Origin of the sequence: Magnetospirillum molischianum DSM 120, from assembly GCF_000294655.1 — a bacterium.
Taxonomy (GTDB): Bacteria; Pseudomonadota; Alphaproteobacteria; order Rhodospirillales; family Magnetospirillaceae; genus Phaeospirillum; species Phaeospirillum molischianum.
The window spans coordinates 1-87800 of record NZ_CAHP01000026.1 but is presented as its reverse complement, the minus strand read 5'-3'; the positions used below and the strand labels follow the sequence as shown (position 1 = coordinate 87800).

80 protein-coding genes and 2 tRNA genes are annotated in these 87800 nt (G+C 63.0%); 34 read left to right on the top strand and 48 right to left on the bottom strand.

What is annotated here, in order from left to right; all coding sequences use genetic code 11:
* Together PHAMO_RS12085 and PHAMO_RS12080 are read right to left on the bottom strand one after the other, a co-directional pair.
* Positions 1-738, bottom strand: a 738-nt coding sequence (locus PHAMO_RS12085) for an IS5 family transposase (protein ID WP_040567021.1), incomplete at its 3' end; no start/stop codon positions are given.
* Between the two features lie 263 nt (positions 739-1001).
* On the bottom strand, positions 1002-1238 hold the full coding sequence (locus tag PHAMO_RS12080; RefSeq protein WP_002729710.1) for a helix-turn-helix domain-containing protein: 237 nt from the start codon (positions 1236-1238) through the stop codon (positions 1002-1004).
* A gap of 159 nt (positions 1239-1397) precedes the next feature.
* Here PHAMO_RS12080 and PHAMO_RS12075 point away from each other — a divergent pair, with 159 nt between their 5' ends.
* The 3 genes from PHAMO_RS12075 (at position 1398) to PHAMO_RS12065 (ending at position 2186) form a co-directional block, all read left to right on the top strand.
* Positions 1398-1649: a hypothetical protein gene (locus PHAMO_RS12075; protein WP_002729709.1), complete on the top strand. Its 252-nt coding sequence runs from the start codon at positions 1398-1400 to the stop codon at positions 1647-1649.
* Positions 1650-1749: 100 nt separating this feature from the next.
* Positions 1750-1980: a hypothetical protein gene (locus PHAMO_RS12070; protein ID WP_002729708.1), complete on the top strand. Its 231-nt coding sequence runs from the start codon at positions 1750-1752 to the stop codon at positions 1978-1980.
* 2 nt (positions 1981-1982) lie between these two features.
* Positions 1983-2186, top strand: a complete 204-nt coding sequence (locus PHAMO_RS12065; protein ID WP_040567019.1) for a hypothetical protein — start codon at positions 1983-1985, stop codon at positions 2184-2186.
* A 197-nt stretch (positions 2187-2383) separates the two neighbouring features.
* Here the strand turns inward: PHAMO_RS12065 and PHAMO_RS12060 are convergent.
* Positions 2384-2460 (bottom strand) — tRNA-Arg (locus PHAMO_RS12060).
* A 137-nt stretch (positions 2461-2597) separates the two neighbouring features.
* Here PHAMO_RS12060 and PHAMO_RS12055 point away from each other — a divergent pair.
* Complete coding sequence (locus tag PHAMO_RS12055) at positions 2598-3614, top strand: NAD(P)/FAD-dependent oxidoreductase (protein ID WP_002729705.1); 1017 nt, start codon at positions 2598-2600, stop codon at positions 3612-3614.
* 11 nt (positions 3615-3625) lie between these two features.
* On the opposite strand, the gene PHAMO_RS12050 is transcribed toward PHAMO_RS12055, so the two are convergent.
* The 3 genes from PHAMO_RS12050 to dnaK all read right to left on the bottom strand — a co-directional run bounded on the left by PHAMO_RS12050 (position 3626) and on the right by dnaK (position 7461).
* Positions 3626-4270, bottom strand: a complete 645-nt coding sequence (locus PHAMO_RS12050; RefSeq protein ID WP_002729704.1) for a response regulator transcription factor — start codon at positions 4268-4270, stop codon at positions 3626-3628.
* Between the two features lie 11 nt (positions 4271-4281).
* Complete coding sequence (gene dnaJ / locus PHAMO_RS12045) at positions 4282-5421, bottom strand: molecular chaperone DnaJ (protein ID WP_002729702.1); 1140 nt, start codon at positions 5419-5421, stop codon at positions 4282-4284.
* 129 nt (positions 5422-5550) lie between these two features.
* On the bottom strand, positions 5551-7461 hold the full coding sequence (gene dnaK / locus PHAMO_RS12040; protein ID WP_002729700.1) for a molecular chaperone DnaK: 1911 nt from the start codon (positions 7459-7461) through the stop codon (positions 5551-5553).
* Positions 7462-7761: 300 nt separating this feature from the next.
* On the opposite strand from dnaK, the gene PHAMO_RS12035 reads away from it, so the two are divergent.
* From PHAMO_RS12035 to PHAMO_RS12025, 3 genes are all read left to right on the top strand, one after another.
* Positions 7762-9099, top strand: coding sequence for an AmpG family muropeptide MFS transporter (locus tag PHAMO_RS12035; RefSeq protein WP_002729698.1), 1338 nt, complete (start codon positions 7762-7764; stop codon positions 9097-9099).
* Between the two features lie 179 nt (positions 9100-9278).
* On the top strand, positions 9279-9824 hold the full coding sequence (gene ppa, locus PHAMO_RS12030; protein ID WP_002729697.1) for an inorganic diphosphatase: 546 nt from the start codon (positions 9279-9281) through the stop codon (positions 9822-9824).
* A 141-nt stretch (positions 9825-9965) separates the two neighbouring features.
* Positions 9966-11051: a hypothetical protein gene (locus PHAMO_RS12025; RefSeq protein WP_002729696.1), complete on the top strand. Its 1086-nt coding sequence runs from the start codon at positions 9966-9968 to the stop codon at positions 11049-11051.
* 5 nt (positions 11052-11056) lie between these two features.
* Here the strand turns inward: PHAMO_RS12025 and PHAMO_RS12020 are convergent, their stop codons facing one another.
* Entirely contained in the window at positions 11057-12103 is a 1047-nt protein-coding gene (locus tag PHAMO_RS12020; protein WP_002729695.1) for a glycosyltransferase family 4 protein, read from the bottom strand.
* A gap of 29 nt (positions 12104-12132) precedes the next feature.
* Positions 12133-12966 (bottom strand): UDP-2,3-diacylglucosamine diphosphatase, encoded by an 834-nt coding sequence (locus tag PHAMO_RS12015; protein WP_002729693.1) that lies wholly within the window; start codon positions 12964-12966, stop codon positions 12133-12135.
* A 175-nt stretch (positions 12967-13141) separates the two neighbouring features.
* On the opposite strand from PHAMO_RS12015, the gene PHAMO_RS12010 reads away from it, so the two are divergent.
* Entirely contained in the window at positions 13142-14089 is a 948-nt protein-coding gene (locus PHAMO_RS12010; RefSeq protein WP_235720837.1) for a diacylglycerol/lipid kinase family protein, read from the top strand.
* A 41-nt stretch (positions 14090-14130) separates the two neighbouring features.
* Here PHAMO_RS12010 and PHAMO_RS12005 read toward each other — a convergent pair whose 3' ends face one another.
* Positions 14131-14643 (bottom strand): SH3 domain-containing protein, encoded by a 513-nt coding sequence (locus tag PHAMO_RS12005; protein WP_002729689.1) that lies wholly within the window; start codon positions 14641-14643, stop codon positions 14131-14133.
* Between the two features lie 152 nt (positions 14644-14795).
* Between PHAMO_RS12005 and PHAMO_RS12000 the strand changes: the two genes are divergently transcribed.
* The 5 genes from PHAMO_RS12000 to PHAMO_RS11985 all read left to right on the top strand — a co-directional run bounded on the left by PHAMO_RS12000 (position 14796) and on the right by PHAMO_RS11985 (position 17096).
* On the top strand, positions 14796-15119 hold the full coding sequence (locus tag PHAMO_RS12000) for a hypothetical protein (protein WP_002729688.1): 324 nt from the start codon (positions 14796-14798) through the stop codon (positions 15117-15119).
* Between the two features lie 17 nt (positions 15120-15136).
* Positions 15137-15544 carry a hypothetical protein gene (locus PHAMO_RS11995; RefSeq protein ID WP_155801764.1) on the top strand — a complete coding sequence of 136 codons (408 nt, stop codon included), beginning with the start codon at positions 15137-15139 and terminating at the stop codon, positions 15542-15544.
* Positions 15545-15624: 80 nt separating this feature from the next.
* Positions 15625-15780: a hypothetical protein gene (locus tag PHAMO_RS19475; protein ID WP_155801762.1), complete on the top strand. Its 156-nt coding sequence runs from the start codon at positions 15625-15627 to the stop codon at positions 15778-15780.
* A gap of 93 nt (positions 15781-15873) precedes the next feature.
* Positions 15874-16458: a sigma-70 family RNA polymerase sigma factor gene (locus PHAMO_RS11990; protein ID WP_002729684.1), complete on the top strand. Its 585-nt coding sequence runs from the start codon at positions 15874-15876 to the stop codon at positions 16456-16458.
* Positions 16455-17096, top strand: a complete 642-nt coding sequence (locus PHAMO_RS11985) for a ChrR family anti-sigma-E factor (RefSeq protein ID WP_002729682.1) — start codon at positions 16455-16457, stop codon at positions 17094-17096. Before PHAMO_RS11990 ends, PHAMO_RS11985 begins: the two co-directional genes overlap by 4 nt.
* A gap of 17 nt (positions 17097-17113) precedes the next feature.
* On the opposite strand, the gene PHAMO_RS19720 is transcribed toward PHAMO_RS11985, so the two are convergent.
* From PHAMO_RS19720 to PHAMO_RS11925, 12 genes are all read right to left on the bottom strand, one after another.
* On the bottom strand, positions 17114-17866 hold the full coding sequence (locus PHAMO_RS19720) for a hypothetical protein (protein WP_002729681.1): 753 nt from the start codon (positions 17864-17866) through the stop codon (positions 17114-17116).
* A complete protein-coding gene (locus tag PHAMO_RS11975; protein WP_002729680.1) occupies positions 17863-18813 on the bottom strand; it encodes a glycosyltransferase family 9 protein in 951 nt (316 codons plus the stop codon). Before PHAMO_RS11975 ends, PHAMO_RS19720 begins: the two co-directional genes overlap by 4 nt.
* Positions 18813-20426 (bottom strand): hypothetical protein, encoded by a 1614-nt coding sequence (locus tag PHAMO_RS11970; protein WP_002729679.1) that lies wholly within the window; start codon positions 20424-20426, stop codon positions 18813-18815. Before PHAMO_RS11970 ends, PHAMO_RS11975 begins: the two co-directional genes overlap by 1 nt.
* A gap of 1 nt (position 20427) precedes the next feature.
* Positions 20428-20901: a CreA family protein gene (locus PHAMO_RS11965; protein WP_002729677.1), complete on the bottom strand. Its 474-nt coding sequence runs from the start codon at positions 20899-20901 to the stop codon at positions 20428-20430.
* Between the two features lie 127 nt (positions 20902-21028).
* Entirely contained in the window at positions 21029-21565 is a 537-nt protein-coding gene (locus tag PHAMO_RS11960) for an NADH-quinone oxidoreductase subunit B family protein (RefSeq protein ID WP_002729675.1), read from the bottom strand.
* Positions 21562-23082, bottom strand: coding sequence for a hydrogenase large subunit (locus PHAMO_RS11955; protein ID WP_002729674.1), 1521 nt, complete (start codon positions 23080-23082; stop codon positions 21562-21564). The genes PHAMO_RS11960 and PHAMO_RS11955 overlap by 4 nt, the downstream gene beginning before the upstream one ends.
* On the bottom strand, positions 23079-24569 hold the full coding sequence (locus tag PHAMO_RS11950; RefSeq protein ID WP_002729672.1) for a hydrogenase 4 subunit F: 1491 nt from the start codon (positions 24567-24569) through the stop codon (positions 23079-23081). Before PHAMO_RS11950 ends, PHAMO_RS11955 begins: the two co-directional genes overlap by 4 nt.
* Positions 24566-25234, bottom strand: coding sequence for a hypothetical protein (locus tag PHAMO_RS11945; protein ID WP_002729671.1), 669 nt, complete (start codon positions 25232-25234; stop codon positions 24566-24568). The genes PHAMO_RS11950 and PHAMO_RS11945 overlap by 4 nt, the downstream gene beginning before the upstream one ends.
* Complete coding sequence (locus PHAMO_RS11940) at positions 25234-26181, bottom strand: respiratory chain complex I subunit 1 family protein (protein WP_002729670.1); 948 nt, start codon at positions 26179-26181, stop codon at positions 25234-25236. The genes PHAMO_RS11945 and PHAMO_RS11940 overlap by 1 nt, the downstream gene beginning before the upstream one ends.
* A complete protein-coding gene (gene hyfB, locus PHAMO_RS11935) occupies positions 26178-28193 on the bottom strand; it encodes a hydrogenase 4 subunit B (protein WP_002729669.1) in 2016 nt (671 codons plus the stop codon). Before hyfB ends, PHAMO_RS11940 begins: the two co-directional genes overlap by 4 nt.
* Positions 28194-28377: 184 nt before the next feature.
* Entirely contained in the window at positions 28378-28782 is a 405-nt protein-coding gene (locus PHAMO_RS11930) for a DUF6481 family protein (RefSeq protein WP_002729667.1), read from the bottom strand.
* Between the two features lie 102 nt (positions 28783-28884).
* Positions 28885-29685, bottom strand: coding sequence for a division plane positioning ATPase MipZ (locus PHAMO_RS11925; RefSeq protein ID WP_002729666.1), 801 nt, complete (start codon positions 29683-29685; stop codon positions 28885-28887).
* Between the two features lie 183 nt (positions 29686-29868).
* Here PHAMO_RS11925 and PHAMO_RS11920 point away from each other — a divergent pair, with 183 nt between their 5' ends.
* The 3 genes from PHAMO_RS11920 to PHAMO_RS11910 all read left to right on the top strand — a co-directional run bounded on the left by PHAMO_RS11920 (position 29869) and on the right by PHAMO_RS11910 (position 33954).
* Positions 29869-30978 carry an NAD(P)/FAD-dependent oxidoreductase gene (locus PHAMO_RS11920; protein ID WP_002729665.1) on the top strand — a complete coding sequence of 370 codons (1110 nt, stop codon included), beginning with the start codon at positions 29869-29871 and terminating at the stop codon, positions 30976-30978.
* On the top strand, positions 30975-32198 hold the full coding sequence (locus PHAMO_RS11915) for a hypothetical protein (RefSeq protein ID WP_002729664.1): 1224 nt from the start codon (positions 30975-30977) through the stop codon (positions 32196-32198). Before PHAMO_RS11920 ends, PHAMO_RS11915 begins: the two co-directional genes overlap by 4 nt.
* Before the next feature lie 112 nt (positions 32199-32310).
* Entirely contained in the window at positions 32311-33954 is a 1644-nt protein-coding gene (locus tag PHAMO_RS11910) for an AMP-binding protein (RefSeq protein WP_002729663.1), read from the top strand.
* A gap of 14 nt (positions 33955-33968) precedes the next feature.
* On the opposite strand, the gene aroC is transcribed toward PHAMO_RS11910, so the two are convergent.
* Both aroC and fabI read right to left on the bottom strand, forming a co-directional pair.
* A complete protein-coding gene (gene aroC, locus PHAMO_RS11905) occupies positions 33969-35054 on the bottom strand; it encodes a chorismate synthase (protein WP_002729661.1) in 1086 nt (361 codons plus the stop codon).
* 5 nt (positions 35055-35059) lie between these two features.
* Positions 35060-35878 carry an enoyl-ACP reductase FabI gene (gene fabI / locus PHAMO_RS11900; protein WP_002729660.1) on the bottom strand — a complete coding sequence of 273 codons (819 nt, stop codon included), beginning with the start codon at positions 35876-35878 and terminating at the stop codon, positions 35060-35062.
* A gap of 268 nt (positions 35879-36146) precedes the next feature.
* Between fabI and PHAMO_RS11895 the strand changes: the two genes are divergently transcribed.
* Complete coding sequence (locus PHAMO_RS11895) at positions 36147-37277, top strand: patatin-like phospholipase family protein (protein ID WP_002729659.1); 1131 nt, start codon at positions 36147-36149, stop codon at positions 37275-37277.
* Between the two features lie 122 nt (positions 37278-37399).
* On the opposite strand, the gene clpA is transcribed toward PHAMO_RS11895, so the two are convergent.
* The 4 genes from clpA to PHAMO_RS11875 all read right to left on the bottom strand — a co-directional run bounded on the left by clpA (position 37400) and on the right by PHAMO_RS11875 (position 41686).
* Complete coding sequence (gene clpA / locus PHAMO_RS11890; protein ID WP_002729658.1) at positions 37400-39700, bottom strand: ATP-dependent Clp protease ATP-binding subunit ClpA; 2301 nt, start codon at positions 39698-39700, stop codon at positions 37400-37402.
* A 40-nt stretch (positions 39701-39740) separates the two neighbouring features.
* The gene (gene clpS, locus PHAMO_RS11885) at positions 39741-40073 is read right to left on the bottom strand and encodes an ATP-dependent Clp protease adapter ClpS (RefSeq protein WP_002729656.1); all 333 of its coding nucleotides are present in this window, start codon (positions 40071-40073) and stop codon (positions 39741-39743) included.
* Positions 40074-40231: 158 nt separating this feature from the next.
* A complete protein-coding gene (locus PHAMO_RS11880) occupies positions 40232-40891 on the bottom strand; it encodes a phasin family protein (RefSeq protein WP_002729654.1) in 660 nt (219 codons plus the stop codon).
* 129 nt (positions 40892-41020) lie between these two features.
* Positions 41021-41686: a hypothetical protein gene (locus tag PHAMO_RS11875; protein WP_002729653.1), complete on the bottom strand. Its 666-nt coding sequence runs from the start codon at positions 41684-41686 to the stop codon at positions 41021-41023.
* Between the two features lie 229 nt (positions 41687-41915).
* Between PHAMO_RS11875 and PHAMO_RS11870 the strand changes: the two genes are divergently transcribed.
* The 5 genes from PHAMO_RS11870 to PHAMO_RS11850 all read left to right on the top strand — a co-directional run bounded on the left by PHAMO_RS11870 (position 41916) and on the right by PHAMO_RS11850 (position 47423).
* Positions 41916-43172 (top strand): D-alanyl-D-alanine carboxypeptidase, encoded by a 1257-nt coding sequence (locus tag PHAMO_RS11870; RefSeq protein WP_235720836.1) that lies wholly within the window; start codon positions 41916-41918, stop codon positions 43170-43172.
* A 73-nt stretch (positions 43173-43245) separates the two neighbouring features.
* On the top strand, positions 43246-44052 hold the full coding sequence (locus tag PHAMO_RS11865; protein WP_002729650.1) for a methyltransferase domain-containing protein: 807 nt from the start codon (positions 43246-43248) through the stop codon (positions 44050-44052).
* A 130-nt stretch (positions 44053-44182) separates the two neighbouring features.
* Positions 44183-44986, top strand: a complete 804-nt coding sequence (gene map / locus PHAMO_RS11860) for a type I methionyl aminopeptidase (protein WP_002729649.1) — start codon at positions 44183-44185, stop codon at positions 44984-44986.
* A 139-nt stretch (positions 44987-45125) separates the two neighbouring features.
* On the top strand, positions 45126-46184 hold the full coding sequence (locus tag PHAMO_RS11855; RefSeq protein ID WP_002729648.1) for a hypothetical protein: 1059 nt from the start codon (positions 45126-45128) through the stop codon (positions 46182-46184).
* Between the two features lie 69 nt (positions 46185-46253).
* The gene (locus PHAMO_RS11850; RefSeq protein ID WP_002729647.1) at positions 46254-47423 is read left to right on the top strand and encodes a hypothetical protein; all 1170 of its coding nucleotides are present in this window, start codon (positions 46254-46256) and stop codon (positions 47421-47423) included.
* Between the two features lie 64 nt (positions 47424-47487).
* On the opposite strand, the gene PHAMO_RS11845 is transcribed toward PHAMO_RS11850, so the two are convergent.
* A complete protein-coding gene (locus PHAMO_RS11845; RefSeq protein WP_002729646.1) occupies positions 47488-48711 on the bottom strand; it encodes a 6-phosphofructokinase in 1224 nt (407 codons plus the stop codon).
* Between the two features lie 146 nt (positions 48712-48857).
* On the opposite strand from PHAMO_RS11845, the gene PHAMO_RS19020 reads away from it, so the two are divergent.
* The 11 genes from PHAMO_RS19020 to mutL all read left to right on the top strand — a co-directional run bounded on the left by PHAMO_RS19020 (position 48858) and on the right by mutL (position 59106).
* Entirely contained in the window at positions 48858-49046 is a 189-nt protein-coding gene (locus PHAMO_RS19020) for a DUF1289 domain-containing protein (RefSeq protein WP_081504511.1), read from the top strand.
* A gap of 93 nt (positions 49047-49139) precedes the next feature.
* A complete protein-coding gene (gene rplU / locus PHAMO_RS11840) occupies positions 49140-49442 on the top strand; it encodes a 50S ribosomal protein L21 (protein ID WP_002729645.1) in 303 nt (100 codons plus the stop codon).
* Positions 49443-49472: 30 nt separating this feature from the next.
* On the top strand, positions 49473-49742 hold the full coding sequence (gene rpmA / locus PHAMO_RS11835) for a 50S ribosomal protein L27 (protein ID WP_002729644.1): 270 nt from the start codon (positions 49473-49475) through the stop codon (positions 49740-49742).
* A 124-nt stretch (positions 49743-49866) separates the two neighbouring features.
* Positions 49867-51069 (top strand): GTPase ObgE, encoded by a 1203-nt coding sequence (gene obgE / locus PHAMO_RS11830; RefSeq protein WP_002729643.1) that lies wholly within the window; start codon positions 49867-49869, stop codon positions 51067-51069.
* Positions 51008-52165, top strand: coding sequence for a glutamate 5-kinase (gene proB, locus PHAMO_RS11825; RefSeq protein ID WP_235720835.1), 1158 nt, complete (start codon positions 51008-51010; stop codon positions 52163-52165). Before obgE ends, proB begins: the two co-directional genes overlap by 62 nt.
* Positions 52166-52167: 2 nt before the next feature.
* Complete coding sequence (locus tag PHAMO_RS11820) at positions 52168-53433, top strand: glutamate-5-semialdehyde dehydrogenase (protein WP_002729641.1); 1266 nt, start codon at positions 52168-52170, stop codon at positions 53431-53433.
* Between the two features lie 71 nt (positions 53434-53504).
* Positions 53505-54257, top strand: coding sequence for a polysaccharide deacetylase family protein (locus tag PHAMO_RS11815; RefSeq protein WP_235720834.1), 753 nt, complete (start codon positions 53505-53507; stop codon positions 54255-54257).
* A 15-nt stretch (positions 54258-54272) separates the two neighbouring features.
* A complete protein-coding gene (locus tag PHAMO_RS11810) occupies positions 54273-55415 on the top strand; it encodes a glycosyltransferase family 4 protein (RefSeq protein WP_002729639.1) in 1143 nt (380 codons plus the stop codon).
* The gene (locus PHAMO_RS11805; RefSeq protein WP_002729638.1) at positions 55412-56176 is read left to right on the top strand and encodes a glycosyltransferase family 2 protein; all 765 of its coding nucleotides are present in this window, start codon (positions 55412-55414) and stop codon (positions 56174-56176) included. Before PHAMO_RS11810 ends, PHAMO_RS11805 begins: the two co-directional genes overlap by 4 nt.
* A gap of 3 nt (positions 56177-56179) precedes the next feature.
* Positions 56180-57220 carry a glycosyltransferase gene (locus PHAMO_RS11800; RefSeq protein WP_002729637.1) on the top strand — a complete coding sequence of 347 codons (1041 nt, stop codon included), beginning with the start codon at positions 56180-56182 and terminating at the stop codon, positions 57218-57220.
* 44 nt (positions 57221-57264) lie between these two features.
* Entirely contained in the window at positions 57265-59106 is a 1842-nt protein-coding gene (gene mutL / locus PHAMO_RS11795; RefSeq protein WP_002729636.1) for a DNA mismatch repair endonuclease MutL, read from the top strand.
* A gap of 65 nt (positions 59107-59171) precedes the next feature.
* Here mutL and PHAMO_RS11790 read toward each other — a convergent pair whose 3' ends face one another.
* From PHAMO_RS11790 to PHAMO_RS11745, 10 genes are all read right to left on the bottom strand, one after another.
* Entirely contained in the window at positions 59172-60485 is a 1314-nt protein-coding gene (locus PHAMO_RS11790; RefSeq protein WP_002729635.1) for a M16 family metallopeptidase, read from the bottom strand.
* Positions 60485-61876, bottom strand: coding sequence for a M16 family metallopeptidase (locus PHAMO_RS11785; RefSeq protein WP_002729634.1), 1392 nt, complete (start codon positions 61874-61876; stop codon positions 60485-60487). Before PHAMO_RS11785 ends, PHAMO_RS11790 begins: the two co-directional genes overlap by 1 nt.
* 127 nt (positions 61877-62003) lie before the next feature.
* Positions 62004-62585 carry a DUF3035 domain-containing protein gene (locus PHAMO_RS11780; RefSeq protein WP_002729633.1) on the bottom strand — a complete coding sequence of 194 codons (582 nt, stop codon included), beginning with the start codon at positions 62583-62585 and terminating at the stop codon, positions 62004-62006.
* Positions 62586-62589: 4 nt separating this feature from the next.
* Entirely contained in the window at positions 62590-63102 is a 513-nt protein-coding gene (gene lspA, locus PHAMO_RS11775; protein ID WP_002729632.1) for a signal peptidase II, read from the bottom strand.
* Entirely contained in the window at positions 63102-65969 is a 2868-nt protein-coding gene (gene ileS / locus PHAMO_RS11770; RefSeq protein ID WP_002729631.1) for an isoleucine--tRNA ligase, read from the bottom strand. The genes lspA and ileS overlap by 1 nt, the downstream gene beginning before the upstream one ends.
* A gap of 18 nt (positions 65970-65987) precedes the next feature.
* Positions 65988-66968: a bifunctional riboflavin kinase/FAD synthetase gene (locus PHAMO_RS11765; RefSeq protein WP_002729630.1), complete on the bottom strand. Its 981-nt coding sequence runs from the start codon at positions 66966-66968 to the stop codon at positions 65988-65990.
* A 125-nt stretch (positions 66969-67093) separates the two neighbouring features.
* Positions 67094-68455: an ABC transporter ATP-binding protein gene (locus PHAMO_RS11760; RefSeq protein ID WP_002729629.1), complete on the bottom strand. Its 1362-nt coding sequence runs from the start codon at positions 68453-68455 to the stop codon at positions 67094-67096.
* 36 nt (positions 68456-68491) lie between these two features.
* Positions 68492-70231, bottom strand: coding sequence for an ABC transporter permease (locus tag PHAMO_RS11755; protein ID WP_040567005.1), 1740 nt, complete (start codon positions 70229-70231; stop codon positions 68492-68494).
* Between the two features lie 205 nt (positions 70232-70436).
* The gene (locus PHAMO_RS11750; protein WP_002729627.1) at positions 70437-70955 is read right to left on the bottom strand and encodes a dihydrofolate reductase family protein; all 519 of its coding nucleotides are present in this window, start codon (positions 70953-70955) and stop codon (positions 70437-70439) included.
* A 12-nt stretch (positions 70956-70967) separates the two neighbouring features.
* Complete coding sequence (locus PHAMO_RS11745) at positions 70968-72728, bottom strand: HD family phosphohydrolase (RefSeq protein ID WP_002729626.1); 1761 nt, start codon at positions 72726-72728, stop codon at positions 70968-70970.
* Positions 72729-72888: 160 nt separating this feature from the next.
* Between PHAMO_RS11745 and PHAMO_RS11740 the strand changes: the two genes are divergently transcribed.
* Complete coding sequence (locus PHAMO_RS11740; RefSeq protein ID WP_002729624.1) at positions 72889-74412, top strand: UbiD family decarboxylase; 1524 nt, start codon at positions 72889-72891, stop codon at positions 74410-74412.
* A 177-nt stretch (positions 74413-74589) separates the two neighbouring features.
* Here the strand turns inward: PHAMO_RS11740 and PHAMO_RS11735 are convergent, their stop codons facing one another.
* The 10 genes from PHAMO_RS11735 to PHAMO_RS11690 form a co-directional block, all read right to left on the bottom strand.
* Positions 74590-79086 (bottom strand): DNA-directed RNA polymerase subunit beta', encoded by a 4497-nt coding sequence (locus PHAMO_RS11735; protein WP_002729623.1) that lies wholly within the window; start codon positions 79084-79086, stop codon positions 74590-74592.
* A gap of 71 nt (positions 79087-79157) precedes the next feature.
* Positions 79158-83333 (bottom strand): DNA-directed RNA polymerase subunit beta, encoded by a 4176-nt coding sequence (gene rpoB / locus PHAMO_RS11730; RefSeq protein WP_002729621.1) that lies wholly within the window; start codon positions 83331-83333, stop codon positions 79158-79160.
* Between the two features lie 234 nt (positions 83334-83567).
* On the bottom strand, positions 83568-83939 hold the full coding sequence (gene rplL, locus PHAMO_RS11725) for a 50S ribosomal protein L7/L12 (RefSeq protein WP_002729619.1): 372 nt from the start codon (positions 83937-83939) through the stop codon (positions 83568-83570).
* 47 nt (positions 83940-83986) lie between these two features.
* The gene (rplJ, locus tag PHAMO_RS11720) at positions 83987-84502 is read right to left on the bottom strand and encodes a 50S ribosomal protein L10 (RefSeq protein ID WP_002729617.1); all 516 of its coding nucleotides are present in this window, start codon (positions 84500-84502) and stop codon (positions 83987-83989) included.
* 355 nt (positions 84503-84857) lie between these two features.
* A complete protein-coding gene (gene rplA / locus PHAMO_RS11715; RefSeq protein WP_002729614.1) occupies positions 84858-85553 on the bottom strand; it encodes a 50S ribosomal protein L1 in 696 nt (231 codons plus the stop codon).
* Between the two features lie 4 nt (positions 85554-85557).
* Positions 85558-85986: a 50S ribosomal protein L11 gene (gene rplK, locus PHAMO_RS11710; RefSeq protein WP_002729612.1), complete on the bottom strand. Its 429-nt coding sequence runs from the start codon at positions 85984-85986 to the stop codon at positions 85558-85560.
* A gap of 158 nt (positions 85987-86144) precedes the next feature.
* Complete coding sequence (gene nusG / locus PHAMO_RS11705) at positions 86145-86678, bottom strand: transcription termination/antitermination protein NusG (RefSeq protein ID WP_002729610.1); 534 nt, start codon at positions 86676-86678, stop codon at positions 86145-86147.
* A 6-nt stretch (positions 86679-86684) separates the two neighbouring features.
* Positions 86685-86882 (bottom strand): preprotein translocase subunit SecE, encoded by a 198-nt coding sequence (gene secE, locus PHAMO_RS11700; protein ID WP_040567000.1) that lies wholly within the window; start codon positions 86880-86882, stop codon positions 86685-86687.
* Positions 86883-86931: 49 nt separating this feature from the next.
* Positions 86932-87007: transfer RNA gene (locus tag PHAMO_RS11695), tRNA-Trp, on the bottom strand.
* Between the two features lie 75 nt (positions 87008-87082).
* Positions 87083-87800: EF-Tu C-terminal domain-related protein (locus tag PHAMO_RS11690; RefSeq protein WP_040566998.1), on the bottom strand; the 718-nt coding region annotated here is incomplete at its 5' end.

Sequence of the window (87800 nt, the reverse complement as noted above, 5' to 3'; positions counted from 1 at the left end):
GGGGCGCTTGAAGGCGTCGGTCAGGGCCTCGTTGCCGGCGATCTTGCGGCGGATGTCGCGGATCACCCGCCCCAGATAGGTCTTCAGCCGCCGCAATTCGCGGCGCGCCCGGTTGAACTGCTTGGCGTGGGCGTAGCGGCCCTGCTTCATCGCCGCCCGCTTGCCGACGCGGGCGTAGCTCTGGCGAAGGCCGATGCCCCACTCTTGGGCCAGCGCCACCAACTTTTCCCGGGCCCGCTGCATCAGCTTGGCGTCGGTCGGGAAGGTCACCGCCTTGGGCTGAACGGTGGTATCGACCGTCACCCGCTCCATGTCTTCGGCCTGAAGAGCGCCGGCCCGGTGGGCGGCGGCCAGGCTCTCCTGCACCAGGGCCGACAGGTCATCGGCACCGATGCGCTGACGCCAGCGGGTCATCGAAGAGCGGTCCACCGGCAGGGCGTGCTGGAAGAAGGTTTCGCCGCAGAAATACTGGAAATACGGATCGCAGACCCAGCGATCGCACACCGCCTCGTCAGAGAGGCCGTACATGTGCTTGAGCAGGTGCAATCCCACCATCAGTCGGGTCGGAACACCCGGGCGCCCCGTTTCCGCGTAAAGCGGCGCGAACCGCTCGTCGAAAAAGCCCCAGGCGACCAAACCCGCCAGCCGGACCAAGTCGTGGCGCAGGTTGATGATCTGGTCGAGCCGCGACCGGAACAGGTCGCCCTCGGTCTGCGGCGGTCTCTTGTGCGGCGTCATCTCTCCTCCCCGAGCGGCTCTGAGAGAATGGAATCACAACCGATGGGCACCGTAAAGGGGCAAGGTTGGGATACGAAATTTGCCGGGAATCGGGGGGACACGACGCCGAATCTGGCAAATTCGATTACTTCGCCACAGCCCCAAACCCAGGTGACAGGACGGGCTTCGGGTTATTCACGGACGACTCATTATTGTCTGACATATTGATCTGAGTACGCAACCTTGTGGTCATTCGTGAGAAATAAGGGGTGCCCTGCTGCAATTCATGCCGCCTGCTGCCGCAGCCGCACCCCCGGTCCCTCGCCATTTTGATCGATGAAGATCACCCCGGCCGCTTCGAGCGCGGCGCGGATCGCGGCAAGGGTTGATGCCTTCGGGTCGGAGGCACCGCGTTCAATGTTGTTGATGCCGGTGGTGGAGAGCCCGCACAGCGCGGCAAGTTCCGACTGCTTCAGGCCGAGCATGGCGCGCGCGCCACGTATTTGCTGGGGCGTAATCATGTCACCATCCTACATCGTGATTGATATTATATCAACCGCGCTTGACATAGCGTAACGATGCGTGTGAGTGTGTGGCGACTTGATACGATATCAAGCGGCCGAACAGGGTGCGCCAACACCCCGCCCGGCCTGACCAAACCCGAAGCATGAGGTTCGAGAATGGCTACTTCCGAAGATACTCCAATTGCGCCCGGCGCCAAGACGCGACAGGTTCCCCTGCGTGATTTGCCGCGCTCGCGCTTCCCTCTGACCTTTGAGCGCTATTCCCGGCTCTACGACCAGATAGACGCCGCCGCTGATCGTTTCGCCGACCTGGGATATTCCGATCTGGCGGTCGAAATGTCGGGCGTCCGCGCCAGCCTGTCGCGGGCTTGGAACGCCATCGCGACCGCTGAAAGGGAGGGCCGGTGATGACGATCCGCGCCGCGATCGCCGCTGGCCTGCTGTGGCTGGCCCGCGCTATCAACCCGCCCCGCGTCGTCCGCGTCACCACCAGTCGGAGGGTTTCGGCATGAGCGCGACCAACCGGACACATTCGATTCCGCCGTCATTGTTGGATATGGAACAGCACGTCGATGAAATCCCCTGCATCGGTCGTGTCTTGCTGCACATGGCCGATACCGGCCACGAGATTGAGGGCCGTGAACTGGCCTGGATTGGCAGCCAGCTTATTGGCCTCGGCGAGGAACTGTGCAGCCTGTGGGCGAAAGCGTACCGGGAATCCGGCGGGGGGAGGTCCTGACCATGGCCGACACCTTTTTTGACATGGAACCGTTGGTCTGCGACCTGCCCAGGATCGGCCGGATTCTGAGCCACATGGCGAGCAGCGATTGGGAGGTGGAAAAGGAAGATATCGAGTATCTCGCGTCCAAGCTCGAAAACATCGGGGAGAAGTTCTCGACCCTCTGGTACGCCGAATATGAGCGGCGCCGCGCCGCCGGAAGCTGAACGCCTGAACTGCCGCCTTCTAAGCGGCTGCTGTTGTATATCGTGAATCGGACACCACAGGGGCGGCTCGACCGGGGCCGCCCCTGACGGGCTTCTGTCTGCAAGCGTCTACCCGTATCTAGGCCAATCCACTGATGAAGACTGGACACTGACGGGACACTGGATACCGACGATGGAAGCTAAGTCATTGGAAAGCTTGGCGCACCCGACAGGATTCGAACCTGTGACCCCCGCCTTCGGAGGGCGGTACTCTATCCAGCTGAGCTACGGGTGCTACGCAGAAGCAAGGGGCGACAATGTATGTCAGGGCTGGACAGGATGCAACGGTCAAAATGACACGATGCCCTTTGCTCTTGTTTCTTTGTCGTCGCGAGGCCATTTGAAACGAACGGAAACGACGAAGGAATCGAAATGATGCGCGTTCATGAAACCGATGCGGTCGTGGTGGGAGCCGGACCGGTCGGTCTGTTCGCAGTGTTTCAGTGCGGGATGGTCAAGGTCCGCTGTCATGTCGTAGACGCCCTGGGGCACACTGGAGGACAGCTTTCCGCTCTGTATCCAGAAAAGCCGATTTACGACATTCCGGGTCATCCACGCATCCTGGCATCGCATTTGATTGAGCAATTGGCCGCCCAAGCCGCGCCGTTCGAGCCGGTGTACCATCTGGGCGTCACCGCCACCACCTTGACCCCCGAGCCGGATGGACGCTGGCGGATGGGGCTGGGCAATGACGAGGAGATCGTTGCTCGGGCGGTGATCCTGGCCTCGGGCGGCGGCGCGTTCGCTCCCAAGCGGCCCCCGCTTGAGGGGCTGGAGCAATACGAAGGCAGCAGCGTGTTCTATAGCGTGCCCAGGCGCGAGGCGTTCCGCGACAAGCGAATCGTGATTGCGGGCGGCGGAGATTCGGCCGTGGACTGGGCCATCTCACTGTCCGAGATCGCGGCAAAGGTCAGTGTGGTCCACCGCCGCGCCCGCTTCCGCGCCGCTCCTGGTGCCGAAGCGGAATTGCTCCGTCTGGTTGAGCAAGGGCGCATCGAGTTGGTGATCCCGACCCAGCTTCAGTCCTTGGAAGGCGAAAACGGCCACCTGGAAGCCGTGATCGTCGCGACGTTGGAGGGCGAGACGAGACGACTCCCCGCCGACGCTCTGTTGGCCTTCTTCGGCTTGTCTGGCGATGTTGGCCCGGTCACCGGATGGAACCTCGCGATGGACGGCCACGCCGTCACCATCGATCCCGCCAGCGGTGCCACCAACCGCGCCGGCATCTTCGCCTGCGGCGACATTTGCACCTATCCGGGCAAGCTGCGCCTGATCCTTACCGGCTTTGCCGAAGCGGCCCGTGCCGCTCATTCCGTCTATGACGTCGTTCACCCCGGCACGGCGCTGCATTTCGTCCATTCCACCACGGCCGGTGTACCAGGCGAATAAAGAATCGCGCCCTACCCCAGGATAAGCCGATAGCCACCGGATTCGGTGCGGAGTGGGCCAGGAGAATCCTCGTCTCCCCCCTCCCCCATCTTGCGGCGCAGACGATAGATGTGGGTTTCCAAGGTGTGGGTGTCGATGTCGGCGGAATAACCCCACACGTCGGCAAGCAAATCCTCGCGCATCACCACGCTACCCGCCGCATCGGCAAGACGGCACAGAATCGCGGCCTCCTTGTCGGTCAACCGCACCACCCGATCGTCAGCAGCGGCCAGCAGCCGCCGACCAGGATCGAACCGCCACGGCCCGATACAAATCGCGGTTACGGTCGAACGGCGGGCCAACAGGTCGATCAGACGGGCCGACAAGGTAGACAGGCGGAGCGGCTTGGCGATCACCAGATCGGCGTCGGGATTGGCCGCTCCACCGGCCGCAAGCAAGACCAGCGGCAAGGTAACTCCGGCCGCGCGAAGAGTCCGGCACGGCTCGTTCTCGTCGCCCCAGGCAGCTTCGTCCAATAAAACGAGATCCTGCTCCCCGACCGCCGCCAACGCGGAGACAAAATCGTCGGCGCGGGTCACCGCCATGGAAGCGCCGAGATGCCCCGCGACCGTTTCGGCCAACAGAGGATCGGCGATGACCAGCAGCAGACGGGGCACCAGGGTCAGAATCAGCCCTCCTTAAGATCTTCCCAGAATTCCTTCACCCGAGCGAAGAAGCCGTGGCTTTCCGGCGAGTTGCCGCCTTTTTTCTCTTCTCCAGCGGTTTCGAACTCACGCAGCAGTTCGATCTGGCGAGGAGTCAGATTAACCGGCGTCTCGACCGTCGCCTGGATGAACATGTCGCCGCGCGACGGGCTACGCAGCACGCTCATGCCCTTGCCACGCAGACGGAACTGGTGCCCGGTCTGGGTACCCTCGGGGATCACCACCTTGGCCTTGCCGCCGTCGATGGTCGGCACTTCGATGGTACCGCCCAGCGTCGCCGTCACCATCGGGATCGGCACCCGGCAGAAGATGTTGGCACCGTCGCGCTGGAACAGCCGGTGCGCCTTCAGCGACAGAAAGATATACAAATCGCCCGCCGGAGCCCCGCGCATCCCGGCCTCGCCTTCTCCCGCCAAGCGGATACGAGTGCCATCTTCGACACCGGCGGGGATCGTCACCGACAGTTGCTTTTCCTTGCGGACCCGGCCGGTACCGCTACACGCGCGGCAGGGATCCTTGATAATCCGGCCCATCCCCTGACAGGTCGGGCAAGTGCGCTCGATGGTGAAGAACCCCTGCTGGCTGCGAACCTTGCCATGACCGTGGCAGGTGGAGCAGGTCACCGGCTGGGCACCGTCGCGACCGCCAGTTCCCTTGCATTCCTCGCAGACCGCCGAAGTCGGAACCCGGATCGTCGCCGATTTGCCCGCAAAGGCGTCTTCCAGCGAGATTTCCATGTCGTAACGCAGGTCGGCACCCCGGCCCGAGGCCTGGCCACGCCGTCCGCCGCCCATCATCTCGCCGAACATTTCGTCGAAGATATCGGCAAAACCGCCGCCGAAGCCGAAATCGCCGGACCCGCCGCGTCCGCCACCCTGTTCAAAGGCGGCATGGCCGAAACGGTCATAGGCCGAACGCTTCTGATCGTCCTTCAGGACGTCATAGGCCTCGTTGATTTCCTTGAATTTCTGCTCGGCCGCAGCATCGCCTGGATTTCGGTCGGGATGAAATTGCATGGCCATCTTGCGATAGGCCTTTTTGATCTCGTCGGCCGAGGCACCACGCCCGACACCAAGAAGGTCGTAGTAATCCTGCTTGCTCATGCGCTTCGCTTGCTATCCGGTACAGGCCCAGACGGCCGCGCTCCCTGTTTAATCGACAGGAAGCGACGGCGCCGGGGCGAACGAACGGCCGACGGGATCGCCCGTCGGCCGTGAGACGATAGAGCCGAATTAGCGGCCCTTTTTGTCGCCGTCGACTTCCTCGAAATCGGCATCGACGACTTTTTCATCGTGACCGGCTCCACCCTGGGCACCGCCCTGGGCCGCTTCCGCGTCGCCAGCCTGCTTGTACATCGCCTCGCCCAGCTTCATCGAGCTTTGCATCAGAGTCTCGGTGCGAGCCTTCAGAGCGGCGGCGTCCTCGCTTTCCAGCTCGGCACGCACCGCAGCGATGTCGCGCTCGACCTCAGCCTTCAGATCGGCGGGAGCCTTATCGCCGAATTCCTTCAGGCTCTTCTCGGTGGAGTGAACCAGCGAGTCGGCCTGATTGCGGGCCTCGATCAGTTCCTTGCGCTTCTTGTCCTCGGCGGCATGAGCCTCGGCATCCTTGACCATCTTTTCGATGTCGGAATCGGACAGACCGCCCGAAGCCTGGATACGGATCTGCTGTTCCTTGCCGGTGGCCTTGTCCTTGGCCTGGACATTGACGATACCGTTGGCGTCGATGTCGAACGTGACCTCGACCTGGGGCACGCCGCGCGGCGCGGCCGGAATGCCAACCAGATCGAACTGACCCAGCATCTTGTTGTCGGCAGCCATCTCGCGCTCGCCCTGGAAGACGCGGATGGTGACGGCGGTCTGGTTGTCCTCGGCGGTCGAGAACACCTGGCTCTTGCGGGTCGGGATGGTGGTGTTGCGGTCGATCAGGCGGGTGAACACGCCACCCAGGGTCTCGATACCGAGCGACAGCGGGGTAACGTCGAGCAGAAGAACGTCCTTGACCTCGCCCTTCAGCACGCCGCCCTGGATCGCGGCGCCGATGGCGACGACTTCATCCGGGTTGACGCCCTTGTGCGGCTCGCGGCCAAAGAATTCCTTCACCACTTCCTGAATCTTGGGCATGCGGGTCATGCCGCCGACCAGGATCACTTCGTCGATCTCGCTGGCCTTAACACCGGCGTCCTTCAGAGCGGCCTTGCACGGCTCGATGGTGCGGGCGACCAGATCCTCGACCAGGGCTTCGAGCTTGGCACGGGTCAACTTGATGTTGAGGTGCTTCGGGCCCGAGGCATCGGCGGTGATGAAGGGGAGGTTGACCTCGGTCTGCATCGAGGACGACAGCTCGATCTTGGCCTTTTCCGCCGCTTCCTTCAGACGCTGAAGCGCCAGCCGATCCTTGCGCAGGTCGATGCCCTGCTCTTTCTTGAACTCGTCGGCGAGGTAATCGATGATCCGGGCGTCGAAATCTTCACCGCCCAGGAAGGTGTCGCCGTTGGTCGATTTGACTTCGAACACGCCGTCGCCGATTTCCAGCACCGACACGTCGAAGGTGCCGCCGCCCAGGTCATAGACCGCGACGATACCGGCACCCTTCTTCTCCAGACCATAGGCGAGAGCGGCGGCCGTCGGCTCGTTGATGATGCGCAGCACCTCAAGACCGGCGATGCGGCCAGCATCCTTGGTCGCCTGACGCTGAGCGTCGTTGAAATACGCGGGAACGGTGATGACCGCCTGAGTGACCTTCTCGCCCAGATAGCCTTCGGCGGTTTCCTTCATCTTCTGAAGGATAAAGGCCGACACTTGGCTGGGGCTGTACTTGGCGTCACGAGCTTCGACCCATGCGTCGCCGTTATCGCCCGCCACGATGTTATAGGGGACGAGGTTGGCGTCTTTCTTGGTGATCGGATCTTCGTAACGACGACCGATCAGGCGCTTAATCGCGAACAGGGTGTTGGCGGGATTCGTAACCGCCTGGCGCTTGGCCGGCTGGCCGACCAGTCGTTCACCAGATTCGGTAAAAGCCACCATCGACGGGGTCGTGCGCATGCCCTCGGCGTTTTCAATGACCTTGGCTGTCTTGCCTTCCATCACGGCGACGCACGAATTCGTGGTGCCCAGGTCGATGCCGATAACTTTGCTCATGTCATCCTCATTCCTGCTCGGCAGATCCCCGGGGCTCTGCTGTCTGCGCAGCCGCCCCGCGACCCCCTTCCGGGTTGAATCGCTGAAATTGTCCGGGGATCGACCCAATCGGCCATCCCCCGCGCCTTATATAGGTCGGGGGGCGGAGCGTGCAACCATGGCAAAAAGATGGCGAAGCGTATCCGGGCTAAAGAGAGCGGTATAAAGACCCTCTGGCGAATTATCTTGCCAGCCGCCCGACCGCTTTGGCATGACAGAGAGCTTGTTCTTTCCCCCACTGTTCCCGGTCCCCTCCCCCCAATGAAACGAAGCTGGTCCGCCGCCTTCACCGCCTATCTCGACAGGCGGGTGATGCTGGTGCTGCTGCTGGGCTTTTCCAGCGGCCTGCCTTTGCTGCTGACTTTTTCCACCTTGTCGGCTTGGCTGAAAAGCGAAGGAATCAGCCGCAGCGCAATCGGTGCCTTCGCCCTGGTCGGGACTCCGTATGCCCTCAAGTTCCTCTGGTCGCCCCTGATCGACCGCTTGAACCTGCCGGTGCTGACCCGGCGGATGGGACGACGGCGCAGTTGGGGCGTGTCGATTCAACTTCTTCTGATCGTCGCGATCCTGGCGCTGGGAGCCATGGACCCAGCCCGCGACCTGTGGGCCACGGCGCTGCTGGCATTGGGGGTTGCCTTCCTGTCGGCCAGCCAGGACATCGTGATCGATGCGTATCGCGTCGAGATCCTTGACCCCCAATCCCAAGGCCCCGGAGCCGGCGCGGTCCAGACCGGCTATCGCCTCGCGATGCTGGCCTCGGGCGCGGGGGCGCTGTTCGTCGCCTCGGCCTGGGGCTGGTTTGCCGCCTATGCCACGATGGCGGCCCTGGTGGCGGTGGGCATGGCCGTGTTTCTGTTCGGCCCCGAACCCGCCGTCGCGGTATCGGACTCCACCCGTGAGCGCGAGGCCCGCGCCGCCGACTTCCTGGCCAGCCGCCCCAACCTGCAAGGCCGCTTAGGAAACGTCGCGGCCTGGCTATACGGCGCGGTGGTGTGCCCGTTCGCCGATTTCATGGCGCGGCCTGCTTGGTGGGCGGTGCTGCTCTTTGTCGTCGGCTACAAGACCGGCGAGGCCATGGCCGGAGCCATGGCCAACACCCTCTATATCGAAAGCGGTTTCGCGCTGGAAGAAATCGCCTGGGTCAGCAAGATCTTCGGCTTTGGCGCGACTATCCTCGGAACCCTGATCGGCGGCGCCCTGGTGGCGCGGCTGGGAGTGATGCGGGCGCTGTTGCTCTTTGGCGTCCTGCAATCGCTTGGCAATCTGTTCTATGTCGTCCAGGCGATGGCCGGGCACAATGTCGCCGCCCTGGCCGTCTGCGTCTTCGCCGAAAACCTGACCGCCGGAATGGCTGGGTCGGCACTGGTCGCCTATCTGTCAGGATTGTGCAATGTGGCTTATACTGCCACCCAATACGCCCTGCTTTCGTCCCTGACGGCGGTAGGGCGGACCCTGTTCGCCTCGACCAGCGGCTGGCTGGCCGATCGGTTTGGCTGGGTCGATTTCTTTTTGATAACCACGGTGGTGACTCTGCCTGCTTTGATGCTTTTGCCCTGGCTGGCCCGCCACTACCGGACCGAGCCGCCCCAGCATGGTTGAATCACGCCGTCGGCAGGCTCATTCTCGGAGGATGCCCCATTGGGAGGGGTAAAATGATGCCCTCCGGTTTTTTCCTTTCGCGCAGACCAAGGCCATCACGGGCCGGGTCGGCGCGCTGTCCGAGGCTCCGCTTTGATGCGGCAGCCTCACCGTTTCTCTGATCAGGACTAACCAATCCCATGGACCTCAAGAAGATTCCGATCGGTAAAAACCCGCCTCGCGACGTCAACGTGATCGTTGAGATCCCGTTGAACGGCGATCCGGTCAAATACGAGATCGACAAGGAATCCGGCGCGATGTACGTCGACCGCTTCCTCAATACCGCGATGTACTATCCGGTCAATTACGGCTTCGTCCCACACACCCTGTCAGAAGACGGCGACCCCGTTGATATCATGGTGGTCGGACGCACCCCCGTCGCGGTCGGCGCGGTGATGCGCTCGCGCCCGATCGGGGTGCTGCTGATGGAAGACGAGGGCGGCATGGACGAAAAGATTCTTGCCGTGCCTCACTCCAAGCTGCACCCGTTCTATGACGGCGTGAACAGCTATGAGGATCTGCCCAAGATTCTGGTCCAGCAGATCGAGCATTTCTTCGTCCACTACAAGGACCTGGAAGTCGGCAAGTGGGTCCAGCTGAAGGGCTGGGGTGGCCCGGAAAAGGCTGGCGAGATCATCCAGCAGGGCATCGAGCGCGCCCTGGCCAACAAGCCGAAGAAGAAATAACGACCGGGCAAAATCTTCCCCCCGACGGCATCCGGCCGTCGGGGGAGTGCCGCCGCGGACGGCAACCCCAGACTTTCCGCCACCCTCGCTCTGGCACTGTTCTTGCAAAAACGAGAACGACCCAGTCCCCGAGGTGACGCAATGTCGGTGTCCGCCACGTCTTCTGTACGGCCTTCGAATCCGATCGATTCCCTGATTCCACAATTGCCGTCGGAAAACGCCGAAACCGCGTCTTCGAAATCGTCAGACTCGACCGCATCGAAAAGCCACCACATCGGCATGTTCGGTGCCGACGATGACAGCCCTTCTTTCTGGGATCTGGTCGATGTCATCAACCCTCTGCAACACATCCCGCTGGTTAACGAAGTCTATCGCGAACTGTCCGGCGACAAGATCGGTATTGCGGCTCGCCTGACCGGCGGCGCTTTGTTCGGCGGCGTGATCGGCCTGATCGGCGCGACGGTTAGCGGCGTGATCGAAGAAAGCACCGGTGACTCCGCTGGCGGTCACATGCTCGCCCTGTTCCGCGACGATCCGGCGACGGGAGACAGCGGCACCGCCCTGGCTGAGGCAGCTCCACCCGCCCAGGCCCAACCGCCCACCGAAAAAACGGCAGAGGCCCAGCCACAAACCATCGCCGCGAACGACACCAAGACCGACACAAAAACCGACGCCCGACCGATCGTGCTCACCGACATGATCGGCGAGGAACCCGCCCCGCCTGCCGCCATGCCGCGCCCGGCCGTCAGTGCCAGCGCCAGTGCGGCTCCCGTCGCCGCCGCCCAACAGACCGCCGCCAAGGTCGAAACTCCACCCGCCGCAATTTCCATCGCTGACACCGGAGATGTGGCTGCGACCCGCCCGATGTGGGGCGGCAAATCGCCACGCACGCTGACCATGCCATCGCGCACCACGGAACTCGCCACCCGGACGCCTCCGGCGGTGGCAACGTCGATCTCGGGCAATAGCGGACGTTCGCCGCTTCCCGTCACCGGATCACGGCCTCAGTCTGGATTGATCGCGCCGACCAACACGGCCCCGGTCGTCGCGGCCCAAAGCGAAAGCACGGCAACGACGACGACCGAAGCGGCCAAGACAACTGCCGCAGCGGCTAATCCCGCCCCAGCCGGCAACGATTGGTTCACGGCCGCCATGGCCGAGGGACTGAACAAATACCAGCGTTCAAACGCACGGGCCGCCGCAACGGACCAAACCATAACGCCGTAACGACATCAGAGCGGGGCCGGTTCTTTCCAGCAGATAATTTCGAACGGAGCCAGATTCTCGATGAACTGGCGAGTCGATGCCGCCCACGAGAAGTCGAGGGCATGAGCACGGCACAGCACCGGATCGGTGCCGAGCACGGCTAACGCAGCCGTCCCCAAATCATTGTCCAGCCGTCCCACCGGACTGGTTCCGATCACGTCAAGCGGTCCCGGCACCGGATAGGCCGCCACCGGCAGCCCCGAGGCCAGCGCTTCGAGCAGAACCAAACCGAAGGTGTCGGTGCGGCTGGGAAAAACGAACACGTCCCCGGCGGCATAATGCCAAGCGAGCTTTTCCCCGAACTGGGCTCCGGCGAAGTGGGCTTCGGGATGGCGACGGCGCAGGTCGTCAAGTTGCGGCCCGTCGCCGACCACGACCTTGGTGCCGGGCAGGTCCAGCGCCAGGAACGCCGCGACGTTCTTTTCGACCGCGACCCGCCCGACATACAAAAAGATCGGCCGGGGCAAACCGGCAAAGGGACCGCCTTCGCCTTTTGCTTCGGGACGGGGACGGAACATCTCGGTATCGACACCGCGCGACCACCGGCCGATCCGGTGAAACCCGCGCCGTTCCAATTCGGTCTCGATCCCCTGGGTCGCCACCATCACCCGCGACGACGGGGAATGGAACCGCCGCATCACCGCATAAGACAGCGGCAACGGCACACGAAACCGCGCCTTGATGTATTCGGGAAAGCGAGTGTGATACGCGGTGGTGAAGGGCAACCGCCGTCGCAGGCAGTAGCGCCGCGCCGCCCAGCCCAGCGGCCCCTCGGTGGCGATATGGATCGCACAGGGCTGTGATTCCTCGATCAGCCGGGCCACCCGAGGACCGGGACGAACCGCCAGCCGGATCTCTGGATAGGTCGGACAAGGCACGGTGCGAAAGCGCTCGGGCGTGACCATAACCACCTCGTGGCCGACCCTTTGCAATTCGCTTCTCAGTGTATCGAGAGTGCGGACGACACCATTGACCTGAGGAAGCCAGGCATCCGAGACGACAAGAATGCGCATTCCTTCTCCTTGCGACAGTCCAGACGTCATCACGGACGACTGAGCAACAGTGAGGCTTCGATGGCGCTGTCTTTCGGGGCCGGAAGGGAAGAATCGAGGTACATCCCCGGAGCCTGAAGCCAGTGAACGATCTCAAGACTGCCGTCGAAATCCTCGACCAAGGCCGTGCAGCTTTCGACCCAATCGCCGTCGTTGCAGTACAAAATGCCGTTCATGTCGCGCATCTGGGCGTAGTGAATATGGCCGCAGACGACGCCATCGGCCTGACAGCGGCGCGCTTCCTCGGCCATCGCTTCCTCGAAATTGGCCATGTACTGAACCGCATTCTTGACCTTGTGCTTCAGGTAGGCCGACAGCGACCAATAGGGGAAGCCCAGGCTGCGGCGAGCCACGTTCAGCCAATGATTGAGCGATAATGCCAGGGTGTAGGCTCCGTCACCCAGATGAGCCAGCCATTTGGCGTGCTTCACCACGCCGTCAAAGGCGTCGCCATGGACAACCAGAAGACGACGGCCATCGGCGGTCTGATGGATCGCGCTGGTGGCGACCCGGATGTCGCCAAACAGAATGCCGTGATAATCGCGGGCGAATTCGTCGTGATTGCCGGGAACAAACACAACCCTTGTTCCCTTGCGCGCCTTGCGCAGCAGCTTCTGCACCACGTCGTTGTGCGATTGCGGCCAGAACCACGATTTGCGCAGCCGCCAGCCGTCAATGATATCGCCAACCAGATAGAGCGTGTCGGATTCCGTGCTTTTCAGAAATTCGAGCAGATCGTCTGCCTTGCTGCCGCGAGTACCAAGGTGGATGTCAGAAATCCAGATAGTCCTGTAACGCCGCTTTACATTGGTACTGGCGTTCATGCATCCACCTATCAAATCTCAGTTCCGGACACCTCTGGTGTTGCGGTTCTAGTGCTGACATGGCGGTTTGTACATATAGATCGCCTTAGTTTTGACAAAATTCATCAAAATGAATAATGTCGGTAACAATTATTTCACTGATGATTCGCTGGCAATCCGAGATATAGAACCGCTCATGTTGGCAAACACGATGATCCCGTCGATCGAAGCCGCGCCGACCCAGCCACGCCGGGTTCTGGTCGTCTACAACCCCACGGCAGGCCGCCATAAACGCCGCCGTCTGATCGGCGTTGCCGAGCGGCTGGAACGGCTGGGCTGTGCCGTCACCATCCAGGAAACGGCCAAACGCGGCGATGCCGAGGATTTCGCCGCGCGCGCTGATACGGCGCTGTTCGACGCGGTGATCGCCGCCGGAGGCGACGGGACCGTCAACGAAGTCCTGAACGGGCTGGCTCTGGCCGGGGGTGGACTGGCTCTGGGGGTTCTCCCCCTCGGCACCGCCAACGTGCTGGCTTGCGAAATCGGGCTTGATCCCCGCGACAGCGAACAAGTCGCCCGCGCCATCGCTTTTGGCCCGGCGCGCCGGGTCCATCTCGGCACCGCAAACCGCCGCCGTTTTCTGCTGATGGCCGGAGCCGGTCTCGACGCCGAAGTCGTCGCCGGGCTGAACGTCACGCTAAAGCGCCACGCTGGTAAGCTGGCCTATGTCGTCGAAGGGTTGAAGCAGGCGGTCGGCTACGACTTCCCGATCCTGACCATCCGTGCCGATGGCATAAGCTACGAAGGCCGGATGGTGGTGGCGTGCAAGGGCCGGTTTTACGGCGGGCCGTTCGTCGCCGCCCCCGACGCCAACCTGGAAGCCCCGATGTTGGAGATTTGCGTCCTGCCCGCCGCCGGTGTGGCCGGGATGCTGCGTTATGGCATCGCCCTGCCGCTGGGGAAGCTGACCGAGCTGCCCGAGGTCCAGGTGATCTCGGCCAAGTCGATCATCGTCACTGGACCACGCGGCGCCCCGGTTCAGGGCGATGGCGATATCATCGCCCGCCTGCCTGCGGAAATCGCCATCGCCGACGAAACCGTCAATCTGATCTGCCCGGAAATCAGTGCCGCCGCGATCAATTGAGTCCATCGCCGCTTGATGCAAACCTCGGGTTTGCCTAGGGCCTATTCGATCCACTCGCCCCGATAGACACCCCAGATCTCGTCACGCCGCAGCCAACCCTGGCTGCGGCCGATCTCGGCGCGACAGTAATCGCGATTGCGCGGACATTGCAGCAGACGGCCCAGCACGCCCGGCTCCAACATCGCGACCGGATCGGCGGAATCGGAATCCGACGCCCGCAACGGACGGGGCGTTCCGATCACCACCATCATTCGCCGGCTGGACAGCATGCTCTGATGGACCCAACCTTCGGACCCCTGCCAATCGCGGATCTTGCGCCAGGCTTCGAATTCGGCCACCACCTCGACCGGCAGATCCTTGCGGGCATAAATCCAGTCGATCGGATAGCGCACGCCGGGGCCGGTGCGCAGATTGACTTCATCTGAGCGCAACGAGACAAAGCGCGGCAACGGCAGTCCGCTGCCCTCGGATGCCGAGGCCGGAACCGGCAGCAGCAACAGCGCAGCAGAAAGCAGTAATATCCGCGTCAGATCTCTAGGTCCGCAGGCCAGCATGAATCCTCCATCGGCATTATAGGCGGGAGGCAGACCCTACGGTCAAGGCACCCGATTTCGTCGTTCCTCTATCTGTCTCGTGAAAAGGTTGACGCACCCCCAGCCCGAGAGCGAAGGTTGCGAGCCCGGAGTTCGCCGGAGCAGGAGCGTCCATGATGGCCCGCAATAATTCTCTCGATTCAGTTGAAAAAGCTCGCTTACTGCGAGGTCTCGCGTTTCGTGTCCACCGCAAGCAGCCCTGTCCCGAGGCTCTGGCTGAAATGTTGGGGGAAGAATCGCGCGGCGGGCGACACCGAATCTTCAGTGCCGCTCTCGACCTGATATCCGAGGAGGGAGTCCTGCCCGCGCTCCAGGCCATCGATCTGATCGGCGACGAAGCCGCCGCGATCATGGCCGCCGTCCTTGATGCCAATGATCACCGCTTGCTGTCCGCCGCGCTGGGACGGCTCGCCGACCATATCGAGCGGACAGCTTGATCGGGCGGCGAGGTCTCGTGCTGACACTGGCGCTGCCGCTCTTGCTGCCCGGCTGTCTGCCCCCTTCGGATCAACCGGCCTGGTACGGCCGGATGGGCCGATTCCTCGGTCTGGTCGCCAATTGTGGCTGTTCCGATATCTCGCCCGACCGGATGGTCGCCGAGTACACCAAGGCGCTGGGCGGCCGCTATTCCGACGAAGACACGCGGGCGATGCACGGCTATGTCGTTCAGGCCGCTACCGAATTGTGGGAAAACCGCATCGAGGTCTGTTCCGAGGTCTGTTCGCAGCAATGCATGGTCGAGACGGTGGTTCGGCCGATGGGCGGACGCAGCACCGGAGTTGCCGCCTGTCCGGTTACCGAAATAGACCTGCACCTGACCGACGGCAAACAGTCCAACGTAACGGGCGGCGGCTTCCCCTGATATTTTTTTGACCCGGCTGGTGATCCAATCCGGCCGGGTCCACGTAGAACCATCATAACCGACGCTCTGCAAGGAGACCGATGATGGCTTCGACCACCCTGCGCACCACCGACAAGACCACCCTGATCGCCCTGGCGCGGGCGCTCCGCGACATCGCCCACGGCCACAATGATGCCGGGCCGGTGCTCCGCTCGCTGGCGGTCAGCTATGAACGGATGGCCGCCGGTGCGGGCTGATGCTGGCTTTTTCCTCCCGTCGCGCCGATGATCTGGGTCAGGTTCCGCCGGTAATCGATCCGGTGGACTGGCTCACCAGCCGACGGGAGGATCATGGACTCGCGCGAACAGGTCTCGACCGAAGCGGACTCGCAAGCCCAGGTCATGGCCGCCCGGTTGCAGGCGGTGGCACGGAATCGCGACCGGGACGCCTTTGCCGAGTTGTTTCGTTATTACGCGCCCCGGATCAAATCCTATCTGCGCCGCCTGGGCACCGAGGATTCGGTGGCCGAGGAACTGGCGCAAGACGCGATGCTGGCGGTATGGAGCAAGGCCACGCATTTCGATCCCGAACGGGCCAAGGCGGCAACCTGGATTTTCTCCATTGCCCGCAATCTAAGGATCGATCGCCTACGCCACGAACGGCGGCCCGAGATCGACCTGGACGACCCCGAACTGATCGTCGATCCGGCCCCACCGGCCGACGATGCATTAGAGACCGGACGACGCGAACAGAGGGTCCGCGACGCTCTGACCCATTTGCCACCGGATCAGGCGCGGGTGGTGGCTCTGTCCTTTTTCGAGGACGTGCCGCATGCCGAGATCGCAACCCGGCTGGATGTGCCGTTAGGAACCGTTAAATCCCGCATGAGATTGGCGATGGGGCGGATCAAGGCCCTATTGGGAGAAAGCCGATGAGCGCCTCCTTCCACCCTTCCGACGCGCTGCTGGCGGCCTATGCCGCCGGAGCGATGGACGAGCCGACGGCGCTGGCCGTCGCCACCCACCTTGCCTTCTGCCCGCGCTGCCGGGCCGAGGTTGCCCGGCTTGAAGCCCTGGGCGGCACACGTCTTGAGTCCTTGCCCGCGGCTCCGATGGCCGAAGAGTCCCTGGCCAGCGTACTCGCCCGACTCGACCGCACGCCCCCCATACCCCGCGCACCCGCTCGTGGCGCGACCTCCACCCTGCCCGGCCCGATCGGTGCCTATTGCGGTGGCGATACGTCCAGCCTGCCCTGGCGGCGCATGTCTCCCGGCATTGACCAGGCGATCCTGGTCAGTTGCGGCCACGCCCAGGCCAGACTGATTCGGATGGAGGCCGGAGTGGTATCGCCGCGCCATCGCCATGCCGTCACCGAGGTCAATGTCGTGTTGCAGGGAGCATATCGCAACGAGGCCACCCATTACCGACCGGGTGATTTTGCCGTCGAGGACGCCAACCGCCTCTATCGTCCTATCGCCGATTCCGATACTGCCTGCCTGTGCCTCTGCGTCGGCGACGACCCAATCCGGCCAACCGGCCTGTTCAACCGATTGATGGCCCCGTTCATGGGGTGACCTTTCGTTGCCGCGTGCTACAGATCGTCGATGGCGAAACGCAGAACCATCCGGCGCGGCCACCCTTTGCCGTCGTCGGGCGGCAAGGTCAACGGCTGGGACAGCCGTAACGCCAGCAGGTAAGATTCCAATGCCCGCCGCAGCGCGCTGTTGGGAGGCAGCCTGTCATAGCCGGAAATCACCGCCTCGGGATTCCACGGGACAGAGCGGTTCATCATTCCGCCCAGAGTGCCATCCGCATTGATCTCGATCACAGCGGAGATCACCACCCCCTTTCCCTTCATCGATGCGGAATCGAACCGCCACATTTTCAGGATCTGGGCCAAGATAAAGTCTTGAGCGCTTTGGCTGAGGCCACCCCGCACCGGAGCTGTCGGCTTACGACTTCCTCCCGTTTCGACGCTGACCACCGCTGCCGTCGTCTGGGCGGGCCGGGGCGCGGTCTCGCCAGATTTCGCCCCCGATGATTGCTTGGCGATCGGCGCACGGTTCAGTTGCGGCGGTGGAGGCGGAGGTTCCTTCGCCTTCGGCTCCGGCTTTGGTTCCGGGGGAGGCGGCGGGGGCGGCGGAGGAGATGGCAAAGGTGGAGGCGGTGGAGGCGAAGGAGGAAGCTGGGGCACCAGCTCGACGTTTGTCACCCGCTCCTGCGCTGGATCGAAGGGGATGTAGACCTCGATCTGCCTCACCGCCAGAATCGCGGCCAGATGCAGCACCAATGAAATCAGCAAAGCCCAGGCCGTCGTGGACAGGCGCAGGCGCCTGCGGATCACAGGCTGGTCCACAACCGTTCAGCCGCCGCAACCACCGCCTCGGTGTCGAGATCGAGCATCAAGCATTCCTGGCGCCGGTGATCGAAATCGGCGGCATGGCAAATGTCCTCAAACGAGCGTGGTCCGCGCACGCTGGCGGACCGCCTCCCCGCCGGTCCATAGAACAGTTCGGACGACGGCCCGAACAGTCCCAGTGTCGGCACACCCGCCGCCGCAGCCATGTGCATCAGCCCGGAATCGTTGCCGAGATAAAAAGAACACCGCTCCAGGCACGCATAAATCGTTGCCAGATCCCCGGCTCCATCGGTCAGATCGATCCGCCGCTCGGACGGCACCGCCGCCAATACCGGGGCGGCAGCGGCGCGCTCGGCAGGCGAAGCGATCACTGCCACGCGGGCACCGGGAAGAATCCCTCCCGGCGCGGTCAGACGCTCGACAACCTCGACAAAGCGTTCGGCCGGCCATTGCTTGGCTCCCCAATTGGCAGTCGGGCCAACCGCCAGCACCGGCCCACCCGGCGAGATCAGGCGTTCAGCCGCCGCGCGCTGGTCCGCTCCGGCCCACAAACGAGGCTGCGGCACAGTATCGAGCCGCAGCACCGTGGCCAGATGAGCCAGCCGGTGACGCGGTTCCCACGAAGATCTCAGCACCCGCCGCCGCCACGACGGCAGCAACCAGCTGATCGCGGAACCACGCAGATCGACCACCAAGCTCCAGCGTCGGGTAACGGTGCGTCGCCACAACTCGATCCAATGCCCGGCCCGACGCCGCTTCACCAGCGGGATCACTTCGTCAACGAACGGAGCCGCAGCGAACAAAGCCGCCGCCGGAGCACCACACGCGACAGTAAAACGGGCGTCTGGATAGCGCTCGGCCAGATAGTTCAACAGGCCGGTCGAAAGCACGGCATCGCCGATCCGGCTGGCGGTGATGAAAAGAATCCGCATCAATGTCGTCCCGGCGACCGCCGTCCAATCGGTTCATAGGCCCGCCCAACCGCCAAGAGTAGCGACTCGCGGCTGGTTCCGCTGGTCACCAATTGCCCCCGGACCATCCGGGCGATTTCGGCGATAACCTCGCGGTCGGGATCGTCGGCAAACAACGGGGCAAAAGACTCGAACATCGCCAGCCCCTGATCAAGCTCTTCGCCGAAACGAGCGCGCCCGACCACTGTCCAGCATTCCAGCAACTTTTCGACCACCGACAGAAATTTGTCGGGATGAACCCGCCGCCGCAGCGCTTCACGCAATTGAAGCACTAGTTCACGCGGCCGCGAGGCAATCTCGATCACACTGAACGGGCGGGTATTACCAACCGCGCTGAAATCGCGAGCGGCTCCCTGGCAGAAATAATAGAAATCGGATAGGCCAAACCGCCTGTCACCGTAGCGGGTGAACAGCATCAGACCCAGAATGTCGGCCATGACGTTGCTCAGAACGTCGTCGATGGCGCGAAGCCGCTCCAGCAAGAACGGGCCGCTGGTCCCCTGCCCGATCAGGCTCATCAATTCGTCACGGGCGGCAACGAATTGGCGGACGTTATAATCGAGCAAGGTGCGCAGGAACTGGAAATCCACACTGTCCGGCAGGTCGAGCCGTGCCTGCTCGGCTAGAGTCCGCAACTCCGCAAGCAGGTCCAGCGCCTCCTGCTCATTCGGCTCCAGCGCATTGGCTGAAGGCGTCCTGACCTTGACCTTACGGGTGGTGGTGACGTGCCCCAGGGTGAATTCGACACCCAAAATCGTGTAATGGCGGGGCTTGGTGACCGGCACCTCGACGACGCGGTAGCCCGGATCGTCACCATCTTGAACGGCAGCCTGCTTGGTCTCGGCCGATTTATGGGCGGCGGCCAGCCGGGTCAACCGCTCAAGCAGGCTTGCCCACACCACATCGCGCTTGTCGGCCATATAGGCGGTCCAAGCCTCGTCCCCGACGGGAACAGCCCCCTCGCACGGACGGTAGACCCGCCGGTCCATCCCGTCGCGGCAATAGCGCAACAGCGGCCCGGCGATAAAGGCGCGCAGCACCTCGGCCAGGGCCGGATCGAACAGAAAGAACGGCCGAGCGGAATGATAGGCGGCCGAAGGCAATGCCGCTGGTGGCACCTGTATCTGGGCCAGCCGCCGCAAGGCGATATCGGCGATGTAGAGGCCTAAACCAGTCTCGGCCTCGGCATAAATATAATTCTCGGGCGGCGGCGCGGTGGGAGGAGACGCGGGCGGAGACGCAACAGCCACATCGGCGGCGCGGCGCGGCGCGGACGGAGGCGGTGCGGCACTGGCCCGTTGCCAAGCCAGGGCGATCTCGGGTCGTTTGACGATCACGACCCGAATCACTTCGGCGGCGAGGGCTTTCTGCTCCTCCCAGGTATGAGCGACCAGACCGTCGGCAAAAGCCGTCTGGATCATCTCGCGGAACTCGGCATCGCCCTGACGGCGCAGAAGACTGCGCAAGACCTCGGACATGAAATGAGCCAGCGCCGCCGAATCGGGGAGAAGGTCGAGTCGGGACAGCAGCCCTTCGAGCAACAACCGCTGGTCGGCGGGGAGTTCCGCACTCACCTCACGGAACCCAGTTCTTCTCGATCGGCACCGCCGCGACCGAATTCTGCGGCGATCCCTCGATGATCCGGTCGCTATAGACCAGATAGACCAGGACGTTGCGCTTGCGGTCGTGGAATCGGACCACCTGCATCGTCTTGAACAACAGCGACGTGTCCTTCTTGAACACGGTGTCGCCGTCCTTGATCGGCTCAAGGAACTGGATCGGTCCGACCTGACGGCAAGAGATCGCGGAATCGGAGGTATCCTCGGCAATGCCGATCCCGCCCTTGATGCCGCCGGTCTTGGCCCGCGACAGATAGCAGGTGACGCCGATAACCTGAGGATCGTCAAACGCCTCGATCACGATCTTGTCGTTGGGACCAAGCGCCTTGAACACTGTCGAGACACTGCCGATTTCCTCGGCCATCGTCGGAGCCGCAACGGTCGCCGCCAGAAGCACCGCAGGAACCAAAGATTTCATGCGCATTGTCATCGTACCCCTTTCTTAACCTCCATCGCCTCCACCGGGACTAAGACAACGCTCATCCCGTCTCTCTACTCTTGTCTTAGCCGAGGGGGAGCGCGGGTGCACGGCTCTTGTTATAAGAAGGACGAAAAGATCACCCTTTTGCCGCCCGCTCCAGCAGTTCCAGCAGACCGGATAGAATCCGCGTCGGCTCGGGCGGGCAACCGGGGATGTGCAGATCGACCGGCAGCACCGCTGCCACCCCACCCAGCACGGCATACGACCCGGCGAAGCAGCCGCCATCGCGAGCGCAATCGCCCAAGGCCACCACCCATTTCGGCGACGGAACCGCTTCGTGCGTCCGTTGCAAAGCTTCAACCATGTTGGCCGTGACCGGCCCGGTGACCAGCAGCACATCGGCATGGCGCGGGCTGGCGACGAAGCGAATGCCAAAGCGTTCCAGGTCATAGACCGGACCGTTGACGGCGTGAATTTCCAATTCGCAGCCATTACACGATCCGGCATCGACCTCGCGGATCGCCAGGGAGCGGCCCAGCTTTTGCCGCGCCCGGTCGCCCACCGCCCGCGCCAGCTCGGCCGCACCATCGGGATCGGGAGAGACCGCGCCGCGCCGGGTGTACGGTCCTCGGGTCAGGGCACGAAACAACAGCTTTGAGATCGGGGGAATCATTGGTCATGCCCCGAATAAGAACAATTGAACGATTTGTTGCACAGCGGGAAGTCGGCAACGATGTTGCCCTTGATCGCCACTTCCAACAACGGCCATTGGAACCAGGACGGATCATGGGCATGCAGGCGGACAACACGCCCTTCGGCATCGACCCGGCCCCACACCAGAACCTCGCCGCGAAAGCTCTCGACAAGCGCCATCCCCTCGCCTGCCCGTCGCGGCAGGTCGGCCCGCACCGGACCGTCGGGCAATTCGAGTAGAATGCGGTTGATCAGGCGCAGGCTTTCGGCGGCCTCGGCGAAACGGATCATCACGCGGGCGTTGACGTCGCCCTCCAGCAGCATCGGCACCGCAAGGTCGAGCATCTCGTAGGGCGGATAGCCCGGCACGCGCCGCGCATCATGCCCACGCCCCGAGGCGCGGCCGACCACTCCGCCCGCACCGAACCGATTGGCCAGGGCGGAAGGCAAAATGCCCGTGCCCTGGGTCCGGTCGGACAGCGACGGCGTGTTCTCGTAGAGTTGGCGGGCGCGCTCGATTTCCTTGTGCAACTCGTACAGCAATTGCTTGATCGTCTCGGAGCCTTCGGGCGGGAGGTCGGCGACAACGCCGCCCGGAACCACCTGATCCATCAAGAGACGATGGCCGAACAGCGCCCGATTGACCCCCAGGATGCGTTCACGCAACACCGACATATGGGCCAGCATCACCGCGAACGCAGCATCGTTGCAGATGCCGCCAATATCGATGAGATGATTAGACAGCCGCTCCATTTCGGCCATCAGAGCGCGCAGCCAGTCGGCCCGGCGCGGCACCTCGGCCCCAGTGGCGGCCTCGACCGCACGGGCAAAGGCCAGGGCATAGGCAACGGTGGAATCGCCAGAAATCCGCCCGGCCAGCCGTGCCACCGCCTCGACCGTCCGCCCCGCCGCCAGCCCCGAGATCCCTTTGTGGGTATAGCCCAGTCGTGCTTCCAGCCGCACCACCGTCTCGCCCTGGGCGTGAAAGCGGAAATGACCCGGCTCGATCACCCCGGCATGGACCGGCCCGACTGGAATCTGGTGCAGCCCCTCACCTTCCGCTGGCAGAAACGGATAGGCAAACGGCGTGGGCGACGGATCGCGGGGCCGCGCCGCCAGCGGCTGGCGCGACGGCCAGCGACCGTGATCGAACCAGGGGCGGCGATCATCCAGCCCCTCCGGCTCCAGCCCCCACAGATCCCGGATCGCCCGCTCCAGCCGAATCGCCGCCGGCCTTACCGTCCCGATCGCGACAAAGCGCCGGTCAACGCAGCGATGCGAGACGATGCGGATATCGCCCTCGCGTTCGTCACGCAGGGCGACGTGCACCTCGTCCTGCTCGCCCCACTCCGCCATCAGGCACCACTCGGACCCCGCCAGCCGGGCCACCAGGGACTGCCAGCCCACACGGTCCAGACGCACGCGGGGATAGGGGTGGCTGCCCTCCACCGTTTCGGCTTCCGCCAAAAACGCCACCAGCGAGTCTTGCCCGATCATCCCAGCATCCTCGCGACGGTGTGGAACCACGCCACCAGCGGCGCGGGCAGATACAGCCCGGCCACCAGGACCAGCGCCATGTGCAGCCACAGCGGCGTCAGCGCCAGGATACCCGACACTCGACCAGCGCTGCTCTGGACCGGCGATCGCGGCGGCGGCTCGCCGAATGCCATCATCTGCAACCGGCTGATCAAAGCCCCGAATGCTAGCAGCAGCGCGATTGCCAGCGGCAGCGCCAGCAGCGGCTCGCGGGCGAAGGTCGAGCCCAGCACCAGGAACTCGCTCATGAACACGCCCATCGGCGGCAGACCGGCTATCGCCAACACCGCCAGAACAAAGCCCCAGCCCAGCACTGGATGGGAAACGGTCAATCCCCGGATATCGGCAATGCGCTTGGTGCCCTCGTTCTGCGAAATGATGCCGACCGCGAAAAAGATCGCCGATTTGGTCAGCGAGTGCATCATCATATGCAAAAGACCGGCAAAATTAGCCAGCGGCCCCCCCATCCCGAAGGCAAAGGTGATCAGCCCCATATGCTCGATCGAGGAATAGGCGAACAGCCGCTTGATGTCGCCGCGTCGGTACAGCATGAAGGCCGACAGGAACAGCGACGATAGCCCCATCACCACCAGCAGCGGGCCGGGCGACAGGGTGTGACCGTTGGCCGAAAGCAGCATCTTGAAGCGCAACAGGGCGTAAAGCGCGACATTGAGCAACAGACCCGACAGCACCGCCGAAATCGGCGTCGGCCCCTCGGCGTGGGCATCGGGCAACCAGGCATGCAAGGGGGCGAGTCCAACCTTGGTGCCATAACCGACCAACACGAACACAAAGGCAAGATTCAGCAAATCGGGTTGGAATTCCGCCGCCCGGCGCATCATTTCGGTCCAGGCCATCGAATCCGCCCCGTCGCCCATCACCGGCTGTGCCGCCAGATAGACCAGGATCGTGCCGAACAGAGCCAATCCGATTCCGACCGAGCAGAGGATGAAATACTTCCACGCCGCCTCAATCGCCTCGCGGGTGCGGTACAGGCTGACCATCAGCACCGTGGTCAAGGTCGCCGCCTCGACCGCCACCCACATCACCCCGGTATTGTTGGCCGACAACGCCAGCAGCATCGTGAACAGAAACGCCTGATACATCGCGTGGTAAAAGCGCAGATGCAGATCGGACAGGCGGTTGCCCTCGCTCTCACGGGCGATATAGGCCGCCGAGAATATCGATGTGGTCAGACCGACGAACGCGGTCAGCACCACCAGATAGACATTGAAGTCATCGATAAAGAACAGCTTGGTCGGTGCCGGGCGGACCCGCAGCAAGACCAGGGAGGCGACAAAGGTCGTTCCCGACACCGCGACGTTGACCCACGACGCCACCCGCCAGTCGCGGATCACCGCCAGGAATCCGGCGGCACCCAGCGGCAGCGCCAGAATCCACAAAAGCGGGTTATCGAGTCCGGGCAAGCCCGCCAGCCGGTCGATCATTGCCGGTCCCCGCGATAGGTTTCGACATCGTTGATATCCAGAGTGTCAAAGCGCTCGCGGATACGGAAAAAGAAGATGCCGAACAGGGTCATTGCCACCAGAACCGAAAACGCCACTGAAATTTCCACCACCAGCGGCATCCCCTTGGCCGACACCGCCGCCAGGATCAGGCCGTTCTCCAGAGCCATGAAGCCCACCACCTGAGTCACCGCGTTACGCCGCGTGATCATCATCAGCAGTCCGATCAGAACCACGCTCATTGCCAGAGCCAGACTCTCGCGCGTCAACGCCGCCGCATTGGCGGTGACCGGCAACACCAACAGAATCGACAGAGCCACCAGCGCTACCCCGGCCATCATCGTCCAGCCGATCGACATCGCGGTCTCGACACTGCGGTGAATGCCCAGCTTCTCGATCAGCCAGTGCAAGGCGACGGGCACGATCATCGCCTTGAACACCAGAGAGATTCCGGCGGTGACGTACAGATGCGGCGCGTTCTGGACATGGGCCTGCCACCCCGCCGCCGCCGCCAGCGCCAGCGCCTGAAAGGCAAAGGTATTGATCACCGCGAACAGCCGACGCTGATACAGCAATTGCAGCCCGGCCATCAATACGGTGGCGCCGATCAGATGAGCGACGTCATAGGAGATCTGACCTGCTCCCATCACACCGCCTCCGACACATACAGAAAGATCGTCGCCAGCAGCCCCAGCAACAACGCGCCCCCCAGGAAATCGGCATAGCGGAACACCCGCATTTTGGCGATTCCGGTCTCGAACACTGCCAATGCCGAGGCCAGGGCAAAGCTTTTGGCCAGGAACGCCCCCAGCCCCACCGCCATCGCCGTCACGCCCGCCCCAGCCTGGGCGATGCCCCACGGGGCGAACAAGCCGCCGATCAGAGCCAGAAACAGGGTAAGACGCACCATCCCCGCCGCTTCCATCAAAGCGAGGTGGCGACCGGAATATTCCAGCACCATCGCTTCGTGCACCATCGTCAGTTCCAGATGGGTCGAGGGATTATCGATCGGTATCCGTCCGTTCTCGGCCACCGCCACCATCACCAGCGCCGCCAGGGCCAGCCCCATCGACACCTCGATACCGACACTGCCCGACAGCACGAAAGCGATGATCTGCGACGGCGCGGTGCTGCCCGATAGCAGCGACAGCGAGAAGGTCACCATCAGCATTGCCGGTTCGGCCAACGAGGCGATCAGCATCTCGCGTGATGCGCCCAGACCGCCGAAGGCGGTACCGACATCCATCCCGGCCAGCGCGGTCCAGAACCGCGCCACTCCCAACAGCGCCACCAGGGCGATCAGATCGGCGGCCGGAGCCAGCACCAGATCGGTGGTAAAGGTCGGGATCAGGACGGCGGCCAGCCACACCGCGCTAAACGTGACATAGGGTGCGGCGCGGAACAGCTGCGATGCCGAATGAGCCACCACCGCTTCCTGTTGGAGAAGGCGGTAGAGGTCACGATAGGGCTGGAACGGCGATGCTCCGATCCGCCCCTGTAACCGCGCCTTGACCAGCCGCACCCAGCCGGTGACGAGTGGCGCCAGCGCCACCACCAGGAAGATCTGCGCCGCCTGGATCAAAATCTCGATCATGGCTGCTGCCTCCACGCCACCACCAGAAGCATGAAGACCAGGGTGGAGAACATCATCAGCAGATAGCCCCGCACCGTCAGGAACTGCATCCGGTTCACCCGGTCGGCGATGAAATTGACCGCACGGGCGATCGGGTCATACAGCCAGACCCACACCGGGTCGATCATCCGCACCGAAAGCCGCGCTGGACTGCGTTCTCCCGGTTCGGGCATCTCGACCGTCTCACGCGCCAGAAAGACCGACGTGCCGAACACCCGGCGCAGCGGCTGCGAAAAGCTCTGGCCGGTATATTGGGTTTCGGGAATGTCCTCGCGGTGACCACAATCCCAGGCGTCGGCGCGGCGAACCCGCCGGGTGCCCAACCCGTGCGCCAGCACCACCGCAATCGCGAACAGCGCCGTGCCCACCATCACCAACATCGTACCCGAATAAGACCCACGGGTCGAACTGACCGGCGACAGCCAGGGCCAGCCCAGATCGGCCGACACCGCGAAATGAAGCCCGGTCATCGGCTGGACCACCGCCGACAATGCATCGGTCACCGTCACCGGAATCGCGCCGAGCAGGATGCACAGCAGGGCCAGCGCCGCCATGGTCCAACGCATGCTGGCCGGGGTCGGATGCAAATCGGCGCGCGCGGCGGCCAACGAGCGCGGACGCCCGAGGAAGGCGATCCCGTAGGCGCGGACAAAGCAAGTGGCGGCCAGCGCCCCCGCCAGGGCCAGCATCGCGCCGACCACTGGCACGCCGAATTTCATCGCCCAGTGCGGCAGACCCGGACCTTTGAACAGCGCTTGAAGGATCAGCCATTCCGAGACGAAACCATTCAACGGCGGCAAAGCCGAGATCGCCGCCGCGCCGATCAAAGCGGCGGTGCCAGTCCACGGCATCCGATTGAGCAGCCCGCCCAACCCGCTCAGACGGCGTTCTCCGGTGGCACTGATCACCGCCCCGGCGGCGAGGAACAGCAGGGTCTTGAAGACCGAGTGATTAACGATGTGATACAGCCCGCCGACCAGGGCCAACGCCGCCAGCGCCGGTTCGCCTGCATCCTTGAAGGCAATGCCAAGCCCGAGTCCGATCACCGCGACGCCGACATTTTCGACAGTGGAATAGGCCAGCAGCCGCTTCAGATCGTCCTGGAACAGCGCGTAAAGCACGCCAAGCACCGCGCTGGCTCCGCCGATCACCATCAATGCCGCGCCCCACTCCCACGGAACGTCGCCATGGAGGTCGAACAGAATGCGAATCAGGCCGTACAGCGCGACCTTGGTCATCACTCCGCTCATCAGCGCGGAAACATGGCTGGGGGCCGCCGGATGAGCCAGCGGCAACCAGACATGAAGCGGGACCAGACCGGCTTTCGACCCGGCACCCAGCACCGCCGTCAATACGACCAGAAAGGCCGGAATCGTCGCCAGTTCGGCCTGACGCATCGCCGCGAAGGTATAGGTTCCACCCGCTCCGGCCATCAGACCGAAACTGGTCAACAGGCAAAAGGTGCCGAACGCGGCCATGATCAGATAAATCACGGCGGCATGCCGATTTTCCGCCGATTTATGATCGGACAGCACCATCAGCCACGACGCCAGCGACATGAATTCCCACGCCACCAGAAACATGAAGGCGTCGTCGGCCAGCAGAACCGCGTTCATCCCGAACAGAAATAGCGGGAAGAACGGCGTCACCCGCCGCACCTCGGGCAGATGGCGGCAATAGCCGATGCCATAAATCGAAGCGGCGACGGCGGCCAGATCGACCACCACCATGAACAGCGCCGACAGATTGTCGAGACGGAAATGCGCCGCCATCCAAGGCAGGCCCAGCGGCAAGACAATCGACGGACTGCCGCCCGGACCAATGCCCAGATGGGTCAACCCGGCGACCAACAGCCCCAGACTTGCGGCGGCACAACCGGCATGGACCAGCCGATGGGTGATCTCGCGGCTACCGGCCACCACGGCAAGAGCCGACAGCAGCACCAGGACCGACAAAGAAGCGACGATCAGCATGGGAAATGCAGCCCGGACAGGCCAGGACGGCAGAACGACGGATGAGAAGTCAAGAAGGCGCTCCCGGACGGCCGGTCAGTTCCCGGTCCTTCTCAGGAGTTTATCACGAAGAATGGGGGGGCCGACAAGAGTCTCCCCCACTCTCACCCGTCGTTCGACCGGCAAGAGCGGGGAGGCCCGTGACTTATTTTCCCCGCGCCTTGCGGGCGGCGTAACGAGCGTCGCGGGCAGCCTTGCGCTGTTCTTCCAACGCGGCCTCGGCGGCGATCGCCTCGATCCGGGCCGTCTCGCGGGCGACCTCGGCGGCGATGATCTGCGCGGCGGCAGCCTCTTTCTCCGCCTTGCGGTCGGCGATGGCCTGGAGTTTGGCGGCTTCTTTCTCTGCCTTACGCTGGGCGTCGCGCTCGGCGCGAGCAGCGGCGGCGACCTGAAGGGCGGCCTGCTTCTCCAGATAGACCGGATCGGTGGTATCGACCTTGTTGGCGCGCCACTTCTCTACCAACGCCTTCTTAGCGGCGGCGGCCGTGTTCAGGCGCTCGCCAAAGCCGGCAACGACCCTGGACTTGGCCTGTTTATCGATGTTTTGCATATGTTCTCCAAGATTAGCGCGTCAGATCAAACTTCGCGCTGGACCCTCCACCATATGGTTACATCGGGGGGAAGAGGCAATCGGAAAAGCGCGTCCCCTCCCTCAAACCTCACTTCCCGACCCTACCGGCAAGGCGATGGCATCGACCAGGGTGCGCAATTCCTGACGAGCCGCGACGTGGCTCATCGACAGATCGAACCCGGTAATCTTGCGCCGCAGGTCAAGCAGGGTCAGCCCTTCGAGAAACATCGAGCGGTAAATCACCCGCTCGCCCAGGCCGGGAATGACACGAAAGCCGACTCGGCGAGCCAGATCGGCCAACAGCTTTTCCACATCGCGCTTGTTGCGGGCGTCAAGGTTGGACAGGCGGTTGCGCAGCACGATCCAATCGACCATCGACCGTTCGCCGCGTATCGCCCGCGCTTTCTTGGTCTCCCATACCATTTCGGCGTAATGGCTGGGGCGGAGAATTTTCATCGTCGCGGGATCGACTCGACCAAGGACATCGAGATCAACCAGGCTGTCGTTCAGCGGCGTCACCAGCGTATCGGCGAAGGAGTGTCCCATTCTCGACAGGAAATGATCGCTGCCCGGCGTATCGATCACAACGACATCGTGGGTGTTGGCGAAATGATTGACGATATCGAGCAGCCGCGCCTCGTCCGCCTTGCGATCGTCGGTCGACGGCACCGAGATATGGTCAGGCAGAGGCAGCGCACAATCGCCGCGAGCCGCGCGATTGTGGATATAACGGGTCAGGGTCGCCTGACGCGCATCGAGATCAATGCTGCCGACCGACAATCCCCGGTCGAGAAGACTCATAATCAGATGCATTGAAATGGTTGATTTCCCGGTACCGCCCTTTTCATTACCGACGACGATGACATGAGCGCGCTTTGTCATGAAAACCTCGCGAAGAAGCGGGGGCTTGCGTCGGGTGGGTCAAAACGGTCTAATCGCGTGTGGACGGGCGTAAAACTCTACCTTTGGCCGCTCTTGTGTGCAATGACCATCCGTCTTCCGCAGGTGTGACGCTGGTGGTATGCTTCACCAAATATTGAGGGTTACTTCCGGGAGAAAGACAAAGTGTTGGCGGAACAGGGAGCCGAGCCGGTCGATTGCGTCGTTATCGGTGCCGGAGTGGTTGGGCTGGCCGCCGCCCGTGGACTGGCCCTGGCCGGGCGCGATGTCATCGTGCTGGAAGCAGAAGGCGCGATCGGCACCGGAATCTCGTCACGCAACAGCGAGGTGATCCACGCCGGGCTATATTACACGCCGGGATCGCTGAAGGCGCGGCTGTGCGTCGAAGGCAGCCGGGCGATGCGCGCCCACGCGACCCGTTGCGGGATTCCCCATGCCCTGCCCGGCAAGTTGGTCGTCGCCACCGATACAAACGAAGAAGAAACCTTGGCGACCGTGTTCGAACGCGCTCGTACCAACGGAGCCGAGGGGCTGCGGATGCTGTCGGCGACCGAGGCCCGTGCGCTGGAACCCGATCTGGTTTGTACTGCCGCCTTGTTGTCGCCGTTCACCGGCATCATCGACAGCCACGCCTTCATGCTATCGCTCCAAGGCGAGGCCGAGGCAGCCGGGGCGATGATTGCGTTTCACGCTCCGGTCACGGGTGGCCGCGCCGATGGTGACTCGATGCTGATCGAAACCGGCGGAGTCGAGCCGATGCGGCTGCGCGCCCGGTCTGTGGTTGTCTCGGCCGGTCTGGCCGCCCCCCGGATCGGGGCGGCGCTGGGGCTGCGCGACGTGCCGCCCGCGTCTCTGTGCCGGGGGAATTATTTCAGCCTGATCGGACGGGTGCCATTCTCCCGGCTGGTCTATCCCGTGCCGGTCTCGGCGGGGCTGGGGGTGCACTTCACCCTCGATCTCGGCGGGGCCGGTCGGTTCGGTCCCGACGTCGAATGGATCGAGCGTGAGGAGTACAACGTCGATCCCACCCGAGGCGACGTGTTCTACGACGCGATCCGCCGTTATTGGCCGGGTTTGCCCGATGGAGCATTGGCTCCAGCCTATTGCGGCATCCGTCCCAAAATTCAGGCTCCGGGCGAGCCGGAACGCGATTTCCTGATCCACGGCCCGACCGAGACCGGCGCTCCGGGAGTGGTGGCGCTGTACGGGATCGAAAGCCCCGGCCTGACCGCCAGCCTTGCTATCGCCGATCACGTCGTGGAGATGCTGTCATGAGCCGGATCGGATTCACGGGAATCGTCTTCTTGGTGCTGGCTCTGCTGGCTCCTCCCGCCCAGGCGCTCGACAAGCCGCGGGATTTCGTCCCACCGCCACCGGATCAGGTGCCCAACGTCCGCGAGCAGACCCGATCAGTCATGATCGAGCTGGCGAGCTATGCCAAGAAACGCGATCCCAACTTCCAGGTGCTGATGCGCGGCGGGGTCGAATTGCTGATCAAGGGCGATTGGGAAGTCCAGTGGGAAGCGCTGCACGATCCCTCCAGCACCGGGTTTTATCGCCGCCTGCCGGAGCGGTCGGTATTCCGTCCGCTGGTCAAGGTGCTCGATGGCCTCGTCCTCGACGGACTGTATTGCGGTGGGAACGCCCTCAACAAACCGCTGGCCGACGCGATCAAGGAGCGCAAGGCCAATGACGCCCAGATCGACACCGAAAAGAAGCTCGGCATTCAACGCCCGCCGGTGCCGGTGGAAATGGGGCCGTTCAGCAACGATCCGGCTGTCGAGTTGCGCCGCGCCGCCGAGATCAAAGAGAAGCAGGACAGGGAGGAACGGATTCGACGCATTGTCTATGCCGCCGATACGATCCGGTCCGAGGGGCGCGCGCTATTGTCGGTCGATGCCTGCGCAGGCTCCGGTCAGGTCGAGGCGGCCCTGCGTGGAGCCGGTCGCGACCGCGTTACCAGCTTTGCCGCCGTGGGAGCACGGTTGGACCAGCCGCCCCGTCCCCACCCTCCGGGCGAGAACGCGGGCGAAGTTCTGTCAGTGAACGCGATCCACAATTGGCTGCCCCTGCTGCGCTCGGACGGGTTCGGCAGCAAAAACAGCTTCGTCGATGCGATCGCCGACAGCAATTACGACATGGTGGTGATCGATGTCGCCCATCGCGGCGTCGATTTCCTGGTCAAGACCGACATCGCCCGGATGAAGTTCAAGAAGCTGGGGCCGCGTCGCCTGGTGCTGGCGGCCATGCCGATCGGGCGGGCCTATGACTGGCGCTGGTACTGGCAAAAAGGCTGGGACATCGGCGCACCGCCGTTCCTGTTCGCCCATGACGACAAGCCGGGAACCTTCATCGCCGATGTCGGTAATTCCGAGTGGAAAACCATGCTGGGCAAATACATTTCCGGCGTGATGGATCTGGGCTTCGACGGCGTGATGTTCGATGACGTCGATACCTATCTGTGGCTTGAGGAGTTGATGCCGATCGATCGGTAGGCCATTGAGGCCAAAAGAGCGCGGGCGACAGGAGGGAGAGGATGTTGACTCGAACCGGGAAAACCGCATTGTCTTTTCCGGTGGAACGCCATCACCCCCGGATCGACGTGCCGTGCTGAACAATCCCCGCAGTTACGAGGAAGCTTGCCGGACTTTCCGCTGGCGAATCCCCGAGCTTTACAACCTCTCTTTCGACGTCTGCGACCGCCAGACGCTGGGGGGTGCCGATGGGCACCGCACCGCGCTGATCGTCGAACAGCAAGATGGCACGGTCGAACGCTATACCTTTCACGTCCTGCGCCTGCTCGCCAACCGGCTGGCCAACGTCCTAACCGCCCGAGGAATCCGTGCGGGCGACCGGGTCGCGCTGGCCCTGCCGCCAGGATTGGCAGCCGCCATCGCCCTGCTGGCAATCCCCCGGATGGGAGCGCTAGCGGTGCCGGTGCCGCTGGGGCTGGGAGCCGAACCGCTGGTCTGGCGACTGGGCAATTCCGGCGCGGCGGCCCTGATCGCCGACCCGGCGATGTTGCCCGCGCTGGACGTGGTACGACCGCTATTGCCCGATTTGCAGACCATCCTCGTCGCCGCCGAATCCTCCGGTCCCGACGCTCCGGCGCTGTGGCCCGAGCTAGAAACCGCTTCGGACAGCTTCGCCCCGCTCGTGACCTCGCCCGACACCCCGGCTTTTGTGTTCTATCCTACCGATGGCGCCGGGCGGCCAGCCGGAATTGTCCAGGCGCACCGGGCGATGGCGGGAGGTCTTCCGGCGGTCGAGATGGCGATGGGGTTGTTCCCCCAGTTCGGCGACATCGCCTGGACCCCCGCCGACTGGATGAACGCCGAGGCTCTGTTCCGGCTGGTTCTGCCCGCCTGGCATCATGGCGTTGCGGTGCTGGCAACACCGGGACCGTTCGATCCGGGCCGGGGCCTCGATATGATCGGCCGCCACGGGGTCCGGGCGCTATGGCTGCCACCGCTGTTGGTGGCTCCGCTGGCCGAGGCGGCATCTCGCCCGTTCGCCCGCCCCCGCGCCCTGGCCAGCGGTCCCGATCCGCTGTCGTCCGATCTGCACGAAACGGTGCTGCGAGCGTTCGGCATCCATATCAATGAAGCCTGGGGCGTGACCGAAACCGGCGCAGTCGCCGCCAATCTGGCAGGAATGATGGAGCTGCGCCCCCCCTCGCCGGGACGGGCGGCACCGGGGCTGACCGTCGAAGCGGTGGACGAGCATGGCCGCCCTGTCCGCGCCGGAGAACGCGGCATCCTGGCGGTCTCGGCCGACGCACCCGGCGGATTTCTCGGTTATTGGGGCGATGCTCCCGGACCGGCACGGCGGATCAGGAAATGGCTGCTGACCGGCCGCCTGGGAATGCGCGACCTCGACAATTACCTGTGGCCCGAGCCTCTGGCGCGCGAGGAAGGCGTGGTGCTGATCGCAGGCAGCCGGGTGCGGCTGAATGAAGTCGAGGCCGTGTTGGCCGACCATCCCGCAATCGCCGCCGCCGGTCTGATCGATCTCGAAGGCGGCGGATTACGGGCGTTCGTCGTCCCCCGCCCCGGACACGCTCCCGATCCGGCCGAGTTGCGCGCCTGGGTGCGGCTACGGCGGAGCGACGCCGAGGCGCCCCGTCGGATCGAAGTGGTCGACTCGCTGCCGCTCGCGGTCGATGGCAGCATCCTGTACGACGAGCTACGGGCGCAGCCGTTGCGAATCGACACCCCGACAGCCGAAGACCGCTGGCTGCTGCGGAAATAGAGCGAAAAGCCGGATCAGCGGGCGACGGCCCGAGCGCGGAGCAGATGGTCGGCAAGCGTGCAGGCCATCATTGCCTCGGCCACCGGAACGGCGCGGATGGCGACGCAAGGGTCGTGACGGCCCTTGGTCGAGACATCGACCTCGGCCCCGTTGATGTCGATGCTGCGCCGGGGCGTCAGAATCGAACTGGTCGGCTTGACCGCAAGGCGGACAACAATATCCTGCCCGGTCGAGATGCCGCCGAGAATCCCACCGGCCCGATTGGACAGGAAGCAAGCCTTGCCATCCGCACCGATCCGCATTTCGTCGGCATTGTCCTCGCCAGACAGAGCGGCGGCTTCGAATCCAGCGCCGATTTCGACGCCCTTGACCGCATTGATACTCATCATCGCCTTGGCGAGATCGGCATCGAGCTTGTCATAGACCGGCGCGCCCAGGCCGACCGGAACGCCTTCGGCCACCACCTGGACGATGCCGCCAATCGAAGAGCCGGACTTGCGGATCGTATCGAGATAGGTCTCCCACCCCTGCGCGGCGGCCACATCGGGACACCAGAACGGGTTGGCTTCAATCGCGGCCCAATCCCACGCGGCGGGATCGATCGCATGCGGCCCCATCTGCACCATCGCGCCGCGAATGACCAGTCCGCCCGGCACCAGCGCATCGAGAACCTTGCGGGCGACGCCACCGGCAGCAACCCGCATCGCGGTCTCGCGGGCGCTGGAACGTCCGCCGCCACGGGGATCGCGGATACCGTATTTCTGCTGATAAACCCAATCGGCATGGCCGGGGCGGAAGCGGTCGGCGATCTCGCCGTAATCTTTCGAACGCTGGTCGGTATTCTCGATCAGGAGGCCGATCGGAGTGCCGGTGGTCTGCCCCTCGAACACGCCGGAGAGAATCTTGACCGTATCGGGTTCGCGCCGCTGGGTCATGAAGCGGTTCTGACCGGGGCGGCGGCGGTCAAGCCAGACCTGAAGGTCTGACTCGGCCAGCGGAATGCGCGCCGGAACGCCATCGACCACACATCCGATCGCCGGACCGTGGCTCTCGCCAAAGGTGGTGAAGCGGAACAGATGACCGAAGGCGTTTCCGGACACGGGTCTTAGTCCTTCACAACATTGATGTCGGGGGCGTCAACCGCCTTCATGCCGACAACGTGATAGCCAGCATCGACATGATGGGTTTCGCCCGACACGCCGCTCGACAGATCGGACAGCAGGTACAGACCAGCACCGCCGATGTCTTCCAGGGTGACGTTGCGCTTCAGCGGGCTATTGTACTGGTTCCACTTCAGAATATAGCGGAAATCGCCGATACCCGAAGCGGCCAGGGTCTTCATCGGACCAGCCGACAGCGCGTTGACGCGGATATTGTCGCGGCCGAGATCGACGGCGAGATAGCGCACGCTGGCTTCCAAAGCGGCCTTGGCCACGCCCATCACGTTGTAATGCGGCATCACCCGCTCGGCACCGTAATAGGTCAGGGTCAGCAGCGAGCCGCCATCGGGCATCAACGCAGCCGCCCGCCGGGCGACCGAGGTGAAGGAGAAGACCGAGATGTGCATCGTGTTCTGGAAGTTCTGAAGCGACGTGTCGGCATAACGACCGCGCAGCTCTTCCTTGTCCGAGAAGCCGATGGCGTGGACCAGGAAATCGATCTTCCCCCAGGTCTGCTTCAGGGTCTCGAACACAGAATCGATCGACGCCTCATCAGAGACATCACAGGGCATCACCAGCGACGAGCCAACGGTTTCCGCCAGAGGGCGAACCCGCTTTTCCAGAGCTTCGCCCTGGTAGGTAAAGGCGAGCTCCGCCCCTTGGGCACGCGCAGCCTGGGCAATGCCCCAGGCGATGGAGCGGTCGTTAGCGACGCCCATGACGAGGCCTCTCTTTCCGGCCATCAGGGGTGCAGGAGCGGTCATGCGGGTCCTTTCCGAGGAAGGGGGGAGAAGCCGGACGCGATACTGGCGGCGGCGACGGAGGTTTCTACATACACGAAACCCCGCAGACGGCAAAGGCGGTTGACGCCCCCCTCCCCCGATCCACATGCATAGCGGCCAGGGGGAACCCGACCGAAAAACGATCCAGACAACAAAGTCTCAACACCATTGGTTGCTCAGATCGACAGTTCAGCGTACCCTCATGAAAAAAAGAGCGCGGCGGCTGAACAGGTTGCGGGAGGCGCGAATTATGGAAAAACCACACAAAATCGCCCTGGCTTTACAGGGCGGCGGCGTCCATGGCGCGTTTGCCTGGGGCGTACTTGACGGTCTGCTCGATCAGGTCGTCGCCGGAAACGTCGATATCGTTGGACTGAGCGGCGCATCGTCAGGAGCCTTAACGGCAACCGCTTTTGTCTATGGCTGTCACCAGGGAGCCGGACAACCCGGCCCCGCTACGGCCCGAACCCGCCGGATCGCCGAGGCCGGACGGGACAAGGTACGCGAATTGTGGGAGACGATCGCCCGCGTTGCCTTCTGGAGCGGCAATCCCTTCGTCGCTGCCGCGACTCTCGGTTCCGGCTGGAATATCGACGATAGCGCCGCCGCCCGCTGGGCCGACGTCGCGGGGGCGACCTCTCCGGTCGCCGAAACGGGTCTGGGCGGATCGCTCTCCACCGTGCTGCGCGAGGTGATGCCGGAAATTCCGGCGATCTTCGCTCTGCCCCAGGCCGGAACCCCCAGTCTGGTGATTGCCGCCACCGACATCGGCGAGGGTCGCCGCAAATTGTTCGTCGATGGTGCGGTCTCGCCCGACGCCCTGCGCGCTTCGAACTGCAAGCCCGCGCCGTTCTCGGCAATCGAGATCGACAAGCATCTCTACTGGGACGGCGGCTATCTCGGCAATCCTCCGCTGACTTGTCTGGTCGAGCGGTTACGGGAGAGCGAAGCGCAAGATCTGCTTGTGGTGACGATCAACCCGTTGCGGCGCGACGGCCCACCACCACGCAGCCACCGTCAGGTCGCCGACCGCCTGAACGAGCTAACCTTCAACACCGCACTGATCCACGAAATCAACACCATCGAGACGATCAACCGATTGATCGACGCCAAGATGATCGTCGATCCGCCGCCGGGACAGCACCCGTTCCGCCGTATCAATCTGCACCGGATCGAGGCCGATGCCGACATTGCCCCGTTGGGCATCTATTCCAAGGAAGCTCCCGCCTGGGAATTCCTGGTCTATCTGCGCAACCTTGGCCGCCGGGCCTTCGACAAGGCCTGGCCGGAGATCGAACCCGCTTTGGGCCATGGCTCGACCTGGGATACCACATCGGTCTGCAACGATATCCTGGCCCGTAAGGCGATCTTGTCCCCCTGATCCATCCCTGGGGCGGGACTCCAAACAAAAAGGCCACGGCGCGGACGCCGTGGCCTTCGTCTTTGTGGAACCGGGCGAATTATACCGGCCGCCCCTCGATTTGACCCATTGGCCGGTTGGTATTATTCGACCAGTTCGGGTTCCGTCGCCTTTTCAGGCCGCGACGAGCCCGGAACGATGTCAAAGGAAAGCGCGCCATCGGGGCCGATGGTAATGCGAACGGTCCCGCCTTTGGCTAACCGACCGAACAGCAATTCCTCGGCCAGGGGTTTCTTGATGTGCTCCTGAATAACGCGAGCCAGCGGCCGGGCACCGTAATTCTGATCGTATCCCTTGCGAGACAACCAAGCGCGGGCTTCGTTGGACAGTTCGATCAGCACATCGCGGTCGCCGAGTTGGGTTTCCAACTGCATGATGAACTTGTCCACGACCTGACTGACGATCGCGGGCGACAGATTGGCGAAGGGAATAATCGCATCGAGACGATTGCGGAATTCCGGGGTGAACATCCGGTTGATCGCCTCGCTGTCGTCGCCCTGGCGGCTTTCGCGACCGAACCCCAGCGCCGCCTTGGCCAGATCGGCCGCCCCGGCATTGGTGGTCATGATCAGGATGACGTTGCGGAAGTCGATGATCTTGCCGTTATGGTCGGTCAGGCGGCCATGATCCATCACCTGCAACAAGATGTTGAACAGGTCGGGATGGGCCTTTTCGATTTCGTCGAGCAGCAGCACGCAGTGAGGATGCTGGTCGATGGCATCGGTCAGCAGACCGCCCTGGTCGAAACCGACATAGCCCGGCGGTGCGCCGATCAGCCGCGAGACGGAATGACGCTCCATATATTCGGACATGTCGAAGCGGGTCAGCTCGATTCCCATGATCCGAGCCAGCTGACGGGCGACTTCGGTCTTACCGACGCCGGTCGGGCCACTGAACAGATAGCAGCCGATCGGCTTTTCCGGCTCGCGCAGACCAGCGCGGGCCAGCTTGATTGCCGACGCAAGCGAGTCGATCGCCTGATCCTGACCGAACACCAGGGTTTTGAGATCGCGATCCAGCGATTTCAGCGCCTCCATGTCGTCAAGCGACACTGATTTCGGTGGGATGCGAGCGATCTTGGCGACGATCTCCTCGATATCGCGGACGGTAACGGTCTTACGCCGCTTCGATTCGGGCAGAAGCATCCGCGACGCACCAACCTCATCAATGACGTCAATCGCCTTGTCGGGCAGCTTGCGATCGGTGATGTATTTCGCCGACAACTCGACCGCCGCCTTGATCGCATCGGGGGCATAGCGGACTTTGTGATGGCTCTCGTAATAGGTCTTGATGCCGTTCAGGATCTTGATCGCGTCGGCGACACTGGGTTCGTTAACGTCGATCTTTTGAAAGCGGCGGACCAGGGCGCGGTCCTTCTCGAAATGGGTGCGGTATTCCTTATACGTGGTCGAACCGATGCAGCGGAGCGAACCCGAGGCCAGCGCCGGCTTCAGCAGGTTCGACGCATCCATCGATCCGCCCGAGGTCGCACCAGCACCGATCACGGTGTGAATCTCGTCGATGAACATGATCGCGCCGTCGTAATTCTCCAGTTCGGTGACGACCGCCTTCAACCGTTCCTCGAAATCGCCGCGATAACGGGTTCCGGCCAGCAACGCCCCCATATCGAGGGAGAAGATAGTGGCCGTGCGCAAAACTTCGGGCACCTCGCCATCGACGATGCGGCGCGCCAGACCTTCGGCGATCGCGGTTTTGCCGACGCCGGGATCGCCGACATAAAGCGGGTTGTTTTTCGAACGGCGGCACAGAATCTGGATCGTCCGCTCGATTTCCGCCTCGCGGCCGATCAACGGATCGATCTTGCCATCGGTGGCCTTCTGATTGAGGTTGACGCAATAAGCGGTCAGAGCCTCGATTCCCTTTTTTACCACCTTCTCGGCGGCGGCATCCTCGTCGGCACCCTGGATCGGGCGGCTTTGGGTGCGACCCGCAGCCTTGGCAACGCCATGGCTGATGTAGTTAACGGCATCGAGCCGGGTCATTTCCTGAATCTGGAGGAAATAGACGGCATGGCTCTCTCGCTCGGAGAACAGAGCAACCAGAACGTTGGCTCCGGTCACTTCCTCGCGCCCGGAAGATTGAACGTGAATCGCGGCGCGCTGGACCACCCGCTGGAACCCGGCGGTGGGCTTGGGGTCGCTGCCGCGTGGACCGACCAACTCGGACAAGCTGGTGTCGAGGAAATCGGTAAGGTCGCTGCGCAACTTCTCGACGGAGACGTTACAGGCCCGCAACACCGCAACGGCGTCCAGATCCTCGGTCAGAGACAGCAGCAGATGTTCCAGAGTGGCGTATTCGTGACGACGCTCGGAGGCGTGAGACAGAGCGCGGTGCAGGCTTTGCTCAAGGTTGCGCGACAGCATGGGCCGATCCTTCCTGGCAGGGAGTGGCCGGCGGGCCGGACTACTCCTTCTCGATCGTACATTGCAGCGGATGCTGATTTTGGCGAGCCAGATCCATGACCTGGGTTACCTTGGTCTCCGCCACCTCATATGTGTACACACCGCAGATACCGACACCTCGGGTATGGACGCTAAGCATGATGCGCGTAGCCTCTTCGCGGTTCTTCGAAAAGAACTGCTCCAAGACCTGAATGACGAACTCCATCGGAGTGTAATCGTCATTCAGCATCAGCACTTTGTACATCGACGGCTTGCGGGTTCTCGGGCGGGTCTTGATGACCACGCCGGTCTGCCCGCCGTCTCCGTTGCGCCTGTCGTTGCCGTCCTCGCTCATAGCCTCCCCGGTGCGGTAGTCACGAATTCCGTACTCCTATCATATTGGGTCGGATCGTCGAACGAAAAGCCCCCTTGTGCGGAAAGGGTCGAATGAAGAACGGCCCGGCGGGGGTTTCCCCCACCGGGCCGTGCGATTTGTCCCCCGGCGACAGAAATTCAGGCCGCGTGGAGCAGATGGTCGAGCGCGGCATTGACCCGTTCGTTGATCGGAGCGATCGCGTCCTCGATCAACCGCACCGAATCGCCGGACAGGCGGACGCTTTCCTCGGCAACCCGATCAAAACCGAGACGGGTCAGCCCGGCCTGGGCCTCGATCAGATCCTGGACAGTCCGGGCTCCCAGCAGAGCCTTGGACGCGGCAACGTTTTCCTCGATCACCACCTGGGTCAACCCCAGCAGCGAGCGGCTGAGATCGTGCAACCCCTTGGTCAGGATAGTGCTGGCCTTGACGAAAGCCTCGACGGTATCGCGGTTGAAGGCAACCGCGTCCTCGTAGCCCTGATAGGCGGCACCGTGAGCCTTGACGGCGGCGGCGACCTGATCGCGGCCAAGGTCGAGTGCTTTGTCATAGCCCTTGGTGGCAACGTCGGTCGAAACCTTCACCACCGATTCGATCGTTTCCTTGCCGACGACGACCGCCTCTCCCAGGCTTTTGACCGCTTCGGCCTGAACGGCGGAGATCGCCTCCGCCACCGGCGCGACGGCGGGCACGGCCTGGGATGCGGCGGCGGGTGATTTCGCGACCTTGGGGGCGGATGCGGCGGGACTGCTCACGGGGTCCTCGTCATTAGCCGACTTGGCTTTCACAGTGGTCATGTCTCCCCTCCCTCGAACGAACGTGACGCCGCCGTTACGGAGCGGCGTGATGCTGCAACGCAGCATCCAGAACTATCGCGCAATAGTGGCGGAAAAGTCAATGATTCATTCGCAGGTGCAGCATCGCGTTCAGCGCACACGCCCGTTCCGGCCGACGCTTAACAGGAACGGTGCGGCAACGCCGCGGCGAACATCGTCCTCCCATTGCAGATCGAGAGTCTGGTCGGCGGGGGGCCGCACCTCGGCACGACTGGGATCGAGCGCGAACAGCAAGGCCGGGAACCGCGCGGCAGCAAAGGAATCCGACGGCCAACGCCAGCCGGTGAAAGTAAAGCGTCCGTCGCGGCAGGTCGCCGCCGCCCAGTAATAGCCGTGCGAGGGCAGATCAAGCCCGACCGCCGGGGGACCAAATCCACCGGCCTCGGCCAGGGCGGTATCTAACCCGGTTCGCGCCTCGGCCGACAGCGGCACGCGGGTTTCAACGGCACGCCAGGGAGCCAGGATATCATCCGAGGTCAGGCCGGTCAGGTTACCGGGGCCGATCACCCGGATACGCAGATCGCGAGTACCCCCATCCCATTCATAGATGCGAACCTGCTCGCCCCACACCGCATTATAGACCAGCCGCACTTGCTCGGCAGATCCGGCGGCGCAAGACGCCTGGATGTCGTCACCTCCGATAAAGGAATACCACTGTACCTTTCTCGTGAAAGGATTGCCGATGTCACCGCCATCATATGTGCAGGCGCAAAGCGATAAAACCAAGGCGAGGCAAAGGCCGGAACGTCCCGTCATGCTGTTTCCTCCACATCGGGAATTCACCGTTCGACCGACGCAAGCAACCCTGACAGAAAAATAACCGGCCGCCAAGCTAGACACGTATTGCTAAATTCTTTAAGGTTTTCCGCCATTGCGCCAATTTCGTCACGCTGAATGACAGGTCGAGACCTTGCAATCGAGACGCCAAGGGGCTTTCCCTTTTCTTCGCCCCGCTCTATTGGGACTCGTCGCCATTTTCCTGCTCGTGGCTACTCCAGCCTGGGCGGCGCGCTACGCCTCGATCGTGATTGATGCCAGCAATGGCAAGGTGCTGCATGCGGCCAACCCCGATATTCGCAGCTACCCGGCCTCGCTAACCAAAGTCATGACGCTGTTCCTGTTGTTCGACGAACTGGAATCCGGCCGGATGAATCTCGACACCCGGCTGTCGGTCTCGGCCCATGCGGCAGGCCAGGCCCCGTCAAAGCTGGGACTTCGCCCCGGCGAGACGATCGCGGTGCGCGACGTCATCCTTGCCCTGGTGACCAAATCGGCTAACGACGCCGCCGTCGTCGCCGCCGAGGGAATTGGCGGCACCGAGGCCGAATTCGCCCAGATGATGACCCGCAAGGCGGCGTCCTTGGGGATGACCCGCACCGTCTATCGCAACGCGTCGGGCCTGCCCAATCCGGGCCAGATGTCCACCGTGCGCGATCAGGCGATCCTGGCCCGCGCCATGATCAACCGCCATGCCGGTTCCTATCGCTATTTCTCGACTCGCCAGTTCGTCTGGAAAGGCCAGACTATCAACACCCACAACCGGCTTATGCTGCGGTATCCGGGTGCCGATGGAATCAAGACCGGCTATATCCAGGCGTCGGGCTTCAACCTGATTTCCTCGGCCCGGCGCGACGACCAACGCATCATCGGCGTCGTGTTCGGCGGCGCATCGGGAACCTCGCGCGACAATCATATGAAGGAACTGCTCGACAAGGGCTTTGCTCGGATGAAAACCGGCGAGTCGATCGAGGTTGCCGCCGCCCCATCCGCCGACGACACATCGGACATCGACAGTCTGGTTGCCGCCGCCCAGGCAACCGGGGCGGTCGCCGCGGCCAAGGCCGCCGCCAAACCGGCCCAAGCCAAGGCAAAGGCCAAGGCGGTCAAAACCGCCCACGCCAAAGTCACCAAGACCGCCAATTTCAAGGTCGCGTCGGCCAAGACCTCCTCTCAGGCCAAGGGGCACAAGGGGCGCAACAGCGCCGCAGACAACGCCCCCGCCTGGACCATCCAGGTTGGCGCGTTCAAGGATTACCGCCCCGCCCAGCAGGCTGCCGCCCAGGCCGCTCGCACCCTTGGACAGCTGGCGGCAAAAGGGTCGATCGACATCAACAAGCTTAAGGGAAACAAGCCGGTCTATCGCGCCCGCCTGGCTGGCCTCAATGAAAGTCAGGCCCGCGCCGCGTGCAAGCGCCTCGGCAAATCCGGTCAAAGCTGCAAGCTGATCGCCCCCGACGCCTGAGGCCGGGGACATCCCCACCGACACACGTAACCCGCCTCTTTTCTCTGCCGCCGGGTCATGCGATAACCCGCCGATGCAGATATTTGATCGCCTGTCGGTGCGGCGTAACCGTGATCGGGCCGCCGCCATCTTCTCCAATCACGATTTCATGGTGTCCGAGGTCGCGGACCGGCTGGCCGACCGGCTGGACGACGTGACGCGCCGCTTTCCGGTCGCCCTCGATCTTGGCTGCCATGGCGGTGAAATCGCCGCCGCTCTTCAGGGACGGGGCGGGATCGAGCATCTGATCCAATGCGATCTGTCGCCGAAGATGGCGTCTCGCGCCGCTGCCAACGGACACCCCACATTGGCGGTGGACGAAGAATGGCTGCCCTTTGCCCCCGCGAGTTTCGATCTGGTTCTGTCCTGTCTGTCGCTGCATCTGGTCAACGATCTGCCAGGAACCCTGCTCCAGATTCGCCGAATTCTCAAACCGGGGGGACTCCTGCTGGCCGCACTGCCCGGCGCGGGGACCCTGGCCGAGCTGCGTCAGTCGTTGATCGAAGCCGAACTTGCCGCCGAGGGCGGAGCCAGCCCACGCGTCGCCCCCTTCGCCGATATCAAGACCCTGGGGGCGCTGCTGCCCCGCGCCGGATTCATCCAGCCGGTGGCCGATGCGGAAACCATCTCGGTTCGCTACGCCGACCCGATCCGCCTGCTTGCCGACCTGCGGGGAATGGGCGAGGCCAACGCTCAAACCGAGCGCCGTCGCGGTCTTTCCCGCCGCGCCACCTTGTTCGGTGCGGTCGAGGGCTATCGCCGCACCTTCGCCGGAGACGATGGCCGTGTCCCGGCAACGCTGGAGCTGATCACCCTGACCGGGTGGGCCCCCGATCCGTGACAATATCGCGACACAGAGACGCCGGGATGAAAGGCGACGACACCGTTACGATCTGATATATGCTGATTCTACCCTAGGGCGGGGTGCGGTACTTTTTTATTTCCCCGGCACGGACGGACGCGAACGAACGATGGAACGCAAAGACAGGGATTCCTCCCGCATCCAAATCTATGGCCCCGCCGATTTCGAATCGATGCGCCGGGCCGGACAATTGGCCGCCGAAGCTCTCGATTTCATCGGCCCCTACGTCGTGCCCGGTGTCACGACCGAAGAACTGGACCGACTGGGTTCGACGTTCATCACCGAACGCGGCGGCGTCAACGCGCCGCTGGGCTATCGCGGCTATCCGAAGTCGCTGTGCACCTCGGTCAACCATGTCGTCTGCCACGGCATTCCCTGCGACAAGCGGCTGGAGGAAGGCGATATCGTCAATATCGACGTCACGCCGATCCTGGATGGCTGGCACGGCGATTCGAGCCGGATGTACTATGTCGGCAAGGTCGGCGTAAAGGCGCGCAAGCTGGTCGAGATCACCTACGAATCGCTGATGCGCGCCATCGACGTGGTGCGGCCCGGAGCAACGCTGGGCGATATCGGCCATGTGATCCAGAGCTTCGTCGAAAAGCACCGCTTTTCCGTGGTGCGCGATTTCTGCGGGCACGGACTGGGCCGCGTGTTCCATGAACCGCCGAACATTATGCATTACGGTCGCCCCGGTGAAGGCATCGAACTGGTCGAAGGAATGATCTTCACCATCGAGCCGATGATCAATGCCGGTCGCCCCGGAACCAAGATCCTGGCCGATGGCTGGACCGCCGTGACCAAGGACCGATCGCTGTCGGCGCAGTTCGAACATTCGATCGGCGTCACCGCCACTGGCTGCGAGATCTTCACCCTGTCGCCAGCCGGACACCACTACCCAATCGCCCCGTGACGAAACGAAGAAGTGTGATCGGCTTAACAGATAATGTCTACGTCTGGCGTGTAACTCTCTTTTTGAGAGCCGATTTCAGTCCGCAAAGACGAAGACACGACGTCCGTCACACGGTACTCCCGGCCGGAAGGAGCCGACCATGGGAGACACAATGACCGCCACACCCGACACCGCAATGGCAGTTTTTCGGGTCAATCTTGCCCTGCAAGGTCCGGTGGTCGATATTTTGGGGCAGTTCCTGCCAGAGCTGAACGTCCTCCCCCGTGATCGGGCTTACGATCACATCATGGACAACCTGGGGCTGCTCACGCGCTGCTTCGATGTGTTCCGGCGCGAGCCGGAACGCTTCCGAACCATCCTGGTTGACGAACGCAAACGCCCCGTCACCGACGAATCGGTCAAGCTATCCTGCGGTCGCAGCTTAGGTGAAGTCATTGCGATGGTGGTCCGTACCGCCGCCAAGCGCTTCTTTCGCCGCACCCTGCCCCCAACCCCGCGTGTCTCCGAGATTCCCAACCGCGCCGACGAATTATACGATTCCATCAAGGCCTATTTGCTGCACGACTGGCAGGTTCCACTGGTCCCGACCTATGCCGGGATGGAGCCGTCGCTCGTCCGCCGGATCGGTGCCAGATTGCTCGAAGCTCGCGAGGCAGCCAGTCTGGCCCGGCTGATCGCCGATCCTGACGCGAGACTCACTGAGCCTCTCCCCCCACAGACCGATCGAACCGAATTCAACGCGATCTCGGGCACGACCCTGCATCCAAAACGCAGGCACCCGATGACCGCCCACCCGGCCGAAATCCTGTGCGAGAATCAGGAACGGCTGCGGCCCGAAGCGTTCACCCCGGTGTTTTTTGACCCCGAGGTCCGGGCGACAGTGCCCAATCCCGATAATGTCCGCGCCATCGCCGATATCCTACGCGGAGTCGGCAGCGTCTCGGCGCTTGCCCTGGTCGAAGGATTGGGACTGCGCAAGGACCAACTGGCGGTGATGCTGGTGGTGGCGCACGATTGCATCGGAACCATCGTTTTCGGTCGCTTGTTCGGCCCCCGCGCCGATCCCGAACTGCTGGACCGCATCCTGGCCCGCGCCCGTCTCCACGGCATCGGACCGAACTCCGGGGTTATTGAGTGCGCGATCTTCATGCGCAGTGTTTTCGCTCGCTTCGGACACCGCTCCCGTCGCGACCCCTAGACTCGGACGGGTCAATCCCCGTACCCTTCTCTTATTCCACTCATCATCGACCAGCGATGGATGCCCCCCATGCCACGCTCTCCTTCCTCGCCCCGATCCCAGGCGATCCGACGGATCAACCTGACGCTTGAAGGGCCTGTGGCGGAAGTGCTGGCGCAGATGGTGCCGGAGTTAAAGAAGCTGCCGCGCCGGGGCGTACTCGAACGGGTTCTGGATGACCCGGCGCTCCTCGATCGCTGTCTCAAGGCGTTCCGAGCCGACCCTCAACGCTTTAGCGACTTGTTGGTTGACCGCCGCAACACCCCGATCGAGCAGGCCGACGCAACTCTAGCCTGTGGCCGGACGCTCGACGAAGTGGTGGCAATGGTGGTGCGGACCTGCGCCAAGCGACAATTCCGTAAGCGGCTGGATGGGGTATCGCGGCCGCTACGCAAGACCGATCGGACGCAGGACAAAGCCAAAAACGGCCTGTTCGAGCGGTTAAGCCACCTGATCTCGCCGCCGCCGCCGCCGCGCCGCAGCCGGGGCGAGATCCTCTACGATTCTTTCAAAGAGCATTTGCGCCACGATTGGCAAGTCGCGCTGGTGTCGGACTATTCGACCCTATCGCCGCAACTGGTGCGACGCATGGGAGCGCGCATCCTCGATTACCGTATCCCCGAGGACATCCAGAAACTGCGCGAGAACCCATCTAATCCGCCACCGCCCTCAACCCTGCCCGAACCAGATCTCGATATCCTGACCGGCGCGGTTCCGCTTCCGACCATATCGCCGGCCCCTGTCCCGTCGTCTTTCCCGCCGCCCCCCATTGCCGCGCCCGCCGCGCTCGGTGGCGACAACCGCGCCCGGATTGCCGACATCCTGACCGCCGATCAAAAGCGGCTGCGGCCCGAGGCATTCACTCTGATCCTGCTGACTCCAGAGGTGCGGGCCGCGCTGCCTCATCCCGAACAGACGGTGCGGCTGACGGGACAATTAGCCGAGGTCGGCGGCTTGCCCGCAAAGCGGCTGATCGGCGAACTGGGCCTGCGCGCGGAACAGTTGGTCGTGATGATGCTGGTCATTCATGAAATACTCGGACCAGAGGTCTTCCGCCGCTCGTTCGGGCTGAGCAGCAACCTCGATTACGTCGATAAGTTCATCGAACGGGCCAAGGCGGACGGAATCAACCAGGGCACCCCGCCGACCGAAATCGCCGCGTTCTGCCGCCGCATTTTCTCTTCGTTCCGCCGCAGCTAATCCCCTATCCCGGTGCCCTCATGTGCCGATCGGGGGGAGGACATCCCCCCCGATCGGACCTCGTTCAGTCCGCCGCGCGCCCAAGGATCTTCGGCACCGAATTGTGACGCAGGCGGAAGGCGTCGGGCATTCCCGACCCCAGCAACGGACGCAGATACATCCGAAAGGCGTCGGTAACATCGGTCCCCGAGGGCGCGATGAAATGGTCCTCCATCACGCGGGTCTTGCCCGCAACGGCGTCAAGCGGCATCAGGGCGTAATCGACAGAATAAAAGCCGGTGCGCTGGATCGTCACCGATCCGTCGCGATCCCCCCACATCCCATATTGGACCGCCTTCTCGCCGACCTCACGGGCCTCGCGCTGATCGACATCGGAAACACAACCGATGAACGAACGCTGCAAATAGCCGAAGGTGTCACCACGGACCCGCTTGATCCCCAGCTTTTCCTTGATCTCGTGGCAGAGCAAATCGGCCAGCGCCCCGGTTCCCGACAATTGGATGTTGCCGTGCTGGTCGTGTTCGACCTCCTTGGCCAACTTGGTGATGATCGGCGCGCCGTTCTCGTCATGAATGCCTTCGGACACCGCCACCACGCAGCGACCATGGCGGTCGTAGGTCTCGCGCACATCGGCGAGGAAGCGATCGACCGAGAAGGTCCGTTCGGGGATATAGATCAGGTGGGGACCGTCATCGGGGAATTTCTTGCCCAAAGCCGAAGCCGCGGTCAGGAACCCGGCATGGCGTCCCATCACCACCGCGACATAGACCCCCTTCAACGCGGTATTGTCGAGATTGACCCCCATGAACGCCTGGGCGACGAAGCGCGCCGCCGAAGGAAAGCCCGGCGTGTGGTCGTTATGGACCAGATCGTTGTCGATTGTTTTCGGGATATGGATACAGCGAAGTGGATACTCAGCCTGCCGCGCCTGCTCGCTGACGATCCGCACCGTGTCCGAGGAATCGTTGCCGCCGGTATAGAAGAAATAGGCGATGCCATGAGCCTTCAGAACCTTGAAGATCTCCTGGCAATATTTCAGGTCGGGCTTGTCGCGGGTCGAGCCCAACGCCGAGGATGGCGTCTGCGCCACCATCTCAAGATTGTGGCTGGTTTCCTGGGTCAGGTCGAAGAACTCTTCATCGACGATGCCGCGCACGCCATGATGCGCGCCGTAAACGAGATCGACATTGCGGAATTTGCGCGATTCCAGCACCGCGCCAACCAAAGATTGGTTAATAACCGCCGTCGGGCCGCCACCTTGGGCAACCAGAACCTTACCTTGCAGCATCGCATCCCCCTTATTTGTCCCGCCTTCGTCTTCCGCGCCGGGAAAACGAAGCGTAACTCCGTCTTTGCGCTGCCGCCTCTCTTTTCTCCGCAGACCGGCCTTCCCATCTGTACAGGGTCCATCAGCGTCAAAGCCACAGGCCCCCGATGTCGAAGCTCCCCCCCGAATCGCCCTGCATCTCCCGCTGCCACCTCGACTTCGATCGCGGCTGCTGCGCCGGCTGCGGACGCACCACCGACGAGATCGCCGCCTGGCCCGAGGCTGACGACCAATTTCGCAGGGAAATCCTCGCTCGCTCCGCTCGTCGTCTGACCGCCCCACCACAAAGACGTTGACTCTTGATCCCGCCCCGGTAATAGTGCGGCCCTCTCGCGCGGGGTGCTATGTGTCTTGCGCGGCGTCATTCCTTATGCTCAGGTAGAATCGTCATGTTCGCAGTCATCCAGACCGGCGGTAAGCAGTACAAGGTGGCCAAGGACGACGTGATCCGCGTCGAGAAGCTGGCTGGCGAGGCCGGGGGCGAGATCGTTCTCGATCAGGTCCTGATGGTCGGCGACAAGATCGGCGCTCCGCTGGTGTCCGGTGCCGCTGTGACTGCCACTGTGGTGGCTCAGGCACGTGGCGAAAAGATCATCATCTTCAAGAAGCGCCGTCGGCAGAATTCCCGCCGCAAGAACGGCCACCGCCAGGACCTGACGATCCTGCGCATCACCGACATCACGGCTGGCTGATAAGCCCGGCCGTCAGCAGGAGTTTGGACCATGGCTCATAAAAAGGCGGGCGGTTCGTCGCGTAACGGTCGCGATTCGAATTCTCAGCGTCTCGGCGTCAAGAAGTTCGGCGGCGAACTGGTAATCCCCGGCAACATCATCATCCGTCAGCGCGGCACCGTTTACTATCCCGGCACCAATGTCGGCATGGGCAAGGATCACACCTTGTTCGCCACTGCGCCGGGTCGCGTCGCGTTCCGTCACAAGGCTCAGGGCCGCACCTTCGTTGTGGTCGAGCCGTTGCCGGAGGCCGCTGAATAGCGCGCCGTTCCCGGAACGCATTTCGTTTTGCCAAGGGGGGAACGGGGAACCGTTTCCCCCTTTTGGTTTCTGTTCGCCATGTCAGCCCCGCCCTGGTGACCCTCCTTTCCAGAGAATCCCCGCGATGAAATTCCTCGACCAGGCCAAAATCTTCGTGAAGAGCGGCGACGGCGGAGCAGGCTGTTGCAGCTTTCGCCGCGAGAAGTACATCGAGTTCGGCGGACCGGACGGCGGCGATGGCGGTCGTGGCGGCGATGTCATTCTGGAATGCGTCGCCAATCTGAACACCCTGATCGATTACCGCTATCAGCAGCATTTCAAGGCGCAGAAGGGTAATCACGGCCAGGGCCGCAACAAGACCGGCGGCAAGGGCGACGACGTTACCCTGAAAGTGCCGGTCGGCACCCAGATTCTCGACGAGGACCGCGAAACCGTACTCGCCGATCTGACCCAGCCGGGGCAGCGGATCGTGTTGCTGACTGGCGGCGACGGCGGGTTCGGCAATCTGCATTTCAAGACATCGACCAATCAGGCACCGCGCCGCGCCGATGAAGGCTGGCCGGGCGAGGAACGCTGGATCTGGCTGAAGCTGAAGATGATCGCCGATGCCGGTCTGGTCGGCCTGCCCAATGCCGGGAAATCGACATTCCTGGCTGCCGTCACGCGGGCCAGACCCAAGATCGCCGACTATCCCTTCACCACCCTGCATCCCAATCTGGGCGTGGTAACGTTGGGCGACGAGGAATTCGTGATCGCCGACATCCCCGGCCTGATCGAGGGCGCGCATGAAGGCGCCGGGATCGGCGACCGTTTCCTCGGCCATATCGAGCGCTGCCGGGTTCTGCTCCATTTAATCGACGGCACCGCCGACGATGTTGCCGAATCCTATCGGATCGTGCGGGGCGAGTTGGCGGCCTATGGCGGCGGTTTGGCCGAAAAGCCCGAAGTCGTTGCGCTCAACAAGTGCGACTCGCTGATGCCGGAAGAGATCGAGGAAAAGCTGGCCGCCCTGACCGAGGCATGCGGAGCCGAAGTGTTGCCGCTGTCCGGCGTCTCGGGGATCGGCCTGAAGCCGGTTCTGTCGCGGTTGTTCCTTCATATCCGCGATGCCCGCGAGGCCGAACCGGGCATTCTGGCCGCATCGGGCGCAATCGGAGCGGCCAAGCGCGCCACGCCATTGTTCGCCACCGCCATTGCCGATGAGGACGATGACGATGACGAAGAAGATGCCGGACATTACGGCCCAGACGGCGAATGGATCTGGGATGACGACGAAAACGGGGACGAAGACGATGACGACGATCTCGATGACGGGTCCGCTCGCTGAAGCGAAACGGCTGATCGTCAAGATCGGCTCGTCCCTGCTGGTCGATGAGGCCAGCGGTCTGGTCCGCCGGACTTGGCTCGAATCGGTCTGCGCCGACCTCGCTGCCTGCCGCAAGCGCGGGCAAGAGGTGATCGTGGTTTCCTCGGGCGCGGTGGCGGTGGGTCGCCGCCGCCTCGGCCTGACGCCGCCGCTGAAGCTCGAAGAAAAGCAGGCCGCCGCCGCCACCGGCCAGATCCGCCTTGCCCACGATTATCAAGAAGCGTTGGCCCGTCACGGCCTGACTGTCGCCCAGGTTCTGTTGACGCTGGACGATTCCGATAATCGCCGCCGCTATCTCAACGCTCGCGCCACCCTGGAAACACTGTTGCGTCTGGGCGCGGTGCCGGTGATCAACGAAAATGACACCGTTGCGACCGCCGAAATCCGCTTCGGCGATAATGACCGGCTGGCGGCACGGGTGGCACAGATGGTCTCGGCCGACGCGCTGGTGCTGTTCTCGGACATCGACGGGCTGTACACCGCCGACCCGCGCAAAGACCCCGATGCCGCCTTTATCCCCGAAGTACACGACCTGACCCCCGAAATCGAAGCGATGGCGGGCGATCCCGGCTCGGCCTATGGCTCGGGCGGAATGGTCACCAAACTGGCGGCGGCGAAGATCTGCCTGTCGGCGGGCTGCCGGATGGCGATTGCGCGGGGACAGGCGATGAACCCGCTGGCGGAGATCGAAGCGGGAGGACGCTGCACCTGGTTTCTGCCCTCGGCGGAGCCTCGTACTGCCCGCAAGCAATGGATTTACGGATCGATGAGTCCGACCGGAGCGGTGATTCTCGACGACGGGGCGGTTCGCGCCCTGCGCCACGGGCGCTCGCTGCTGCCTGCCGGAGTCGTCGCGGTCGAGGGGAGCTTCGAGCGAGGCGATTGCGTGCTGGTTCAGTCCCGCGACGGCCACACTCTGGGACGGGGCCTGTCGGCCTACGGTGCCGAAGACGCCCGGCGGATCGCCGGTCGCCAATCGGCGGAGATCGAAGAAATTCTGGGCTTTCACGGTCGCGACGAATTGATCCATCGCGACGATCTGGTGGTGGAGGGATAGAGATGTCCGACGAAATCCAAGCCACGCTGAACGAAATGGGACGTCGCGCCCGCGCCGCCGGGCGCACTTTGGCTCAGACACCGACCGACCGGCGCAACCGGGCGCTCAGTCTGGCCGCCGCCGCGATCCGCACCGATGCCGCCGCGATCGCCGAAGCCAACCGCGAGGACGTCACCGCCGCCACCGCCAAGGGCCTGTCGGCAGCGATGATCGATCGTCTGACCCTGACCCCGGCGCGAATTGAATCGATGGCGTCGGGGCTGGAAGTGATCGCAACGCTGTCCGATCCGCTGGGCCGTGTTCTGGCCGACTGGACCCGCCCCAACGGCTTGAATATCAGCCGGGTCGCGGTGCCGCTGGGCGTGATCGGGATCATCTATGAAAGCCGCCCCAACGTCACCGCCGACGCCGCCGGGTTGTGCCTGAAATCGGGCAATGCCTGCATCCTGCGAGGTGGCTCGGAAAGCTTTCGCTCCGCCCGCGCGATCATGGCGGCGCTGACCAAGGGATTTGCAAGCGCCGGTCTGTCCCCCGACGCGGTGCAGATGGTGCCGACCACCGACCGCGCCGCCGTAGGGGCCATGTTGCGGCTGTCCGACTATATCGATGTGATCGTGCCGCGCGGCGGCAAGTCTCTGGTGGCCCGCGTCGTCGAGGAAAGCCGGATTCCACTGTTCCATCACCTCGAAGGGCTGTGTCACACCTATGTCGATGCCGCCGCCGATCTGGAGATGGCGCGTAAGGTGGTGCTGAACGCCAAGATGCGGCGGACCGGCATCTGTGGCGCGACCGAAACCTTGCTGATCGACCGCGCGGTCGCCCCGACTCATCTGGCCCCGCTGGTGCTGGATTTGCTGGCGGCGGGATGCGAGGTGCGTGGCGATGCGGCCGCGCAGGCGGTCGATCCCCGTGTCGCCCCGGCGGACGAGAACGATTGGCGGACTGAATATCTTGACGCGATCATCTCGGTGAAAGTCGTCGATGGCGTCGATGGTGCCATCGACCACATCAACACCCACGGCTCGCACCATACCGAGGCAATCATCACCGAGAACACGGCAACGGCCGAGACTTTCCTCAATTGCTGCGATTCGGCCATCGTGCTGTGGAATGCCTCGACCCAGTTCGCCGATGGCGGCGAGTTCGGCATGGGGGCCGAGATCGGGATCTCGACCGGCAAGATGCATGCGCGCGGTCCGGTCGGCGTCGAGCAATTGTGCACCTTCAAATATGTCGTGCGCGGAAGCGGTCAGACCCGTCCGGGCTGACCGCTTCCGCTTGCCCGGCATTTCATCGTCGGTTGCCGCACCCCGCCGGGCATGGCAGGATGCCGCCGCCTGTGGTTCTCGTGGGGGAAAACGTGCGGATTTCCTGGTCCTTGGGACAGTGGCGGCCGGTTCTGCGCCAGTTGTCCGATCCGTCAACGGTCGCGATCACCGTTGACGATTCCCCGATGCCCGACACCATGCCCGCAATGCTCGACCTGCTCGACCGCTTCGGGGCACGGGCCACCTTCTTCATGAGCGGCTGTCGCGCTGTGCTGGCCCCCGAACTGATCGCCGAGACGGTGGCACGCGGGCACGCGATCTATGCCCATGGCTGGGACCATGTTCGGCTCGACCGCGAAAGTCCCGAGCGGCTGATCGCCGACATGGACAGGTGCGAAGCGCTGCTGGCCCAGTTCCGCCCGACGCCCGATCCGTATCTGGTCCGGCTGCCCTATAACGGCGGCTGGCGCAATCCTCGCGTTCACCGCACCCTGGCGCACTGGCGGCCCGGCTGCGCGGTGGTGCATTGGGGGCCATCGACCGAGGATCACATGATCCCGACCCGCTGCCACTCTTCCGCCGACGTCGAAACCGAATGCCGCCGCGAGACCGACCGCCTGCTGGCCGACCCGCGCCTGCCCGGCGGCATCCTGCTGATGCACGACCAGCCGATCAACGAACGACCCGGCGCCGAGTTTAAACCGCAGGTCACCGTGACCCTGATGCGGTTGCTGCTGGAAGGGGTGACAGAGCGAGGATTAAAAGCGGTGACCCTGCCGCCGCCGCCACCGCAGGCACCCTGGCGCCGCTTTATCCTGTCCTGACACGGAGTCTTGTCCTTGCACATCCTGCATACCATTCCCGGACGCAATTGGGGCGGCATGGAGCATCGCACCGTTGAACAGGTGCGCTGGCTGAAGGCGAACGGCCATGCGGTTTGGCTGGCGACCCCTGCCGATGGCCAGACCTGGGCGCGAGCCGAAGCCGAGGGATTGCCGCTGCTCGATTTCGATTTCGACCGGCCATGGCGGCCCTCATCGGTACGGGAATTCCGCCGGATGGTGATCGGACGTGGAATCGAGCTGATCGACACCCATGTCACCCGTGACGCCAAGGTCGCCGCGACCTGTCTCGACCTCTGCGCCGTGGTGCGGTCACGCCATGTCAACCAGCCGCTCAAGCCGTCGCCGATCCGCCGGATGCAGTGGCGACTGGGGGCCGATCACATCATCACCGTCGCCGATTGTACCCGTGCCGATCTGGTCGCCGATGGGCTGGCGGACCCTCGCCGCGCCACCGCGATCGGCGGTTGGGCCGACGATTCGTTCTTTTCCCCTGCCGCGCCGCTGGAGCGCACGACAATGCGCGCCGGGCTGGGACTAGCCGCCGACGCCTTTGTCTGGCTGTGCGTCGGCATGATCCGCCCCGACAAGGGGCAGGACCATCTACTGGAAGCGCTGGCCCGGCTGGAGGCCAACGGACGGACCCCGACGCTGGTGATCGTCGGTTCGGCCACCGCCGAATCCGCCGCCTATGATCAGGCATTGCACGACCGCGCCCGCTCGTTCGGTGGCCGGGTCGTCTTCACCGGCTACCGCAACGATGTCGCCGTGCTGATGCGAACCGCCGACGCCGTGGTGATTCCGTCGCTGACCGAAGCGCAGCCGCGCGTGGCGGTGCAGGCTTTTGCCGTCGGCCGTCCGGTGGTCGCCAGCGAAGTCGGCGGCGTTCCCGAAATCGTGTCGGACGGAGAAACCGGCTGGCTGGTGCCCGCCGCGGACCCGGCGGCACTGGCGCAGGCGATGGAGGCGGTCATGACCGACCGCCCCCGCGCCGAGTCGATTGCATCGCGAGCGCGCTGTCTGGCCGAGACGACGATGCGGTTCGACCACCGGATGGAACAAACCCTGGCGACCTATCGCGCGGCTTTGGCTCACGCGCACCAACGTCCTTTTCCGCGCTGGCGGGGAAACGGACGATGAGCGCCGCGCCGCGTCTGTCGGCCCTGGTGGTGATCCATGACGAGGAATCGCGGCTGACTGCCTGCCTGGAGAAGCTGGGCTTCGTCGATGAACTGGTGGTGGTGCTCGACCGCTGCACCGACCGCTCGGGCGAGATCGCGCGCGGTTTCGGGGCAAAGCTGGTCGAAGGCGGCTGGGAACGCGAAGGCGGCCGCCGTAACGCGGGCATCGCCGCCTGCACTGGCGATTGGGTGTTGGAAGTCGATGCCGACGAGCATGTTTCCCCCGCCTTGGCCGCCGAGATCCGCGAGGTGATCGCCGCATCTCGCTTCGACTGGCACGAAATTCCGGTCGATAATTTCATCGGCGACCGTCTGGTTCGACGCGGTTGGGGGGCCAGCTATGGCAAGGCCGCCTATCCCGGCCTGTTCCGCCGCACCGCGAAAACCTGGGGCGACGACCGGGTGCATCCCTCCCTGACGTGGCGAGGGACCAAGGGGCCGATGCTGAAAAACCGGCTGCTCCATTACGTTGACCGCAATATCTCGGACATGATCCGGCGGCTGGACGCCTATTCCACCGCACGCGCCCGTGACCTGCGCGAACGCGGCGAGACCTGGGGATCGACCGCCAGCAATCTGCGGCGGATGGTCAGCCGTTTCTTCAAATGCTACATCCGGCGCGGCGGCTGGCGCGAGGGTGGCCATGGCTTCATCATCGCCACCTGTGCCGCGCTCTATCCGATGCTGTCGCATCTCAAGGCCAAGCTCGAAAAGGACTGACCCATGGCCCGCATCGTCATGACCGATGACGGCATCGTCTTCGACGGTGCCAGCCTGGAGGAAAGGCCGATGGGCGGGGCCGAAACCTCGTTCATCGAAATGGCCAACGCCCTGGCCGCACGCGGCCACGAAGTCGTCGTTTGCAACAAATGCCCGACCGAGCGCACGCATCGCGGCGTGCGGTGGCGTCCAATCGACCAGGGCGTGCCTGAGTCGGCCGATCTCTACATCGCCAATCGCGGCGACAAGCTGATCCGGCTGTGCCCCAAGGCGCGCCGCTCGATCTTTTGGATTCACAACCCGGCCGGATATCTGCTGAAGGCGCGCTATCAGTGGAAACTGGCGCTCCGCCGCCCGGTGATCGTCTTTTCGGGAGCCAGCCAGGCCGGAACCTATCCCGGCTGGGCCTTTGCCGGTGGGCGTGAGATCGTGCCCTATGGCGTCACCGATCTGTTCCGCCACGCCACCGCCCGCGAGCAGGTGCCGCCGCCACGAGCAATCTTTACCTCGAACCCGCTGCGGTCGCTCGACTGGCTGCTGGAGCTGTGGGCGTCACGCATCCGCCCGGCGGTGCCGGGAGCGGAACTGCACATCTTCGCCGGAGCCGCCACCTATGGCGCGGCCGGAGCCGCCAAGGCCGATCGGATGAGCGTCGTGCTCGACCGTGCCGCGGCTTTGGCTGACCGGGGGGTAGTGCTGCGCGGTCCGGTACCCAAGGCGCAATTGGTAGAAGAATTGAGCGCCGCCCGCGCCCTGCTCTATCGTGGCGATATCGGCGAGACATTTTGTTCGGCGGTGGCCGAGGCCCAGGCGATGGGGCTGCCGGTCGTCCTGGAAGACATCGCCTGCATGTCCGAGCGGGTGATCGCCAACGAAACCGGATTTTGCGTCAAGGGCGAGACCGCCTTCGCCACGGCGGCGATCCAGGTTCTGGCCGACGACGATCTATGGTGGCGTCAACACCGCGCCGCCCTGGCCCAGCAACGCGGCTGGGGCTGGGACGATGCGGCAACGACGTTCGAGCGGATCGGCGGCCTGGGATAAGGGTTTACTGGCATCCACGACACGGGCCGCGTTACAGTGTCGCGATGCCGATACGTCTTCTCCCCCCCACGCTGGTCAACCGCATCGCCGCTGGCGAAGTGGTCGAACGCCCCGCTTCGGCGGTCAAGGAACTGGTCGAAAACGCCCTGGATGCCGGGGCCAAACGGATTGATGTCGTCCTCGCCGAAGGGGGCCAGTCGCTGATCTCGGTCAGCGACGATGGTGCTGGCATGGCTCCGGACGAACTGGCGCTGGCGGTCGAACGCCATGCCACCTCGAAACTGCCCGACGACGATCTGGTCCGCATTCGCTTTCTGGGCTTTCGCGGCGAGGCACTTCCTTCGATCGGCTCGGTGGCACGACTGACCCTGACCAGCCGCAAGCGCGGGGCGGATTCAGGCTGGAGCCTGACGGTCGAAGGCGGCGAGAAGGGCGAGCCGCAACCGGCGGCACATCCTCCCGGCACCCGAGTTGAAGTCCGCGACCTGTTCTTCGCCACCCCGGCCCGACTGAAATTCCTAAAAGCACCGCGCACCGAAACCAGCCATGCGATCGAGGTAATCGAACGGCTGGCGATGGCCCATCCCGACATTTCCTTTTCACTGAGCGATGGCGGGCGGCGGTCGCTCGACCTCCCGGCGCGGGGAGGCGAGACGGCACGATTGGCGCGGCTGGCCCAGGTAGTCGGACGCGAGTTCGAGGCCAACGCCCTGGCGCTGGACGCCGAGCGCGAAGGCGTCCGCCTGACCGGCTGGGCTGGACTGCCGACCTACAACCGCGCCACCGCCGCCCAACAATACCTGTTCGTCAACGGACGCCCAGTCCGCGACCGGCTGGTAATCGGTGCGGTGCGCGGCGCTTATCAGGACGTTCTGGCCCGCGACCGTCACCCGGTGGTGGCGCTGTTCCTCGACCTCGACCCCGATCAGGTTGACGTCAACGTCCACCCCGCCAAGGCCGAGGTTCGCTTTCGTGATGCCGGGCTGGTGCGCGGACTGATCGTCGGCGCAATCCGTCACGCCCTGACCGCCGCCGGACACCGGGCGACTTCGACCCTGACCAACGATGCCTTAGGGGCGCTGGGCCGCCCCCCCTCACCCACCGCGGCACCATATCGGCCGGTCTCGTCCTGGTCGCCGCCGCCGCGTCCGCCGTCAGCGGCCCTGTCGGCGGGACAAGCCGCTCAGGCTCCACTAGGTGGAGCCTTTCCCGGTCTGGCCGAGTCGATTCCCGGCCTGTTTCTTCCCCCCGCCGCCCCGTCGGGAGACGCCGGAATAGCGGATTCCGCTCATGCCGCCACCGACTATCCGTTGGGAGCGGCACGGGCGCAGCTGCACGACACCTATATCGTCGCCGAAACCCAGACCGGGTTGGTCATCGTCGATCAGCACGCCGCACACGAGCGGCTGGTGTTCGAACGGATGAAGCAGGCCTTGGCCGAAGGTGGTGTCGCCCGCCAGGGTTTGCTGTTGCCCGAAGTGGTCGAACTGGGCGAACCGGCGGTGGCGCGGCTGGTCGAACGGATCGAGGAATTGGCCGCGCTGGGGCTGGTGATCGAGGGGTTCGGAGCCGGAGCGGTCGTGGTGCGCGAGGTGCCCGCCCTGTTGGGCGAAATGAGCGATGTCGCCGGGCTGGTGCGGGATCTCGCCGATGAACTGGCGGAATGGGGAGCGACGACGGCCCTGTCAGATCGCCTGCTTGACGTTTGCGCCACCCTGGCCTGCCATGGCTCGGTGCGAGCGGGACGGCGGCTCAGTCTACCTGAAATGAACGCACTGTTGCGCCGGATGGAGACAACCCCCCTGTCCGGCCAGTGCAATCATGGCCGCCCTACTCACGTCATCCTCGGCCTCAACGACATCGAAAAGCTGTTCGGGCGGAGATAAATCTGACCCGCACGCACAAGACTTATACTGGCCAACCCTCGATTTGAGGCGTTGGCCAGTTGGTGTTACTTCGTGACGCGGCCAACCGAAACCAGGGTCAGGGCAGCGGGATCGAGCAGACGAGCGGCAACGCGGCGGATATCGTCGGCGCTCACCGCCGCGATCAGCGCCGGGCGGCGGTCGAGAAAGTCCGGCCCCAACCGATCGTTCTGAAGCTGGACCAGAACCTGAGCGATCGCGACGGTCGAATCGAGCTGAAGCGGAAACGAGCCGTTGAGATAGGTCTTGGCATCGGCCAGTTCGGCCTCGCTCGGCCCCTCGTCACGCAGCTTGCGGAACTCCTCGCGGATCAGAGCAACCGACTCGTCGAACCGGCTGGTCTCGGTGGCGACACCGCCCAGGATCACCCCGGCATGGTCGAGTGGAACCAGCCCGGTCCACACCGAATAGGCCAGACCGCGCTTTTCGCGGACCTGCTCGGTCAGACGCGATGCGAAGCCGCCCCCCCCCAGAATGTGGTTCATCACCGTCGCGGCGTACCAATCGGGATCGTCGCGCTTGATCCCGGCAAGGCCGAAGGTCGCGACCGTTTGAGAAATATCACGCTCGATCATCCGCACCAGACCAGCCGCGCCGGGACGGATCTCCGGCACCGCCAGCGGCGGCGAGGTCGCCGGAAGACCGCCGAAAGTGGCATCGAGCAACCGCCCCAGTTCGGGCGGGTCGATATCGCCAACCACGCCGATCGTCAGCCGGTCGCGGGCCAGAAGACGGCGAACCTCACCACGCAGATCGGCGACCCGCACCGCCTTGATCGAGGCGATTTCGCCACGCGGCGAACGGGCATAGGGATGACCGGCGAACACCGCCTGGAACCACGCCTTGGATGCGGTAACCTCGGGACTCTCGGATTCGCGCATCAGCCCGGCGACGATCTGGCCACGAATCCGCTCGACCGCAGGCGCATCGAAACGCGGTTGGGTCAGAGCCAGCCGGAACAGGTCGAAGGCGGTGTCTCGATGCTCGGTCAGGGTCTTCAGATGGCCACGGAAGCTATCGCGGCCAGCATCGAACGACAGGCCGATCACCCGGTCTTCCAGCATCCGCTGGAACGCCTGCGACTCATATGGCCCGGCGCCCTCGTCGAGCAGGGCGGCGGTCATCATCGCCAGACCGGATTTATCGTCGGGATCGAGCGACGCGCCGCCGCGAAAGGACAGCTCCATCGCCAGAATCGGATTGGAATGGTCGCGTACCAGCCATGCCTCGATCCCGCCGGGGCTAACCACCCGTTCGACGGTGACGGCGGCGGCGGGAGCGGATAGCCCGGTCAGGACCACCCCCAGCATCAGAGCGAAAACGGCGATCAGACGCGACATCAGCGAATCCCCCGAGTGACGGGAAGAGCGGCAGGCAAGGCGGCGGGCACAGGCGCGGCCCCGGACATCGGCAACAGCATGCCAGTAACCGAAGCACGGGCATCGAGAACCTTGGCGGCAGCCTCGGCCACCTGGGCCGGAGTCACGGCGCCAACCCGGTCTGGCCAGGATTCGACGTCTTCAACCGCCATCCCCACCGCCAACGCTTCGCCCAGCACCTGGGCTCCGGTATGCAGCGAATCGCGGGCATAAACGACGCTGGCGCGCAGGCGGGTCTTGGCCCGTTCAACCTCTTCGGCCGGGATTTCGCCTCGTGCGATGCGGGCAATCTCGCGCTCGATCGCCGCTTCCAACTTGTCCAGGCCTATACCGGGGCGCGGCACCACGCCGATACGGAAACTGGTCAGACCGACGGCAACCGGGTCATAGGCCGCGTCGGCATGGGCCGCCAATCCCTGATCGACCACCAGGGAGCGGTACAGAATCGAGGTCGTGCCGCCCCCAATGATTTCCGCCAGAACCTCCAACGGCTGGGCCAGCCTCGACTCGCCCGTCCGCTGGCTGGGGGCAAGATAGAGACGGCTCCAACTCGGCTGGCTGACACGAGGGTCGGCGACGGTAACGCGTCGGGCCGCTTCCGGGGGCGGTTCCTCGGTACGAAGGCGGGGCGGGGTGTCGGCGCGAGCCAGACCACCGTAATATTTCTCAGCCAGGGGGCGGACGGTCTCGGCATCGACGTCTCCGGCCACCACCAGAACAGCATTGTTCGGAGCGTACCAGCGGCGATAGAACGCCAGTGCATCCTCGCGCGATAACCCGGCGATTTCGGATTCCCACCCGATCACCGGGCGGCGATAGGGGCTGTTGAGGAACAACGATGCTTCCATTTGCTCGGCCAGTCGTGCCGCCGGATTGTTGCCGACGCGCGAACGTCGCTCTTCCAGCACCACCGCCCGCTCGGTACGGAAATTATCCTCATCCAGCGTCAGATTGGCCATGCGGTCGGCTTCCATCCGCATCACCAGTTCCAGCCGGTCGGCGGCGACATTCTGGAAATAGCCGGTATAGTCGGAACTGGTGAAGGCGTTGTCGCGGCCGCCATTGCGCGACACGATTTTCGAGAAATCACCGGGGGGAACCGACGGCGTACCCTTGAACATCAGATGTTCGAGCATGTGGGCAAGCCCGCTTTTACCCTCGACCTCATCGGCGGCACCGACCTTGTACCACACCATGTGCGAGACGATCGGAATGCGGTGGTTGGGCACCACCACAACGACCATCCCATTCGACAGAGTAAAGGTTTGAGGATCGAACAGCCGCGCCTCGGCCGGACGCGAGACAACCAACAGCGCCGCCAGCAGCAGCGCCGACCGAGCAAGAATTTTCATTCCGCGTCTTCTCCATTCGAGAATTCCGGCATCGGCAGCCCGTGCGAACATCCAGAGGCATGAACCGGCGAAGGCAGTTGAGATCTAGGGGAGAACCCGCGCGATGCAAGCCCCCCCTCTCCTCTCGCTAGAAGATGCCTTCGAGGATCGCCTTCTTGCGCCGTTCGATATGGGGGGTCTGCCCCTCGGACATCGACTTGCCGAGCGCCTGATTTTCACGCAGACGCTGGCTTTCCTTGACCGGATCGACCACAACGCCGGGCTGCTCGGACTTGCGCCAGAACACCAGCTGATCGGTGAAGCTTTTTTCCGCCTCGGCCAGGGACTGAGACTCTTTGTTGACCAGGACGCGGATGTCGGACTGGATCGATTCAGCGCCAAAGCGCTTGACCAGGATCACATCGCCCTGGGTCCGACCCGCCGTGGAGACCGGCGTGCTGAGACGCTGCCCGGTCAGAACCCGGCGGGCCTGATCGCGGGTCGTGCCTTCCTGCGGCCGGGTCGCGCCCGGCTGGGGCGGACGCAGAGAGAAGTCAGGCGGCATACTGAGAGGCGCCCGCTGCACGACCTGGAATTCGTCAGGGGGAGCCTTCTCATATCCAAGCGACCGCTTCACGTCGGAGCAAGCGGACAAGGAGAGAACCGCCAGTATCACCACAAGGGGTGCCAGACGGTGCTGAATGCGCGCGGAGGCTTCGCTCTGTCTCATGACTCTATGTCTTAGTCGAATCGCGGCCGCCAAACAAGGAGTCGACAACCAAAATCACCGCACCAACGGTAATTGCCGAATCCGCCAAATTAAAGGCAGGCCAATGATGGCCCGCAATATGAGCGTCAATAAAGTCGGCCACCGCACCATAGCGCAAACGATCGATGATATTTCCAACCGCACCGCCGACGATCAGCGCGACCGCCAGCCGAACCACCGACGACCCGGCGCGATACAGCCAGCCGACCAAGGCAAGCACGATCACGCCCGACAGGGCCGACAGAATCAGCGGGTCGAGCGAGGCCGCGCCGTTACCGATCCCGAAACTGACTCCTCGGTTCCAGGTCATCACCAGATCGAGGAACGGCGTCAGCTCAATTCGGAGAAAGGTGTAAAAGGGAGTGCCCTCGACACCCTCGGGCCGCATCACTTTTTCGACAATCGCCCACTTGCTGGCCTGATCGAGCGCGATCACCAGAGCGGAAAGGCCGAGACCGGCACCAAATCCGAAGCGCATCACTCGCCCCCAGCCGTCGCGGCGACATCCATCGCATCGGCGCAGCGGTGGCAAACGCCGTCATGGGCGGCATCGCCGACCTCGGGCAAGACCTTCCAGCAGCGAGCGCACTTGACGCCCTCAGCGACACGGGGATGAACCGAAATGCCGGGAACATCGGACAGGGCGAACGCCCCCTCCACCGGCGATCCGACCGCCAATTCGACACCCGAGGTGATGAAGATCTCGGCGAGATCGAGACCGGCAAGCAGGTCGCGGACCTCTTCCGATACCGTCAGGATCGGATTGGCCTGTAAGGACGATCCGATCCGCTTGGCGGCGCGCTCGACCTCCAGTGCGCCGGTAACGACGCGACGGACGTCACGAATCTTCGCCCAGCGCACGGCCAGGGATTCGTCACGCCAATCGGCGGGCAGGGTCGGGAATTGCTCCAGATGAACCGATCCGGTCTCGGACGGATGACGGGCCAGCCACGCTTCCTCGGCGGTGAAGCACAGGAACGGGGCCAACCACTTGCACAGAGTGTCGAGCAGGATGTCGAACACCGTCCGCGCGGCACGGCGACGAAGCGAATCCGGCCGGTCGCAATACAGCGCATCCTTGCGGATATCGAAATAGAACGCCGACAGATCGATGGCGCAGAAGGTGTGCAGTTCGGCGAACCAGCCATGGAAGGTGAAGCCGTCGCACGCCGCGCGCAGGCTCTGGTCCAGTTCGCTCAGTCGATGCAGAACCGAGCGTTCCAGTTCCGGCAGTTCGGCCAGAGGCAAGCGCTCGGAGACCGCGAAACCGTCGAGCGCCCCCAGCAGATAACGCAGCGTGTTGCGCAAGCGACGATAGATATCGACCTGGGTTTTCAGAATCTCCGGCCCGATACGCAGATCGTCCGACGAATCCGACCCCGCCACCCACAGGCGCAGTATATCGGCTCCCTGGGCATCGACCACTTCTTGAGGGGCGACGACGTTGCCGAGCGATTTCGACATCTTGCGTCCGGCTTCGTCGAGAACGAAGCCGTGAGTCAGAACCGCCTCATAAGGCGCGCGGCCGCGCGTGCCGCACGATTCCAGCAGCGAGGAATGGAACCAGCCACGATGCTGGTCCGAGCCTTCCAGATAAAGCGAGGCGGGCGAAGACTGGCGCGGCCATTCGTCGCCTTCCAGCACGAAGGCGTGGGTGCAGCCGGAATCGAACCAGACGTCGAGGATGTCGAATACCTGCTCGTAGGCGTCGGCATCGCGTTCATTGCCCAGGAAGCGGGATGGCGGGCTGGTAAACCAGGCGTCCGACCCTTCAGCGGCAAAGGCTTCGACAATGCGGCGAACCACCTCGGGATCGCGCAACGGCTCCCCGCTCTTCTTCTCGACAAACACGGCAATCGGCACGCCCCAGGCGCGCTGACGCGAGACGCACCAATCGGGACGGTTCTCGATCATTGCCCCGATCCGATTCCGGCCCTGGGCCGGAATGAAGCGGGTTTCGGCAATCGCGGCCAGAGCCTTGGACCGCAAGCCGTTCGTCTCCATCGAGATGAACCATTGCGGCGTGTTGCGGAAGATCAGCGGCGCTTTCGACCGCCAGGAATGGGGGTAGGAATGCTCGATCTTACCGTGCGCCAGCAAGGTGCCGCACTCGGTCATCGCCGCGATCACCCCCTTGGCGACCGGACTGTAATACTTACCGTTCTTACCCTGGGCCAGCACGCTCTGACCGGCGAAAATCGCGACGTGGGGGTAATAGGTGCCGTCGGCCTGGACCGTATCGGGAATAACGATTCCGTTCGCCTTGCCCAGATGCCAATCGTCCTCGCCATGACCCGGCGCGATGTGGACAAAGCCGGTGCCGGTGTCGGTGGTCACGAACTCACCCGCCAGCAACGGCACAGCGAAATCATACCCGCCATTGGCCTCGGGATGATGCTTCAGCGGGTGATGGCAGACCGTCCCGGCCAGAGCCTCGCCCTTGATCCGGGCGACCACGCGGAAGGTGCAACCGGCATCCTTCGCCACCTGCTCGACCAGATCGGCCAGCACCACCAGCCGCTCGCCGACGGTGGCCAGCCCGGAGGCGGAGGCGGTCTCGACTTCGACCAGCGCGTAATCGAACCCGGCCCCGAAGGCGATGGCGCGGTTCCCCGGCATCGTCCAGGGCGTGGTGGTCCAGATCACCACCTTCGCCCCCTCAAGCTCGGGAACGGAAGCGGTCACCACCGGGAATTTGACCCAGATCGTGATGCTGGTGTGATCGTGATACTCGACCTCGGCTTCAGCCAGCGCCGTCTTTTCGACCACCGACCACAGCACCGGCTTGGCGCCCTTGTACAGCGAGCCGTCGAGCAGGAACTTGCCCAATTCCGCGACGATCACCGATTCGGCACGGTTGGTCATCGTGGTGTAGGGATGGTCCCAATCGCCGGTAACGCCCAGTCGCTTGAACTCTTCACGCTGGATATCGATCCAGCCACGGGCGAAGACACGGCATTCCTCGCGGAAATCGACGATATCGACCTCGTCCTTATCCAGACCGGCGGCGCGGTACTTCTCTTCGATCTTCCACTCGATCGGCAGGCCGTGGCAATCCCAGCCGGGAATATACTCGGCGTTCTTGCCCTGCATCTGCTGAGTGCGGACGATAATGTCCTTCAGGATCTTGTTCAGCGCGTGACCGATATGCAGGTGGCCGTTGGCATAGGGCGGGCCGTCATGAAGAATGAACGGGTCGCGTCCCTCACCCGCCTCGCGCAGCCGATCGAACAAGCCGATGGTCTTCCACCGCTCCAACAGCCGGGGCTCCAGCGCGGGCAGGCCGGCCTTCATCGGGAAATCGGTCCTGGGCAGGAAAACGGTGGTCTTGGGGTCGACGGTCATGGCTGCAATCCGGGGGAACTAGGGAGCGACAGGCACCATTGGGCCGGGTGTCGCGGGGAAATGAAGGCCGCCCAGACGGTTCCGGGCGGTTTCGGCGTCACGGGCGATCTGGTCCCGCAATTCGTCCACGCCCGAAAACTTGCGCTCGGGGCGGAGATGATCGATCAGCGCCACCCGCAGGTGACGGCCGTAGAGGTCNTCGCTGAGGCCGAACAAGTGGACCTCCAGCACTTCGTCGGTTTGGTCGAAGGTCGGACGACGGCCGAAATTGGCAACTCCGTCATGCCAGACCGTCGCCCCGCCCCGATCGATCCCGGCGCGCACAGCATAGACCCCGGTGGCCGGGTGCTGATACTCGCCGAGGCGAACATTGGCGGTGGGAAATCCAAGTTGGCGGCCGCGTGCGCTGCCATGCTCAACCCGGCCTTCCAGTTCCCAGTAATGACCGAGCAGACGGGCGGCCTCGGCCGGATGGGCGGCCGACAAGGCGGCGCGAACACGGGTCGAGGAACAGGGCTTCCCGCCAACCTCGGTCGGCGGCACCACCGTCACCCCAAACCCCAATTCGGCCCCTGCGCGTTCGAGCAGAGCGCAATCTCCGCCGCGATCCTTGCCGAAAACGTAATCATAGCCGACCACCACCTGGGTCACCCCCATGCAGCCGACCAGATTATCCTCGATGAAAGCGCGGGCGGTGACGGCGGCAAAGGCTGGGTCGAAGGTCTGCTGGAACAGCAGATCGATCCCCAGCGCTTCGATCAGCCGGGCCTTGACCCGGAACGGTGTCAGCCGAAACGGCGGCAGATCGGGCCGGAACACCCGGCGAGGATGTGGCTCGAAGGTCAAAACGCCCGAGGCGACGCCGCGCGAGCGCGCCAGGTCGCGGGCGGTGAGAATGACCGATTGATGGCCGAGATGGACGCCATCGAAATTACCGAGCGCCATCACACAACCGCGACGATCGGCACTAAACTCGCCGCAATGCCTGATTAGGCGCATGGGATCGGACCACCCGCAGCGTGGAAAGGGAAAGAGATCAAGGGGTATTCGATAACGGCGCAAAGCGCAACCCCGCGAAAGGGGCTGCTGCCATTCGAATCGCACGAAGGAAGCGGATCGCGACCTTATTCGGCCGCAGTGGGGCCGGGCGAAGACGCATCGGCTCCGGCCTCCTCCTCCTCTTCATCCTCGGGAAGCATCAGCACACCGGAATTATAATCGTAATCGAAAATCTCGGCATAACGGCCCCAGGTGATCGCGGTTTCCAACACCCGTTCCGCTTCGTCGTCGGTCAGGTAATCCTGCAATTCCTGCAAGAAGCGATCTTCGGGAGCGCGATGGTCGCGACGCTCGTCGAGAACCTTACGGATATGGGCGGCCAGCGGAATATTACGCAACAACGATTCGGCGAACAGATCCTTGCGCTTGGCATCGTCGGCATCGACAAAAGACTGGCCGAGTTGGGTCAGGAAAATGTCGCCCGAGACGATCCGCGCCAGCCCCATCACCCGGAGAGCCTCGAACAGATGGAACAGCGAATCGTCTTCCAGCTCGGTCTCCTCGGCCAATTGCGGCAAATCGGCGCGACCGTTGAACGGAGCCTCGGCAATGGTTTCCAACAGACCGGCCATCTTGCCCGGCAAGGTATCGGGCAGACGATACCCCAGCGTAAGCTGTTCCTGTGCTCCGGTCCCGCCACCGCGAACATGCGCGGTCATCAGCGAGTAGATCTCATCGACGATCTGGCGAAAGGCGGGGGATTCGGTATCGCGCGGTTGCGGCAGCCCGACCCGGACCTCGGCCCGGACCCGTCCAGGATCGCTGGAAAACACCAGAACGCGGTCAGCCATCGACACCGCTTCCTCGATATTGTGCGAAACCAACAGAATTCCCTTGGTCGGAATCTTGCGCTCGGCCCAAAGATCGAGCAAATCCTCGCGCAGGGTCTCGCTGGTCAGCACATCCAGCGCCGAGAACGGCTCGTCGAGCAATAGCACGTCAGGACGCATCACCAGGGCGCGGGCACAGCCGACGCGCTGGCGCATACCACCCGACAATTCCTTGGGAAAAGCGCTTTCGAAACCGCCCAGACCGATCATATCGATCGCCTCGGCAGCGCGCTCCTCACGCTCGGCCGGACCGATTCCGGCCGCTTCCAGTCCCAGTTCGACATTCTCCTGCACCGTCAGCCAGGGGAACAGGGCGAAAGACTGGAACACCATCGAAATCCCGCGCGCCGGCCCGGTCACCGCCTGACCGCGATACAGCACGTCGCCGCCATTGGCCCGGATCAGCCCGGCCATGATCCGCAATAAGGTCGATTTGCCCGACCCAGACTTGCCGAGCAAAGCGACGATCTCGCCTTCTTCCAGCCGGAAATCGACCCCCTCCAGCACAGTACGTTCATGACGCTCTGGAGTACGGAAGGTCTTACGCACCCCGCGCAATTCCAGCAGGGCATGGGTGGGGAGGGTCGGCTCGGCCATCTCAGGAACCCCTTTTCACGGGTATTTGGTTCGTTTTTAATCGAGGCGCAGCCGCTCGGCCGCCAGGGTATGGAGCGGGCGCCACAAGAAACGGTTAAAGCCCATAACGAACAGGCACATCACCGCAATCCCCAGCGCGATGCGGGGGAAATCGCCATCGATAGTGGCGCGGGCGATATATGAGCCCAACCCGGTCGCCTCAAGCTGAGTATCGCCCCAACTGACCATTTCGGAAACGATTGAGGCGTTCCACGATCCGCCACAGGCATTGAACGCGCCGGTAACGTAGGCCGGAAAGATCGCGGGAAGGATAAATCTGCGCCATTTCATCCAGCCGGTAAGGCCAAGATTGCTCGCGGCGTCCTTCATGTCCTGCGGGATCGCCGCCGCTCCGGCGATGACATTGAACAGGATGTACCATTGGGTGCCGAGAATCATCAGCGGGCTGGTCCAGACATCGACATTGAGGTCGAAATAGACGATCAGCATCACCGCGACCGGGAACATCAGATTGGCCGGAAAAGCCGCCAGGAACTGGGCGATCCACTGGACGTTCTGCGCGACGATAGGACGCTGCCCGACCCATACCCCGACCGGCACCCACACCAGCGAGGCCAGGGCGATCAACACGACGATCCGGGCGGTGGTGGCCAGCCCATAGAGCAGCACCTGCCCGACTTCGGCCAGATTGACCGAGCCGTGGACAAACAGAGCAACCTGGACCAAGGCGATTCCCGTGACGATCAATAGAAATCCGTCCCAGACCCATCCGGCCCATGTCGGCAGAACGACCTGCGGCAGAACGATCCGGCGAGGCGCAGCAGCAGCGGCCTTGCGGTGACGCATTCCGGCGAATCCGTCCCATAGCACTACCGGAATCCGCGCCAGCAGTCGGAATAGCCGCCCCCGCTGCATCAGGGTTAAAACCCAGGATTCCGGTCGTTGCTCACCCGGCCCGGCATCGGCACGAAACTTGTCGGTCCAAGCCACCAGCGGGCGGAACATCAACTGGTCGTAAATCACGATACCGACCAGAACGGCAACGATCGCCCAACATATCGCCGACAAATCGCGGTCAGCGATCGCCAACGCAATATAGCTTCCAACGCCGGGCAGCATGATGGTCTGGTTCGACACCGAGATCGCTTCGGAGGCGACGACAAAGAACCAGCCGCCCGAAACCGACACCATCATGTTCCACACCAGCCCAGGCATAGCCCAGGGCATTTCCAGCCGCCAGAACCGCTGCCACGGCGACAGGTGAAACACTCGCGATGCCTCAATCAGGTCATTCGGCACCGTCTTGAGCGAGGAATACAGGCTGAACGCCATGTTCCATGCTTGCGAGGTGAAAATCGCGAAGATCGCCGCGCATTCGATGCCCAAAAGATTGCCCGGAAACAGAGCAATAAACCCGGCGACTGTAATCGACAGGAAGCCCAGGATTGGAATCGATTGCAAGATGTCGAGAATCGGGATCAGCACCTTCTCCAGCGCCGGAACCTTCGAGGCGACGATACCGAAGATCAGAGTGAAGATCAGCGAACAGACCAGCGCCGCTCCCATCCTGAGCGCGCTGCGCAACAGGTAATAAGGCAGGTTCTCCGGGTCGAGCGACATCGGCAGCGGCGTACCGACATCGTAGGGGGTGCTCATCTGGGCACCACCATAGGCCAATAGGGCCAGAAGGGCGAACACAACCGGGATCAGCGCCAAATCCCACAGATTGGGCTTCAGATCGGGCGACACCGCGACCTTAGGAAGGCTCCATCTCATGCTGGGATACTCGGACTGGAGGGCTACCCAGTTGTCATAGCCTGCCACCCATCCCCTGTCCAGACGGGAAACGATGACGAAATCGTGACCCCAAAAGCCCACGCGACAACAGGCCGATCGGGGCAGCCCAATTCCCCGCATTTCCGAGGGTTAAGGGTACGATCCAATCGCAATGAGCGGATGCCCGATGGCTTAAATCCTCGCGCTATCCCGCCCGATAACTGAGGCGGACAACCCCGTCGGAATAGACCTTGCTGGTTAGCAGGGTCAGGTGGGTGCCGATCTCACTTGGCATGAACAGATTCCGCCCACCGCCCAACAGCACCGGGACAACGAACAGGTCGAGATAATCGATTGCGCCCAGATCGAAGAAGGCACGGATCGCTTTCCCCCCGCCCACCACCCAGATATCGCCGTCGGAGGCTTCGCGTAAATCGTCCGCCAGCATCGCCAGATCGCCCAGCCACGATTCAACCCCTTCCGGGGCGGTGTCCATCGTCCGCGACGTCACCACTAGGCAACGCCGTCCGCCATAGGGCCAGCTTCCCCCGGCGCGATGCGCCTCGTAGGTGGCCCGCCCCATCACCAGCGTGCCGATCCCCGTCAGGAACGCCTCGGCCTCATCGGAAATGCTACGATAGGGGCGCAGCCATTCGACCGAACCGTCGTGATCGGCGATGAGGCCGTCCACGCTGATGGCCAGATGGGCGCGGATTTTGACCATCTCTGGCCCGGATCAGCCAAGAAGCGCGGCAATATCTACCGCATCGACCTGCTCGGAGCGCAGGTATTCGTCCGCATAGCGTTTCCATACCCCCGAGGAGAGGAACAGCCGCCACAAATCGGGATCGATATGATGGTCCCTGGCCATCGACGACATGATCTTGAGTGAGTCCGACAGTGTTTTGGGTTTTTTATAAGGACGGTCGGCCGCAGTCAGCGCCTCGAAAATGTCGGCAATCGCCATCATCCGAGCTGGCAACGACATCTGGTCGCGGGTCAGGCCGCACGGATAGCCGGTGCCGTCCATCTTCTCGTGATGGCTAGCGGCCCATTCCGGCACTCGCGCCAGAGTGCGGGGAAACGGCAGCGCCTTCAGCATCAAGACGGTCTGGACGATGTGATCGTTGATCTTAAAGCGATCTTCGGCGGTCAAAGTGCCCCGACTGATGCACAGATTGTAGATCTCGCCCAGATCGTAAAGAGTCTCCAGCGGCCGGATCTTGAAGCCTTCGGCCTCGTAACGAGCGACATCGACCGGCGGCTCGTGCGGTATCCGGTGCCAGGGCTTGTCGGCCAGCAGGGATTCGACCACCGGCGGAGCGGATGGCTCGGCCGGACGGCGGCGCAGTTCATTGATCGACAGTCCCATCTGGTCGTCCAGGGTCCGGGTCCAGGTCTGAACGGCGATTTTCTTCAACCGCTCGATTTTTTCGGGCGCCATGAATTCCCCGCCGACATTGCACTCGGCAACGAAGGCAAAATCGTCATCGAGCCGGGCCAATGTTTCGTCGCGGCGGCGCGTCAGCGTCTCGGGATCTTCCGATCCGGCCAATAATCCTTCGAGACAAGCGATTACGGCGTCACGCTTGCACACCTCGAATCGCATCCGCACCTCGTGGATACGATTATAGATCGTCTCCAGCTTGGTCGCCTTATCGACGATGTATTCCGGGGTGATGACCTTGCCGCAATCGTGCAGACCGGCGGCAATTTCCAGTTCGTACCACTCGTCCTCGGTCAGCGAGAAATCGGCAAACGGCCCATCGGTTGCGTCGCAGGCGGCACGGGCCAGCATCAGTGTCACCGCTGGCACCCGATGGCAATGGCCGCCGGTATAGGGGCTTTTGGCGTCGATCGATCCGGCAATGACCGAGATGAAGCTTTTGAACAGAGTCTGCTGCGCCTCGATCAGACGCTGATTGTCGAGCGCCACCGCCGCCTGACTGGCCAACGCCTCGATCAGCGGCACAATGTCGTCGCCAAACGCAATCACCTGATTGTCACTGTCGCGGGCGTTGATCAGTTGCAGCACGCCGATTGGCTCGCCCTCATAATTTTTCAGCGGCACCGTCAGAAACGATTTCGAGCGATAGCCAGTCTGCACATCGAACGCTTTGGTGCCGGAGAAATCGAAACTATCGATGTTATACGCATCGGCGATGGTGATGGTTGTTCCGGTCAGGGCACAATGGCTCGACACGTTGCTATGGTTGGGGGTGCCGTCATCGTCCCGCAGACTAAGTGGAGGGAACGGAATTTGCTTTCCCGTGGTACCGCCCATCGCGATGTTGAGCGTATCATTCAGCATGATCTCGAACTGTAATGCGTCTTTTGCTTCAGTCACCAAATAAAGCGTGCCGCCATCAGCATGGCTCAACCCCTTGGCACCCTGAAGAATCTTCTCCATCAACCGATTGTGGTTGCGCTCCGCCGACAGGGCGATGCCCAGTTCGATCAGGACGCGGTAACGCTGCTCGTTTTGAACCAAAGCCATGACGGCGCTTCACCCTCGGACTGGATCAGCCCTTTCCATTTGTGAGCGTACAGGCAAATCTCCCCGTCGTGAAGCGGCGCAGACGCGAAGCCAGGGGCTTGACGACGGACCGTGTTCCGTCGTCCCCTGAAGCCGCCAGAGCCTGCCGGAGAAACCGTTGATGCCATACGAATCATTGCGCGAATTCATCCAACGCCTAGAGGAAACCGGCCGTCTGCGCCGGGTCCGGGCGCCGGTGTCGGCGCATCTGGAGATGACCGAGATTCAGACCCGCCTGCTCGCCGAGGGAGGGCCGGCAGTGCTGTTCGAAAATGTGCTGAAACCTGACGGCTCGCGCTATGACATGCCGGTGCTGGTCAATCTATTCGGCACGGTCGAACGGGTCGCCTGGGGAATGGACCGCGAACCGTCGCAATTGCGCGAGGTCGGCGAGACGCTCGCCTTCCTCAAACAGCCGGAACCGCCCGGCGGTCTGCGCGAGGCGCTCGGTCTGCTGCCGCTGGCTCGTCAGGTGATGGCGATGCGCCCGCGTACCGTTGGTGCCGCCCCATGCCAGGAAGTCGTGCTGACCGGCGATGCCGTCGATCTGACCCGGTTGCCGATCCAAGGCTGTTGGCCCGGCGAACCGGCCCCGTTGATCACATGGCCGCTGGTGGTTACGCGCGGTCCCAGCGCCGAGGGAAATGACCACGATTCCCGTGACGATTACAATCTCGGCATCTACCGGATGCAGGTCACCGGACGCAACACTACCTTGATGCGCTGGCTGAAGCATCGCGGCGGAGCCCAGCACTACCAGCGCTGGGCCGCGAAGAAACACGAACCGTTGCCGGTGGCGGTGGTGATCGGAGCCGATCCCGGCACGATCATCGCGGCGGTAACGCCGGTGCCGGAAACCCTGTCGGAGTACCAGTTCGCCGGGCTGCTGCGCGGACGGAAGGTCGATCTGGTCGAGTGCCGGACCGTGCCGCTCAAAGTCCCGTCCGAGGCCGAGATCGTGCTTGAAGGCCACGTCATGCTCGACGAATACGGCGATGAAGGCCCCTACGGCGACCACACCGGCTATTACAATTCGGTCGAGAAGTTCCCGGTGTTCCGGGTCTCGGCAATCACGATGCGACGCAACCCGATCTACCTGTCCACCTTTACCGGACGGCCGCCGGATGAGCCGAGCGTGTTGGGCGAGGCTCTGAACGAAGTGTTCATCCCCTTGCTGACCCAGCAATTCCCCGAGATCGTCGATTTCTGGCTGCCGCCCGAAGGGTGCAGCTATCGCATTGCCGTCGTCTCGATCAAGAAAGCCTATCCCGGCCACGCCAAGCGGGTGATGTTCGGAATCTGGTCGTTCCTGAAACAGTTCATGTACACCAAGTTCGTCATCGTCGTAGATGCCGAGATCAATGTCCGCGACTGGAAAGACGTGATGTGGGCGGTCAGCACCCGGATGGACCCTGCCCGCGACATCACCGTCGTCGAGGGAACTCCGATCGACTATCTCGACTTCGCCAGCCCCGAATCCGGTCTAGGCGGCAAGATCGGTCTCGACGCGACCAATAAGCTGCCGCCGGAAACCCATCGCGAATGGGGTGTCACGTTACGGATGAGCGACGACATCATCGATCAGGTCACCAAGCGTTGGAGCGAATACGGCCTGCCCGGTTCGGGCAAGCCGATCTGGAAATAACCTGACCTGTTGGCCGCTATTAAAGCGGCTGTGGATATAAAGACGAAAACAGGCGGAACCCAAAAAGTTCCGCCTGTTTTGCGACAGAGCATTTTTCGCTCCAACGCAGTCAGAACGAAAAACCCCCGCCTCGGTAACCCGAGACGGGGGTTTTCTTGTTACGTCGTCCGAAACCGATTACTCGGCGGCAGGCGGCGGCTCGGTGGTGGCCTGCGGGATCGCAGCCGCCGGGAGCTGTTCGGCACCGACATCGGCCTCGACCGCCATGTCGCGATCACGCTTGGCAGCGATTTCGCGCAGACGGTTCATCACCGCACCAGTACCGGCGGGAATCAGACGACCGACGATGACGTTTTCCTTCAACCCGTTAAGGGTATCGACTTTGCCGGACACCGCCGCCTCGGTAAGGACGCGGGTGGTCTCCTGGAACGAAGCCGCCGAGATGAAGGAATGGGTCTGCAACGACGCCTTGGTGATGCCCTGAAGCACCGGCGTCGCCGAGGCGGGACGACCGCCCTCGCGGATCGACTTCGAGTTTTCGATGTCGAATTCAGTGCGATCGACCTGTTCCCCGACCAGCAAGGTGGTGTCGCCGGGCTCGGTGATCTCGACCTTTTGCAGCATCTGGCGAACGATCACCTCGATGTGCTTGTCGTTGATCTTCACGCCCTGGAGACGATAGACCTCCTGGATTTCGTTGATCAGGTACTGGGCCAGCGCCTCGACACCCATCACCTTCAGGATGTCGTGCGGCACCGGATTACCGTCCATCAGCGGATCGCCGCGGCGGACGTAATCGCCTTCCTGCACCGAAATGTGCTTGCCCTTGGGGATCAGGTATTCGACCGGATCACCATCCTCGGGCACGACCAGAATACGGCGCTTGGACTTGTAATCCTTACCGAATTCCACCCGGCCATCGATATCGGAGATGATGGCGTGATCCTTGGGCTTGCGCGCTTCGAACAACTCGGCCACACGCGGCAGACCGCCGGTGATGTCACGGGTCTTCGAAGATTCACGCGGGATACGCGCCAACACGTCGCCAGCATTGACCTTGCTGTTGTTCTCGATCGAGAGAATGGCATCGACCGACATGAAGTAGCGCGCTTCCAGACCGTTGGACAGCACCACTTCCTCGCCACGCTCGTCCCGCAAAGTGATACGGGGACGCAGATCGGCACCACGCGGCTGCTGCTTCCAATCGATCACCACCTTGCTGGCGATGCCGGTGGCTTCGTCAACCACCTCACGCATCGACAGACCTTCGATCAGATCGACGTAGTGAATGACGCCGGCCCGCTCGGTGATGATCGGCAGGGTGTAGGGGTCCCACTCGGCCAGCTTGGTGCCCTTGGCGACGACCTGTCCCTCATCGACCAACAACTTTGCACCATAGGGCACACGGTGACGGGCGCGTTCGCGCTTGTTGGCGTCAAACAACGCCACTTCGCAATTGCGGCTCATCACGATGCTCGACCCGCTCGAATTGACGACGAGGTTCCGGTTGATGACCTGAACCGTCGCGTCGATCGAGGATTCGATGCTGGACTGCTCGGCACCACGCTGAGCGGCACCGCCGATGTGGAAGGTACGCATGGTGAGCTGGGTACCCGGCTCACCGATCGACTGAGCGGCGATAACGCCAACCGCTTCGCCGACATTGACCTTGGTGCCACGGGCCAGATCGCGGCCATAGCACGCACCGCACACGCCTTGCTCGGAATCGCACGTCAGAACCGAGCGGATCGAAACGGTTTCGATACCGGCGGATTCGATCTGCTCGACCGCGTTCTCGTCGATGATGACCGCGGCGGGGACGATGACCTCGCCGGTGGCCGGATTGACGATATCGCGAGCGGCAGAGCGCCCCAGGATCCGCTCACCCAGCGAGGCGATCACTTCACCGCCTTCGATCACCGGCGAAACGGTGAGGCCGTTGGTGGTGCCGCAATCGTCTTCGCAGATGATCGCGTCCTGAGCGACGTCAACGAGACGACGGGTAAGGTAACCCGAGTTCGCGGTCTTCAGCGCGGTGTCGGCCAGACCCTTACGGGCACCGTGGGTGGAGTTGAAGTACTCCAACACGGTCAGGCCTTCTTTAAAGTTCGAGATGATCGGCGTCTCGATGATTTCACCCGACGGCTTGGCCATCAGGCCACGCATACCGGCGAGCTGCTTCATCTGAGCGGCCGAACCACGAGCACCGGAGTGAGCCATCATATAGATCGAATTGATCGGCTTGCCCGGTGCCTGGCTCGAAATCTGCTTCATCATCGCGTCGGCGACGTCGTCGGTGCACTTCGACCAAGCATCGACGACCTTGTTGTACTTTTCGCCCTGGGTGATGAGACCGTCCTGGTACTGCTGCTCGTATTCCTTGACCTTGTCTTCGGTCTCGCCGACCAGCTGTTCCTTTTCCGGCGGGATGACGAGATCGTCCTTGCCGAAGGAAATACCGGCCTTGAAGGCGTTGGAATAGCCGATGCCCATGATGCGGTCGGCAAAAATCACCGTCTCTTTCTGACCGCAATGGCGGTAGACGACATCGATGACGTTCTGGATTTCCTTCTTGGTCAGAAGGCGATTGATCAGCGAGAAAGGAACGTTCTTGTTCTTCGGCAGGATCACCGACAGCATCATCCGGCCCGGAGTCGTATCGACGATACGGGTCACCGGATTGCCTTCGCTATCGACGGTGTCGTAGCGGGCCTTGATCCGGGAATGCAGGGTGATGGTCTTCGCCGTCAGCGCTTCCTCGATCTCGGCCATATTGACAAAGACCGGGACGCGATAGAGCAGAGCACGACCGTCCTTCACCGCCGCCTCGGCCTCTTCGGGCGAGGCGAACGTCAGGGCCGTGCCGGGCTTGGCGACGTTGAACAGACGCAGGTGACCGCTGGCCAGACCGGCGGCGAGCGCCTCACGCGACGAGACGTTGACACGCAGGTGAGCGGTCACGTCGCGACGGGCGATCCGATCAAGCAGACCGTCGAGATCGGTGGTGTCGATCGGGCTGGACGGATCGGTCGGGCAGTAGAAAATAACCGAATTGTTGGCGAGTGCACCCTGCAACTCTTCAACGGTACGGATCTTCAACGCCTGACCGGGCATCTCGTCCCGATCCATCGTGATGTAGTAGATACCGAGAACGATATCCTGCGACGGCACAATGATCGGCTTGCCGTTGGCGGGCGAGAGGATGTTGTTGGTCGACATCATCAGCACGCGCGCTTCAAGCTGGGCTTCAAGCGACAACGGGACGTGAACCGCCATCTGATCGCCGTCGAAATCGGCGTTGAAGGCAGTGCAAACCAGCGGATGCAGCTGGATCGCCTTACCCTCGATCAGAGTCGGCTCGAACGCCTGAATACCGAGACGGTGCAGCGTGGGGGCGCGGTTGAGGAACACCGGGTGTTCGCGGATCACCTCTTCCAGGATGTCCCACACCTCGGGACGTTCCTTTTCCACCATCCGCTTGGCCGCCTTAATGGTGGTGGCCATGCCGTACAGTTCGAGCTTGGAATAGACGAACGGCTTGAACAGCTCCAACGCCATCTTCTTTGGAAGACCGCATTGGTGCAATTTCAATTCAGGACCGACGACGATCACCGAACGGCCGGAATAATCGACGCGCTTACCGAGCAGATTCTGACGGAAGCGACCCTGCTTGCCCTTCAGCATGTCGGACAACGACTTCAGCGGCCGCTTGTTTGCGCCGGTGATGGCGCGGCCACGGCGGCCGTTATCGAACAGGGCGTCAACCGCCTCCTGCAACATACGCTTTTCGTTGCGGACGATGATCTCGGGCGCGCGCAGTTCGATCAGCCGCTTCAGACGATTGTTGCGGTTGATGACGCGGCGATAGAGGTCGTTCAGATCCGAGGTCGCGAAGCGGCCGCCGTCCAGCGGCACCAGCGGACGCAATTCCGGCGGAATAACTGGAATCACTTCCAGGATCATCCATTCCGGGCGCGAGCCGGATTCGAGGAACGCCTCGACCAGCTTCATCCGCTTGACCAGCTTCTTACGCTTGGCTTCGGACGTGGTTTCCTTGAGGTCGATCTTGAGCTGGGCCTTCTCGGCTTCCAGATCGATCACCGACAACATGTCGCGAATCGCCTCGGCACCGATCTTAGCGGTGAAGGCGTCCTCGCCGAACTCGTCAACGGCGCGCATGTACTGCTCTTCGGTCAGCAGTTCACGCAGCTTGAGCGGAGTCAGGCCAGGCTCGACCACGACGTAATTCTCGAAATAGAGAATCCGTTCGAGATCCTTCAGCGTCATGTCGCACAGCAGACCGATGCGGGACGGCAGAGACTTCAGGAACCAGATGTGGGCGACTGGGCTGGCCAGCTCGATATGGCCCATGCGCTCGCGCCGGACCTTGGCCAGCGTCACTTCGACGCCGCACTTCTCGCAGATGATGCCGCGATACTTCATCCGCTTGTACTTACCGCACAAGCACTCGTAATCCTTGATCGGCCCGAAGATGCGGGCGCAGAACAGGCCATCGCGCTCGGGCTTGAAGGTACGATAATTGATCGTCTCGGGCTTCTTGATCTCGCCGAACGACCAGGAGCGGATGCGCTCGGGCGAGGCGATGGAAATCCGGATCTGGTCAAAGGTGGGGGTAGAGCCCGCCTGACCGAAGATCTTCATAAGTTCGTTCATCGACATGCTCCCGTGTGACCTTGTCGGGGGGCGGCGGAGGCGCCGAGCACCCCCGCCACAGGTCGTATCGGTTAGAAATCCCGCTGAGTGAGTTCGACGTTGAGGCCAAGCGAGCGCAGTTCCTTGACCAACACGTTGAACGATTCGGGGATGCCGGCTTCGAAGGTCTCGTCACCACGGACGATCGCCTCGTAGACTTTGGTACGGCCGGACACGTCGTCCGACTTCACCGTCAGCATTTCCTGAAGCGTATAGGCGGCACCATAAGCTTCCAGCGCCCAGACCTCCATTTCACCGAACCTCTGGCCGCCGAACTGGGCTTTACCGCCCAACGGCTGCTGAGTAACCAGTGAATACGGTCCGATCGAACGGGCGTGAATCTTGTCGTCGACCAAGTGGTGCAGCTTCAGCATGTAGATGTAGCCGACCGTGACCTTGCGGTCGAACGGCTCGCCGGTACGACCGTCGATCAGGGTAACCTGACCCGAGGTCGAACGGTTGGCCTTGGTCAGCATATCGACGATATCGCTTTCGCGGGCACCGTCGAACACCGGGGTTGCAATCGGCACGCCGGGCCGCAGGTTGGTCGCCAGTTCGAGGATCTCGGTGTCGGGCAGGTCGGCGATCTCATCGTTGAAGATCACGTCGCCATAGACGTCCTTCAGCTTGTCGCGCAGATCGGGCAACGTCGCGTTGCTGCGACGGACCTGATCGAGCACGTCGCCGATTTGCTGGCCAAGACCGGCACAGGCCCAGCCCAGATGGGTCTCAAGGATCTGACCGACGTTCATGCGCGACGGCACGCCCAACGGGTTCAGAACCAGATCGACCTGACGGCCGTCTTCGAGATAAGGCATGTCCTCAAGCGGCATGATCCGCGAGATAACACCCTTATTGCCGTGACGACCGGCCATCTTATCACCGGGCTGAAGCTTACGCTTCACCGCGACGAACACCTTGACCATCTTCATCACGCCGGGCGGCAATTCGTCGCCGCGCTGAAGCTTCTCGACCTTGTTTTCGAACCGCTCCTGCAACTTCTCGACCTGCTGGTCGAACGCACGCTTGAGCTGCTCGACATCGGCCATCACCGCATCGTCTTCGATGGCGATGTTGCGCCATGCGCTCGGATGCAGGGCATCCAAGGTCGCGTCGTCGAGGACAACGCCCGCACGGACGCCACGCGGTCCCGAAACGATCTTGCGACCGTTGATCTGCTGCTTCAGACGGGCGAAGAACGAGCGTTCGAGAATGCCGCGTTCGTCGTCGCGATCCTTGGCCAGACGTTCGATTTCCGAGCGTTCGATCGCCAGGGCGCGTTCGTCCTTCTCGACGCCACGGCGGGAGAAGACACGAACCTCGACGATGGTGCCGGCAACACCGGGGGGCAGCCGCAACGAGGTATCGCGAACATCCGATGCCTTTTCGCCGAAGATGGCGCGCAGCAGCTTCTCTTCCGGGGTCATCGGGCTTTCGCCCTTCGGCGTGACCTTACCGACCAGAATATCGCCCGGCTTGACCTCGGCACCGATATAGACGATGCCGGCCTCGTCGAGATTCTTCAGAGCCTCTTCGCCGACGTTCGGAATATCGCGGGTGATTTCTTCCTGGCCCAGCTTGGTATCGCGGGCCATGACCTCGAATTCTTCGATATGGATCGAGGTGAACACATCGTCACGGACGATACGTTCGGAGATCAGGATCGAATCTTCGAAGTTGTAACCGTTCCACGGCATGAAGGCGACGAGCACGTTGCGGCCCAGCGCCAGTTCGCCCAACTGGGTCGAGGGGCCATCGGCGATGATGTCGCCCTTCTGAATCAGATCGCCAACTTTCACCAGCGGACGCTGGGTGATGCAGGTGTTCTGATTCGAACGCTGGAACTTCAGCAGGTTATAGATATCGACGCCCGAGGCGGTCGCCTGGGTTTCCTCGGTGGCACGAATAACCACGCGGGTCGCGTCAACCTGATCGACCACGCCGGTCCGTCGGGCAGTGATTGCCGCGCCGGAATCACGAGCCACCGCCTGCTCCATGCCGGTGCCGACCAGCGGCGCCTCGGCCCGGATCAGCGGGACGGCCTGACGCTGCATGTTCGAACCCATCAGGGCGCGGTTGGCGTCATCGTTTTCCAGGAACGGGATCAGCGCGGCGGCAACCGAAACCAGCTGCTTCGGGCTGACGTCGATCATGTTGATTTCGGACGACGGCACCATCACGAACTCGCCAGCACGGCGGCACGAGACCAGATCGTCGGCGAAGCGGCCATCGGCGTTCAACTCGGAATTGGCCTGAGCGACGGTGTAACGTCCCTCTTCCATCGCCGAGAGATAAACGACGTCGCTGGTGACAACTCCATCGACAACCTTGCGATACGGCGCCTCGATGAAGCCGTACTGATTGACGCGAGCATAGGTCGCCAGCGAGTTGATCAGACCGATGTTCGGGCCTTCCGGCGTTTCAATCGGGCAGATACGACCGTAATGGGTGGGGTGAACGTCGCGGACTTCGAAGCCAGCGCGCTCGCGGGTCAGACCACCCGGCCCGAGCGCCGACAGGCGGCGCTTGTGGGTGATTTCCGACAACGGATTGGTCTGATCCATGAACTGCGACAGCTGCGAGCTGCCGAAGAATTCACGCACCGCCGCCGCCGCAGGCTTGGCGTTGATCAGGTCGTGCGGCATCACCGAATCGATATCGACCGAGGACATCCGCTCGCGAATCGCACGCTCCATCCGCAGCAGACCAACGCGATACTGATTTTCCATCAGTTCGCCGACCGAGCGGACGCGACGGTTACCCAGGTGATCGATGTCGTCGATCTCGCCCTTGCCGTCCTTCAGCTCGACCAGCACCTTGATCACGCCAAGGATGTCTTCCTTGCGCAGAACGCGCACGGTATCGGCAACCTCGGGCGTGTTGAGACGCGAGTTCATCTTGACGCGACCGACCGCGGAGAGGTCGTAGCGCTCGGAATCGAAGAACAGACCCTGGAACAAAGCCTCGGCGGTTTCCAGCGTCGGCGGCTCGCCCGGACGCATCACCCGGTAGATATCGATCAGCGCTTCCTCGCGGCTCGAATTCTTATCGACCGCCAGGGTGTTGCGGATATAGGGACCGATATTGATGTGATCGATCGCGAGAACCGGCAACTCGGTGATACCGGCCTTTTCCAGATCGGCAACCAGGGCGGCGGTCAGTTCGTCGCCAGCCTCGGTGTAGATCTCGCCGGAAATCTCGTTGATGATGTCTTCGCCGACATACTGGCCGATCATGTCTTCGGGCGCGACCTGGATTTCGGTCAGACCGGCATCCTTCAGCTTACGACCGAAACGCGGGGTCATCTTGGTGCCGGCGTCGGCAACCTTTTCGCCAGTGGCGGCGTCGATCAGGTCGGAAACGAGCTTGACGCCCTTCAGCCGTTCGGCGTCGAAGACGGTCTTCCAACCGTTCGGGCCACGGGTGTAGATCACCTTGTCATAGAAATAAGACAGGATCTCTTCGGCGGTCATGCCTTGGACTTCGCCGGGCTCGACGGCTCTGCTTTCGGCGGCGCGGGCGGCGCGCAAACCGGCGCTAGCCTCCCCGTCCAGGGCGTAAAGCAGCGTGGTGACCGGCAGCTTGCGGCGGCGGTCGATACGGACATAGACCTGATCCTTGGCGTCGAACTCGAAGTCCAGCCAGGAGCCGCGATAGGGAATGACGCGGGCGGCAAACAGATACTTGCCCGAGGAATGAGTCTTGCCCTTGTCATGGTCGAAGAACACGCCCGGACTGCGGTGCATCTGCGAAACGATGACGCGCTCGGTGCCGTTGATGACAAAGGTGCCGTTCGACGTCATGAGCGGCATGTCGCCCATATAAACGTCTTGTTCCTTGATGTCGCGAATCGAGCGGGCGCCGGTGTCTTCATCGACATCCCAGACCACCAGCCGCAGCGTCACCTTCAGCGGCGCGGCGAAGGTCATCCCGCGCTGCTGGCATTCCTCGACGTCGTACTTGGGGGTTTCCAGCTCGTAACGGACGAATTCCAGCGTGCCACGCTCGGAAAAGTCCTTAATCGGGAAGACGGACCGGAAGACCTCCTGGAGGCCAACACTGGCGCGGCTCTCGGGAAGCACGTCCATCTGGAGGAAGTGATCGTAGGAGCTTTTCTGCACCTCGATCAAGTTCGGCATCGGCGCGACGGTCGGGATCCGCCCGAAGCTTTTGCGCACCCGCTTGCGACCCGTATAGGATTTAGCCATTGCCGCTCCTCGTCTTTTCGTCGGTATAGGCCCAACACACTTGCCGCCCGGAACGCTGTTCCGGACCGCGTGCCGTTGGCACGCCAGCTCCTTGCGGAGCCTCATTCAACCGCCCCTTCGGGGGCAGATATTCCCGTTACCGGATCCGGCAACGGCGTCGTCATAGTCCAGCGCCCAAGGGCCGGGAGGCGATAAACGCATCCCGGCCCCCAGATCGTTCGCTAGAAAGCGATCCTACTTCACCTGCACCTTGGCGCCGGCTTCCTCGAGGACCTTCTTCAGCTTGGCGGCTTCGTCCTTGCTGACGCCGTCCTTCACCTGCTTCGGAGCGGCCTCAACGAGGTCCTTGGCTTCCTTCAGGCCCAGGCCGGTGATGGCGCGGACTTCCTTAATCACGTTGATCTTCTTGTCGCCGGCGTCGACGAGGATGACCTCGAACTCGGTCTGCTCTTCAGCAGCGGCAGCAGCGGCAACCGGGGCGGCGGCGGCGGCAACCGGAGCGGCGGCGGAAACGCCCCACTTCTCTTCGAGCAGCTTCGACAGCTCGGCGGCTTCGAGGACGGTCAGGGCCGACAGATCGTCAACCAGCTTGGCAAGATCAGCCATTTTCATACTCTCCAGATAAGCTTGAAACTTGGGATATTAAAGGGGGCTCACGCGGCGTCCTTGTCCGCCTTCGCCTTCAGAACCCGGGCCAACTGGCCCGCGGGCGCCTGAAGCACGCCGGCGATACGGGTGGCGGGAGTCGAGATCATGCCGACCAGCTTGGCCCGCAGCTCGTCGAGCGACGGCAGCGCAGCCAGAGCCTTCACGCCATCGAGGTCAAGACGCTGATTGCCCAGCGATCCACCGAGGATCTTGAGCTTATCGTTGGTCTTGGCGAACTCGACGGCAACCCGAGCGGCGGCAACCGGATCGCGCGAAACGGCGATGGCGGTCGGACCGACGAACAGGTCGTCAAGGTTCTCGAACTCGGTACCACCAAGGGCAAGCCTGGTGAGACGATTCTTGGTCACTTTGAAGCTGGCCCCGGCCGCGCGCATCTTGACGCGGAGGGAGGTCATCTCGGCAACCGTCAGCCCTTTGTACTGGGTGACGACGACCAGCCCGACTTCCCCGAGCGTCTCATGCAGCGACCCGACCCACTCTTTCTTCTGTGTCCGGTCCACGTTCGTCTCCAAACATCGAGCCGAACCCTGCCCGCCTGGGCTTTTTTAAGCCTTGAGGCGGCGGCTTCGGTTCATTGCCCAAGGCCCTTTCCGGTCGGACGAGCCGTCCATTCAGGGCCGGTGGCCTGTCCCAGAAGCTTCAAGCCGTTAACCGAACGGCATCCCAGAGGATCACCGACGGCACGTTCTCTCTTCTTCTGTCTCGGCAGGCGGGAAATCCCATCAAGCTTTGGGCGGAACGATCCGACCAAAGCGCCTGCGGTCTCGGACAGGTACGGGAAGCCGGTCGTTGCGGATCGGCTTCCCTATTCCTTTCCCCGAAGGGAAAAAGAAACTTCCTACGCCAGAAGGCGCATCACACCACGATGGTGCCGGAATCCAGCTTGACGCCCGGACCCATCGTCGAGGACAGCGACACCTTCTTAAGATAGGTGCCCTTTGCGCCCTGCGGCTTGGCCTTAATGATCGCGTCAACAAAGGCGCGGACATTTTCGACCAGCTTGGCTTCGTCAAAGCTCGCCTTGCCGATACCGGCGTGGATGATACCCGCCTTCTCGACACGGAACTGAACCTGACCGGCCTTGGCCGCGCGCACCGCCTCGACGACGTTGGTGGTGACGGTGCCCAGCTTCGGGTTCGGCATCAGGCCGCGCGGCCCGAGAACCTTACCCAACCGGCCAACCAGACCCATCATGTCGGGAGTGGCGATGCAGCGATCGAAATCCATCGTGCCGCCGTTAACGGCCTCGAACAGTTCTTCGGCACCGACGATATCGGCACCGGCCTTCTTCGCTTCCTCGGCCTTGTCACCCTTGGCGAACACGGCGACACGAACGGTCTTGCCGGTGCCGTGGGGCAGTTCGATCACGCCGCGGACCATCTGGTCGGCATGGCGGGGATCGACACCAAGGTTGAGGGCGATTTCAATGGTCTCATCGAACTTCGACTTCGCGTTCGACTTGATCACCGTCACCGCTTCGGCGAGGGTATAGAATTTGTCGCGGTTGACTTCGGCGTAAGCCGCCTTCAGGCGCTTTCCTTCGCGTGCCATCTGCTTACTCCACAACCTTGAGGCTCATCGACTTCGCCGAACCGACGATCATGCTGCAAGCCGCATCAACGTCATTGGCGTTGAGATCCTGCATCTTCTTCTCGGCGATTTCGCGAATCTGAGCCATCGTGATCTGACCGACAGACCCTTTGCCGGGGGTCTGCGACCCCTTGGCGATCCCGGCGGCCTTCTTCAGGAAGAAGCTGACCGGCGGAGTCTTGGTCACGAAGGTGAAGGTACGATCGGAATAAGCGGTGATCACCACCGGAATCGGCATGCCCGGCTCAAGACCCTGGGTCTGAGCATTGAAAGACTTGCAGAATTCCATGATGTTCAGGCCGCGCTGACCCAGCGCCGGGCCGATCGGCGGCGACGGGTTCGCCTTGCCGGCCGCGACTTGCAGCTTGATATAGCCTACAACTTTTTTTGCCATCTTAACGATCCTCTGTCTGTCACCAGAGGTGGCGGTGCGGCCTCAGGCTGGCCTCCCGCCCCCTTGACCCCAATTCCGGGACATCCGAAACGGGAACGAACAGACTCGGGATATCGCGTCGCGAATCACCGCGCCGCAATATCCCGAGTCTAAAACAATCAGATCTTCTCGACCTGTGTGTACTCCAGCTCCACCGGAGTAGACCTGCCGAAGATCGACACAGCGACCTTAAGACGGGCTTTTTCTTCGTCAACTTCTTCGACCAAACCGTTGAAGGACGTGAACGGACCGTCGCACACCCGGACCTGCTCGCCGACCTCGAACGTGATCGACGGCTTCGGACGCTCAACTCCGTCCTGAACCTGACGGATAATGCGCTCGGCCTCGGCCTCGGTGATCGGAACCGGACGGCCTTTGCCGCCCAGGAAGCCGGTGACTTTCGGCGTGTTCTTGACCAGATGCCAAGTGTCGTCGGTCAGATTCATCCGCACCAGCACATAGCCGGGGAAGAACTTCCGTTCCGCGCTGACCTTGGTTCCGCGCCGGACTTCGACGACTTCCTCGGTCGGCACAAGCACTTTATCGAACAGTTCGGCCATGCCTTTCTGTTCGGCCTGCTCGCGAATCGACTGAGCAACCTTCTTCTCGAAGCCGGAATAAACGTGAATAACGTACCATCGTGCTGTCGACATACCCGTTCAACCTCTCAGACCGAACAGGAACTTGACGGTCGTGGCAAAAAACTGATCGACGATTAGGAAGAACGTGGCGGTGATCACCACCATCACGAACACCATGAGAGTCGAGATGACGGTCTCGCGGCGGGTTGGCCAGGTGACCTTTGCGATCTCCTGACGGACCTGCTTGAAAAAGAGGGCCGGGCTCGTTTTTGCCATGTCTCTTACAGTTGATGCCGCACGCTGGCGGAAGCCTGGGGGAACAGCGTGGCAGGAGTGGAGGGGCTCGAACCCCCAACCCCCGGTTTTGGAGACCGGTGCTCTACCAGTTGAGCTACACTCCTGCATTCGCTGCCGTCCCGGATCGCCGGGGCGGCGGCTACGGCCTCCGGGTCTTACCGGAGGCCGCCCTTATACAGCTACTCGAGGACCTTGGCAACCACTCCTGCGCCGACAGTGCGGCCACCTTCACGAATAGCGAAACGCAGACCCTGATCCATCGCGATCGGGGCGATCAGCACAACGCTCATCTTCACGTTGTCGCCCGGCATCACCATTTCGGTGCCTTCCGGCAGCGACACGACGCCGGTGACGTCGGTGGTGCGGAAGTAGAACTGCGGACGATAATTGGTGAAGAACGGGGTGTGACGTCCACCTTCTTCCTTGGTCAGGATGTAGGCTTCGGCCTCGAACTTCGTGTGCGGCGTGATCGAACCCGGAGCCGCCAGAACCTGGCCGCGCTCGACGTCTTCACGCTTGGTGCCGCGCAGCAGAGCGCCGATGTTGTCGCCAGCCTCACCCTGATCGAGCAGCTTGCGGAACATTTCAACGCCGGTGCAGGTGGTCTTGACGGTCGTCTTGATACCGACGATCTCGACTTCCTCGCCAACCTTCACCACGCCACGCTCGACACGGCCGGTCACGACGGTGCCACGGCCCGAGATCGAGAACACGTCTTCGATCGGCATCAGGAACGGCTTGTCCTTCGGACGTTCCGGCTGCGGGATGTAGCGGTCAACTTCGGCCATCAGCTTCAGAATCGCTTCCTTGCCGATTTCCGGGCTGCGGTCTTCGAGAGCACACAGCGCCGAGCCCTTGACGATCGGAATATCGTCGCCAGGGAAATCGTAGGACGAC

Bases quoted from the DNA above. Each gene is read 5' to 3' on its own strand.
- rplL (WP_002729619.1), bottom strand. From the start codon at position 83,939: ATGGCTGATCTTGCCAAGCTGGTTGACGATCTGTCGGCCCTGACCGTC.
- PHAMO_RS12035 (WP_002729698.1), top strand. From the start codon at position 7,762: ATGAAACGAAGCTGGTCCGCCGCCTTCACCGCCTATCTCGACAGGCGG.
- PHAMO_RS12010 (WP_235720837.1), top strand. From the start codon at position 13,142: ATGTTGGCAAACACGATGATCCCGTCGATCGAAGCCGCGCCGACCCAG.
- PHAMO_RS12080 (WP_002729710.1), bottom strand. From the start codon at position 1,238: ATGATTACGCCCCAGCAAATACGTGGCGCGCGCGCCATGCTCGGCCTG.
- ppa (WP_002729697.1), top strand. From the start codon at position 9,279: ATGGACCTCAAGAAGATTCCGATCGGTAAAAACCCGCCTCGCGACGTC.
- PHAMO_RS11780 (WP_002729633.1), bottom strand. From the start codon at position 62,585: ATGAGACAGAGCGAAGCCTCCGCGCGCATTCAGCACCGTCTGGCACCC.
- PHAMO_RS19475 (WP_155801762.1), top strand. From the start codon at position 15,625: ATGATGGCTTCGACCACCCTGCGCACCACCGACAAGACCACCCTGATC.
- PHAMO_RS11865 (WP_002729650.1), top strand. From the start codon at position 43,246: ATGCAGATATTTGATCGCCTGTCGGTGCGGCGTAACCGTGATCGGGCC.
- PHAMO_RS12070 (WP_002729708.1), top strand. From the start codon at position 1,750: ATGAGCGCGACCAACCGGACACATTCGATTCCGCCGTCATTGTTGGAT.
- map (WP_002729649.1), top strand. From the start codon at position 44,183: ATGGAACGCAAAGACAGGGATTCCTCCCGCATCCAAATCTATGGCCCC.
- PHAMO_RS11750 (WP_002729627.1), bottom strand. From the start codon at position 70,955: ATGGTCAAAATCCGCGCCCATCTGGCCATCAGCGTGGACGGCCTCATC.
- proB (WP_235720835.1), top strand. From the start codon at position 51,008: ATGACGACGAAAACGGGGACGAAGACGATGACGACGATCTCGATGACG.
- mutL (WP_002729636.1), top strand. From the start codon at position 57,265: ATGCCGATACGTCTTCTCCCCCCCACGCTGGTCAACCGCATCGCCGCT.
- lspA (WP_002729632.1), bottom strand. From the start codon at position 63,102: ATGCGCTTCGGATTTGGTGCCGGTCTCGGCCTTTCCGCTCTGGTGATC.
- PHAMO_RS11745 (WP_002729626.1), bottom strand. From the start codon at position 72,728: ATGGCTTTGGTTCAAAACGAGCAGCGTTACCGCGTCCTGATCGAACTG.
- PHAMO_RS11895 (WP_002729659.1), top strand. From the start codon at position 36,147: ATGGAAAAACCACACAAAATCGCCCTGGCTTTACAGGGCGGCGGCGTC.
- PHAMO_RS11875 (WP_002729653.1), bottom strand. From the start codon at position 41,686: ATGACGGGACGTTCCGGCCTTTGCCTCGCCTTGGTTTTATCGCTTTGC.
- PHAMO_RS11945 (WP_002729671.1), bottom strand. From the start codon at position 25,234: ATGGGAGCAGGTCAGATCTCCTATGACGTCGCTCATCTGATCGGCGCC.
- secE (WP_040567000.1), bottom strand. From the start codon at position 86,882: ATGGCAAAAACGAGCCCGGCCCTCTTTTTCAAGCAGGTCCGTCAGGAG.
- PHAMO_RS11955 (WP_002729674.1), bottom strand. From the start codon at position 23,082: ATGATCGGGCAAGACTCGCTGGTGGCGTTTTTGGCGGAAGCCGAAACG.
- clpS (WP_002729656.1), bottom strand. From the start codon at position 40,073: ATGAGCGAGGACGGCAACGACAGGCGCAACGGAGACGGCGGGCAGACC.
- PHAMO_RS11965 (WP_002729677.1), bottom strand. From the start codon at position 20,901: ATGACAATGCGCATGAAATCTTTGGTTCCTGCGGTGCTTCTGGCGGCG.
- PHAMO_RS12005 (WP_002729689.1), bottom strand. From the start codon at position 14,643: ATGCTGGCCTGCGGACCTAGAGATCTGACGCGGATATTACTGCTTTCT.
- PHAMO_RS11960 (WP_002729675.1), bottom strand. From the start codon at position 21,565: ATGATTCCCCCGATCTCAAAGCTGTTGTTTCGTGCCCTGACCCGAGGA.
- ileS (WP_002729631.1), bottom strand. From the start codon at position 65,969: ATGACCGTCGACCCCAAGACCACCGTTTTCCTGCCCAGGACCGATTTC.
- rplK (WP_002729612.1), bottom strand. From the start codon at position 85,986: ATGGCAAAAAAAGTTGTAGGCTATATCAAGCTGCAAGTCGCGGCCGGC.
- PHAMO_RS11990 (WP_002729684.1), top strand. From the start codon at position 15,874: ATGGACTCGCGCGAACAGGTCTCGACCGAAGCGGACTCGCAAGCCCAG.
- PHAMO_RS11850 (WP_002729647.1), top strand. From the start codon at position 46,254: ATGCCACGCTCTCCTTCCTCGCCCCGATCCCAGGCGATCCGACGGATC.
- PHAMO_RS11925 (WP_002729666.1), bottom strand. From the start codon at position 29,685: ATGACAAAGCGCGCTCATGTCATCGTCGTCGGTAATGAAAAGGGCGGT.
- PHAMO_RS11855 (WP_002729648.1), top strand. From the start codon at position 45,126: ATGGGAGACACAATGACCGCCACACCCGACACCGCAATGGCAGTTTTT.
- PHAMO_RS11940 (WP_002729670.1), bottom strand. From the start codon at position 26,181: ATGATCGAGATTTTGATCCAGGCGGCGCAGATCTTCCTGGTGGTGGCG.
- fabI (WP_002729660.1), bottom strand. From the start codon at position 35,878: ATGACCGCTCCTGCACCCCTGATGGCCGGAAAGAGAGGCCTCGTCATG.
- PHAMO_RS12000 (WP_002729688.1), top strand. From the start codon at position 14,796: ATGATGGCCCGCAATAATTCTCTCGATTCAGTTGAAAAAGCTCGCTTA.
- PHAMO_RS11930 (WP_002729667.1), bottom strand. From the start codon at position 28,782: ATGCAAAACATCGATAAACAGGCCAAGTCCAGGGTCGTTGCCGGCTTT.
- PHAMO_RS11785 (WP_002729634.1), bottom strand. From the start codon at position 61,876: ATGAAAATTCTTGCTCGGTCGGCGCTGCTGCTGGCGGCGCTGTTGGTT.
- PHAMO_RS11740 (WP_002729624.1), top strand. From the start codon at position 72,889: ATGCCATACGAATCATTGCGCGAATTCATCCAACGCCTAGAGGAAACC.
- PHAMO_RS19020 (WP_081504511.1), top strand. From the start codon at position 48,858: ATGTCGAAGCTCCCCCCCGAATCGCCCTGCATCTCCCGCTGCCACCTC.
- PHAMO_RS11915 (WP_002729664.1), top strand. From the start codon at position 30,975: ATGAGCCGGATCGGATTCACGGGAATCGTCTTCTTGGTGCTGGCTCTG.
- PHAMO_RS11845 (WP_002729646.1), bottom strand. From the start codon at position 48,711: ATGCTGCAAGGTAAGGTTCTGGTTGCCCAAGGTGGCGGCCCGACGGCG.
- PHAMO_RS11755 (WP_040567005.1), bottom strand. From the start codon at position 70,231: ATGAGATGGAGCCTTCCTAAGGTCGCGGTGTCGCCCGATCTGAAGCCC.
- rplA (WP_002729614.1), bottom strand. From the start codon at position 85,553: ATGGCACGCGAAGGAAAGCGCCTGAAGGCGGCTTACGCCGAAGTCAAC.
- nusG (WP_002729610.1), bottom strand. From the start codon at position 86,678: ATGTCGACAGCACGATGGTACGTTATTCACGTTTATTCCGGCTTCGAG.
- rpmA (WP_002729644.1), top strand. From the start codon at position 49,473: ATGGCTCATAAAAAGGCGGGCGGTTCGTCGCGTAACGGTCGCGATTCG.
- PHAMO_RS12025 (WP_002729696.1), top strand. From the start codon at position 9,966: ATGTCGGTGTCCGCCACGTCTTCTGTACGGCCTTCGAATCCGATCGAT.
- rplU (WP_002729645.1), top strand. From the start codon at position 49,140: ATGTTCGCAGTCATCCAGACCGGCGGTAAGCAGTACAAGGTGGCCAAG.
- PHAMO_RS11880 (WP_002729654.1), bottom strand. From the start codon at position 40,891: ATGACCACTGTGAAAGCCAAGTCGGCTAATGACGAGGACCCCGTGAGC.
- PHAMO_RS12020 (WP_002729695.1), bottom strand. From the start codon at position 12,103: ATGCGCATTCTTGTCGTCTCGGATGCCTGGCTTCCTCAGGTCAATGGT.
- PHAMO_RS12015 (WP_002729693.1), bottom strand. From the start codon at position 12,966: ATGAACGCCAGTACCAATGTAAAGCGGCGTTACAGGACTATCTGGATT.
- dnaK (WP_002729700.1), bottom strand. From the start codon at position 7,461: ATGAGCAAAGTTATCGGCATCGACCTGGGCACCACGAATTCGTGCGTC.
- PHAMO_RS11805 (WP_002729638.1), top strand. From the start codon at position 55,412: ATGAGCGCCGCGCCGCGTCTGTCGGCCCTGGTGGTGATCCATGACGAG.
- clpA (WP_002729658.1), bottom strand. From the start codon at position 39,700: ATGCTGTCGCGCAACCTTGAGCAAAGCCTGCACCGCGCTCTGTCTCAC.
- PHAMO_RS11975 (WP_002729680.1), bottom strand. From the start codon at position 18,813: ATGCGGATTCTTTTCATCACCGCCAGCCGGATCGGCGATGCCGTGCTT.
- PHAMO_RS12065 (WP_040567019.1), top strand. From the start codon at position 1,983: ATGGCCGACACCTTTTTTGACATGGAACCGTTGGTCTGCGACCTGCCC.
- PHAMO_RS11985 (WP_002729682.1), top strand. From the start codon at position 16,455: ATGAGCGCCTCCTTCCACCCTTCCGACGCGCTGCTGGCGGCCTATGCC.
- PHAMO_RS11800 (WP_002729637.1), top strand. From the start codon at position 56,180: ATGGCCCGCATCGTCATGACCGATGACGGCATCGTCTTCGACGGTGCC.
- PHAMO_RS11760 (WP_002729629.1), bottom strand. From the start codon at position 68,455: ATGGCCGAGCCGACCCTCCCCACCCATGCCCTGCTGGAATTGCGCGGG.
- hyfB (WP_002729669.1), bottom strand. From the start codon at position 28,193: ATGCTGATCGTCGCTTCTTTGTCGGTCCTGGTGCTGCTGTCGGCTCTT.
- PHAMO_RS11735 (WP_002729623.1), bottom strand. From the start codon at position 79,086: ATGAACGAACTTATGAAGATCTTCGGTCAGGCGGGCTCTACCCCCACC.
- PHAMO_RS12055 (WP_002729705.1), top strand. From the start codon at position 2,598: ATGATGCGCGTTCATGAAACCGATGCGGTCGTGGTGGGAGCCGGACCG.
- PHAMO_RS11790 (WP_002729635.1), bottom strand. From the start codon at position 60,485: ATGTCGCGTCTGATCGCCGTTTTCGCTCTGATGCTGGGGGTGGTCCTG.
- dnaJ (WP_002729702.1), bottom strand. From the start codon at position 5,421: ATGAGCAAGCAGGATTACTACGACCTTCTTGGTGTCGGGCGTGGTGCC.
- PHAMO_RS12075 (WP_002729709.1), top strand. From the start codon at position 1,398: ATGGCTACTTCCGAAGATACTCCAATTGCGCCCGGCGCCAAGACGCGA.
- PHAMO_RS11820 (WP_002729641.1), top strand. From the start codon at position 52,168: ATGTCCGACGAAATCCAAGCCACGCTGAACGAAATGGGACGTCGCGCC.
- rpoB (WP_002729621.1), bottom strand. From the start codon at position 83,333: ATGGCTAAATCCTATACGGGTCGCAAGCGGGTGCGCAAAAGCTTCGGG.
- PHAMO_RS11950 (WP_002729672.1), bottom strand. From the start codon at position 24,569: ATGATCGACCGGCTGGCGGGCTTGCCCGGACTCGATAACCCGCTTTTG.
- obgE (WP_002729643.1), top strand. From the start codon at position 49,867: ATGAAATTCCTCGACCAGGCCAAAATCTTCGTGAAGAGCGGCGACGGC.